The sequence below is a fragment of the Comamonas granuli NBRC 101663 genome (genome assembly GCF_000739995.1).
Taxonomy (GTDB): domain Bacteria; phylum Pseudomonadota; class Gammaproteobacteria; order Burkholderiales; family Burkholderiaceae_C; genus Simplicispira; species Simplicispira granuli.
The window spans coordinates 335,869-448,485 of sequence record NZ_BBJX01000005.1; the positions used below are offsets into that span (position 1 = coordinate 335,869).

Consider the following 112,617-nt stretch of genomic DNA (forward strand, 5'->3'; position numbering starts at 1 on the left):
GGTGGCGGCCACGGCAATGCCCGCCTCCTGGGCGAACTGCGCCAGCGCCGCGCCGATATGGGCAAAGGCCAGGGCGGGGTCGTCCACGGCGTCGAGCTTGTTCACGGCGAACACCAGCGAGTGCACGCGCAGCAGGTGCACCAGCAGGCTGTGGCGGCGCGTCTGCGGCAGCAGTGCGAGGTGCGGGTTCTGCCAGTCGAGCTTGGTGGCGTCCACCAGCACCACGGCGGCGTCGGCCTGCGAGGCGGCCGTGACCATGTTGCGCGTGTACTGCTCGTGGCCGGGCGCGTCGCCGATGATGAACTTGCGCTCCTCGGTGGCGAAGTAGCGGTAGGCCACGTCGATGGTGATGCCCTGCTCGCGCTCGGCGGACAGGCCGTCGGTCAGCAGGGCCAGGTCCACCTCGCCGCCGCGCTGCACGCCGGCCAGGTGGTCCTGCAGCACGGCACGGCTGTCCACCAGCAGGCGGCCGATCAGCGTGCTCTTGCCGTCGTCCACGCTGCCGCAGGTGATGAACTTCAGCGCGGAAACAGGGTCGTTTTGCGCTGCAGCGCCCGCTGCTGCTGCGGTATCAGCTATCAAATTCGTAGTCATCAGAAGTACCCGTCTTTCTTGCGCTTTTCCATCGAGGCGTCGCTGGTCTTGTCGTCCATGCGCGTGGCGCCGCGCTCGCTCACGTCGGCGGCCAGGGTCTCGATCACGATCTCATAGGCCGTGGCGGCGGGGCTCTCCACGGGGCAGGTGCAGGTGATGTCGCCCACGGTGCGAAAGCGCACGGTGCGCGTCTCTATGGTTTCGCCTTCCTTCGGTGGCGTGAGCGGGGTGACGGGCACCAGCAGGCCGCGGCGCTCGACCACCTGGCGCGGGTGCGCGTAGTAGAGTGCCGGCAGGGCGATCTGCTCGCGGTCGATGTACTGCCACACGTCCAGCTCGGTCCAGTTGCTGATGGGGAACACGCGGAAGTGCTCGCCCGGCTGCAGGCGCGTGTTGAACAGCGTCCACAGCTCGGGGCGCTGGGCCTTGGGCTGCCATTGGCCGAAGCTGTCGCGGTGGCTGAAGATGCGCTCCTTGGCGCGCGCCTTCTCCTCGTCGCGGCGCGCGCCACCGATCAGCGCGTCGAAGCGGAATTCCTCGATGGCTTCGAGCAGCGTGACCGACTGGTGCACGTTGCGGCTCTCGCCCGGGTGCGCCAGGCGCACGGTGCCGCGCGCCATGGAGTCCTCGACGCTGCGCACGATGAGCTCGGCGCCCAGCTCCTGGGCGCGCAAGTCGCGGAAGTCCGTCACCTCGGGGAAGTTGTGGCCCGTGTCGATCATCAGCAGCGGGTAGGGGATGCGGCCCACGCCAAACGCCTTCTCGGCGCACTTGAGCATGACCAGCGAATCCTTGCCGCCCGAGAACAGCAGGGCGGGGCGCTCGAAGGCGGCGGCCACCTCGCGCAGGATGAAGATGGTTTCTTCCTCCAGCGCGTCGAGGTGGCTGTTGCTGAGGTGATTCAGCGCAGAGGTGTCGATGCGGGCGTTCATGGTTTTATGAGTCAAATTCGGCTCTAGGGCTTATGGATCAAGCGCGGGTAGCTATCATTTTTTCACATGTAGGCCGCATTCCTTGGCAGATTCCTGCTCCCACCACCAGCGGCCGGCGCGCAGGTCCTCGCCCAGGGTGACGGCGCGCGTGCAGGGCGCGCAGCCTATGCTGGGGTAGAACTGGTCGTGCAGCGGGTTGTAGTCCACGCGGTGCTCGGCCACGTAGTGCCACACGTCGCCCTGCGTCCAGTCGGCCAGGGGGTTGAACTTGGTCAGGCCCTTGCTGGCTTCCTCGCTGCGGTCTATGGCGGGCACCTCGGCGCGCGCGCTGGACTGCTCGCGCCGCAGGCCGGTGATCCAGCCCTTCTTGCCGGCCAGCGCGCGCGCCAGCGGCTCCATCTTGCGCAGGGCGCAGCACTGCTGGCGCAGCTCCACGCTCTGGTAGAGCGCGTCCTGGCCGTGCTGGCGAATGTAGTGCAGCACGGCCTCCGGGCGCGGGCGGTAGACGTTCACCGTCAGGCCGTCCAGCGCCTGGGTGCGCTCCAGCAGGGCCAGGGTCTCGGTGTGCAGGCGCCCGGTGTCGAGCACGAACACGGGAATGGGCAGGGCCAGGCGGCGGATCAGGTCGGTGATGACCATGTCCTCCACGCCCAGGCTGTTGGCCTGCGTCACCGCACCCAGCGCTGCGGCCTGCTGCAGCAAGGCCTGGGCGGCGGCGAGCTTGGTGCCGTAGCCCTCGGAGGGGCGCGCGTACAGGGCGATGGCCGAGGCCTTGGCGGCCCCGCCCAGGGCGCTGAGGCTGCTGGCAGGGGCGCTGGCGCTCATGCCGGCTCCGTGGCGGTTTCGGCTGCGGCGGGCGCGGCATCGGGGGCTGCGCGTGCGAACAGCGGGCGCGGCTGCAGCACGTCGCCCTGGTAGAAGGCGGCGTAGCGCGTGAACTGGCGCTCGGCGGCGGCGGCGTCCACGCCGGGGGCGAGCACGGCGCTGGTGAAGCCGCTGCGCTGCATGTGCACGAGCTGGTCGATCAGCACATCGCCCGTGGCGCGGATGTCGCCCGTGAAGCGGTAGCGCCGGCGCAGCAGCACGGCCTGGGTGTAGGCGCGGCCGTCGGTGAACTTGGGAAAGTGCAGCTCCACGCGCTGCACGCCCTGCAGCGCGCCGCTGGCGGCCAGGTCGGCCAGTTCGGCGTCGTTGGCGATTTGCAGGGTGGTTTCGGTGTCCACAGCCGTAGATACGGCGTCGGCAGCGATGATTTTCATGGTCATTGTCTTGTCGCTCAGTGTTGCTCGGCCAGGGCCTGGGCGTTGGCCTGGGGGCGGCGCGCGGCGTTGGCGGCGGCCTTGAAGGGGTCGTGGCCCACGCGGCGCAGGGTGTCGATGAAATGCTCGGCGGCGTTGATGCGCAGGCTGCGGTAGGTGGCCAGCACGGCCTCGATCACGTCGGGCACCTCGGCGGCCGAGAAGGCCGGGCCCACCACCTTGCCGCCGATCGCCGGGCCCGACAGCAGCGTGCCGTCGGAGCCGCCCAGGGTGATCTGGTACCACTCCTTGCCGTCCTTGTCCACGCCCAGGATGCCGATGTGCCCGCTGTGGTGGTGGCCGCAGGAGTTGATGCAACCGCTCATGTGCAGGTCGATGGGGCCGAGGTCGAAGAGCTCGTCCAGGTCCTGGTAGCGCTCGGTGATGGCCGCCGCGATGGGCAGGGAGCGCGCATTGGCCAGCGAGCAGTAGTCCCCTCCGGGGCAGGCGATCATGTCGGTCAGCAGGCCGATGTTGGGCTGGGCCAGGCCGAGCTGGCGCGCTGCTTCGTAGAGCGCGGGCAGGTCGCTCTCGAACACCCAGGGCAGCATGAGGTTCTGCTCGTGCGTCAGGCGCGCCTCGCCGCTGGAGAATTGCTCGGCCAGTTGCGCCAGGGCCTCCAGGGTGTCGGCGTCGGCGTCGCCCGGGGCAAAGCCCACGCGCTTGAACGACAGGGTCACCGTCTTCATGCCCGGCAGGCGGTGGCCGCGCACGTTCTGCGCCAGCCAGCGCTGGTACAGCAGGCCCTGGGGGTTGACGCTGCTGGGCAGGCCCGCGGGCCGCAGCGCGGGCACGACGAAGTGGCTGGCCACGCGCTCGTACTCGGCCGGGGTGATGGTGTGCGGCGCGCCATCCTGCCCGACGATGGCGGCGAACTCCTGCTCCACGGCGTCGATGAACTTCTGCCCCTCGGACTTCACGAGGATCTTGATGCGCGCCTTCCACTTGTTGTCGCGTCGCCCGTAGCCGTTGTACACGCGCACGATGGCCTCGATGTAGTTCAGCAGGTGCTCCCAGGGCAGGAACTCGCGCACCACGGTGCCGATGACGGGCGTGCGCCCCATGCCGCCGCCCACCTTCACGGTGAAGCCGATGTCGCCGGCCTCGTTCTTCAGCGCCTGCAGGCCGATGTCGTACCAGCCGATGGCGGCGCGGTCCTCGGCGGAGCCGTTGAAGGCGATCTTGAACTTGCGCGGTAGGTAGGAGAACTCGGGGTGCAGCGAGCTCCACTGGCGCGTGATCTCGGCAAAGGGGCGGGTATCGACGATGCTGTCCTCGCCAATGCCCTCCCAGGCGTCGCAGGTGATGTTGCGGATGTCGTTGCCGCTGGTCTGGATGCCGTGCATGCACACGCTGGCCAGCAGGTCCATCACGTCGGCGGCGCGCGTGATGGGAATCCAGTTGAACTGCACATTGGTGCGCGTGGTGAAGTGGCCGTAGCCGTAGCGCAGCGCCGGCGCGGCCAGCGTCAGGCCCGGCTGGGCGGCCTGCAGGGCATCCTGCGTGGCCTGGGCGTGCGCCAGCAGCTCGGGCGTGGGCCGGTCGTACTCGCGCGCGATGTGCGCCAAGGTGCGCAACTGCGTGCTGCTGATCTCGCCATAGGGCACGGCGATGCGCGCCATGGGCGCGTAGCGCTGGATGTACCAGCCGTTCTGCAGGCGCAGGGGCAGCATCTGCTCGTCGGTCAGCTCGCCGCGCTGCCAGCGCTCGAGCTGGTCGCGGAACTGCTGGGCGCGCAGCTTGACGAATTGGCGGTCGAAGTCGGTGTATTGGTACATGGAGAGCTTCTAGACAAGAACGAGTTTGGCGCCCGCCCAGGCGAGCAGGACGGAGAGGAGGGAGCGGATGACGCGTTCGGGCGTGCGCGCCACCAGGCGCGCACCCAGCCAGATGCCGGGCAGCGAGCCGGCGAGCAGCTGCGCCAGCAGTGCCCAGTCCACCGAGCCCAGCGAGGCATGGCCCAGGCCCGCCACCAGCGTGAGCGGCACGGCGTAGGCGATGTCGGCAGCGACGATGCGGGGCAGCGGCAGGCGCGGGAACACCAGCAGCAGCACCGACACGCCGATCGCCCCCGCGCCCACCGAGGTGAAGGTCACGAGCAGGCCGATCACCGCGCCCAGCAGCACGGGCAGGCTCCAGTGGCGCGGCCGGGTGGCCACATCGGCCGGGGCGCTGCGCGCCGCCGCGGCGGCGGCCTGGCGCCGGGGCGAGAACACCAGCACCTTGTAGAACGTGGCGGCCGCCGTGAGCAGCAGGGCCACGCCCAGCGTGAAGGTCATCAGGTGCTGGGCGCGGGCGCTGTCGGGGCCCAGGCGGTGCAGCACCGCCAGCCCGGCCAGCGCCGCCGGGATGCTGCCGGCGCACAGCAGGCCCACCACGCGCCAGGGCACCAGGCGCTGGCGCGCCAGGCTCAGCGTGCCGCCCAGTTTGGTGCAGGCGGCGAACAGCAGGTCCGTGCCTATGGCCAGGTGGGGCTTGACGCCAAAGAAGAAGATCAGCACCGGCGTCATCAGCGAGCCGCCGCCCACCCCCGTCAGTCCGACGATGAGGCCGACGGCGAACCCGGCAATGACGAAGGCGAAATCAGGCATGGGCGCGACTGTAGGCGCGCTTTATATAAGAGCAAACGATTTTTTTGTGCTTCTTATATGCGAATAAGCTTATTCCGTCGGCAGCCTGGCCAGCAGGCGCCCGGGCAGCAGGGCGCGCGCCAGGGCGGCCTCCAGGGGCAGGGGCTCGCCGTGCAGCAGGGCGGCGAGCAGCTCGCCGCACAGCGCGGCGCGCGTGAGGCCGCGCGCGCCCATGCCGGTGCAGACCCACAGGCCGGGCAGGGCGGCGTCCAGCGGCCCCACGCAGGGCAGGCGGTCCGGCGTGGTGCAGCGCACGCCGGCCCAGGACTGCAGGGCGGCGGCGTCGGCAAACTGCGGGGCCAACTGGGCCGCGGCGCCGGGCAGCAGCTCCTGCAGGCGCTGCTGGTTGACGGCATGGGCCTGGGCCTGCTCCGGGGCGCTGGGGGGCAGCTCTTCCTCGCCGCGCTCGAAGGTCGAGCCCGCGTGCCAGGCCAGGGCGCCCGCGTGCGGCACATGGGCCACCAGGGCGCCGTGGCCGTTGACGGGAAAGGGCGGCAGCCCGGCCTGCTGCGGCGCCTGCAGGCCCCAGCTCATCTGGCCGCGCACCGAGTGCAGCGGCAGGCGCGGCGCCTGCACCTGCGCCAGCAGATTGCGCGTGGCCGGGCCCATGGCCAGCACCAGCAACGGGGCCTGGGCGATCAGGGCGCCCGTGGCGTCCAGCGCTTGCCAGTCGCCCTGCGCGCTGCGCTGCAGGCGCGCCACGGGGCAGCCCAGTTGCACCTGGATGCCGGGCTGCGCCAGCAATTGCGCCACCAGCCGCGCCGGGCGCACCCAGCCCGCGTGCACATGCCAGCAGGCGCTGGCGTCTGCGGGCAGCCCGGCCGCCTGCAGCTGCGCGGCGTGCGCAAGGTGGTACCAGTCGGCGCCGGGGCCGTCCTCCCAGCCCGCGGGCAGGCTGTTCTTGCCGGGGGGGCGGCGCTCGAGCACGCCGCCGGGGTTCCAGTCCACGCCGTGCTCCAGCAGCACGCCCGCCTGTTGCAGCAGGGCGCGCACGCCGGCGCGCGCCACGCGCGAAAAGCGGTTGTCGTCACCCGACAGGTGCGGCCCGAACAGCCCGGCGGGCAGGCCCGAGGCGCCGCTGGCCGGGGTCTCGCCCTCGTCGAGCACGGTGACCTGCCAGCCGCGCCGCGCCAGGCTGGCGGCGCAGGCGCTGCCCGACAGGCCCGCGCCCACGACGATGCATGCGCGCGCCTGCGCCCACGGAGCGGGCCAGGGCGTGGGGGCGCGGCGCGGCTCCCAGTGCGGGTCGTAGCAGGCCTGCAGGTTGGCGCGCTTGGGCGGCAGGCCCGGGACCTTCTCCACGCGGAAGCCGCTCTGCGCCAGGGCCTGGCGCACGCTGCCGGCCACCGTCCAGGTGGCCAGGCGCGCGCCGCGGCGGCAGCAGCGCGCGACGGCCTGCAGGGTCTCGGGGCTCCACAGCTCGGGGTTGCGCTGCGGCGCAAAGCCGTCGAGGTACACGCTGTCGACCTGCCAGGCCTGCTCGCGCAGCAGGGCCGGGGCGTCGCCGATGCACAGCGTGAGCAGCACGCGCCCGCCCTCGAACGACAGGCGGTGCACGCCGGGCAGCAGGCCCCAGTACTGGGCGTGCAGCTCGCGCGCCAGCGCCAGCAGCTCGGGCTCGCGCGCGGCCATGCGCAGCAAGTCGGCGGCGTCCACGGGCCAGGCTTCGAGCGAGACGAAATGCAGCAGGCGCGGGCGCTGCGGGTCCGCGCGCCAGGCCGCCCAGGTGGCGAGGAAGTTCAGCCCGAAGCCGAAGCCCGTCTCCAGGATGCGCCACTGCGGCGCACCGGCCCAGGCCTGCGGCAGTCTGCAGCCATGCAGGAACACGGCGCGCGCCTGCGCCAGGGCGCCCTGCGCGCCGTGGTAGCGGTCGCCAAAGCGGGTGCTGTAGGGGGCGCCGTCGTCCAGCCAGTCGATGCCTTGGGTCATGGTGCGGAATGCGCTGCGTGCACAAAAAAAGGCGCCCGGGGGCGCCACTGGAGAAAACCGGGACCGGTCAGTCGGCGGGCGGCACGTAGCCCTGCACGGCATCGGCGCCGCCGCCGAAGAAATGCTGCTCCATCTGGCGCGCCAGGTACTGGCGGGCGCGCGCGTCGGCCAGGTTCAGGCGGTTTTCGTTCACCAGCATGGTCTGGTGCTTGATCCAGCCGGCCCAGGCTTCCTTGCTCACGTTCTGCCAGATGCGCTTGCCCAGCTCGCCGGGGTAGGGGGGGAAGTCAAGGCCCTCGGCTTCCTTGCCGAGCTTGATGCAGTGAACCATGCGTGCCATGGGAATGCCTTTTAGATGTTTGGGTAATTAAAAACTGAAAACTCAGTAGTTCTGGTTTTGATGGGCGGCTTCCAGAATCCCTGCACCGCACCACGAAACCTTCGGAACCACCAACATGAACCATCGCCGTGACTTTATCAAGTTTCCCCTGGCCGCCGCCGCTTTGACCCTGGGGGCCGCATCGGCTTGGGCCCAGGGCGTGACCCTGCTCAATGTGTCCTACGACCCGACGCGCGAGCTGTACGTGGAGTTCAACCAGGCCTTCGCCAGGCACTGGAAGGCCCAAACCGGGCAGGACGTGAGCATCAAACAGTCGCACGGCGGCTCGGGCAAGCAGGCGCGCTCCATCATCGACGGGCTGGAGGCCGACGTGGCCACCCTGGCCCTGGCCGGCGACACCGATGCGCTGCACGTCCACGGCGGCTGGATCGCCAAGGACTGGCAAAAGCGCCTGCCGCACAACAGCGCGCCCTATACCTCGACCATCGTGTTCGTGGTGCGCCAGGGCAACCCCAAGGGCATCCGCGACTGGGACGACCTCGCCAAGCCGGGCATCAGCGTGATCACGCCCAACCCCAAGACCTCGGGCGGCGCGCGCTGGAACTACCTGGCGGCCTGGGAATTCGCCAAGCGCAAATATGGCGGCGACGCCAAGGCCAAGGAGTTCGTCGCCAGGCTGTACGGCAACGTCCCCGTGCTCGACACCGGCGCGCGCGGCTCCACCATCACCTTCGCGCAGCGCAACCAGGGCGACGTGCTGATCGCCTGGGAAAACGAGGCCTACCTGCTGGACAAGGAGTTCGGCGCCAGGTTCGACGTCATCGCGCCCTCGCTCTCCATCCTGGCCGAGCCCGCCGTGGCGGTGGTGGACCGGAACGTGGACAAGAAAGGCACGCGCGCCGTGGCCGAGGCCTACCTGCAGTACCTCTATTCCGAAGAGGGGCAGGACATCGCGGGCAAGCATTTCTACCGCCCGGCGGTGTCCGCCAAGGCCCAGGCCAAGTACGCCAAGCAGTTCCCCAAGCTCAACCTGTTCACCATCGACGAGGCCTTCGGCGGCTGGACCAAGGCCGCCAAGGAGCATTTCGCCGACGGTGCGGCCTTCGACCAGATCTACGCGAAGAAGTAGGCCCGGCGCTGCCGCACCGGCTCAACCTGCCCGCGGGGCCACCGGTCGCGCGCCATCCCATCCGGGCGCCGGGATGCGGCGGTGGCCGCCGCCTTCGACGGCCCCGAAGCGGGCGGAGCCGCTTTCCCAGTCCTGCCGCGCGCGGTCGATGTCCTCGCGCGTGGCGCCAACGAAGTTCCACCACAGCATGGGGGGCGCGGCCAGGGGCGCGCCCCCCAGCAGCAGGATGCGGCTGCCGGGCGCCAGCTCCAGCGCGAGCGCTGCGGTGCCGGGCGCGAAATAAGCGAATTCGCCCGGGCCGAAAGGGTCTTGCGCGGCCTGCACGCTGCCCTCCAGCGGCAGCAGGCCGTGCTCGAAGGCCGGGTCCAGCGGCAGGTGCAGGCGGCCGCCCTGCGCGCTCGCGATGTCCAGGCCCAGCAGGGGCGAGAACACGCGCACCGGGGCGGTGCGGCCGGCACAACTCCCGGCCAGCAGCGTGAGGGTGCAGCCCTGCTCGTGCCAGGCCGGCAACTGCGGGTAATGCTCGAACGCCGGGGCGCAGCCGGCCTGGTCGGGGGGCAGCGCAATCCACAGTTGCGCCGCGTGCAGGCGCGCGCTGGACGGCAGGGAATCTTCGGTGTGCGCGATGCCGTGGCCCGCGGTCATGAGGTTGACCGCGCCCGGACGCACCACCTGCGCGCTGCCCAGGCTGTCCCGGTGCAGGATCTCGCCCTCTATCATCCAGGTGAAGGTCTGCAGGCCGGTATGGGGGTGCGCCCCCACGTGCATGCCCTGGCCGGGCGCGAACTCCACCGGGCCGATGTGGTCCAGAAAGCACCAGGCGCCCACCATGCGCTGCTGGCGCGTGGGCAGGGCGCGGCGTATGCCCAGACCTTCGAGCTGGGCTGTGCGTGCCGCGATGCGCACGGCGCGCGCGCTGGCGCCGCTGGCGGCCGGGACGGGGGATGCGGGGGGCATGGCGGTTCTCCTCGGGCTCTGGTGGGGGCAGCGGCCCGGCGGCGCGCATTGACTTGCCGCGGGTTCGCGTTGATAGTGTGCCGTTTTTTCACGCTGGAGACTGCGATCGACACCGTTGCACAAGAGCAGGACTGGAACCGCCGCCAGATGGCCGAACCCGTCACCGAGCCGCGCTTTCGCGTCTGGACCTACGCGGCGCCCGCCATCGTACTGGGCTGCTCCCAGCGGGCGCTGCGCGAGGACGTCGCACAGCGCCTGCCGCCGGGGCTGGACCTCCAGGTGCGCCCCTCGGGCGGCGGCGCGGTGCTCACGGGGCCCTGGATGGTCAGCGCCTCGGTCGTTCTGCCGCTGGGTCACCCCTGGGTGCAGGGGCGGCTCTCGGGCAGCTACCGCGGCCTGGGGCAGTTGCACGTGGAGGTGCTGGCGCAATGGGGCGTGGCGGCCTCGGCTGTGCCGGAGCCGGAGGTCGCCCTGGCCAACGAGCGGCTGGGCCCGGTGGTGGACTGGGCCTGCTACGGCAGCCTGGCGCCCTGGGAGGTGGTGGACGCGCAGGGGCGCAAGCTGGTCGGGCTGGCGCAGCGGCGCCAGCGCACGGGGGTGCTGCTCGTGGCGGGAACGCTGGCCTGCCGGCCCGATTGGGCGCTGCTGTGCGATGCCCTGGGCCGGCCGGACGATGTGCCGGCCATGCTGCGCCGCACGGTGTCGTGCGCGGACCTGCGCCCCGGGCCCTGGGACGCGCAGCGCCTGGCCGCAAGCCTGCGCGAGGCGCTGGCGCAGGCCCTGGAGCAGCCGGCCTGAGCCCTCAAGCTGCTTCGCGCACCAGGTCGAGGTTGGCGGCGGCGGCGATCTGGCGCTGCGCCGTGCTCAGGGCGCTGGTCTTGGCATCTGCGCCCAGGGCCACGCCCTCGGCACGCACGAAGCGCACGTCGGTCACGCCGAAGAAGCCCAGCACCGTCTGCAGGTAGCTCTCCTGGTGTTCCATGGCGCGGCCGTCTTCGCTGGTGGAGTACACGCCGCCGCGGCTGGAGACGATGATCACCGTCTTGCCCTGGGCCAGGCCTTCGGGGCCGTTGGCGGTGTAGCGGAAGGTGCGGCCGGGCTGGGCGATGCGGTCGATCCAGGCCTTGAGCTGCGTGGGAATGCTGAAGTTGTAGAACGGCGCGCCGATCACGACCACGTCGGCCGCGAGGAACTGGCGCACCAGTTGCTCGGACACGGCGTTCTCGCGCTGCTGGGCGGCGCTCAGGCCCTCGGTCTGGCCGGTGCGCGGCGCCATGGCCTCCATGGTGAAGTGGGCCGGGGCGTTGGCCACCAGGTCCAGGTAGTCCACCTGGGTGCCGGGGTGGGCGTCGGTCCAGGCGGCCACGACCTGCGCGGTGAGCTGGCGCGAAACAGATTGGCTGCCGGTGATGGCGGAATCGATGTGAAGCAGTTGCATGGTGATCTCCGGGGGGGTGGGGCCACGGTGGGTGGGCGATGGATAGATTGTGGAGATCGCCACAGTTTTTGATAAGTTGGCGAAAATGCGATAGATTGTCCTGCCAGTAGAACAATTGCACGCCAGGAAGACCCATGCAAGACCTCAACGACATGCTGTACTTCGCTGAAGTGGTGGAGCGCGGCGGCTTTGCCGCAGCCGGCCGGGCGCTGGGCATCCCCAAGTCGCGGCTCTCGCGCCGCGTCTCCGAGCTGGAGGCGCAACTGGGCGTGCGCCTGCTGCAGCGCACCACGCGCAAGCTCTCGCTGACCGGCGTGGGCGAGGCCTTTCTGCGCCACTGCCAGGCGGTGCGCGAGTCGGCGCTGGCGGCGCAGGACACCGTGGCCCAGGTGCAGACCGAGCCGCGCGGCACCATCCGCGTGAGCTGCCCGGTGACGCTGGCGCAGACCGTGCTGGGCGAGCTCATGCCGGCCTTCCTGGCGCGCCATCCGCAGGTGCGGGTGGAGCTGCAGGTCAGCAACCGGGCCGTGAACCTCGTGGAGGAGGGCCTGGACGTGGCGCTGCGCGTGCGTCCCTCGCTGGACGACAGCGGCAGCATGGTGGTCAAGCGCCTGGATGTGGCGCAGCAGGTGCTGGTGGCCAGCCCCGAGCTGCTGATCCGCCAGGGCACGCCAGCCACGCTGGCCGACCTGGCGCGCATGGACAGCATCGCCATGTCCGCGCCCGACGGCCGGGCCACCTGGCAGCTCATCGGCCCCAACGGCGCGCAGCAGACCGTGCAGCACAGCCCGCGCTACGTGGCCGACGACCTGTTGACGCTCAAGTTCGCCGCCCTGGCGGGCACGGGCATCTGCTGGCTGCCCGACTACATGTGCCACGAGGAAATCCGCGAGCGGCGCCTGGTGCGCGTGCTGCCCGAATGGGCGCCCACGCCGGGCATCGTGCACGCCGTGTTCCCCTCGCGCCGCGGCCTGTCGCCGGCGGTGCGGCATTTCCTGGACTTCCTGGGCGAGGCCATGCCCGGGCGCAGCAGCCTGGCTACGCGCGCGGCCTTGCAGGGGCGCTAGCTTTTTGTGGGCTTTCCCGGCCGGGCGGGGCATTTCCCGCCACAATGCAAGCAATTGAAACAAGGCGGGGCGGCGCTGGTTGCCCCGCGTGGATTTGCCCGGGCCGTGCCGTGACCACCCATCCCATCGACCAAGACATCCAAAAAGCCCGCGTCCTGCCCGCCGTGCGGGCCATCGTGATCCCGCCGTGTCCCGAGTCGCTGCTGCGCCTGCAGGCCATCGTGGCTGCGCCCGAGCTGGACCCGGGGGCCATAGACCAACTGGCCTCCTCCGACGTGGCCATGGCCGCAGCGCTGATCCGCCAGGCCAACAGCCCGCTCTACGCCCTGGCCCAGCCCGTGCAGACCGTGGGCATGGCGCTCACCGTGCTGGGCCTGCGCCCGGCGGTGGAGCTGCTTTCGGCCTTCATCACGCGCCATGCGCTGCAGGTGCGCTCGCCGCTGCTGGAGCATTTCTGGGAGAGCTCGCAGCGCCGCGCCATCGCCTGCGAGCACATCGGCCGCCAGCTCTACAGCCTGGACCCCGGCCTGGGCTACAGCTTCGGCCTGTTCTGCCACGTGGGCATGCCCGTGCTGGTCAAGGCCGTGCGCGGCTATGCCAGCACCGTCACCGAGGCGCTGGCCCGGCGCGACCGCACCTTCACGCAGACCGAGAACGCCAACCACCGCACCGACCATGCCGTGGTCGGCGCCATCGTGGCGCGCACCTGGCACCTGCCTGGCGATGTGGCGCAGGCCATCTGGCTGCACCATGACTTCAGCTGCCTGCATGCCGAGCAGTTCAGCCCCGAGGTGCGCCGCTTGGTGGCGCTGGGGCTGCTGGCCGAATACCTGGTGCACCACCACGAGGGCCTGGAGCCCTCGCGCGAGTGGCAGCAGCACGGTGCGGACTGCATGGCCGCGCTGGACGTCTCGCACGACGAGCTGAACCACTGGATCGACGAGCTCTACCCGGCGTTCGAGGCCGTGCGCCTGTGAGGCGCGCATCCCCTGGGATAGTCTTTTTGGGAATGAAGTAAGAACGATTTATTCGTTTGGGTTTTAAGTGGTGGATCGCAGAATCCGGTGCGACGCAACCACTGAGCAGATGCAGCGGGCCGCGACGCCTGCCTTGTCCGTGGCGCCGGACGCCCCTCCGGCGTGTCGGCGGCCGCAGGCATCTGCGGGACCCCCTACCGTGACACCCACTTCCATCATCATCGTTCCGGGCTGGCGCGACTCCGGTCCCGGCCATTGGCAAAGCCTGTGGGCCGAGCGCCTGCCCCAGGCCCGCCGCGTGGTGCAGGGCGACTGGATCACGCCCACGCGTGCGGCCTGGGTGGGCCAGTTGGAGCAGACCGTGCTGGAGGCAGCGCACCCGGTCGTGATCGTGGCGCACAGCCTGGGCTGCATCGCCACCACGCACATGGGCCCCGAGGCCGCGGCCCGCGTGGCGGGCGCGCTGCTGGTCGCGCCCGCCGACCCCGAGCGCCGGGCGGCTCTGAGCGATTTCGCCCCCGTGCCCCATGCCGCGTTGCCCTACCGCAGCATTGTGGTGGCCAGCAGCAACGACCCGTACTGCCCCATCCGCCTGGCCGGCGCCTATGCGCGCGCCTGGGGCAGCGAGTTCGTGCGCCTGCCCCGGGCAGGGCATATCAACGTTGACTCCGGCCATGGCGATTGGCCGCTGGGCCTGGCCCTATTGCAGTCGCTGACCGGCGAGGCCGCGCAGGCCCTGCGGACCCCGCAGTGGCAGGCGGACCTGTCTGCAGGCGCTTGATTGCTATCAATATAGTAGCTTATGGCGCTTGATTTGTAAGCGGTTGAAGGCATTTTGATGCATCAATCCGGAGTGGGGACATGTGGACCAGCGACGAGCATGCAGGGTTTGCTTATGTCTTTTTTTGATAAATAAACAAAAATATATTCTTTTGTGTTTTAAGGCGGCCTTCGCACAATGCACCCATCGACAACCATGCTCGGGTGATGCAACCATGACCTCCCTGAAAATCAAAACCCTTCTGGCCTCCCTGGCCCTGGCCGCCAGCGGCGTGGCCTCGGCGCAGAACCAGCTCCTGAACGTGTCGTACGACGTGGCGCGCGAGTTCTACAAGGATTACAACGCCGCCTTCGCAGCGCACTACAAGAAGACCACCGGCCAGGACGTGAAGATCGACCAGTCGCATGCCGGCTCCAGCGCCCAGGCGCGCGCCGTGAACGACGGCCTGGCCGCCGACGTGGTGACCATGAACACCACCACCGACGTGCAGTTCCTCGCCGACAACGGCGTGGTCGCCAAGGACTGGGCCAAGAAGTTCCCGCACGACGCCTCGCCCACCACCTCGACCATGCTGTTCCTGGTGCGCAACGGCAACCCCAAGGGCATCAAGGACTGGGATGACCTCATCAAGCCCGGCATCCAGGTGATCGTGGTCAACCCCAAGACCGGCGGCAACGGCCGCTACGCCTACCTGGCCGCCTGGGGCGCCGTGCGCGAGAAGGGCGGCACCGAGCAGCAGGCGGCCGAGTTCGTCGCCAAGCTCTACAAGAACGTGCCCGTGCTCGCCAAGGGCGGCCGCGACGCCACGGCCACCTTCCTGCAGCGCAATCAGGGCGACGTGCTGATCACCTTCGAGTCCGAGGTGGTGTCCATCAACCGCGAGTTCGGCGCCGGCAAGGTCGATGCGATCTACCCCTCGGTCAGCATCGTGGCCGAGAACCCCGTGGCCGTGGTCGAGCGCACCGTGGCCAAGAAGGGCACGGCGCAGCTCGCCCAGGCCTACCTCGACTACCTGTACTCCGATGAGGCGCAGGAGATCGCCGCCAAGCACGCCATCCGCCCGCGCTCGGAGAAGGTGCTGAAGAAGTACGAGGCCACCTTCAAGCCGCTCAAGCAGTTCACCGTGGCCAAGTACTTCGGCAGCCTGACCGAGGCGCAGAAGGTGCACTTCAACGACGGCGGTCAGTTCGACAAGATCTACGCGAAGTGAACCTCTCCCTGAGTCGGGGCGGCCCTGGCGTGGCGCCCCTCGCCCGGGGGGCGCGCCAGTTTCACGGGGCGCTGTGCCATGGATGACTTCCTATGAATAACAACCAAGGCACTCGCAAGAGTGCCAAACGCGTACTGCCCGGTTTCGGGCTCACGCTGGGCTACACGCTGTTCTACCTGAGCATCATCGTGCTGATCCCGCTGACGGCACTGATCTTCAAGACCTTCTCGCTGACCTGGGAGCAGTTCTGGGCCGCCGTCAGCGCGCCGCGCGTGGTGGCTTCGTACCGGCTGACCTTCGGCGCCTCGTTCCTGGCGGCGCTGGTCAACCTGGTCTTCGGCCTGCTGATCGCCTGGGTGCTGGTGCGCTACCAGTTCCCCGGCAAGAAGATCGTCGATGCGCTGGTGGACCTGCCGTTCGCCCTGCCCACGGCCGTGGCGGGCATCTCGCTCACGGCGCTGCTGGCGGGCAATGGCTGGGTGGGCGGCATTCTGGAGCCCCTGGGCATAGAGCTGGCGTTCAAGCCCGCGGGCATCGTCATTGCGCTGATCTTCATCGGCCTGCCCTTTGTGGTGCGCACGGTGCAGCCGGTGCTCGAAGACAGCGAGAAAGAGCTGGAGGAGGCCGCCACCAGCCTGGGCGCCTCGCGCTGGCAGATTTTCCGCCACGTCATCCTGCCCGCCATCACGCCCGCGCTGCTCACCGGCTTTGCCATGGCCTTTGCGCGTGCCGTGGGCGAGTACGGCTCGGTGATCTTCATCGCCGGCAACATGCCCATGGTGTCGGAGATCACGCCGCTGATCATCATCGGCAAGCTGGAGCAGTACGACTACGCCGGCGCCACCGCGGTGGCGGTGGTGATGCTGGTGCTCTCGTTCATCCTGCTGCTGGTCATCAATGCGCTGCAGGCCTGGCAGCGCCGCCAAGCATGAAACACCCCCTGAGTCGCTTCGCGCCGTCCCCCTCTCCTTCGGGAGGGGGACGCACCCGGTGGCCTGGCAAAACCAGTTCCACGGGTGCCCTGGGCTGGGCCGCGCCAGCTTGCAGCGCCATGCGCCATGAAAGGCTGATATGAATACCCATATTGTTCGCCGCGCGCAGGCCGGCACCACCGAGGCTCCCTGGGTGCGTTTCACGCTGATCGGCGTGGCCCTGGCCTTTCTGCTGCTGTTCCTGGTGCTGCCGCTGGCCGCCGTGTTCACCGAGGCACTGAGGAAGGGCCTGGATGCCTACCTGGAGGGCCTGCGCGAGCCCGACGCCTGGTCGGCCATCCGGCTCACGCTCCTCACCGCCGCCATTGCCGTGCCCCTGAACCTGGTGTTCGGCGTGGCGGCGGCCTGGTGCATCGCCAAGTACGAGTTCAAGGGCAAGGCCTTTCTGACCACGCTGATCGACCTGCCGTTCTCCATCTCGCCGGTGGTGGCGGGCCTGATGTACGTGCTGGTGTTCGGCGCCAACGGCTGGCTCGGCCCGTGGCTGGCGGCGCACGACATCAAGATCGTCTTCGCCGTGCCGGGCATCGTGCTGGCCACGGTGTTCGTGACCTTCCCGTTCATCGCGCGCGAGCTCATCCCGCTGATGCAGGCCCAGGGCAACGATGAGGAGCAGGCCGCCATCGTGCTCGGCGCGAGCGGCTGGCAGACCTTCTGGCATGTCACGCTGCCCAACATCAAGTGGGGCCTGCTGTACGGCGTGATCCTGTGCAATGCGCGCGCCATGGGCGAGTTCGGCGCGGTCTCGGTGGTCTCGGGCCACATCCGCGGGCAGACCAACACCATTCCGCTGCACGTGGAGATCCTCTACAACGAATACCAGTCGGTCGCGGCCTTCGCGGCGGCCTCGCTGCTGGCCCTGCTGGCCCTGGTCACCCTGGTCATCAAGACCGTGGCCGAGTGGAAGAACGAGCAGCAGCGCCAGCAGGCTGCCGCCTTGCCGCCGGAGCGCCCGGCTACAAGCCAAAACATCGGGCAGGGCGCGCCCAGCCTGCGCTGAAAGCTATTGAATCATGAGCATCGAAATCCGCAACGTCAGCAAACGGTTCGGCGACTTCCAGGCCCTGCAGGGCGTGAACCTGGACATCGCATCGGGTGAACTCATCGCGCTGCTGGGCCCCTCGGGCTGCGGCAAGACCACGCTGCTGCGCATCATCGCGGGGCTGGAGACGCCCGATGCGGGCAGCATCCACTTCAGCGGCGCAGACACCACCGACGTGCACGTGCGCGAGCGCGGCGTGGGCTTCGTGTTCCAGCACTACGCGCTGTTCCGCCACATGACGGTGTTCGACAACGTGGCCTTCGGCCTGCGCATGAAGCCGCGCAAGGAGCGGCCCAGCGAAGCGCAGATCAAGGAGAAGGTGATGAGCCTGCTCCAGCTCGTGCAGCTCGACTGGATCGCCGACCGCTACCCCTCGCAGCTCTCGGGCGGGCAGCGCCAGCGCATTGCCCTGGCGCGCGCGCTGGCCGTGGAGCCCAAGGTGCTGCTGCTCGACGAGCCCTTCGGCGCGCTGGACGCCAAGGTGCGCAAGGAACTGCGCCGCTGGCTGCGCCGCCTGCACGACGAGCTGCACGTGACCAGCATCTTCGTCACGCACGACCAGGAGGAGGCGCTGGAGGTGGCCGACCGCGTGGTCGTCATCCACCAGGGCCGCATCGAGCAGCAGGGCACGCCCCAGCAGGTCTGGGACCACCCGGCCAGCCCCTTCGTCTACGGCTTTCTGGGCGATGTGAACCTGTTCCACGGCCGCGCGCACGAGGGCCTGGTGCACGTGCAGGGCGGCATGGAGATCGCCGCGCCCGAACATGCCCAGGCGCAGAACGCCGACGCCCTGGCCTACGTGCGCCCGCACGACCTGGACGTGCAGCGCCCCGTGCCGGGGCAGGGCGCGGTGCAGGGCATCCTCGCCCAGCTCGAGCGCGCCATCGTCGTCGGCCCCATCGCGCGGCTGGAACTTATTGCGCAGGACGGTCCCAAAGCAGCGGACAATGCACCATCCCTGCCGTTGATCGAGGCGCAGATTCCTGCGCAGCAGTTCCGGGAGATGGGGTTCAAGGAGGGCGAGACGCTGGTGGTCACACCGCGGCGCGCCCGCGTTTTTCTGGACCAAGCCGCAGGCATTTGAGGCGCGCCGCCACGGCGCCCGCCCGGCGTGCGGCGCACAAGGTGATGAATGATTGCTTCCTGGTTTGACCGTGCCCCCCGGCGCGTGCTGGCGCTGACCAGTGCGCTGTGCGTGGCCCTGCTGGCGTTTGGCCTGTACCTGCAGCACGTGGTGGGGCTGGAGCCTTGCCCCATGTGCATCGTGCAGCGCTATGCTTTCATTTTGATAGCTGTTTGCACAGGTCTGGCAAGCGTTGGCGGCAAAAAAACCTGGTGGATGCCGTGGACCGCCCTGGCGGTGGCGCTCAGCGGTTTCGGCGCCTTCACGGCCGCGCGCCAGAGCTGGCTGCAGTGGTTTCCGCCCGAAGTGTCCATGTGCGGGCGCGACTTCTACGGCATGATCGAGAACTACCCCCTGCGCCGCGCCGTGCCCATGATCTTCCGTGGCTCGGGCGACTGCACGGCGGTGGACTGGACGTTCCTGGGCGGCTCCATCGCCAACTGGTCCTTCCTGTGCTTCATGGCCACGGGACTGGCCCTGTCCTGGCTGCTCTGGCGCGGCCTGCGCCGCGGCTGACACCTGCCCTGGGCAGCGGCCGGCGCGGATGCGCGGCGGCTGCTATAAAGGCAGGATCATGAGCAAATCCACTGTCGTCGAACTGTTCGGCCGCCTCGAACAGCTCAACCGCATCGGCGCGGAACTCTCGCGCGAACGTGACATCGAGCGCCTGCTGGAGAACATCCTGGAGGCCGCCAAGGCCCTGACCGGCGCCGATGCCGGAACCCTCTACAGCACCACTGACGACGGCGGCGCGCTGCGCTTCGAGATCATGCGCACCGACTCGCTGGGCATACGCCAGGGCGGCACCACGGGCCAGCGCGTGGGCCTGCCCGACCTGCCGCTGCGCCGCGCCGACGGCACGCCCAACGACCAGCTCGTGGCGGCCTATGCGGCCATCCATGAACGCACCGTCAACATCGCCGACGTGTACGACGAGGCGGGGTTCGACTTCTCCGGCACGCGCAGCTTCGACCAGCGCACCGGCTACCGCTCGCAGTCCTTCCTCACCGTGCCCATGAAGAACCATGAGGACGCGGTGATCGGCGTGCTGCAGCTCATCAACGCCATCGACCCCGAGAGCGGGCGGGTCGTGCCCTTCACGCGCGAGGACCAGAGCCTGACCGAGTCGCTCGCCTCGCAGGCGGCCATCGCGCTGAGCAACCGCCTGCTTATCTCCCAGCTCGAAACGCTGTTCGAGTCCTTCGTCAAGCTCATCAACGTCGCCATCGACGAAAAATCCCCCTACACCGGCGGCCACTGCGAGCGCGTGCCCACGCTCACCATGCTGCTGGCCGAGGCGGCCGACTCCACCGCCACCGGGCCGCTGGCGCACTTTCGCATGAGCGAGCGCGACCGCTACGAGCTGCAGATGGCAGGCCTGCTGCACGACTGCGGCAAGATCACCACGCCCGTGCACGTGGTCGACAAGGCCACCAAGCTGCAGACCATCTACGACCGCATCGGCCTGATCGACACGCGCTTCGAGGTGCTCAAGCGCGACGCCGAGATTGCCGCGCTGCGCGCGCAACTGGCGCTGCGCCCGGTGCAGGACGCCGGCGCCGAGGCCGCCGCCCAGGCCGCGCTGCACAGCGAGCTGCAGGGCCTGGAGGCGGACCGCGAGTTCCTGCGCCAGTGCAACCAGGGCAGCGAGGCCATGCAGCAGGCCGACCAGTTGCGCGTGCGCGTCATCGGCACGCAGCGCCAGTGGCGCAACCCCGAGGGCCTGCAGACCAGCTTTCTGAGCGCCGAGGAGATGGAGAACCTGACCATCCGCTCGGGCACGCTCACCCAGGCCGAGCGCGACACCATCAACTACCACATCGTCGCCACCATCAAGATGCTGGAGACGCTGCCCTGGCCGCGCCACCTCAGGAACGTGCCCGAATACGCCGGCGGCCACCACGAGCGCATGGACGGCAAGGGCTACCCGCGCGGCCTCACGCGCGAGCAGATGTCCTGGCAGGCGCGCATGGTGGGCGTGGCCGACGTGTTCGAGGCCCTCACCGCCGCCGACCGGCCCTACAAGCGCGGCATGAAGCTGTCGCAGGCGCTGGGCATCATGCAGAAGATGGCGCGCACGGGCCATATCGACCCCGATCTGTTCGAGGTGTTCGTGCAGGGCAAGGTGTACCAGCGCTACGCCGAGCGCTTCCTCGACCCCGAGCAGATCGACGACGTGCGGCTCTGACGCGCTCCGGGCGCTGCGCGCGCCTGTCGCGGATCGGTCACGGGCCTGTCGCAGGCCCGTCATGGCATGGCCTCAGCATGGCTGCAGTGCCGGAGAACCCCTCCGGCGCATGCACCTGGGAGTGAGCGCCATGATCTCCGTGGACCAGATCGTCGACCTGCACCTGCCGCAACTGCAGCGGCATCCCTGGCTGAGCAAGGGCGTGCGCGGCATGCTGCGCCGCCTGCTGCACGAGCAGAGCTTTCGCCATTTCGCCCAGCAGTACCCGCACCTGGAGGGCTTTCCGTTCGTCGAGCAGGTGCTCGAGCATTTCGCCTTCAGCTACGCGGTGCGCGACAACGAGCGCGAGCGCATTCCGGCGCGCGGGCGCGTGGTCATCATTGCCAACCACCCCCTGGGCTCGCTCGACGGGCTGGCGCTGCTCAACCTGGTGGGCGGCATCCGCAGCGACGTGAAGATCGTCGCCAACGGCCTGCTGGCCAGCCTTGCGCCCCTCCAGCGCCTGCTGCTGCCGGTCACGGTGCTGGGCGGCCACAGCGGCGCGCGCCAGCTCAAGGCCATCCTGGAGCACCTGCGCGGCGAGGGGGCGGTCATCATCTTCCCGGCCGGCGAGGTCTCGCGCCTGCGGCCGGGCGGCGTGCGCGACGGGCGCTGGCACAGCGGCTTTCTGCGCCTGGCGGCGCAGACGCAGGCGCCCATCGTGCCCATCCACATCGACGGCCGCAACTCGGCCCTGTTCTACGGCGCCTCCCTGTGCTACAAGCCGCTGGCCACGCTGCTGCTGGTGCAGGAGATGTTCGGCCAGCACCGCAAGAGCGTTGCCCTGCGCATCGGCCACCCCATCCCGCACAGCAGCCACGGCGCCATGCCCTTGCCGGATGCGGCCAAGGCCAAGCTGTTCTGCAAGCACCTGTACCGGGTGGCGCAGGACAGGCCCGGCCTGCTGCACACCGAGACGGCCGTCGCCCATCCGGTGGACCGCAGCGCACTGGCCCAGGCCGTGGCCGCCTGCGCGCTGCTGGGGCAGACGCCGGACGGCAAGCGCATCCACCTGTTCCGCGGCGGGCTGGACTCGCCCGTGCTGCGCGAAGTGGGGCGGCTGCGCGAGCTCGCCTTCCGCGCCGTCGGCGAGGGCAGCGGCCGGCGCCGCGACCTGGACCGCTACGACCTGATCTACGACCACCTCATCCTGTGGGACCCCCAGGATCTGGAGATCGTCGGCGCCTACCGCATGGTGCGCACGGCGGCGGTGGTGCAGGACCAGGGCGTGGAGGGGCTGTACACGCACAGCCTGTTCCATTTCGGCCCGCGCATGGTGCCGTACCTGCAGCAGGGGCTGGAGCTGGGCCGCTCCTTCGTGCAGCCGCGCTACTGGGGCCGCCGCTCGCTCGACTACCTGTGGTTCGGCATCGGCGCCTACGTGCGGCGCTATCCCGAGTGCCGCTACCTGTTCGGCCCGGTCTCGCTCTCGCGCGACATGCCCCAGGCGGCGCGCGACCTGCTGGTGCACCACTACCGCAGCCACTATGGCGAACCCGGCGTGGCCGAGGCCCGCCGCCCCTATGTGCCGGGCACCGATCTGGAGCCGGCGGCGAGCGGCGACAGCAGCGCGGATTTCGTGCGCCTCAAGCATCTGCTGGCGCACCTGGGCTGCAGCGTGCCCACGCTGTACAAGCAGTACACGGAAGTGGCCGAGCCGGGCGGCGTGCGCTTCCTGGACTTCGGCGTGGACCCGGATTTCAGCCACTGCGTCGACGGCCTGGTGCTGGTGGACGTGCAGCAGCTCAAGGCCCAGCGGCGCGAGCGCTACATCGGGCCCGCGGGCGCGGCGGGCGCGCTCACAGCCGCTTGACCAGCACCTGGCTCTTGCGGTCCCAGTTGTACTTGCGCTTGCGTGCCTCGGGCAGCCAGTCGGGGTCCACCTGGGCGAAGCCGCGCTTCAGGAACCAGTGCATGGTGCGCGTGGTGAGCACGAAGATGGATTCCAACCCCTGACTGCGCGCGCGCTGCTCGATGCGCTTGAGCAGCTTTTCCCCGTCGCCCGTGCCCTGGCTGTGGGGCGAGACGGTGACGGCGGCCATCTCGGCGGTATGCGCCTCGGGGTAGGGGTAGAGCGCGGCGCAGCCGAAGATCACGCCGTCGTGCTCGATGATGGTGTAGTTGGCAATGTCGCGCTCGATCTCGGTGCGGTCGCGCTTGACCAGGGTGCCGTCCTTCTCGAACGGCTCGATGAGCTGCAGGATGCCGCCCACGTCGTCGGCCGTGGCCTCGCGCAGTTCCTCGAGCTTTTCGTCCACGACCATGGTGCCGATGCCGTCGTGCACGTAGATCTCCAGCAGCAGCGAGCCGTCCACGGCGAAGGGGATGATGTGGCTGCGCTCCACGCCATGCTCGCAGGCGCGCACGCAGTGCTGCAGGTAGAAGGCCGCGTCCGTCGGCTGCTGGGGAGGCGGCAGGCGCGCGAGCCACTGGCGCGCCTGGGCCAGCGGCAGTTCGGTGTCTATGGGGTTGTCCTCGCCCTCGGGGTCGGCGGGGCGCACGCGGATGCCCGGCACCTCCGAGAGGAACAGCAGCTTGTCGGCCCGCATTTCGCTGGCCACGCGCGTGGCCACCTCCTCCATGGCGAGGTTGAAGGCCTCGCCCGTGGGCGAGAAGCCGAAGGGCGAGATCAGCACCATGGCCTCGGATTCGAGCGCGCGCCGAATGCCGACGGCGTCCACCTTGCGCACCAGGCCCGTGTGCTGGAAGTCCACCCCATCGACGATGCCCACGGGCCGCGCCGTGAGGAAGTTGCCCGAGATCACGCGCACGCGCGCCCCGGCCATGGGGGTGTTGGGCAGGCCCTGGCTGAAGGCGGCCTCGATCTCGTAGCGCAGTTGCCCGGCGGCCTCCTGCGCGCAGTCCAGCGCCACTGGGTCGGTGATGCGCATGCCGTGCGAGTAGCGCGCCTCGTGCCCCTTGGCGCGCAACTGCTCGTTCACCTGCGGGCGAAAGCCGTGCACCAGCACGATCTTCACGCCCATGGCCTGGATCATGGCCAGGTCCTGCACGATGCTCTGCAGCTTGCCCGCGGCGATGGCCTCGCCCGTGAGCCCCACCACAAAGGTCTGGTGCCGGAACTTGTGGATATAGGGTGCCACGGAGCGGAACCAGGGCACGAAGGTGAAATTGAAGACGGTGGACATGCTGCAGGCGCGGCGGTAGGCGGTCGGGGGCGCCAGCGCGCGGCTGGCGGTCAGGCCGCTATTGTTGCTTAAGCCACGGGGCTCTGCGTGCCGTCAGCCCGCGGCCGGCCGGGCCGGGCAGGCGGCGAGCAGGTTGCGCTCGGGCTGCAGGGCCGTGGTGCGCACGCCCGCCAGGTCGAGCATGGTGGGAAAGAGCACGTCGTGCGAGAGCTGCGCGCCGGCCTGGCGGCGCAGGCAGTCCAGGGCCTGGCTGCGCTCGCCCTGCATGGCCTTGGACAGCCACACCAGCATGGGCACATGCGTTTGCTCGGTGGGCGCCATGGCGTAGGGCATGCCGTGCAGGTACAGGCCCTTCTCGCCCAGGGATTCGCCATGGTCCGAGACGTACACCAGCGCCGTGGGGCGCTTTTGCGCCTGCAGCCACTGCACGGTCTCGGCGAGGAAGTGGTCGGTATAGCGCAGCGAGTTGTCGTAGGCGTTGCGGATGTGCTCCATGGGGCATTCCTGCAGCGCATGGCTGGTGCATTCGGGCTGGAAGCGCTTGAGCGTGGCGGGCGAGCGCTTGTAGTAGGCGGGGCCGTGGCTGCCCATCTGGTGCATCACCACCACCGTGGCGCGGGCGCGCCGCTCGGGCTCGAGCGTGGCCAGCGCCTCGGGCAGTTGGCGCAGCATCACCTCGTCCAGGCACTGGCCGTCCGGGCACAGGGTGGGGTGCTCCAGCGCGCGCGTCTCCAGGGCCGGCACGCGCTCGCACACGCCCTTGCAGCCGGACTGGTTGTCCAGCCACAGCACGGCCAGGCCGGCGCGCTGCAGCACGTCGAGCAGGTTTTCGTAGGGGCCGTCGGCGTCCAGATAGCCCTGGCGGCCCAGGGGCGAGAACATGCAGGGCACGGAGGTCTGCGTGTTCGTGCCGCAGGAGCTGACCTGCGAGAAGTACACCATGTCGCCCGCGGCGCGCAACTGGGCCAGGCGCGGGGTGGTGTCGCGCTCGTAGTCGCCCAGGCCGAAGTTGGCGGCCCGCGCCGTCTCGCCCACCACCAGCACGATGAGCGGCGCCGTGTCGGCCGCTGCGGGCGTGCCGGCGAACTGGGCGTCGGTGCCCACGGGCTGCAGGGGTTTGCCCGCGTGCGCATTGCGCCCCACGGCCACCCGGCCCACGGCGTAGACGGTGTTGAACGGGTTGATCATGTAGCGCAGCGTCTTGTGGTTGCGCATGAGCGAGGCCACGTCCTGGAAAGTGAGCCACAGCAGCGCGGCGGCCACGAGCAGGGCGGCGAGCACGGCGCCAAGCTGCTGCGCCAGCAGGCGCACGCGCCCCACGGGGCGCAGGCGCTGGCGCCACCACCAGACGCCCGGCAGCAGCGCGCCCAGCGCCAGCGTGACCAGCAGCGGCCAGGCGAGCAGGTCCAGCGCCTCGCGCGTGTCGGTCTGCACCACGTTGGTCAGCATGCTCGGGTCGATGACGATGCCGTAGCTGGCCATGAAATAGCTGCTGGCGGCGGTCACGGCCAGCAGCACGGGGCCGGCGGGCTTGAGCCAGCGCGGCCACAGCAGCAGGCCCAGCAGCGCCATGGTCGCGGCGGCCACCACCAGCACCAGCGCCCCCAGGGTGGCGATGGCCTGGGGGCCGTGGACCTCGGGAAGGTTCCACAGGGCGTTCCACAGCGGGAGATTGCCCAGCGTCGCCAGGCCCAGGGAGAGGACGAGCAGCAGAGTGGTGGGATGCCAGGGCCGGCGGGCAGCGGGAGAAGCGATCATGCGGTCGGAAAGCAGGGAGGGGGGAAGCGAGCGCGCCCGATTCTGCACGCCGCGGCTTATCGCAGGCTTAAGGCGGTGCCGGCCGGGCGTGCGCCAGCGCGCGGGCTCATGCGGCGCTGCCGGGGCCTGCGGGCCAGCGCAGGCCCACGCGGTGCGGTGCGTGCGGCCCGCCCGGCGTGTCCTCCAGCACGGCGCCCTGCGCCTGGGCGATGCGCTGCACCAGGCCCAGGCCCACGCCCAGGCCGCTGCCCGGGTGGGGCGGGGCGGGGGGCGCGCCGGCGCGCGCGCCGTCGTCCTGCACGGTGAGGTAGATGCTGCCGTCGGCATCGCGCCCGGCGTGCACCTCGACCAGCGTGCCCGGCGGGGTGTGGCGCAGGGCGTTGTCCACGAGATTGCGCAGCGCCAGCTCCAGCATGGTGGCGTGGCCCGGCACGGTGAGCGCACCGCCGCTGGCCTGCAGCGCCAGCTCCTGGCCGCGTTCGTGGGCCATGCTGGCGTGCGCGGCCAGCACCTGCTGCGCCAGTTGGTGCAGGTCCACCGGCGCGGGGGCCACGCCCTCGAGCTTTTGCGCGCGCGCCAGGTCCAGCAGTTGCCCCAGCACGCGCGCGGCGCGCTGCGCGTCCTGCTCCAACTGGTGCAGCGCCTGCTGCTGCGCAGGCCCGCCGGCCTGCTGGCCCGCCAGCCGTGCCTGCAGCAGCAGCGAGGTCAGCGGCGTGCGCAGCTCGTGCGCCACGTCGGCGGTGAAGCGCCGTTCGCGCTCGAGCTGCGACTGCAGGCGGGCGGCCAGGGCATTGATGGCGTGTACCGTGCTGGAGAACTCCTGGAACGGCTGCTGCGCGGGCAGGGGGGCCTGCCCGGCGTCCAGGTCCAGCGCCCCGACGGCGCGCGAGAGCTCGGCCAGCGGCGCCAGCCCGCGCCGTATGGCCCAGGCCAGCAGCAGGGCGGCGAGCGGCAGCAGCACCAGGGCGGGGCGCACCATGTGCTCGGCAATGTCGCGCCCCAGCGCGCGGCGCCAGCCCATGTCGATGAATACCGCCACGCGGCGCGGCGTGCCGTCGGCCGTGGGGGCCTCGGTCACGTAGGCGCGCCAGACCGGGCCGGCGCGTCCGGACGCCGGGTGCACGGTCTGCAGGCCGACGGGCAGCGCCGCGGGCAGCTCGGCGGCCATGCCGTGCGTGTCCCAGACCACGCGGCCCGCCTCCCAGGCCACGGCACGCAGGTCGGGCGCGTACACGGTGGCGTGCGGCTGCGCGGCGGGTGCGGGAGGCTCCTGCGGGTCAGCGTGGATGTCCTCGCGCAGCAGGATCTGGGCAAAGGCCAGGAGCTGGCCGTCGTTGATCTCGTCGGCCTCGTGCAGGCCGGTGTAGTAGGCCACGGCGGCCAGCACGACCCAGACGCCCAGCAGCGTGAGCAGGGCCCACAGCCACAGGTGGCGCCAGAGCAGGCGCTGGCGGGGCGGGCGCGGCGCGGCCCTCATGCGGCCGGCCCGGCGGTGTGCGGCGCTGGCGGCACCGGCACGAAATAGCCCACGCCGCGCACGGTCTGGACCAGGTCATTGCCCAGCTTGCGCCGCAGGTGGTGGATGTGCACCTCCAGCGCATTGCTCTCCAGCGCGTCGTCGAAACCGTACAGCGCCTCTTCCAGCCGCTGGCGGCTCACCACCTGGCCGCTGGCGCGCAGCAGCACGAGCAGCAGGGCGAACTCCTTGGCGCGCAGGGCCACGGGCTGGCCGGCGCGCTGCACGGTGTGCGCCGCCGGGTGGACTTCGATGTCGCCGTGGCGCAGCACGGGCGAGGCGCGCCCCTCGCTGCGGCGCAGGGCCACGCGCATGCGGGCGAGCAGTTCCCCCGGGTCGAAGGGCTTGACGATGTAGTCGTCCGCCCCTTCGTCCAGCCCGGCGATGCGCTCGGGCGGCGCATCGCGCGCCGTGAGGATGAGCACCGGCAGGTGCCGCCCCGCCTGGCGCAGGCGCCGCAGCCACTGCAGGCCGTCGCCATCGGGCAGGCCCAGGTCGAGCAGCACCATGTCGAAGCTCTCGACCTGCAGCGCCGCCCAGGCCGTGGCCAGGCTGGCACACGCATCCACGGCATAGCCCTCGCCCCGGAGCAGGGCGGTGAGGCCTTGGGCGATGCCTTCGTCGTCCTCGACCAACAGTATGCGCATGGCTGGCGGGTCTCCTTGTCTGCGGTGGTGTTGCGCGGCAGCGCTATTGTGCGGCCCCGCCTGCAGATAATGCGCACCTATGTCTTTTTCCGCCCCGCCGCCGCCTGCGCCGTCCCGTTCGTTCGTCCTGGAGTTTCCCGAATCCCTGCCCGTCTCGGGGCGGCGCGAGGAGATCATGGAGGCGCTGCGCCAGCACCAGGTCATCATCGTCTGCGGTGAGACCGGCTCGGGCAAGACCACGCAGTTGCCCAAGATCGCGCTGGCCCTGGGGCGCGGTCAGCGCCCCAGTCAAGGTTCTGGCGGGGCAAGTGGCAACGCCGCGCCAGGCCAGAAGGGCCGGCTCATCGGCCACACCCAGCCGCGCCGCATCGCCGCCAGCAGCGTGGCCAAGCGCATCGCCGAGGAGCTGAAAACGCCACTGGGCGAGGTGGTGGGCTACAAGGTGCGCTTCCAGGACCGGCTTGCGCGCGACGCCTCGGTCAAGCTCATGACCGACGGCATTCTGCTGGCCGAGACGCAGACCGACCCGCTGCTGAGCGCCTATGACACCCTCATCATCGACGAGGCGCACGAGCGCAGCCTGAACATCGACTTTCTGCTGGGCTACATCCGGCAGATTCTGCCGCGCAGGCCCGACCTGAAGGTGGTGGTGACCTCCGCCACCATCGACGCCGACCGTTTCGCCAAGCACTTTGCCAGCGCCAAGGGCCCCGCGCCGGTGATCCAGGTGTCGGGCCGCACCTTCCCGGTGGAGCAGCGCTGGCGGCCGTTCGAGGAAAGCCGCGACTACGGGCTGAACGAGGCCATCGCCGACGGCGTGGACGAACTCTGGCAGGGCAACGCGGGCGGCGACATCCTGGTGTTTTTGCCCGGCGAGCGCGAGATCCGCGAGGCCGCCGACCACCTGCGCAAGCACCTGGCGCACCAGCCGGTGACGCGCAACGCCGAGGTGCTGCCTTTGTTCGCGCGCCTGTCGCAGGCCGAGCAGGACCGCATCTTCGACGGCCACACCGGCCGGCGCATCGTGCTGGCCACCAATGTGGCCGAGACCTCGCTCACGGTTCCAGGCATCCGGTACGTGATCGACGCGGGCACGGCGCGCGTCAAGCGCTACAGCTTGCGGAGCAAGGTGGAGCAGTTGCTGGTCGAGCCCATCAGCCAGGCGGCGGCCAACCAACGCGCCGGGCGCTGCGGGCGCGTGGCCAACGGCATCTGCATCCGGCTCTACGACGAAAAGGACTTCACGGGCCGGCCGCGCTTCACCGACCCGGAAATCCTGCGTTCATCGCTGGCGGGCGTGATCCTGCGCATGAAGTCGCTGCACCTGGGCGTGGTGGAAGACTTTCCGTTCATCGACGCGCCCTCGGGCCGCGCCATCGCCGACGGCTACCAACTGCTCAACGAACTGGGCGCGGTGGACGACAAGAACGAGCTCACGCCCATGGGGCGAGAGCTCTCCAAGCTGCCGCTGGACCCGCGCGTGGGCCGCATGATCCTCGAAGCCCGTGCGCGTGGCGCGCTCAGCGAGGTGCTGGTGATCGCCAGCGCGCTGAGCCTGCAGGACGTGCGCGACCGCCCCATGGAGGCGCAGCAGCAGGCCGACCAGCAGCACGCCAAGTTCGACGACGACAAGAGCGAATTTTCAGGCTACCTCAAGCTCTGGCAGTGGCTGCAGGACGCGCGCGGCGGCGTGCCGCAACTGCCCTCGGCGCGCCAGCAGCAGGCCCAGGCGCGTGCGCGTGGCCCCTCGCAGGCCGTGCTGCCGGTGGCGCAGCGCAAGGCCGCCGCGCCGGCGCAGCCCGTGCCTGCGGCGGCCGCCCCCACGCACAAGCTCAGCAACCGCCAGTACGAGCAGCTGCTGCGCCAGAACTTCATCAACGTGCGCCGCGTGCGCGAATGGCGCGACGTGCACAGCCAACTGCTCACCGTGGTGACGGAACACCACTGGGCGCTCAACACCCAGCCCGCCAGCTACGAGGCGCTGCACCTGTCCATGCTCTCGGGCCTGTTGGGCAACATCGGCTTCAAGCCCGAGGAAGAGGACGTGTATCTGGGCGCGCGCGGCATCAAGTTCCACCGCCATCCGGGCGCGCACCTGCGCAAGAAGCCCGGGCGCTGGATCGTCTGCGCCGAACTGGTGGAAACCACGCGCCTGTTCGGCCGGGGCATCGCCGCCATCGAGCCGCAATGGCTTGAAGAGGTGGGCGCGCACCTGCTGAAGAAACAGGTGCTCGACCCGCACTGGGAGAAGAAGGCCGCCGAGGTGGTGGCGTTCGAGCGCGCCACGCTGTACGGCCTGGTGGTGTACAGCGGGCGCCGCGTGGGCTACGAGAAGGTGGACCCGCACGCCGCGCGCGAGCTGTTCATCCGCGAGGCGCTGGTGGGCGGCGAGGCGCCGCAGGACTGGGACAAGCGCCTGCCTTTCCTGGCCGCCAACGACAAGCTCATCGCCAAGGTGCAGGAGCTGGAACACAAGTCGCGCCGCCAGGACGTGCTGGTGGACGAGGAGCTGATCTTCGCCTTCTACGACCAGCAGGTGCCGCAGGACGTGTGCAACGGCCGCAGCTTCGAGCACTGGTACCGCGCGGAGAGCAAGGCCCGGCCCGACCTGCTCAAGCTCACGCGCGACGAACTCATGCGCCACGAGGCGGCGGGCATCACCACCAGCGCCTTTCCCAAGATGGTGCGGCTGGGCGGCGTGGACTGCGCCGCGAGCTACCTGCACGAGCCCGGCGACCCGCGCGACGGCATCACCGTCACCATTCCGCTGTTCGTGCTCAACCAGGTGCAGGAGGAGCGCTGCGAGTGGCTCGTGCCCGGCATGCTCAAGGACAAGATCCAGGCCCTGCTCAAGAGCCTGCCGCAGCGCCCGCGCAGCCGCTTCGTTCCGCTGCCCGACAGCGCCACGCGCCTGGCGGCCCTGCTGGGCACGCCCGACCGCGTGGGCCACACCGGGCTGGTGGACGCGCTGCTCAAACAGGTGCGCGAGGAGACCTCGCTCGACGTCAAGCGCGCCGACTTCAAGCTCGACATGGTGCCGCCGCACCTGTTCATGAACTTCCGCGTGGTGGACGAGCACGGCCGCCAGCTCGGCCAGGGGCGCAACCTGGGCGCGCTCAAGGCCGAACTGGGTGCCAAGGCGCGCGGGGCCTTTCAGGCGCTTGCTTCATTAAAGATAGCGCCTGGCGCTTCATCCAAGCAGGATTCAGATAAAAAACTATCTGAAAATACCGTAGATAAAGCGCAAGCAGCTCCTGAAAAGAGAGCAAAGACTGCACCCGCCGCGCAGGCCGAGCAACGCTACACCGCCTGGACCTTTGGCGAACTGCCGGAGCTGATGGAGATCGGCAAGGGCGGGCAGACGCTGATCGGCTTTCCGGCGCTCATCGACGCGGGCGACGCCGTCACCATCGAGGTGTTTGACGAGCCCGAGGTCGCGGCGGCCAAGCACCGTGCCGGCCTGCGCCGCCTGTGCGCGCTGCAGATCAAGGACGCGCTCAAGTACCTCGAAAAGAACATCCCCGACCTGCAGAAGATGGCCGTGGCCTACATGCCGCTGGGCACGCAGGAAGAACTGCGCGCGCAGATCCTCGACGTGGCGCTGGACCGCGCCTTCCTGCTCGACCCGCTGCCCACCAACGCGCAGGACTTCGAGCGCCGCGTGCAGGAAGGGCGCGCGCGCCTCACGCTGATCGCCAACGAGGTCGCACGCCTGGCGGGCACTATCCTGCTGGAATACGCCACGGCGGTGCGCAAGATCAAGGACACCAAGGGCGCGCCCGAGGCCACGCAGGATGCGCAGCAGCAACTGCAGCGCCTCATGCCCAAGCAGTTCCTGGCGGCCGCGCCCTGGTCGCAGCTGGCGCACTTCGCGCGCTACCTCAAGGCCATCGTGCTGCGGCTGGACAAGTACCGTGCCGATCCGGCGCGCGACGCCGCCCGCCTGGCCGAGCTGCGCCCGCAGGAGCAGCGCTACTGGCGCCTGGTGGCCGAGCGCAAGGGTCAGGTGGACGCGCGCATGCAGGAGCTGCGCTGGCTACTGGAGGAGCTGCGCGTGAGCTTCTTCGCCCAGGAGTTGCGCACGCCGCAGCCGGTGAGCGTCAAGCGCCTGGACAAGCTCTGGGCGCAGATCCAGAGCTGACGCGGCCTGCCCGGCGATCCGCAAGCACGCCAGCCCGCATGAGGCCGCCGCGGCGCTGCGCCGGGCTCAGTGGCGCGTATCGACGCTGTTGCGCATGGCCGTGCGCGCCACGGCGTCCAGCGCCTCGCCCACCATGGTGTGCTCGGAGACGATGCGCAGCGCCCCCTGGGCAAACAGCCGGTCGCGCAGGCGCTTGGTCATGGACTGGGAACGGCCATTGGCGCTGGTGAACAGGAACAGCGTGCCGTGCGGGCCGGCCCAGGTCAGTTGCGTGCGCTCCCAGTGCTCGCCCACGCGCAAGTCCACCCAGGTGCCCACAGGCATGTCGGGCGCGCCCGGTGGGGCCTCGGCAGCGGCGCCGGCAGACCCGCTGGCGGGCCCGGCCTCCATGAAGCCGGACTCCCGGGCCTCGGCGGGCACGAGCCAGGGCTCGTCCTCGATGGGGGCAATGGGCGGGTGTGCCCGCGCGGGTGAGGGTGCTGGCGCGGGTTCGGGCGCAGGCGGCGGTGCGGGCGGCAGCGATGGGGGCGGCAGCGATGGGGGCGGCGCAGGCGGCGCAGCGCTGGTGCTGCCGGGCACGGTCCGGTCGGCTGCGGGGGCCTGCAGGGCCATCTGGTGCAGGCGCATGAGCGTGTCCAGGAAGGCGGCCAGCTCGTGCTCCGGGTAGCCGATGGTGGCCAGCCCCTGGCGCAGGCGGTCGAGCAGCTTGGGCACCAGGCGGGCGAGCTGGGCCGGGTTCTTGCGTGTCTGCTCGGGCTGGGCGCTCCAGAGCAGGGCGTCCACGAGCTCCCGGTAGCGTCCTGGGTCGGGGTGCTTGTCCGTGTTGCCCAGCCGCGCCTGCGCCAGTACCTGGGACCAGGGCCCCAGCAGAAAGGCGCCGATCTCGGCCGGGACGCGCCGGAACTCCGGCAGGTGCTGGATCTGCCGCGCGATGCGCGCGGCCAGCAGGTGGCGCTGCTCGGCACGCCACAGCGACTCCACGGCCCGTGCACGCTCGCGCTCGCGGGCCTGCTCGCCCGCGGCCCAGCGCTCGTGCAGGTGGTGCAGCACGGTCTCGAAACCCTCCTGGCCCCCGGACGCGCCCGCCTGGGCCAGGGGTTCGGTGCACTCGTGCAGGGCGAGCAGAAAGCTCTCGAAGCCCGGCGTCTGCACGTCCTCGAAGCCCAGGCTGCGGTCGGTGATCTCCTGCAGCAGGCGGCGCGCCGGGTGCTGGGGGTCGCTGAAGAAGCGCGGGTCGTCCACGGCCAGGCGCAGCAGGGCCGGCTCGAGCTGGCGCACCACGTCCTGCACCGGCGGCAGCAGGCGCTGGTCCTGGGCGAGGTTGTCCACCATCAGCGCGACGACCTCCTGGCCCAGGGCCTGGCCCAGGTGCGCGGCGGCGGGCTCCTGCGCCTGCCCGGCGGCGCGCTGCCGGCCCAGGCGCTCGACGAGCCGGTCGACCTGCTTCATCTCCTGCAGTGCCTCGAAGGCCGCGGGCACGGTGACGTCGAAGTCCGGTGGCGACTCGGCCTGGGCGGCATCGTGCAGCCCGTCGAAGGTGTCGGAGAACTGCTGGGCAAAGCGCGCCATGCGGCCTGGGGCCTGGCCGGGGTCGAGTTCGCCGTGCAGCAGGCGGCGCAGGCGCTCCAGCGTGAGCAGCGCCTCCTGCTGCGGGTGGGCGGCGGGCGCGGGGGCGCCCGGCCGGCCCGGGCGGGGCACGGCCGCCACGGTGTTTTCGTGCGGCGCGGCGGCGGCAAACCCCGGCGCGTGCCCCTGGGCGGCGTCCACCGCCACGTAGGCATGGCGGCCATCGGCCTGGCGGATGGCGTAGCCAATGGGCTTGATGCCCGCCTGGCGCAGTTGCGTGGTGAGCGAGCCGTAGAAGTCGCGCAGCTCGGCGCCCAGGGCCTGGGCCATGGGGGTCATCCAGTCGCGCCGCACGGCCTCGCTCACCTGCATCTGGCCGAGCACGGTCTGCAGCGCCTGCAGAAACACATCGGGCCGCAAGGGGTTGCGCCCGGGCTGCACGCTGGCCAGGCCCAGGGCGGCGCTGACCAGGGCGTCGAATTCGGCCAGCGCGGCATCGGTCGTCTCGGCCAGGACTTCGCGCACGCGCGCGCGCTCCACGCTGGCGTGGATCTGGTGCTCGTCCATGAGTTCGAGCTCGTCGAAGTGCACGGTGAACAGCGAGCGCGTGGTCTTGCTCTGGTCCAGTGCGTCCTGCGAGATGGCCTGGCGTAGTGCCCCAGGGTAGCGCTCGGCCATCAGGGCGCTGAGCCGCACGAGCTGCTGGCGCGATTCGATGAGCCCATGGCGCTCGCCCGGCGTGCGCGCACTGTCCTCCAGCCTTTGCAGCGCGTGGCGCGTGGTTTCCAGGGCGCGTTCCAGCAGCCGGTGGGTTTCGCCCAGGGCGTGGCTGAGCACGCGCTCGAACAGTGCCGCGTCGGCGCCGGTCACGGTCGGTGCAGGGTGTTGCACGCAATTACCTCTTCAGGATGGGCGGGCCAGGGAGCGCCATTCTGACAAAGACACAAGACCCTGGGTGGGGCTGGTCTTTGACCGAGATCAGACGGCGCCACGCAAAAGGGGGCCAGGCCCCCTTGGGTATCGCGCCCGCGGGGCGCCAGGCCCCCCGGGGGCGTCAGCCGCCGTGGAACTTCACCACCAGCGGCACGATGAGCAGCGCCACGATGTTGATGATCTTGATCAGCGGGTTGACGGCCGGGCCGGCGGTGTCCTTGTAAGGGTCGCCCACGGTGTCGCCGGTCACGGCGGCCTTGTGCGCCTCGGAGCCCTTGCCGCCGTGGTTGCCGTCCTCGATGTACTTCTTGGCGTTGTCCCAGGCGCCGCCGCCCGTGCACATGGAAATCGCCACGAACAGGCCGGTGATGATGGTGCCCATGAGCAGGCCGCCCAGCGCCTTGGGGCCCAGCAGCAGGCCGATGACCACCGGCACGACCACGGGCAGCAGGCTGGGGACGATCATTTCCTTGATGGCAGCGGCCGTGAGCATGTCCACGGCCTTGCCGTATTCCGGCTTGGCCGTGCCTTCCATGATGCCCTTGATGCTCTGGAACTGGCGGCGCACCTCCACCACCACGCTGCCGGCGGCGCGGCCCACGGCCTCCATGGCCATGGCTCCGAACAGGTAGGGGATCAGGCCGCCGATGAACAGGCCGATGATGACCATGGGGTCGGACAGGTCGAAGCTGATGGTCTTGCCGTAGGTCTCCAGCTTGTGCGTGTAGTCGGCGAACAGCACCAGCGAGGCCAGGCCGGCCGAGCCGATCGCATAGCCCTTGGTCACGGCCTTGGTCGTGTTGCCCACGGCGTCCAGCGGGTCGGTGATGTCGCGCACGCTGCTGGGCAGCTCGCTCATCTCGGCGATGCCGCCGGCGTTGTCGGTGATGGGGCCGTAGGCGTCCAGCGCCACCACGATGCCGGCCATGGAGAGCATGGACATGGCGGCCACGGCCACGCCGTACAGGCCCGCCAGGCCATAGGCGACCCAGATGGCGATGCAGACGAAGATCACCGGCCAGGCCGTGGAGCGCATGGACACGCCCAGGCCCGCGATGATGTTGGTGCCGTGGCCGGTGGTGGAGGCCTGGGCGATGTGGCGCACGGGCGCATACTGCGTGCCGGTATAGAACTCGGTGATCCAGACCAGGGCGGCGGTCAGCACCAGGCCCGTGGCGCAGGCGCCGAACAGCTTCATCTGCGCGCCGCTGCCGCCCAGGGCGTTGTCGGGAATGATCCAGGTGGTGACGAAGTAGAACGCCACGAGCGAGAGCCCGCCGGCGATGGCCAGGCCCTTGTAGAGCGCGGGCATCACGTTCTTCATGCCGGGCGAGGCCTTGACGAAGAAGCAGCCGATGATGGAGGCGACGATGGACACCGCGCCCAGCGCCAGCGGGTAGAGCACGGCGTTCACCGGCGCGGCGGCCACCAGCAGGGCGCCCAGCACCATGGTGGCGATCAGGGTCACGGCGTAGGTCTCGAACAGGTCGGCGGCCATGCCGGCGCAGTCGCCCACGTTGTCGCCCACGTTGTCGGCGATCACGGCGGGGTTGCGCGGGTCATCCTCGGGGATGCCGGCCTCGACCTTGCCCACCAGGTCGGCGCCCACGTCGGCTCCCTTGGTGAAGATGCCGCCGCCCAGGCGCGCGAAGATGGAGATCAGCGAGGAGCCGAAGGCAAAGCCGATCAGCGGGTTGAGCAGGCCGGCGAGCGTCTTGTCCGCCGCCGGGCTGCTGCCCACGAGGAACCAGTAGAAGCCCGTCACGCCCAAGAGGCCCAGGCCCACCACCAGCATGCCGGTGATGGCGCCGCCGCGGAAGGCCACGTCCAGCGCCGGGCCGATGCCTTGCGTGGCGGCCTGCGCGGTGCGCACGTTGGCGCGCACCGAGACGTTCATGCCGATGAAGCCGCAGGCGCCCGAGAGCACGGCGCCAATGACGAAGCCGATGGCGGTCTTGGCGTCCAGGAACAGGCCGATGAGCACGGCCAGCACCATGCCCACGATGGCAATGGTCTTGTACTGCCGCGCCAGGTAGGCGGCAGCCCCCGCCTGGATGGCGGCGGCGATTTCCTGCATGCGGGCGTTGCCCGCGTCCTTCGAGAGAATCCAGCCGCGGGCCCAGAAGCCGTAGACCACGGCGATCAGACCGCAGGCCAGGGCCAGGTAGAGGGGGGATGTCAGCGCTGTGTTTCCAGCCATTCTTGTGTCTCCAGGGTGTTGATTCGCACTTCTGGGGACACAACGCACCGGAAATGTCCCCGCTGCGTTGCTTCCTCGTGCCCCTGGGCAGTGCCGGGGGACGATTGGCCAACAGGGACAATTTACTCCGAAAAAATGGCCTGCAAGCCCCGAGAAAGGGGGTGGGCCGTAAAATGAGGGTTTATCCCGAGTCCGTTGTCGGACAATTTTCAACAACTCCAGCCCACCCATGTCTCTCAACAGCGTCACCCCCGGCAAGAACCTTCCCGACACCTTCAACGTGGTCATCGAGATCCCCATGGACTCCGACCCCATCAAGTACGAGGTGGACAAGGAGTCCGGCGCGGTCTTCGTGGACCGCTTCCTCACCGTGGCCATGTACTACCCCTGCAACTACGGCTACGTGCCCCGGACGCTCTCGGGTGACGGCGACCCCGTGGACGTGTTGGTGATCACCCCCTACCCGCTGCTGCCGGGCGTGGTCGTGCCCTGCCGCCCGCTGGGCATCCTGAAGATGGAAGACGAGGCCGGCATCGACGGCAAGGTGCTCGCCGTACCCTCGACCAAGGTGCTCAAGATGTACGAGGGCTGGAAGTCCGTGCAGGACGTGAACCCCGCCCGCTTGAAGGCCATCAGCCACTTCTTCGAGCACTACAAGGACCTGGAAGACGGCAAGTGGGTCAAGGTGCTGGGCTGGGACGGCGTGGACGCCGCCCGCCAGGAAATCATGGACGGCGTGGAAAATTTCCGCAAGTCCGCACCCTGAGTCTTTTGGGCCTCCAGGGCCCATCCAGCAAGCGCTGGAAGCTATTAAAAAAAGAGCATGCCGGCCCCGGGCCAGCATGCTCTTTGCGTTTGGGCGTCAGCCGCGCTGCGGGTCGGGGAACAGCAGCCTGCCGCCCGGGATGCGCGGGCGCTGGAAGGGCTTCCAGGTGCCTCCCATGCCCGCGGGCTGGCTCAGCCGGTCGGCCACCACCCACCAGGCGCTGGGGTTCAGGCCCAGGCCGAAGTGGCTGGCCACGACCTCGATGTTCTCGGTGTGCGGGTTGTGCGGCGCGGGCGCCTGGATGCTGCCGCGCCAGGCCACCACGCCGTCGCTGCGCGAGTAGATGCTCGTGGTGGGTACCGGCGGCGCCACGGGCAGGTCGTGCTGCTCGTGCTCGCGGCCGGGGTCGCGGCCGCTGGCGAACTGGTAGATGCGCCAGGCGTTGGTCGAGGTGTGCGGGCCGGCAAACGGCGTGCCCAGCGTGATTACGCAGCGCACGCGGTCGGGCATCTCCTTGGCCAGCTCGCGTGCGTACACGCCGCCCAGGCTCCAGCCCACCAGACTCACGCGCGCGCCGCTGCGCTGGCAGGTTTCCTCCAGCATGCGCCGGGCCGTCTCCAGCACGCCGGGGCGCGGGCCCAGGTTCAGGCCCTGGCCCCAGCCGAAGGTCTGGTAGTTGCGCGATTCCAGGTAGTGGCGCAGCGGCAGCGTGGTGGGGTCGCCCGCCGTGAGGCCGGGAAACACGATGATGGAATGCCCGTCGCCCAGCGGCGCGTTCTGCAGCAGGGGCCAGGCGGGCAGCACGGCGCCGAATTCCCAGGGCGCGCGAAATTCCATGGCCAGCAGGTGCAGGCCCGGAGGGGGCAGAAGGTCGGGGACGGCGGCGGCGGTGGGTCGTCGGGCAAACAGCGGCATCAGGGTTCACGGAGCCCCTTGCCGAGCCCGTAGAGCGAAACACTGTGACATTTTTTCACAGTTTGCGCGCCCTCCATTGGGCTGGGCTCTCCAATGTGCCGCCGCAGGCCCGGGTCTCGCCAGGGCCGTGAAAAAGGAGTATGTTGCCCGTAACGGATTGTTTGCGGGTGCCGCAAGCCCCTGGGCAGGGGGCCGGAGTGCGGCGTGTGCCGCAGGCACGGGAGACAGTCATGAACCTGCTCTACAGACTCAGCGTTGCGCGGCGGCTGGTGGTCATGGTGGCTTGCGCGGTGGCGGCCATGGGTGTGCTGGCGCTGACCCTGATGTACTCCGAGCGCAGCATGCTGCTGCGCGAGCGCCAGGACAGCGTGCGCCAGGCGGTCGAGGCGGCCCACGGCATTCTGGTGCACTTCCATGCCCTGGCGGCCCAGGGCCAGATGCCCCAGGAGGAAGCCCAGCGGCGTGCCAAGGAGGCGGTGCGCGGCCTGCGCTACAGCGGGGACGAGTATTTCTGGATCAATGACATGCAGCCCAAGGTGGTCATGCATCCCATTCGTCCGGAAATGGAGGGGCAGGACCAGAGCCAGCGCAAGGACCCGAACGGCAAGTTCCTCTACGTCGAGTTCGTCCAGGTCGTGCAGAAGGACGGCGCCGGCTTCGTGGACTACCTGTGGCCCAAGCCGGGCAGCGAGGTGCCGGTGGACAAGGCCTCCTACGTCAAGGGCTTTGCGCCCTGGGACTGGATCATCGGCTCGGGCGTGTACGTCGATACGGTGCAGGCCACCTTCCGCCAGCGCCTGGCACAGGCTGCGGCCCTGGCTGCGGTGCTGGCGCTGCTGCTGGTGGCCGCGGCATGGCTGATCGCGCGCAGCATCCTGCACCAGCTCGGCGGCGAGCCGGCCCAGCTCAACCGCATCACGCACCAGATCGCCCAGGGCGACCTGATGGTGGACATTCCCGCCCGCGCCATCGAGGACAGCGTGCTGCACGGCATCGCGTCCATGCGCGACCAGCTCGCCAGCGTGGTGCTGCGCGTGCGCGACGGCTCGGAGCACGTGGCCACGGCCAGCGCCGAAATCGCGCAGGGCAACCACGACCTGTCGGCGCGCACCGAGCAGCAGGCCAGCGCCCCGGAGGAAACGGCCGCTTCCATGGAGCAGCTGGGCTCCACCGTGCGCCAGAACGCCGACAACGCACGCCAGGCCAACCAGCTCGCGGTCCAGGCCTCGGCCGTGGCCGGGCAGGGCGGGGAGGTGATGGGCCAGGTGGTCGAGACCATGAAGGGCATCAGCGCCGCCAGCGGCAGGATTGCCGACATCATCGGCGTGATCGACGGTATCGCCTTCCAGACCAACATCCTGGCGCTCAATGCGGCCGTGGAAGCGGCGCGCGCGGGCGAGCAGGGGCGCGGCTTTGCCGTCGTGGCCAGCGAGGTGCGCAGCCTCGCGCAGCGCAGCGCCGAGGCGGCCAAGGAGATCAAGGGCCTGATCACCGCCAGCGCCGAGCGCGTGGAGCAGGGCAACGCCCTGGTGGAAAAGGCCGGCAGCACCATGGACGAGGTGGTCCAGGCCATACGCCGCGTGACGGACATCATGGGCGAGATCAGCGCCGCCAGCAGCGAGCAGAGCACGGGCGTGGGGCAGGTGGGCGAGGCCATCACGCAGATGGACCAGGCCACGCAGCAAAACGCCGCGCTGGTCGAGCAGATGGCGGCGGCGGCCAGCAGCCTGCACAGCCAGGCGCACGAGCTGGTGCAGGCCGTGGCCGTCTTCCGCCTGGCCCAGGGTGGTCAGGGGCTGGCGCGCAGATAAGATTCATGTAAAATGAACATTATTCTTTCGGGCCATGCAGGAGTGCATGGCAAGCAGCCATGACCCAGCCACTGCCTCCGCTCATGACCATCTCCGACAAAGCCCAAGCCCCTGCGGCCCTGCAGGGCTGGCCCGTGCTGCGGCTGGGGTTCCGGCCGTTCTACCTGGTCACTGCGCTGCTGGCCTGCGTGTCGGTGCCCTTGTGGGTGGGCGCCTTCCTGGGGTATTGGCAGCTCAGGCTGGAGGTCGCGCCCCTGCTGTGGCATGCCCACGAAATGCTGTTCGGCTTTGCCGCCGGGGTCATCGTCGGCTTTCTGCTCACCGCCGTGAAGGCCTGGACGGGCCTGCCCACGCCGCGCGGCCCGCTGCTGGGCACGCTGGTGCTGGTCTGGCTGGCCGCGCGGGTGGCGGCCTTCGTGGCGCCGTACCCGGTGTACGCCGCGCTCGACGTCGCCCTGCTGCCGGCCGTGGCGCTGATTCTGCTGCGCGTGCTCGTGCAGGCGGGCAACAAGCGCAACATTCCGCTGATCTCGTTGCTGCTGCTCATGGCCGCGGCCAATCTGGTCTTCCACCTGTCCGCCATGGGCGCCATCCCGGTGCCGGCGGTGGACGCGCTCTACGCCGAGCTCTCGCTCATCATCATGGTGGTGAGCGTGATGGCCGGGCGCGTGGTGCCCATGTTCACCAAGAACGTCACGCCCGGCCTGGTGATCAACATGCCGCGCAAGTTCGAGCTCGCGCTGCTCGCCGTCACCGCGCTGGCGCTGGCGCTGTGGGTGCTGGCGCCGGCGGGCGCGGCCCTGGCCGCCCTGAGCCTGCTGGCCGCCGTGCTGCACGCCGTGCGCCTGTGGATGTGGCGCCCGCAGGTCACGCTGGGGCGCCCCATCCTGTGGGTGCTGCACGCCTCCTATGCCTGGATGCCCATCGGCTTTGCGCTGCTGGCGGCGGCGCAGCTCGGCTGGGTGGCGTACTCGCTGGCGGTGCACGCGTTTGCCGTGGGCGTCATCGGCGGGCTGATCATCGGCATGCTCACGCGCACCGCGCGCGGCCACACCGGGCGGCCGCTGCAGGCCTCGCGCGGCGAGGTCGTGGCCTACGCCCTGGTGCTGCTGGCCGCCGTGCTGCGCGTGCTCGTGCCGGCGCTGGCGCCGCAGTGGTACGCCTACGCGCTCGACGCCGCGGGCGGCCTGTGGGCCCTGGCCTTTGCGATCTACCTGGTCATCTATACGCCCTGGCTCATGCGCACGCGCCTGGACGGCAAGGACGGCTGAACCGGGCCGCCGCGTTTTCTCCCATCGCGGGCGCCGCAGGCGGCCCCGTCATTTTTCTCCCTGCTTCTTCATTCAGAAAGGTTGACCCATGAGCACTTCCGCCGTGACCGAAATCGACGTGCGCACCATCGAGCCGCGCGAGCGCCACGCCCAGATTTTTGGCCGCTTCGACGCCCTGCACGCCGGCGAGGCCCTGCAGATCGTCAATGACCACGACCCCGTGCCGCTGCGCTACCAGCTCGAGTCGCGCGCGGCGGGCCAGTTCCAGTGGGCCTACCTGCAGTCGGGCCCCGATCTGTGGCGCGTGCTCATCAGCAAGCTCGAATCCAAGGCCGAAGCCGAGGACTCCTGCTGCTCCGGCGGCGCCTGCTGCGGCTGAAGCGGCGCAGCGCGCGACCACCAAAAAGGGCAGGTACCACCTGCCCTTTTTGGTGCCTGCGCGCACGCACCGCGCGCGCGGCCCCTACAGCCCCAGCGCCAGTTGCGCGGCCTCGCTCATCATGGAGCGGTCCCAGGGCGGGTTGAACACCATGTTCACCGTGATCTCGCCCACGCGCGGCAGGGCCAGCACCTTGTCGCAGACTTCGTTGGCAATGGCCTCGCCCATGCCGCAGCCGGGCGCGGTGAGCGTCATGTCGATGAGCACGCGCACCTTGTCGGTCTCGGCCAGGGGCTCGAAGTCCAGGCGGTAGATCAGGCCCAGGTCGGCGATGTTCACCGGGATCTCCGGGTCGTAGCAGGTGCGCAGCGTCTCCCAGATCAGCGGCTCCAGGTCGTCGAGGTGCAAGTCCTCGGGCACGGCAATGGCCTCGGGCGGTGTCTTGCCGATGGCGTCGGCGTCCTGCCCCTTCAGGCGCACGAGCTGGCCGTCCACCACCAGCGTGAAGGACGACCCCAGCGCCTGGGTGATCTGCGCGAGCTGGCCCGCCTCCAGCTCGATGGGCTGGCCGCTGGGCACGGTCTCGACGGTGACGGTGCGGCGCACCAGCACGTCCTCGCGGTGGCGGCGGTTCATCATGGCTGGACCTCCTCGGTGGTGGCGTCGGCCGGCTGCTCGGCGATGGCGTGCATGAGCGCGTGCCAGCCCAGCAGCGCGCATTTGATGCGGCTGGGGTACTGGCGCACGCCCGCCAGGCTCACGAGCTTGCCCAGGGGGGCGTTCTCGGGCTCCTCCTCGCCCGTGAGCACGGCGCGGAAATGCTGCTGCAGCGCCTGCGCCGCCGCCAGGTCGCGGCCCTTGACGGCCTCGGTCATCAGCGAGGTCGAGGCCATGCAGATGGCGCAGCCCTGGCCGGTGAAGCGGATGTCCTCGATCTGCCCGCCCTGCAACTGCAGCTCCACGGCGACGCGGTCGCCGCAGGACGGGTTGGTGCCCTGGGCCTGGTGCGTGGGCGCGGCCAGGTGGCCGAAGTTGCGCGGCGCGCGCTTGTGTTCCAGCACGACTTGCTGGTAGAGATCGTTTTCGGCGCTGGTCATTGCAGGACTTCCATGGCATGGGCGACGGCGGCGACGAGCCGCTGGACCTCGTCGGCCGTGTTGTAGAGCGCGAACGAGGCGCGCGTGGTCGGCCCCAGGTTCAGGTGGTCCAGCAGGGGCTGGGCGCAGTGGTGGCCGGTGCGCACGGCGATGCCGCGTTCGTCCAGCAGGGTGCCGATGTCGTGCGGGTGCGCGCCGTCCACGACGAAGGACACCAGCGCCGCCTGCGTGGCGTGCGGCGCGAGCACGCGCACCCCGGGCAGGCCCTGCAGGCCGTGCAGGGCCTGGGCGCGCAGCGCCTGCACATGGCGGGCGATGGCGGCTGCGCCCACCTCGGTGATGAACTGCGCCGCCGCGGCCAGGCCCACGGCGCCCGCCACATGGGGCGTGCCGCCTTCCAGGCGCGCGGGCAGGGGGGCGAAGCCGGCGTCCTGCCAGCCCACCCAGTCCACCATGTCGCCGCCCAGGCGCAGGGGGTACAGGCGCTCGAGCGCGCTGCGCCGGCCGGCCAGCACGCCCGTGCCCATGGGGCCGTACATCTTGTGGCCCGAGAAGGCCAGGAAGTCGCAGTCCAACTGCGCCAGCTGCGGCGCGCCGTGGCCCACGGCCTGGGCGGCGTCGAGCACGGTGAGTGCGCCCGCCTGGGCGGCCAGGCGGAGCAGGTCCTCGTAGGGCGGGCGCTCGCCCGTGGCGTTGGCGCCGGCCGTGAGGGCGAACACGCGCGTGCGCGGCGTCAGCAGGCCCGCGAGCGTCTGCGCATGCACCCGCCCCTGCGCATCGGGCAGCAGGATGCGCAGTTGCGCCCCGGTCATGCGCGCCGCCTGCTGCCAGGGAATGAGGTTGGCGTGGTGCTCCAGGCCGCTGACGATGATCTCGTCGCCCGCGCGCAGCCAGGCGCGGCCCGGCCCGCCCGCCCACAGGCCCTGGGCCACGAGGTTGAGCGCCTCGGTGGTGCCCGAGGTGAATACCAGTGCGTGCTCTGCGGTGGCGCCGATGAAGCGCCGCAGCGTGGCGCGCGCCCCCTCAAAGGCGTCGGTGGCGCGCTGGCTCAGGGTGTGCACGCCGCGGTGGATGTTGGCGCGGTCGCGGGTTTCGAAGTCCTGCATGGCCTGCAGCACGCGCAGCGGCATGTGCGTGGTGGCAGCGTTGTCCAGGTAGGCGAGGGGCTGGCCGTGGATGGCCTGCTGCAGCACCGGGAACTGGCTGCGCAGCGTGGCGGGGAGAAGAGGTGTTTCGCTCATTTTCTGGTAGCTGCTTGCGCTTGTCTGGTAAGGCTTGGAGCCCGATTTGATGCTTAAACGCATACGGGCGTCTCAGGCTTGCGGCGCCGGCAGGTGCCCTGCGGCTGGGGCGGGCAGGCAGCGTGCCAGCGTGCGCGCCAGCCAGCCGCCTTCCAGCCACTGGGCCAGCAGGCCGCTGCTGCCCGCAGGTTCCAGGCAGCGCTCGAGCAGCGCGCGCGCCATGCCTTCGACGATGAGGGCGCGTGCGCTGGCTTCATCCAGGCCGCGCTGGCGCGCGTAGAACAGCGCCTCCTCGGGCAGCGCCCCCCAGGTGGCGCCGTGCGCGGCCTGCACCTGGTCGTGCAGGATTTCCAGGTGCGGGCGCAGCACCAGGCGCGGCTGCCCGGCCAGGGGGATGCCGGTGAGGCGCTGGCGCACCTGGGCCTCGTCGGCGCCGGGGGCGATGCGCGTGTGCGCATTGGCCACGGCGTGGGCTGGGCCCTGCGCCAGGGCCAGGGTCTCCACGCCGCTGTGGCAGCCCGGGGCCTGGATCTGTGTGTACACCTGGTGGTCCAGGCGCTGGCCATCGGTCAGCAGCAGTGCGGCGTGCTGCGCCTGCGCGCCCGCGCCCAGCAGGTGCACGTCGTGGCGCTGCAGGTGGTAACCGCCGCCCGCGGCCACCAGGGCCTGGGCGTAGTGCGCGCCCGCCGCCAGCGTGGCGTGCAGGTGGTGCGCCGTCTGGTCCTGCGCGCCGGGCAGCGCCAGGCGCAGGTGCTGCAGGTGGGCGCCTGCGGCCAGGCGCAGGTGCACATGCAGGTTTTGCGCCACGGGGTGGCCGCAGGCGCCATCGCTGCGCTCGTGCGTTTCGATGAGCACGCAGCGCACGCCCGGCTCCACGTCCAGCACCAGCAGCGGCGCCTCGGCCTGGGCGCGCGGCTGGTGGCGCAGCTCCAGCCAGACGGTCTCGCCCTCCTTGCCGGGCGTGGCGGCGATGCGCAGGCGCAGGCCCTGGCGGCACAGCGCGCGGTGCGCCCAGGCAAAGGGCGCGGCCGCGCCCTCGCCGGGCGCGGGCAGGCCGGCCCACAGGGCTTTGCGCTGGGTGGGGTCCAGGGCGTCGAGCCAGCGCGCGTCCACGCCGCTGGCGCCGTGGCTGCCCAGAGGGTGCAGCGTCCAGCCCGCGCCCTCCAGGGGCGGGGCGGCGCAGGCGCTGTCGCCGGGCTCGCCCAGCCAGTGCTCCAGCGCGGGCGGCGGCAGGTGGTGGAAGGCTTCGCTGCGCCGGGGGATCCAGCCGCGGCTTTGCAAATGGCTGCGGGCGGCCAGGCGTTCGGCTTGTGCGCTGTCCATGGCTCAGGCCTCCACGCCCAGGGTCTGGAGCGGCGGGCGTGCAAAGCCGGTGCGCGCGATGCTGCGCGCCAGCTCCAGGCCGCCGCTCTCGGCGATGCAGCCCTGGTCCAGGCGCAGCACGGTGTCGGGCTGCAACTGCTCGATCATCTGCAGGTAGTGCGAGACGACGATGAAGGCGGTGCCCGCGCTGCGCAGGCGCTGCACCAGGGCGACGACGGCGCGTACGCCGTCCACGTCCAGGCCGGAGTCGATCTCGTCGAGCAGCGCCAGGCGCGGCTGCAGCAGGGCGAGCTGCAGCAGTTCGTTGCGCTTTCTCTCGCCGCCGGAGAAGCCCTCGTTCACCGGGCGGCCCAGCAGGGTCTCGGGCAGGCCCAGCTCCTTGGCGGCCTGCTTGGCGCTGGCGAGGAAGTCAAACGCGTCGAGCGGCTGCTGGCCGCGCGCCTCGTGCTGGGCGTTGAGCGCGGTGCGGATGAACAGGTTGTTCTTCACGCCGGGCACGTCGGGCGGCGCCTGGAAGGAGACGAACAGCCCGGCGTGCGCGCGCTCGTGCGCGGGCAGGGGCAGCAGGTCCTGGCCCGCGAGCAGCGCCTGCCCGGCCGTGGCGTGGTAGCGCGGGTGGCCGGCCAGGGCCATGCCCAGCGTGCTCTTGCCGCTGCCGTTGGCGCCCATCAGCACGACCAGGCTGCCCGGCTGCACGTCGAAGGAGACCGAGTGCAGCACGGTGCGCTCGCCCACGGCCACGCGCAGGTCGCGCACTTGCAGCAGGGGGTTGGGGGTTGTCATGGGGTGTCCTTTGCTTCTGTTTTGATAGCTGCTTGCGCTTGTTGGGTATGGTTTTCAGCGCTTTTTCATTGAATGGCCTGGCCTTCAGCCCACGGCGCCTTCGAGCGAGACGGCGAGCAGGGCCTTGGCCTCCAGCGCGAACTCCATGGGGAGCTCCTCCAGCACCGCCTGGCAAAAGCCGCCGACGATCAGCGCCGTGGCCTCCTGCGGGTCGATGCCGCGCTGCTGGCAATAGAACAGGCGCTCCTCCGAGATGCGCGTGGTCGTGGCCTCGTGCTCGACCACGGCGTCGCTGCGCGCGGTGTCGATGTAGGGGAAGGTGTGTGCGCCGCAGTCCGGGCCGATGAGCAGCGAGTCGCACTGCGTGTGGTTGCGCGCGCCCTCGGCGCCGCCGTTCACGCGCACCAGGCCGCGGTAGCTGTTGTGCGCGTGGCCCGCGCTGATGCCCTTGGAGACGATGCGGCTCGTGGTGTTCTTGCCCAGGTGGATCATCTTGGTGCCGGTGTCCGCCTGCTGGAAATGGTTGGACACGGCAATCGAGTGGAACTCGCCGTTCGAGCCTTCGCCGCGCAGCACCACGCTGGGGTACTTCCAGGTGATGGCCGAGCCGGTCTCGATCTGCGTCCAGGCGATGCGCGAGCGCCTGCCCGCCGCCAGCCCGCGCTTGGTCACGAAGTTGTAGATGCCGCCCAGGCCGTTTTCGTCACCGGGGTACCAGTTCTGCACCGTGGAGTACTTGATGAAGGCGTCGTCGTGCGCGATCAGCTCGACCACGGCGGCGTGCAACTGGTTCTCGTCGCGCTGCGGCGCCGTGCAGCCCTCCAGGTAGCTCACCGAGCTGCCTTCCTCGGCGATGATCAGCGTGCGCTCGAACTGCCCGGTGTTCTGCGCGTTGATGCGGAAGTAGGACGACAGCTCCATGGGGCATTTCACGCCCTTCGGGATGTAGACGAACGAGCCGTCGGAGAACACGGCGGAATTGAGCGCGGCGTAGAAGTTGTCGCCCACCGGCACCACGCTGCCCAGGTACTTCTCCACCAGCTCCGGGTGGTTTTGCACGGCGTGCGAGAAGGAGCAGAAGATCACCCCCACCTCGGCCAGTTGCTGGCGGAAGGTCGTGCCCACCGAGACCGAGTCGAACACCGCATCCACCGCCACGCCCGCCAGGCGCGCGCGCTCGTGCAGCGGCACGCCGAGCTTTTCGTAGGTCTCCAGCAGCTTGGGGTCCACCTCGTCCAGGCTCTTGGGCGCGTTCTTGAGCGACTTGGGGGCCGAGTAGTACGACAGCGCCTGGAAGTCGATGGGCGCGATCTTCAGGTGCGCCCAGTCGGGCAGTTCCATGCTGCGCCAGCGCTCGAAGGCGGCCAGGCGCCAGCGCAGCAGGAAGTCGGGCTCGCGCTTTTTGCGCGAGATCGCGCGGATGGTGTCCTCGTCCAGCCCCGGGGGCAGGGCGTCGGACTCGATGTCAGTGACGAAGCCGTGCTGGTAGCTCTGCTCCAGCGTGCGTGCCAGCGGCGCGGCCTGCGGGGCGCGCGTCATGGCCGGCCTCCGTGCGGCAGGCGGTGCGCTGCGCGGCGTGCCGGGGCAGGGCGGGGGATTCGTGGTTGCGATGGCATGGCGGGGTGGGGAAAAATATAAACATGCACATCGTATGCATGTTTATGCGCGCTGCCAATCGCCGCCGCTGTGACCGTTCCGCTGCCAGGGGCATAGGTGAGCGCCCGTCAGGGCGCGCGCAGGGGGCTGTGCGCCTGCAGATGCGCCAGGTAGTCGCCCACGCCCTGGGCCTCGCGCTGCAAAAAGTCGTCCACGGCGGCGGCAAAGGCGGGGTGCGCCAGCCAGTGCATGCTCTGGGTCGCCACGGGCAGCAGGGCGCGGGCCATCTTGTGTTCGCCCTGGGCGCCGCCCTCGAAGCGCCGCACGCCCTGCGCGATGCACCACTGCAGCGGCTGGTAGTAGCAGGCCTCGAAGTGCAGGCAGTCCACGCGCTCCAGGGCGCCCCAGTAGCGCCCGTAGGCCACGGATTCAAGGTCTTTTTCGCCCCCAGCGCCCGCAGGTTCTGCGCCAACAGCTATCAGACTGCTAGCAATGGGCTGGCCCACGCGTTCCGCGATGAACAGCACCCAGGCCTCGGGCATGTGCGCGGCCATGTGCTCGAAGAAGCCGCGCGTGAGGTAGGGCGGGTTGCCGTGCTCGTGGTAGGTGCGCTCGTAGCAGCGGTAGAAGAACGCCCAGTCCTGCGGGCCGATGTCGGCGCCGCGCAGCCAGCGAAAGCGCACCCCGGCCTGGGCCACGCGGCGCCGCTCCTGGCGGATCTTCTTGCGCTTGTCCTGGTTCAGGTGGGCGAGAAAGTCCTCGAAATCGCGGTAGCGGCGCGTGCCGCCGCCGGGCACGGGCGCCTGGTTCGTCCAGTGGAACTGCACGCCCTCGCGCTGCATCAGGCCGGCGGCGGCGCAGGCGGCGCGATCTTCGGCGGTGACGAACAGCAAGTGCAGCGAGGAGACGCCGGCCTGCGCGCACCAGCCGCGCAGCGCCTGCACCAGCGCGGCGCGCGCGGCGCCGTCCTGCGCCAGCAACCGCGTGCCCGGCACGGGGGTGAAGGGCACGGCCACCAGGGCCTTGGGGTAGTAGGCCAGGCCATGCTCGGCATGGGCGCGGGCCCAGGACCAGTCGAACACGTATTCGCCGTAGGAGTGGTTCTTGAGGTACAGCGGGCAGGCGGCGGCGAGCTGTCCGTCCTGCCACAGGGTGAGGTGGCGCGGCGTCCAGCCCGTGTGCGGCGTGGCGCTGCCGCTGGCTTCCAGGGTGTGGAGGTATTCGTGCCGCATGAACGGGGTGGGGTGCGCCTGGCGCGCCAGCAGGGCGTTCCAGGCATTGGCGTCCACCTCCTGCAGGGAAGGCGACACGCGCGCGATAATGCCGTTTTCAGCCATGGCCACCCCCGACCCCATGGCGGCTGCCGCCGCCCGGGCGCTGCGGCCCGGCGCTTGATCCAGCGGCCCCGGCGGCCTGTTCGCATTCCATGACGCTTTCCATTTGCACTGCACAGCTCAATTTCGTGGTGGGTGACCTTCCCGGCAACGTGCAGAAGATCGTCGAGGCGGCCCGCCAGGCCCATGCCGCCGGCGCGCACCTGCTGCTCACGCCCGAACTGGCCCTGTGCGGCTATGCGGCGGAGGACTTGTTCCTGCGTCCGGCCTTCCTGTCCGCCTGCGATGATGCCGTCAAAGCCGTGGCCCGTGCGACCGCGCCACTGAAAGACCTCGTGATCGTGCTGGGCCACGCGCAGCGCGCCGCGCCCGGCGCTGGCGCCTTTGCGCCCTGCCTGAATGCCGCCAGCGTGCTGCGCAATGGCCGCATCGAGCACTGCTACGTCAAGCGCGAGCTGCCCAACTACCAGGTGTTCGACGAGCGCCGCTACTTCCTGCCGGGCCAGGCGCCCTGCGTGTTCGAGGTGCAGGGCGTGCGCGTGGGCCTGCTGATCTGCGAGGACGCCTGGCACGCGGCGCCCGCGCGCGACAGCGCCCAGGCCGGCGCCGAGCTGCTGGCGGTGATCAATGCCTCGCCCTTCCACATGGGCAAGAGCGCCGAGCGCGAGCAGACCATGCGCGAGCGCGTGCGCGAGACCGGCCTGCCGCTGGTCTACGCCCACCTGGTGGGCGGGCAGGACGAGGTGGTGTTCGAGGGCCGCTCGTTCGCTCTCGATGCCGCGGGCCAGGTCGCGGGCCGCGCCCCAGGTTTTGAAGAAAAACTGGTGTTTACGCAGGTGGAGAAAGCGCCAGCAGCTATTAAAGTAATAGCTGATGTGGCGCCCGAGCGCAGCCCGGAAGCCGACCTGTGGGACGCGCTGGTGCTGGGCGTGCGCGACTATGTGGGCAAGAACGGTTTCCCCGGCGTGCTGCTGGGCCTGTCGGGCGGCATCGACTCGGCGCTGGTGCTGGCCATCGCCGTCGATGCCCTGGGCGCGGACAAGGTGCGCACGGTGATGATGCCCTCGCCCTACACGGCCGACATCAGCTGGATCGACGCGCGTGACATGGCCGAGCGCCTGGGCGTGCAGTACGACGAGATTGCGATTGCGCCGCAGTTCGAGGCCTTCAAGGCCGCGCTGGCGCCGCATTTCGCGGGCCGCACCGAGGATACGACCGAGGAGAACCTGCAGGCGCGCATCCGCGGCACGCTGCTCATGGCGCTGTCCAACAAGTTCGGCGCCGTGGTGCTCACCACGGGCAACAAGAGCGAGCTGGCCACCGGCTATTGCACGCTCTACGGCGACATGGCCGGGGGCTTTGCGCCCATCAAGGACGTGGCCAAGACCACCGTGTTCGCGCTGGCGCGCTGGCGCAACGCCAACGACCCCTACGGCACGGGCGCCAACCCCATTCCCGAGCGCATCATCACGCGCCCGCCCAGCGCCGAGCTGCGCCCCGACCAGACCGACCAGGACAGCCTGCCGCCCTACGAGGTGCTGGACGCCATCGTCGCGCGCTACATGGAAAACGACGAACCCATCGAGAGCATCATTGCCGCCGGTTTCGCGCGTGCCGACGTCGAGAAGGTCACGCGCCTCATCAAGATCAACGAATACAAGCGCCGCCAGGCGCCGATCGGCGTTCGCGTGACGCGGCGCAGCTTTGGCAAGGACTGGCGCTACCCCATCACCCAGCGTTTCCGCGCCTGAACGCGGCCCGGCCCCGGATTTGCAGCACACAAGGAAGTACCCGCATGAAAATGATCACCGCCATCATCAAGCCCTTCAAGCTCGAGGAGGTGCGCGAGGCCCTGGCCGAGTGCGGCGTCACCGGCCTGACGGTGACCGAAGTCAAGGGCTTTGGCCGCCAGAAAGGGCATACCGAGCTCTACCGCGGCGCGGAATACGTGGTCGATTTCCTGCCCAAGGTCAAGGTCGAGGTGGTCGTCAAGACCGAAGACCTGGACCGCTGCGTCGATGCCATCGTCGGCGTGGCGCGCACCGGCAAGATCGGTGACGGCAAGATCTTCGTCACGCCCGTCGAGCGCGTGGTGCGCATCCGCACCGGCGACCTGGACGATTCCGCCATCTGAGCCGCCCCGGGGGTCCAGGCGCGGGGTTCAGATCACCGTGCGCAGCGCCGCGCCGGTGCGCGCGCCCTGCGCTGCCTGCACCAGGCGCGCCAGCAGTTCGGGCACCTGCGTGCCGATGTCGAGCAGGTCCATCTGCCAGGGGCCCATGAACCCTTGCGCCACGCTGCCCTGCAGGAAGCCGAGCAGGGCGTCGTAATAGCCGGCGACGTTGAGCAGGCCGATGGGCTTGTCGTGGTAGCCCAACTGCCGCCAGGTCCAGACCTCGAACAGCTCCTCGAAGGTGCCTATGCCCCCGGGCAGGGCCAGGAAGGCGCTGCTGCGTTCGGCCATCAAGGCCTTGCGCTCGTGCATGCTCGTGACGATGTGCAGCTCGTCGCAATCGCGGTTGGCGAACTCGCGGTCCACCAGCGCCTGCGGAATCACGCCCACCACGCGCCCGCCCGCGGCCGCCGTGGCGCGCGCCACCACGCCCATCAGGCCGCTGCTGCCGCCGCCATAGACGAGCTGGCCGCCCTGCCGGCCTATCCATTCGCCCACGGCGCGGGCGGCGTCGGTGAAGCGCGGGTCCTCGCCGGGGCGCGAGCCGCAGTACACACACAGGGAAAAAGCGGGTTCAGCCATGGAACAACCTCTGGTACAGCGCCGCTGCCCACACGCCCGCGCACAGCAGCAGAGACAGCAGCACGGCGGCGCTGCCCATGTCCTTGGCGCGCTTGGACAGCGGGTGCCATTCGGGGCCGATGCGGTCGATGGCGGCCTCGATTCCGGTGTTGAGCAGCTCGACGATCATGAGCAGCAGCACGCTGCCCGCGAGCAGCGCCACCTCCACCCAGCTGCGGCCCAGCCACAGCGCCAGCGGCAGCAGCACCAGGGCGGCGAGTGCCTCCTGGCGGAAAGCGGGCTCATGCCAGGCGGCGCGCAGGCCGTCGAGCGAATAGCGCGTGGCATGCCACAGGCGGTGCAGGCCCGTGCGGGACTTTTGCGGGTTCACCGGCGCGCCGGGTGCGGGAGGCTGCATGGCAGGGCGGTGGCGCTCAGCGCGCCCCGGCATCAAAGTGGACCAGCCGCGTTCCCGCCAGCGCATCGTGCCAGAACTGGCGCGTGGGGTGCAGGCGGCTGGCCAGGGCCCAGACGCAGATCCAGCCGGTCACGAGCACGGCGATCTCGCCCGCGGGCAGGCCGAACGGGGCCACGGCCAGCAGCGGCGGCAGGAACCACACCCAGCTGAGCAGGTAGCGCAGCAGGGCCCGCGCCTGACTCACGGGCGCGCCCTGGCGGTCCACCAGGCGGATATGCCAGGTCTTCATGGCCAGCGTCTGTCCCCGGGACCAGAACCAGACGAAGTAAATGCCAAAGACCACGAACAGAAAGGCCTGCAGCGGGTGGCGGTTGTCCAGGGCGTGGCGCGTCTGGCTCAGGGTGCCGAACAGGTAGCCAGCGATGAAGACCACGCCGAACATCAGCATGCCCTCATAGAGCCAGCAGGCCATGCGCCGGCCCAGGCCGGGCGCCTGCAGCGCGGCGGCGCCAGCGGGCTCGGTGGAGGAGGGGGGGCGGGGGCCAGAATGCATGGTCCGGTGGGCAGGGCGGCGGGGCGCTCTGCCGCCTCAATTGATGTAGATGTTCTCGGTGGGCCCGGCGGGTGCGGGAGCGGGGGTGGACGCCGCTTCGGAGGCGGCGGGCGCGCCGCTGCTCTCGGAGGAGGCCGCCGCCGCCGGTGGCGCTGCGGGCGCGGCAGGGGCGGCGGGCTTGTCCTGGGGCGCGCCGCCGGGGGCGGCAATGCGCGCCGTGGTCCCGCTCGCCGGCGGCACCTTGGGCGGGTTGGCCAGATTGCCCGGCGCCTGGGTGGCAGCGGGCACGCGCGTGAGCTTCTTGGGCGGCGCCGGCTGGATGGAGGTGGCCGCGCCGTGCGGCTTGGCGGCGGTGGCTGCCAGGCGCTTCTTTTCCTCGTCGCTGAGCGCCTGGTAGGCGTTCCACTGGGAGCGCTTGTCCTCGGGGCGCAGGCGCTGGGCGGCGGCGAAATTGATGCGCGCCTGGTTGCGCTGCTGCGCACTGAGGCTGGCCCAGGCGGTCATGCGCTCATGCAGGCGCGCCTGTTCTTCTTCGGGAAGCTTGTGGAAATTCTGCGCCAGGGCGAGCCAGCGGCGCTTTTGCACCTCGCTCATGAGCGCCCAGCGCTCGGCCAGGGGGTAGAGGGCCAGTTTTTGCGGGGTGTTGAGGGTCTCCCAGCCCGGGCCGCCGGCGTCGAGCGCGCTGGGCCGGCCGTTGGAAGGTACGGAGGGGGCTGCGGGCCGGTAGGCGTTGTCCGGGGTGGTGAATACCGTGCCCGGCACCTCGTTCAATTGCCGGATGGCCTGCCAGGCGCCAGCCACCAGTGCGCCCAGCAAGGCCAATGCCAGCACGATGGCTGGCGTGGGACTGCGGCTGGGGACTGACGGGGACGCGTGGTCGTGGAGGGGCATCAAGCGCAGGGCAGACTCACTGGCCGGAAAGGTTGCCGGACGTCTTCAGGTACTGGACAAAGCCGGGGTCGGAGTATGCCGCGGGCGGCAGGTCGTCGGCAAGCAGCGCTGCATCCACCTGGGCCACTTCGTGGATGCCGGCCTCGTCCATCTGCTGCTGGATGATGACCAGGCCCGCCAGCAGCGCCACCACGGGCAGCGCCGACAGCAGCGATTGCCACCACGACAGGCCCTGGGGGCCGCCGCCCAGCGCCGCGCTGTGCCCGCCCGTGAGCACGGCGGGGGAGGTGTGCAGCACGGTCACGGGTTTTTTGCGCCGGGCGAGCGCCTGCACACGCGCGGCGCGCAGGCGTTCGCTGATGTCGTAGGGCAGTTCCTCGGTGCCCGTGCTCAGGTGCGCGGCGAGTCGGCGCGCAAACCGGTCCATGTCCGGCGTACTCGATGGCGTTGGAATGTGATTCATAGTCTGATACCTCTGGCCTTCAGCGCCTTGCTCAGGGCCTGCACGGCACGGAAACAGTGTGTTTTTACACTGCCTTCCGAGCAGCCCATCGCCGCCGCCGTTTCCGCCACGTCCATTTCTTCCCAATAACGCATGAGAAATGCCTCGCGTTGACGCGGAGGCAGCTCCTGGATTTCGGCTTCGATGTCGCGCAGCACCTGCCCGCGCTCCACCAGATCCTGGGTGCTCTGCGCCTGTTCGCCGTCTTCCGGCCCAGTCCAGGCTTCGAGCAGGTCAAAGCCTTCGCCCTCGTCCCCGGCGCCCTCGAAATCCGCCATGTGCGAGAAAAGGGCATTGTGGGTCTTCTGCCGCCGGAACCAGTCCAGCGTGCAGTTCGAGAGGATGCGCTGGAACAGCATGGGCAGCTCCGCCGGCGGCTTGTCCCCGTAGTGCTCGGCCAGGCGCATCATGCTGTCCTGCACGATGTCCAGCGCCGACTCCTCATTGCGCACATGGTAGAGCGCACGTTTGAACGCGCGTTTTTCCACGCTCTTGAGGAAATCCGAAAGTTCTTTTTCAGTGGCCAAGGACGGACAGGACGGGTGCAGGAGTGGGGCGCCCCAGGCAGGCGCCGCGGCGGTGGCAGCAGCGCCCCATTATCGCATTGCATGGCTTTTTTCCCCAGTGCCTGTGCAATCGCCTTGTTGCAGTGCGATAATGATCGTTCTGCAACTAAAGGCAAACGGGTCACGGTCCGGCGCGGCGATCTTCGCGCCCATGTCCTTGGCCTCAAGTTCCGAGCGGGCTTCACGAGAGCTGCGGCAAGGGGCACCCAAGGTTTTTCGTTAGAGAAATTCGCAAAGGTTCATCATGGAAATCTCCAAGGCCGACATCGCTTCGGCATCTGCTGCCCACGCGGGCGCCTCCGCCCCCGAGCTCATGGGCTCCGAAATCCTCGTCAAGTCCCTGCAGGCCGAAGGTGTCAAGTACATCTGGGGCTACCCCGGCGGCGCGGTCCTCTACATCTACGACGCCCTGTACAAGCAGGAATCCATCCAGCACGTGCTGGTGCGCCATGAACAGGCGGCGGTGCACGCTGCCGACGGCTATGCCCGCGCCACGGGCGAGGTGGGCGTAGCCCTGGTGACCTCGGGTCCGGGCGTGACGAATGCCATCACGGGCATTGCCACGGCCTACATGGACAGCATTCCCATGGTCATCATCACCGGCCAGGTGCCCACGGCGGCCATCGGTCTGGATGCCTTCCAGGAATGCGACACCGTGGGCATCACGCGCCCCATCGTCAAGCACAACTTCCTGGTCAAGGACGCGCGCGACCTGGCAATGACGCTGAAAAAGGCCTTCCACATCGCACGCACCGGCCGCCCCGGCCCGGTGGTGGTGGACATCCCCAAGGACGTCTCCTTCAAGAAGATCCCCTTCGAGGGCTATCCGCAGAGCGTGGAGATGCGCTCCTACAACCCGGTGCGCAAGGGCCATGGCGGGCAGATCCGCAAGGCGCTGCAACTGCTGCTGGCGGCCAAGCGGCCCTATATCTACACCGGTGGCGGCGTGCTGCTGGGCAATGCGGTGCAGGAGCTGCGCCAGCTGGTGGACCTGCTGGGCTACCCGGTCACCAACACGCTCATGGGCCTGGGCGCCTATCCGGCCACGGACCGCAAGTTCCTGGGCATGCTGGGCATGCACGGCACGGTCGAGGCGAACAACGCCATGCAGAACTGCGATGTGCTGCTGGCCGTGGGGGCGCGCTTTGACGACCGTGTGATCGGCAACCCCAAGCACTTCGCGCAGAACGAGCGCAAGATCATCCACATCGACATCGACCCGTCGAGCATCTCCAAGCGCGTCAAGGTCGATATCCCCATCGTGGGCGACGTCAAGGATGTGCTCACCGAGCTCATCTCCATGGTCCGCGAAGCGGGCAGTCGCCCGGACGAGGCCGCCCTGTCCGCGTGGTGGAGCACCATCGATAGCTGGCGCAGCCGCGACTGCCTGAAGTACGACCGCGGCAACAAGGAAGTCATCAAGCCGCAGTACGTGGTCGAGACGCTCTGGAACATGACCAAGGACAGCGAGGCCTACATCACCTCGGACGTGGGCCAGCACCAGATGTGGGCTGCGCAGTTCTACAAGTTCGACGAGCCGCGCCGCTGGATCAACTCGGGCGGCCTGGGCACCATGGGCGTGGGCATTCCCTACGCCATGGGCATCAAGCTGGCCAAGCCGAACGCGGAGGTCTACTGCATCACGGGCGAGGGCTCGGTGCAGATGAACATCCAGGAGCTGTCCACCTGCCTGCAGTACAACACGCCGATCAAGATCCTCTCGCTGAACAACCGCTACCTCGGCATGGTGCGCCAGTGGCAGGAGATCGAGTACTCGGGCCGCTACAGCCACAGCTACATGGACGCGCTGCCCAACTTCGTCAAGCTGGCCGAGGCCTATGGCCACGTGGGCCTGCTGATCGAGCACCCCAAGGACGTGGAGCCCGCGCTGCGCGAGGCGCGCAAGCTCAAGGACCGTACCGTGTTCCTGGACTTCCGCACCGACCCCACCGAGAACGTGTTCCCGATGGTGCAGGCCGGCAAGGGCATCACGGAAATGCTGCTCGGGTCCGAGGATCTTTAAGCCCTATTGGCCTGCAGCGCGCGTGCATCAAGCGCTGCATGCTATTGAATTAATAGTTTTCGACGAATCTATTGCCTGCCGAGCCTGGCGCTTACCGGCGTCGGGGGAGGGCAGCGGAAAACGGCAGTCTGTAGCGGTCACCTTCTTGGCCGTGCTGCCGTCGCAAAAAGAGGAATCTGCACCATGAGACACATCATCGCCGTCCTGCTGGAAAACGAGCCTGGCGCTCTCTCCCGCGTTGTGGGCCTGTTTTCGGCCCGTGGCTACAACATCGAATCGCTCACCGTCGCACCCACCGAGGATGGCTCGCTCTCGCGCATGACCATCCAGACCACGGGTTCGGACGACGTGATCGAGCAGATCACCAAGCACCTCAACCGCCTGATCGAGGTCGTCAAGGTGGTGGACCTGACCGAGGGCGCCTACACCGAGCGCGAGCTCATGATGGTGAAGGTGCGCGCCGTGGGCAAGGAACGCGAGGAGATGAAGCGCATGGCCGACATCTTCCGTGGCCGCATCATCGACGTGACCGAGAAGAGCTACACCATCGAGCTCACGGGTGACCAGTCCAAGAACGAAGCCTTCCTGCAGGCCATCGACCGCACGGCCATCCTGGAGACCGTGCGCACGGGCGCCAGCGGCATCGGCCGTGGCGAGCGCATCCTGCGCGTGTAAGACAATCCCCTGTTTCCCAGTTTCAACCCATACGAATTTCAACCGGAGCGACCATGAAAGTTTTCTACGACAAAGACTGTGATCTGAGCCTGATCAAGGGCAAGACCGTGGCCATCATCGGCTACGGCTCGCAAGGCCACGCCCACGCGCAAAACCTGAACGACAGCGGCGTCAAGGTCGTGGTCGGCCTGCGCAAGGGTGGCGCTTCGTGGGACAAGGTCGGCAAGGCCGGCCTCACGGTCATGGAAGTCAACGACGCCGTGAAGGCCGCCGACGTGGTCATGATCCTGCTGCCCGACGAGCAGATCGCCGAGGTGTACAAGAACAACGTCGAGCCGAACATCAAGCAAGGCGCTTCGCTGGCCTTCGCCCACGGCTTCAACGTGCACTACAACCAGGTCGTGCCCCGCGCCGATCTGGACGTGTGGATGGTGGCCCCCAAGGCCCCCGGCCACACCGTGCGCAACACCTACACCCAGGGCGGCGGCGTGCCCCACCTGGTGGCCGTGCACCAGGACAAGAGCGGCAAGGCCCGTGACCTGGCCCTGAGCTACGCCATGGCCAACGGTGGTGGCAAGGCCGGCATCATCGAGACCAACTTCAAGGAAGAGACCGAGACCGACCTGTTCGGTGAGCAGGCCGTGCTGTGCGGCGGCGCCGTCGAGCTGATCAAGATGGGTTACGAAACCCTGGTCGAAGCCGGCTACGCCCCCGAGATGGCCTACTTCGAGTGCCTGCACGAGCTCAAGCTCATCGTGGACCTGATCTACGAAGGCGGCATCGCCAACATGAACTACTCGATCTCGAACAACGCCGAGTTCGGCGAGTACGTGACCGGCCCCGAGGTCATCAACGAGCAGTCGCGCGCCGCCATGCGCAATGCCTTGAAGCGCATCCAGAACGGTGACTACGCCAAGATGTTCATCCAGGAAGGCCGCCTGAACTACCCCTCGATGACGGCCCGCCGCCGCAACACGGCCGACCACAGCATCGAAGTGGTGGGTGCCCAGCTGCGCGCCATGATGCCCTGGATCGCCAAGAACAAGCTGGTGGACCAGACGCGCAACTGATTTTCTGCGCAACGGGCAAAAGCCACTTCGGTGGCTTTTACCATTTCTGGACGCGGCTACACTGCGCGTATTCCCGGATGCAATGCTGCTATGGTTGTGATAGCTGGCGGCGCTTGCAGGACGGGCCTTGGAGATTGATTTGATGCGTGATGAGGAAGAGTCTCCCGTAGAGAGCGGCGTGGTCGTGCGCAAGCGGCGCAAGGGCATTTACGTCCTGCCCAACCTGTTCACGCTGGCGGCGCTGTTCGGCGGCTTCTATGCCATCGTCATGGCGGTGAACGGGCGCTTCGACCTGGCGGCCATTGGCGTGTTCTGTGCCATGGTGCTCGACAGCCTCGATGGCCGCGTGGCGCGCATGACCAATACCCAGAGCGCCTTTGGCGAGCAAATGGACTCGCTCTCCGACATGGTGTCCTTCGGTGCGGCGCCCGCGCTCATCGCCTATGTCTGGGCGCTCAAAGGTCTGGGGCGCCTGGGCTGGATTGCCGCTTTCGTCTATTGCGCCTGTGCTGCCCTGCGGCTGGCGCGCTTCAACGTCAACACCGGGGTGGTGGACAAGCGCTACTTCCAGGGCTTGCCGTCGCCGGCGGCCGCGGCACTGGTGGCCGGTTTCATCTGGCTCATGACCGAACTGGGCGTGCAGCGCGGGCAGGACCACTGGATCATGACCTGGACCCAGGTGACCTGGACCATGTTCGGCTTCACCCTGTACGCGGGCCTGACCATGGTGACCAATGTGCCGTTTTACAGCTTCAAGGACGTGCAACTGAAGAAAAGCGTGCCCTTTGTCGTCATCGTGCTCATTGCCCTGGGCATTGCCATCATCAACATCCATGCGCCCACGGTGCTGTTTGGTGTGTTCGTGCTGTATGGCCTGAGCGGCTATGTGGTGTATGCGGTGCGCAAGTCGCGCGGACAGCCCACGAGCGTGATCAGCACCTCCACCGACGAGCCCGATGAGCGCGGCCTGCACAAATGACACAAAATCCGCAGCGCATGCTGCGGCGCACTATTTTTGTGCTACATTGAAAGCCATGGAATCGCTGGCTCTGTCCCTACTGCTATCCCCCCCCGGGCGGAGACGGTAAGGCGCGCGCGCACTTTTTCCAGCAAGGCCCGTATGCAATCGCAGCGGGCCTTTTTCGTTGAAGGCGCCAGAGAACAGCGGTTGCTGCGGGTATCCACCCCACCATCCGAACCAGGAGAAACCCCATGGCTGACAAATTGATCATTTTCGACACCACCTTGCGCGATGGCGAGCAGTCGCCCGGCGCCTCGATGACGCGCGACGAAAAGCTGCGCATCGCCCGCCAGCTCGAGCGCCTGAAGGTCGATGTGATCGAGGCCGGTTTCGCCGCCAGCTCCAACGGCGACTTCGAGGCCGTGCAGCTGATCGCCAATTCGATCAAGGACTCGACCATTTGCTCGCTCTCGCGCGCCAACGACCGCGACATCGCGCGCGCCGCCGAGGCGCTCAAGGGCGCCAACCGCGCGCGCATCCACACCTTCATTGCCACCAGCCCGCTGCACATGGAGAAAAAGCTGCGCATGACGCCCGAGCAGGTGCTGGAACAGGCCAAGCAGTCGGTGCGCTTCGCACGCAATCTGGTGGGTGATATCGAATTCAGCCCCGAGGACGGCTACCGCAGCGAGGTGGATTTCCTCTGCCGCGTGATCGAGGCGGTGATCGACGAGGGTGCCACCACCATCAACGTGCCCGACACCGTGGGCTACGCCGTGCCCGAGCTGTACGGCAACTTCATCAAGACCTTGCGCGAGCGCATTCCCAACAGCGACAAGGCCATCTGGTCCGTGCATTGCCACAACGACCTGGGCATGGCCGTGGCCAACTCGCTCGCGGGCGTGAAGATCGGCGGCGCGCGCCAGGTGGAGTGCACCATCAACGGCCTGGGCGAGCGTGCGGGCAATTGCTCGCTTGAAGAGGTGGTCATGGCCGTCAAGACGCGCCGGGACTACTTCGGCCTGGACGTGGGCATCGACACCCAGCACATCGTGGCGGCCAGCCGCATGGTGAGCCAGACCACGGGCTTCGTCGTGCAGCCGAACAAGGCCGTGGTGGGGGCCAATGCCTTCGCCCACGCCAGCGGCATCCACCAGGACGGCGTGCTCAAGGCGCGCGACACCTACGAGATCATGCGCGCCGAGGACGTGGGCTGGACGGCCAACAAGATCGTGCTGGGCAAGCTCAGCGGCCGCAATGCCTTCAAGCAGCGCCTGCAGGAGCTGGGCGTGCAGCTCGACAGCGAGACCGAGATCAATGCGGCGTTTGCGCGCTTCAAGGAACTGGCAGACCGCAAGAGCGAGATCTTCGACGAAGACATCCTGGCCCTGGTGAGCGAGGACACGGTGAGCAGCGATGCCGACCAGTACGGCTTCGTCTCGCTGGCCCAGCACAGCGAGACGGGCGAGCGCCCGCATGCGCGCATCGTGTTCACGGACAGCGGCAAGGAAGTCGTGGCCGAGGCCGATGGCAACGGCCCCGTGGATGCCTCGCTCAAGGCCATCGAATCGCATGTGCAAAGCGGCGCCGAGATGGTGCTGTACTCGGTCAACGCCATCAGCGGCTCGACGGAAAGCCAGGGCGAGGTGACCGTGCGACTGCAAAACAGCGGCCGGGTGGTCAATGGCGTCGGAGCGGACCCGGACATCATTGTCGCCTCTGCCAAGGCCTATCTGCATGCGCTGAACAAGCTGCAGAGCAAGGCCGACCGCGTGGCGGCCCAGGGCTGACTGCGTGGCGTCGCTCCGTGTGCCTGCGGCCCCCTCTGCTATTTCACAGAGTGGATTCAAATGATCTCGCAAGATATTGATCTTGCGGGATCATTTTGTTGACATTACACTGCGTCACATTTCTTGGCAGCCGGGAGTAGCATCTTGTACCGTTTTTCATCCATGGCTTCTTTGCAGCGCTGGTCCCGGGGTTTGTCGGTTCTTCTGGTCGGTCTGGCACTTGCCTGCGGCACGGCACACGCTGCCCAGCGTACCGCGGCTCCGGTCAAGAAACACAAGGTGCAAGCCAAGCGCACGCCTGCCAAGGCCACCTCGGCCCATGCGGCCCGTCCGGCCAAGGCGGTGCGCACTGCGGCGGCGGCAAGCGCCAGGCAGGCGCGGCCTGCCGATCGCCGCGCCTCGTTTGGTGAATTGGCCGGCCTGCACCAGCGAAACGATCCGCTGGATCTCAAGTCCAGCGTGGCCCTGGTCGTCGATCAGGACACCCACGAGGTGCTGTTCAGCAAGAATGACCAGGCCGTTCTGCCCATCGCTTCCCTGACCAAGCTGATGACCGGGCTGATCATCAGCCAGGCGCATCTGGACATGAACGAGCCCATCACCATCACCGAAGAAGACATCGATACCGAGAAGGGCAGCCGCTCCCGGCTGGCGGTGGGCACGACGCTCACGCGCGGCGAAATGCTGCACCTGGCGCTCATGTCGAGCGAAAACCGTGCGGCCCACGCGCTGGGACGGACCTATCCCGGCGGGCTGCGGGTGTTCGTCGAGCAGATGAACCTCAAGGCCAAGCTGCTCGGCATGACGGACACGCGCTACGTGGAGCCGACCGGGCTGTCGAGCAAGAACCAGTCGAGCGCGCGTGACCTGGCCGTGCTGGTGAATGTGGCGCATACCGATCCGCTGCTGCGCGACTATTCCACGTCGCCCGGCTATGAGGTGGCCCTGGGCCCGAGGACGCTGCAGTACCGCAACACCAATGCCCTGGTGAAAAACCCCGCATGGGAGATTGGCCTGCAGAAGACCGGCTACATCGCCGAAGCCGGCCGCTGCCTGGTGATGCAGACCAAGATTGCGGGTCGCAAGCTCATCATGGTGTTTCTCGACTCGGCCGGCAAACTCAGCCGGATCGGTGACGCCGAGCGCGTGCGCCGCTGGGTGGAATCGTCCACCTCCCTGCAGCCCGCAGCGGCTGCCCCTGCGCCGGCCGGTCTGGGCCGCAGCGGCTGAGGGGCGTAAAAGCAAGAGAGCGCGGTGCAGGCCGCGCTCAGCGCACCGGCAGCGAGAACGCTGCCTGCGGTGTGCCGTAAGCAGCCCCCTTGAACCCCAGGGCGGCTGAAATCTCATGTGCCGTGGCCTGAAGCTTGGCGAGCCAGCTTTCGTCGAGCCGGTCCGCCGGGGCGGAAATCGACAGGCCTGCAACCAGCCGGCCCTGGTCGTCATAGATCCCGGCAGCCATGCAGCGCACGCCCAGCTCGAGTTCCTCGTTGTCGCGCGCCACGCCCGTCTGCCGCGCCTTGGCAAGCTCGCGCTCGAGCGCCTGCAGCTGGGTGATGCTGTTGCGCGTCTGCCCGGGCAGGCCGGTGCGCAGCGCATAGGCACGCACGCGCTGGGCATCATCGGCCGCAAGAAACAGCTTGCCGGTGGACGTGAGGTGCAGGGGCGCGCGCCCACCGATGGCGCGTACCACCTGCATGCCCGAACGCTCGCTGTAGGCGCGCTCGACGTAGATGATCTCGTCGCCCTGGCGCATGCTCAGGTTCACAGGTTGCTGTGTCAGCCGGTGCAATTCGCGCATGGGCAGCAAGGCAGCGTCACGCAAGCTCAACCGGCCCTTGACCAGGTTGCCCAATTCCAGCAGGCGCATGCCCAGGCGGTACGAACCCGGCTCCGGGCGGTCCACGAAGCGCCCGATGGTCAGGTCGTTGAGAATGCGGTGGGCCGTTGAGGGGTGCAGGCCGGTTCGTTCGCTGATTTCCTTGAGCGAGATAGCCTCTTCGCGTGAGGCCAGAACATCCATGAGAGTGAACATCCGCTCCAGCACCTGCACGCTGGGTTTGGATGGAAGGTCTGGATCGGTTCTTTTCATGAAATGCGGCCGGGTGGAGTAGCACCGATTTTATGGGCCTGCGCGTCCCCGCTACTGTCTGGGGTCGCAGCCTGGCGCGACCATGCGCCCTGCAGCAGGATTTCATGCGGCACGAAGCGTGCCTTGTAGTCCATTTTGGGGCTTTCCTTGATCCAGTAGCCCAGGTACACGTAGGGCAGGCCCAGCATGCGTGCCTGCTCGATCTGCCAGAGGATGTTGAACGTGCCGAAACTCGCGTGCTCCTCGGGCTCGTAGAACGTATACACGGCCGACAGCCCGTCCTCGAGCAGATCGAGAATGGAAACCATGCGCAGCTTGCCGGGCATGGCGTCCGTGGCCGGCTCGCGAAACTCCACCAGGCGCGACTGGATGCGGCTTTGCAGCAGGAACTGGGAATATTGATCGACGCTGTCGTGGTCCATGCCCCCGCCGGGGTGCCGGCCGCTCTGGTAGCGCAGGTAGAGCTGGTAGTGCTCGGGGTCGAAGCAGGGCGCCATGACCCTGGCCTGCAGCGAGGCATGCCGGCGCCAGGCGCGGCGTTGGCTGCGGTTGGGCTGGAATTCCCCGGTCACGACGCGCAGGGCGATGCAGGCCTGGCAGCCATCGCAGTACGGACGGTAGGTGAACATGCCGCTGCGCCGAAAGCCCTGCGTGACCAGCCGGGAGTAGGTCTCGTGGTTCACCAGGTGGCTGGGCGTGGCCACCTGGGAGCGCGCCACCTGGCCCGGCAGGTAGCTGCACGGATAGGGAGCCGTGGCGTAGAACTGCAGTGTCTGGAATGGGTAGTCGTTGAGCTGTGTCATGCCTGCGCGTTCGGGCCGGCCAGAAGCGTGTCCCAGTATAGGGGGTCGAACGACCATTCCAGCGCCGGTTCTGCCCGTGCGTGCGCCAGGCGCGTGAGAAAGGCTTCGCGGTCGATCTCGCGCGCGCCCAGGAAGGCCAGGTGCGCGGTGTTCTGCTGGCAATCGATCCAGGCCGCGCCCTGGGCCCGGCACAGTGCGACCAGGGCGGCCAGCGCGATTTTGGAGGCATCGCTGCGGTGCGCGAACATGGACTCGCCGAACACTGCCTTGCCTATGGCCACGCAGTAGAGCCCACCGGCCAGTTGCCCATCGATCCAGGTCTCCACACTATGGGCATGGCCCGCAGCGTGCAGTGCGGTGTAGGCCTCGATCATTTCCGGGACGATCCAGGTGCCTGTCTGGCCAGTGCGTGGCTTGCTGGCACAGGCTGCCATCACGGTGCGAAAGCCATGGTCGATGCGGATCTCGCAGCGGGCGCTCTGGCGCATGCGGGCGATGCTCTTGCGCAGCGAGCGGTGCAGGCGGAAATGGTCTACATCGAGCACCATGCGCGGATGCGGGGACCACCAAAGCACCGGCTGGTGGGGACTGAACCAGGGAAAGACACCTTTGCCATACGCCTCCAGGAGGCGCGCTACCCCGAGGTCGGTGCCTGCGGCCAGCAAACCCGGTGCTGGCGAGTCCGCACCCCAGGCGCCGTGCACATCCGGCAGGGGATCTGTGGGCAGCAGCCAGGGCAGGGGAAGGTGCATGGAGTGCAAGGGGTGGACCGCGATCATGCGGATGGTAGCGTGAACGCGGCCAGCCACCACGCCCGCCCAAGGCAGAAAAAAACCACCCAGGAATTGCTTCTCTGGGTGGTGTGCATCTGGCTCCCCGACCTGGGCTCGAACCAGGGACCTACGGATTAACAGTCCGGCGCTCTACCGACTGAGCTATCGGGGAATGATGATCGGTATGTGGCTCCTCGACCTGGGCTCGAACCAGGGACCTACGGATTAACAGTCCGGCGCTCTACCGACTGAGCTATCGAGGAACAAGCCTTGCATTATATACAGAAAAACATGCCCGAAAGAAGATCGAGAGGCTTTTTGCATCAGCCGGGTTCTGGCCGCAGCCACAGCCACAGGAGCGTGCATCCCATGAAGCTCGACGCCATGACGGCAACCCAGAGCTTGTCGCTGGTCCAGAAGAGAATGGCCGCGCACAGCGCCATGAGAACTGTGGCGTTCCATTTGGAGCGCCGGCTCACGCGGCCGCCATCGGCCCAGTCGCGCAGCATGGCGCCAAACAGCGGGTGGTACCAAAGCCATTCGTGCAGGCGTGGCGAACTGCGTGCCGCTGCCCATGCGGCCATGAGAATGAACACGGTGGTCGGCAGGCCGGGCACGAACACGCCCACGACTCCCAGGCCCAGGCACAGAACGGCAAACGCCAGCAGCGCCCAGCGCAGGGGCCTGGGCAGGTGCTTTTGCGCAGGGGGTGGCGGTACCACGGGCGCCTGGCCGGGGGGAGGGGGAATCGGGGAGGTGTCCATGGTGCGACCGGCGGACTGTGCTCGTGCGCCATTGTGCCTGGGCTGGTGCGCTGGCGGGCGGCATTCACCTGACGCAGGGGCGGTTATGCTTGGCGCTGGGGTGCCCGCCATGGATACACGGATCCTGGTGCCGGCATGGCCGATGTACTTCTCATTCAGACCCCATGGCGATCCATACCATCTTGAAAATGGGCGAGGCTCGGCTGCTGCGCGTGGCTCGCCAGGTGCTCGAATTCGATACGCCGGCGTTGCACCAGCTCGTGCAGGATATGCACGACACCATGCGGCATGCACGCGGCGCGGGGCTGGCGGCGCCGCAGATCGGCGTCGATCTGCAGCTCGTGGTGTTCGGTTCCTCCGAGCCCAATCCGCGCTACCCCCAGCGTCCCCTGGTTCCACCCACGGTGCTGGTGAACCCGGTCATCACCCCTCTGGGAAGCGAGACCGAGATGGACTGGGAGGGCTGCCTGTCGGTCCCGGGCCTGCGTGGCATGGTGCCGCGCTGGCGGCGCATCCGCTACACAGGCCAGGATCCCTATGGCCGGGTGATAGAACGCGAGGTGGAGGGCTTCCATGCACGCGTGGTGCAGCACGAATGCGATCACCTCGCGGGCATTCTTTATCCCATGCGCATGCAGGACTTTACCCAGTTCGGCTACACCGAGGTGCTGTTCCCGGATATGGCAGCGGATCCGGACGACTGAGCCTGCAACTGGCGCCACTCGTCGGCGCTGTAGGCGCGTGATCCGGTCACGAAGCACAGGCCTTGCGGTCCTTCCAGGGAAAAGCCGGCTGCGTTGCCCGGCGTCACGCCGATGACCAACTGGCGCTGCTGCAGGTGCACGTACTGCGCCTCGTTGACGTAGAAGGGGCAGCCGCCGATCTGTCCAATGCACAGGTCATAGCGCCCTGGCACCAGCTCGCCCGCGAGGTAGCACATGGGGCTGCTGCCGTCGCAGCAGCCATGCGACAGGTAAAACATCAGCGCCGTCCCATGCCGGGCCTTGAGCTGCTCGATCAAGGCCAGGGCCTCGGCGGTTGCGATCACGCGTTCAACCATGCGTGCTGCTTCGGAATGTGCCGGGATGGCGATTCGCCGCCCCGGCCTGCCGCACCGTGGATCAGAAGAATCCCAGCGCCTTGGGGCTGTAGCTCACCAGCAGGTTCTTGGTCTGTTGGTAGTGCTCCAGCATGATCTTGTGTGTCTCGCGCCCGATGCCCGACTCCTTGTACCCCCCGAAGGCCGCGTGGGCCGGATAGGCGTGGTAGCAGTTCGTCCAGACGCGGCCCGCCTGGATGCCACGGCCCATGCGGTAGGCGCGGCCGCCGTCACGGGACCACACGCCTGCGCCCAGGCCATACAAGGTGTCGTTGGCGATGGCGAGCGCCTCGGCTTCATCCTTGAAGGTGGTCACGGCCAGTACCGGACCGAAGATTTCCTCCTGGAAGATGCGCATCTTGTTATGGCCCTTGAACAGCGTGGGCTGGATGTAGTAGCCGCCCGCCAGGTCGCCGGGCAGGTGCGCGCGGTCCCCTCCCACGAGCACCTGCGCGCCTTCTTCCTTGCCCAGCGCGAGGTAGGTTTCGATCTTCCTCATCTGCTCGGCGGAGGCCTGTGCGCCCATCATGCTGTCGGTGTCCAACGGGCTGCCCTGCCGTATCGCCCGCACGCGGGCCAGGGCGCGTTCCATGAACTTGTCGTAGACGGATTCCTGGATCAGGGCGCGCGACGGGCAGGTGCACACCTCACCCTGGTTGAAGGCGAACAGCACCAGGCCTTCGATGGCTTTGTCGAAAAAGGCGTCATCGGCGTCCGCCACGTCGGCAAAGAAGATGTTGGGCGACTTGCCGCCCAGCTCCAGCGTGGCCGGAATGAGGTTGTTGGCGGCGGCCTGGGCAATCACCTTGCCGGTGGCGGTCGAGCCGGTGAAGGCGATCTTGGCGATGCGGCGGCTCGATGCCAGCGGCATGCCGGCCTCGCGGCCATAGCCATTGACGACATTGACCACGCCCGCGGGCAGCAGGTCGGCGATCAGCTCCATCAGAATCAGGATGGAAATGGGCGTGGACTCCGCGGGCTTGAGCACCACGCAATTGCCCGCTGCCAGCGCCGGTGCCAGCTTCCAGGCCGCCATCAGGATGGGGAAGTTCCAGGGAATGATTTGTCCGACCACGCCCAGGGGCTCATGGAAGTGGTAGGCGATGGTGTCCGCGTCGATCTCGCTGATGCTGCCTTCCTGTGCGCGCAGGCAACCGGCAAAGTAGCGGAAGTGGTCTACGGTCAGCGGGATGTCGGCATTGAGCGTCTCGCGGATGGCCTTGCCGTTGTCCACGGTTTCGGCGTAGGCGAGCCGCTCCAGATTCTGCTCGATGCGGTCGGCAATCTTCAGCAGCAGGTTGGCGCGCTCGGCAGCCGGGGTGCGGCCCCACTGTGCGGCGGCGGCATGTGCTGCATCCAGCGCCAGCTCGACGTCCTCGGCCGTGGAGCGTGCGGCCTGGGTGTAGGGCTTGCCCGTGATGGGTGTCAGCACATCGAAATAGGCACCCTTGACGGGGGGCACGAACTGGCCGCCAATGAAGTTGTCGTAACGGGTCTTGTAGCTGACTTTGGCGTCCGGGGAACCGGGGGGTGCGTACAACATGCGCAGTCTCCTATGGATGAATGGGGGGCACTGTCAACGCGCTGCGCTGTCGGTGCGGCGCGTCCGGTCCATGCATTGCAGGATGCGTGCCACACCCGCAGGGGCGGGCAAACCGGGCCAAAGTGCGGGGCTGTGCGCTCGTGCTGTGCTGCGGCTGTGCCATGGGCCTGCGACAGGTGTGCCAAAACGGGACAGCAGGCGGGGTTTTCCGGCTGAAATGGGCTCGGTGAATCGCGCACAATGGTCCGGTCGCCTCATTGCCACAAGAGCGATGTCGGAGATGGTGCACCCATCCCGGCCACCGAAAAAAATACCGGAGACCCATGGCCATGCCTTCCACAGTCCTTTCAGGGCGAGCGGTGCCTGGTGCCTTGCGCAGCGCGCGCTGGCATTTGATGAATGCGGGCACCTTGCCTGCGGACGCGCTGCCGCCCGAGCTCTCGAATTCCTGGCTGCGCAGTTGGCAGGCGGGCCTGCAGCCTTGCGGGCGGATGTCCGGCGTGCCCCATGCATCCGGCGCCCAGTTGGCCCGGGCGCTGGATATGCAGCGCGAACTGGTGGCCCATGCGCGGCCGGTGATGGAGTTTCTGTGCGAGCAGACGCGCGACTCCGACAGCCTGGTCATTCTCGCCGGGGCCGATGGCATGCTGCTGCACGCCTCGGGCGATTCCCGTTTCATGGGGCGCGCCGAGCGCGTGGCCCTGCGGCCTGGTGCGACCTGGAGCGAGCAGTACCGCGGGACGAACGCCATAGGCACGGCGCTGGCCGACGACCGGGCACTCGTGGTGCACGCACAGGAGCATTTTCTGGAGCGCAACAGCTTCCTGACCTGTGCGGCCGCTCCCATCCATGCCGCCGACGGGCGTCTGCTGGGGGCGCTGGACGTTTCGGGCGATCACCGGGGGTATCACCGCCATACTCTGGGACTGGTGCGCTCGGCCGTCAGGATCATCGAGCACCGGCTGTTCGAGACCAAGCACGACCCGAGGCATTGGCAGGGACTGCGCCTGCGCCTGCATGCCCAGCCCGAGGGCCTGGGCACGGTCACCGAGGGCTTGCTCGCCGTGCGTGACGACGGCGTGCTGGCGGGCGCCAGCGTCGCGGCGCTCAGCGCGCTGGGCCTGCAGTGGCGCGATGTGGGCGCAATCCGCCTCGACGCGGTGTTGACGGAGCCTCTGGAGCAGTTGTGGCAATGGAGCCAGAAGCCTGGCGCCGCGGCCCGTGTGGTGCACACCGTGGCCGGGCAGGCGCTGTGGGTCAAGGCCGAGTCTGGCCGTCTCCCGCAGACGGCCATATTCACGGCGGTTCCGGCGCGCGAACACATTGCGCCGGTGGGGGACGCGCTCTCCCGCATCGACACGGGGGACGCGGTATGGCATGCGGCCGTGGAGCGTGCGCGCAAGGTCGCCGGCAAACCCATTGCGCTGCTGCTGCAGGGCGAGTCCGGCGTGGGCAAGGAGGTTTTCGCCCGCGCGGTGCACCATAGCGGGCCGCGCAGCCAAAAGCCTTTTGTGGCGGTCAATTGCGCGGCGTTGCCGGAGCAGCTCATCGAGGCGGAGCTGTTTGGCTACCTCCCGGGCGCATTCACCGGCGCGCGCCGGGAGGGGGCGCCAGGGCGTATCCGCGAAGCGGAGGGCGGCACGCTTTTCCTCGATGAAATCGGTGACATGCCCCTGGCCTTGCAGGCACGGCTGCTGCGCGTGCTGCAGGACCGCGAGGTCAGCCCCTTGGGCGGGGGCAAGCCGGTTGCGGTGGACTTTGCCCTGGTCTGCGCGACCCACCGCAGGCTGGCCCAGGAGATCGAGGCCGGGCGTTTCCGCGAGGACCTCTACTACCGGCTCAATGGCTTGACGCTGCAACTGCCTGCCTTGCGCGAACGCACGGATTTCGACCACCTGCTCGACAGCCAGCTCCAGGCGCTCATGCCGCACAAGACGCTGGCCATCGCTGCCGGGCTGCGGGAGCGGCTGCGTGCCTACCCCTGGCCAGGCAATATGCGCCAGCTCTCCTCGGTGCTGCGCACCGTGTGTGCCTTGCTTGAGGAAGACGACTTGGTGATCGATTGGCAGCACCTGCCCGACGACCTGGCGCATGTGCTGCGGCAGCAGCCGGGCACCACTCCGGAGCCATCCGAGGACCTGCCCACGGATCTGCGCTCATTGTCGCGGTACAGCATTGCACGCGCACTGCAGGCCTGTGCAGGCAATTACTCGGAGGCGGCGCGCATGCTCGGCATAGGCCGCAGCACCCTCTACCGGAAGCTGCGCAGGCCGGGCCTGCCCGGCTGAGGCGGATGGCCGGGCCGTGCATCAGGACGCCTTGGGCGTGACCAGGTCCCAGCAGGCGATGAACAGCGCTGCTATCACCGGCCCGATGACGAAGCCGTGCAGGCCGAACAGGGTCATGCCGCCCAGCGTGGAAATGAGCACCACGTAGTCCGGCATCTTGGTGTCCTTGCCGACGAGGATGGGGCGCAGCAGGTTGTCCACCATGCCGATCACCGTGACGCCAAAGGCCGTCAGCACGGCGGCCTGCCACAGTGCTCCGGTGGCGAGGAAGTAGATCGCCACCGGGCCCCAGATCAGGCTCGCGCCCACGGCGGGCAGCAGGGAGAGGAAGGCCATGAGCACCCCCCACAGCACCGGCCCCTGGATGCCCAGTATCCAGAAAATGAAACCGCCGAGCAGGCCCTGGGTGGCAGCCACCATCAGGTTGCCCTTGAGGGTGGCGCGGATCACCGTGATGAACTTGGCGCTCAGGTCGCGTTTGTGCTGATCGTCCAGCGGAATCGCCTGGTGGATGCGTTTGCCCAGGGCGGGTCCGTCGCGCAGCAGAAAGAACAGCAGGTAGAGCATGACGCCGAAGCTGACGACGAATTGCAGCGTGTTCTGGCCCACGCTCAGCGCACGCGTGGCAATGATTTGCCCGGCCTGCACCGAAAAGGCCGAGAGTTTTTGCTGGATGGCTGCCACGCTGGTGAGCTCCAGGCGGTCGAGCAGGCCCACCAGCCAGTCGGGCAGGGCGGCAATGACCTGCTGCAGGTAGGCGCCAAAATCGAGCTGCCCGGAGCGCAAGCGGTCGTAGATGTGGGTGGCCTCCTGCACCATGGACACGCCGATGAAGGACAGGGGCAGGATGACCACCACCAGGCACAGCAGCAGCGTCACAAGTGCCGCCCGGTTGGGTTTGCCGTGCATGCGCGCCAGGATGCGCCGGTGCAGCGGCATGAACAGAATGGCCAGCGCCACGCCCCAGAACACGGCCTCGTAGTAGGGCCACAGAATCGCGCCGAAGGCCAGCGAAACCGCCACCAGCAAAAGAACAAAGGTCTTGTTCTGCAGCGTTGAATGTGTCATGTGCAGGGCAGTGGAATGGAACAAGCGCGAATGTACGCCACGCGCGGCGCCCGCCGGGTGGCCCGGCGCGGAAAAATGCGCCGCTGCGCTGCCCCGGCACGGCAAAGACCCCAAGCGGCTGAGGGCGAACAGTGGCACAATGGCGGGCGTACCAGGCCCTTCCCCAGCCACAGTCGCATCCGCCAACCGGTTCAGCCGTGTCGCGGAAGGTTTGTAAACCAGCTAATGTCTCCTTCAGGGAGACGGAGGTCAGCGGAACATGAGCGAGACGACATCCGTTTATCAAGCCTACCAAGGCAACACCTATCTCTTCGGCGGCAATGCGCCCTACGTCGAAGAGATGTACGAAAACTACCTTGCCAACCCGGGCAGCGTGCCCGATTCCTGGCGCGAGTACTTCGATGCACTGCAGCACGTACCCGCCGTGGACGGCAGCGATACACGCGACGTACCCCACCTGCCCGTCATCAATGCCTTTGCCGAGCGTGCCAAGGCCGGCGGCACCAAGGTGGTGGTGGCCAGCACGGATGCCGAGATGGGGCGCAAGCGCACCGCCGTGCAGCAGCTCATCGCTGCGTACCGCAACGTGGGTGCACGCTGGGCCGACCTGGACCCCTTGAAGCGCGCCGAGCGCCCCCAGATTCCCGAACTGGAGCCTTCGTTCTACGGCTTCAGCGATGCCGACCAGGAAACGGTGTTCGACACGAGCAACACCTTCTTCGGCAAGGACAAGATGCCCCTGCGCGAGCTGCTCAACGCGCTGCGCGAGACCTACTGCGGCACCATTGGCGCCGAGTACATGTACGCCACCGACCAGGGGCAGAAGCGCTGGTGGCAACAAAAGCTCGAGGGCATCCGCTCCAAGCCCGCTTTCAACGCCGACAAGAAAAAGCGCATCCTCGACCGCCTCACGGCCGCTGAGGGCCTGGAACGCTTCCTGCACACCAAGTATGTGGGTCAGAAGCGCTTCTCGCTCGAAGGTGGCGAGAGCTTCATTGCCGCCATGGACGAGCTCATCCAGAGTGCCGGCGCCAAGGGCGTGCAGGAGATCGTGATCGGCATGGCCCACCGCGGCCGCCTGAACGTGCTGGTCAACACCCTGGGCAAGATGCCCAAGGACTTGTTTGCCGAGTTCGACCACACGGCCCCCGAAGACCTGCCCGCCGGTGACGTCAAGTACCACCAGGGCTTCAGCTCCGACGTCTCCTCCCCGGGCGGTCCGGTGCACCTGTCGCTGGCCTTCAACCCCTCGCACCTGGAAATCGTCAACCCTGTGGTCGAGGGCTCGGTGCGTTCGCGCATGGACCGCCGCGGCGACCCCAAGGGCAAGCAGGTGCTGCCCGTGCTGGTGCACGGCGATGCCGCATTTGCCGGCCAGGGCGTGAACCAGGAAACCCTGGCGTTGTCCGAAACCCGCGGCTACACCACGGGCGGCACGGTGCACATCATCATCAACAACCAGATCGGGTTCACCACCTCCGATCCGCGCGACCTGCGCTCCACGCTGTACTGCACCGACATCGTGAAGATGATCGAGTCGCCCGTGCTGCACGTCAACGGCGACGACCCCGAGGCGGTGTGCCTGGCCGTGCAACTGGCGCTGGAGTACCGCATGGAGTTCTCCCGGGACGTGGTGATCGACATCATCTGCTTCCGCAAGCTGGGCCACAACGAGCAGGACACGCCCATGCTCACCCAGCCGCTGATGTACAAGAAGATCGGCCAGCACCCCGGCACACGCAAGCTCTACGCCGACAAGCTGGCCGCGCAGGGCCTGGGTGAAACGCTGGGCGACGACATGGCCAAGGCCTACCGCGCCGCCATGGATGCGGGCAAGCACACGGTCGATCCGGTGCTCACCAACTTCAAGAGCAAGTACGCTGTCGATTGGAGCCCCTTCCTGGGCAAGACCTGGACGGATGCTGCCGACACCGCCATTCCGCTGACCGAATGGAAGCGTCTGGCCGAGAAGATCACGACCATCCCCGAGAGCGTCACCCCGCACACCCTGGTCAAGAAGGTGTACGACGACCGCGCCGCCATGGGCCGGGGCGAGATCAACGTGGACTGGGGCATGGGCGAGCACATGGCCTTTGCCTCGCTGGTCGCCTCGGGCTACCCCGTGCGCCTGTCGGGCGAGGACTGCGGCCGCGGCACCTTCACGCACCGCCACGCCGTCATCCACGACCAAAAGCGCGAGAAGTGGGACGAAGGCACCTATGTGCCCCTGCAGAACGTGGCCGAGAACCAGGCGCCGTTCGTCGTCATCGACTCCATCCTCTCCGAAGAGGCCGTGCTGGCCTTCGAGTATGGCTACGCCTCGAACGATCCCAACACGCTGGTGGTCTGGGAAGCGCAGTTCGGCGACTTCGCCAACGGTGCGCAGGTGGTGATCGACCAGTTCATCGCCTCGGGTGAGGTCAAGTGGGGGCGCGTCAACGGCATCACGCTGATGCTGCCGCACGGCTACGAGGGTCAGGGTCCCGAGCACAGCTCGGCGCGCCTGGAGCGCTTCATGCAGCTCGCTGCCGACACCAACATGCAGATCGTGCAGCCCACCACGGCCAGCCAGATCTTCCACGTGCTGCGCCGCCAGATGGTGCGCAACCTGCGCAAGCCCCTGGTCATCATGACGCCGAAGTCGCTGCTGCGGAACAAGGACGCGACCTCGCCGCTGTCCGAGTTCACCAAGGGCGGTTTCCAGACCGTGCTGGGCGAGCGCGACGAGGCGATCGCCAAGAAGGGCGACAAGGTCAAGCGCGTCATCGCCTGCTCGGGCAAGGTGTACTACGACCTGGTGAAGAAGCGCACCGAGGACGAGCGTAGCGACGTGGCCATCATCCGTGTCGAACAGCTCTACCCGTTCCCGCACAAGGCCTTTGCCGCGGAGCTCAAAAAATACCCCAACGCCGCCGACATCGTGTGGTGCCAGGACGAGCCGCAGAACCAGGGTGCCTGGTTCTTCATCCAGCACAACATCCACGAAAACATGCTGCCGGGCCAGAAGCTGGGCTACGCAGGCCGTGCGGCCTCGGCGTCGCCCGCGGTGGGCTATGCGCACCTGCATGCCGAGCAGCAAAAGAACCTGGTGGAAGCCGCGTTCGCCAAGCTCAAGGGTTTTGTGCTGACCAAGTAAGGCTCTGAACCCACGCTCTCAGTACAAAACATCGCATTGGAAAGAATTCAAAATGGCAATCGTTGAAGTCAAGGTCCCCCAACTGTCCGAATCCGTGGCCGAAGCCACCCTGCTGCAATGGAAGAAGAAGCCCGGCGAAGCCGTCGCCGCCGATGAGATCCTCATCGAAATCGAGACCGACAAGGTCGTGCTCGAGGTGCCCGCGCCCGCCGCAGGCGTGCTGACCGAGCTGGTGGTGGGCGATGGCGGCACGGTCGTGTCCGATCAGCTCATCGCCAAGATCGACACCGCCGCCGTGGCCGGTGTGCCGGCCCCGGCGGCCGCCGCGCCCGCCCCCGCACCTGCAGCCGCCCCGGCCGCGCCGGCTGCCACGGGTGGCAGCAAGGGCGGTGTGGCCATGCCGGCCGCCGCCAAGCTGCTGGCCGACAACCAGCTGTCCGTCTCGGCCGTGGCCGGCACGGGCAAGGACGGCCGCGTGACCAAGGGCGACGTGCTCGCCGCCGTGGCCGGGGGCGCCAAGCCCGCTGCCGCCGCCATTCCCACGGGCGTGCCCACCAAGGCGCTGCCCCAGGTGGCCGCCTCCGCCGCCCCTGAGCTGGGCGAGCGCCCTGAGCAGCGCGTGCCCATGAGCCGCCTGCGTGCCCGCGTGGCCGAGCGCCTGCTGCAGTCGCAGGCCACCAACGCCATTCTGACCACGTTCAACGAGGTCAACATGGCGCCCGTCATGGAGATGCGCAAGAAGTTCCAGGAGAAGTTCGAGAAGGAGCACGGCGTCAAGCTAGGCTTCATGAGCTTCTTCGTCAAGGCCGCCGTGCACGCCCTCAAGAAGTACCCCGTGCTCAACGCCTCGGTCGATGGCAACGACATCGTCTACCACGGCTACTTCGACATCGGCATCGCCGTGGGCTCGCCGCGCGGCCTGGTGGTGCCCATCCTGCGCAATGCCGACCAGATGGGCTTTGCCGACATCGAGAAGAAGATCGCCGAATTCGGCCAGAAGGCCAAGGACGGCAAGCTGGGCATCGAGGAGATGACCGGCGGCACCTTCTCCATCTCCAACGGCGGCGTGTTCGGCTCCATGCTGTCCACGCCTATCATCAACCCGCCGCAGTCGGCCATCCTGGGCGTGCACGCCACCAAGGACCGCGCCGTGGTGGAGAACGGCCAGATCGTCATCCGCCCGATGAACTACCTGGCCATGAGCTACGACCACCGCATCATCGACGGCCGCGAGGCCGTGCTGGGCCTGGTGGCCATGAAGGAGGCGCTGGAGGACCCGTCGCGTCTGCTGTTCGACATCTGAGAGCGCGATGGCCTGGGTGTACCTGCTGCTCGCGGGCGTGTTCGAGATCGGCTGGCCCCTGGGCTTCAAGCTGTCCCAACAGCCCGAATACCGCGTGAGCGGCATTGCCGGCGCCATCGTGTCCATGGGCATCAGCGGCTGGCTGCTGTGGATGGCGCAGCGGGAGATCCCGATCGGCACCGCCTATGCGGTGTGGACCGGGATCGGCGGCGCCGGCACGTTTTTGATCGGGGTGCTGTTCTTCGGCGATGCCGCCACGCTGACCAGGTTTCTGGGCGTGGCCATGATCGTCGGCGGGGTCATCACCCTCAAGCTTGCGCACTGAAAGCGGTGCGCACAGGAGAGTAAAGCAATGAGCAAACAATTCGACGTCATCGTCATCGGTGGCGGCCCTGGCGGCTACATCGGCGCCATCCGCGCCGCGCAACTGGGCTTCAACGTGGCCTGCATCGACGAGTGGAAAAACGACAAGGGCGGCCCCGCCCCCGGCGGCACCTGCACCAACGTGGGCTGCATCCCCTCCAAGGCGCTGCTGCAGTCGTCCGAGCATTTCGAGCACGCCCACAAGCATTTCGCCGAGCACGGCATCAGCACCGGCAAAGTGACGATGGACGTGGCCAAGATGGTCGGCCGCAAGGATGCGGTCGTGAAGCAGAACAACGACGGCATCCTGTACCTGTTCAAGAAGAACAAGGTCAGCTTCTTCCATGGCCGTGGTTCCTTCGTCAAGGCGGTCGAGGGCGGCTACGAGATCAAGGTGGCCGGCGCGGCGGAAGAGACCCTGGTGGGCAAGCAGGTCATCGTCGCCACGGGTTCCAACGCCCGCGCGCTGCCCGGCGTGGCGTTCGATGAGGAGAACATCCTGTCGAACGACGGCGCGCTGCGCATCGGCGCCGTACCGAAGAAGCTCGGCGTGATCGGCTCGGGCGTGATCGGCCTGGAAATGGGCTCGGTCTGGCGCCGCCTGGGCGCCGACGTGACGGTGCTCGAAGGCCTGCCCACGTTCCTGGGCGCGGTCGATGAGCAGATCGCCAAGGAAGCCAAGAAGGCCTTCGACAAGCAGGGCCTGAAGATCGAGCTGGGTGTGAAGATCGGCGAGATCAAGACCGGCAAGAAGGGCAAGGAGTCCAAGGTCAGCGTGGCCTACACCAACGCCAAGGGCGAGGCCCAGGCGCTGGAGGTGGACAAGCTCATCGTCTCCATCGGCCGCGTGCCCAACACCATCGGCCTGAACGCCGAAGCCGTGGGCCTGCAGCTCGACGAGCGCGGTGCCATCGTGGTGGACGGCGATTGCAGGACCAACCTGCCCGGCGTCTGGGCCGTGGGCGACGTGGTGCGCGGCCCCATGCTGGCGCACAAGGCCGAGGAAGAGGGCGTGGCCGTGGCCGAGCGCATTGCCGGCCAGCACGGGCATGTGAACTTCAACACCATCCCCTGGGTGATCTACACCAGCCCCGAGATCGCCTGGGTGGGCCGCACGGAGCAGCAGCTGAAAGAGCAAGGCGTGAAGTACAAGGCCGGCACGTTCCCGTTCCTGGCCAACGGCCGCGCGCGCGCGCTGGGCGACACGACCGGCATGGTCAAGTTCCTGGCCGATGCCGCGACCGACGAGATCCTGGGCGTGCACATCGTCGGCCCCATGGCCAGCGAACTGATCGCCGAAGCCGTGGTGGCCATGGAGTTCAAGGCCAGCGCCGAGGACATCGCGCGCATCTGCCGTGCCCACCCGTCCTTGAGCGAAGCCACCAAGGAAGCGGCGCTGGCCGTGGACAAGCGCACGCTCAACTTCTGAGGATTTGCAGCAAAATTGGCTTCCAGCGCTTGCCAGATAAGCGCTGGAAGCTATTTTTTTGATAGCGAATGCATTTCCCTCCAAGAAAATATGCATGAAATATGCCTCCAGCGCTTATCCAGCAAGCGCGAGAAGCTCTATTTTTGATAGCGAGGAACGCCGGTGAACGTCAGGCAGGCCTACGAGGCGGAGCTCGCCGCCAAGGGCTTTGAGAGCGACCCCGCGCAATTGCGCGCCGTGGCGGCCCTGGAGCGCTGCGCCCAGGAGTGGGGCGCGTACAAGCAGCGCCGCTCCAACGCCCTCAAGAAGCTCATCAACCGTCCCCAGATTCCCCGCGGCGTCTACATGTACGGCGGCGTGGGGCGGGGCAAGAGCTTCCTCATGGACTGCTTCTTCCACGCCGTGCCCATCAAGCGCAAGGTGCGCCTGCATTTCCATGAGTTCATGCGCGAGGTGCACCGCGAACTCGCTGCCCTGCAGGGCACGCAGAACCCGCTGGACGTGCTGGGCGAGCGCATGGCCAAGCGCTACAAGCTGATCTGCTTCGACGAGTTCCACGTCGCGGACATCACCGACGCCATGATCCTGCACCGCCTGCTGGTGGCGCTGTTCGACAACGGCGTGGGCTTCGTCACCACCTCCAACTTCAAGCCCGACGAGCTCTACCCCGGCGGCCTGCACCGCGACCGCATCCTGCCCGCCATTGCGCTGCTCAATGAGCGCATGGACGTAGTCAACGTGGACAACGGCACCGACTACCGCCGCCGCACGCTGGAGAACGCCCGGCTCTACCACTGCCCGCTGGGCCCCGAGGCCGACGCCGCCCTGGCCGCCATGTTCGACCAGTTGGCCGAGGTGCGCGACGAGGAGCCCGTGCTGCACATCGAGGCGCGCGAGATCCGCGCCCTGCGCAAGGCCGGGGGGGTGGTGTGGTTTGACTTCCGCGAACTGTGCATGGGCCCGCGCTCGCAGAACGACTACCTGGAGATCGCCAGCCAGTTCCACACCGTGCTGCTCTCGGGCGTGCCCTACATGCCGGTCAACCTGGCCTCGCCGGCGCGGCGCTTCACCTGGCTGGTGGACGTGCTGTACGACCGGCGCGTCAAGCTCATCGTCTCGGCCGCCGTGCCGCCCGAAGAACTCTATACCGAGGGGCCGCTGGCGCACGAGTTTCCGCGCACGGTCTCGCGCCTGAACGAGATGCAGTCCAAGGAATACCTGCAGCTCGAGCGGCGCACGGTCGATACGGGGCTGACATGACCGCGCCGCGCCGCCCGTTCGTCTGGCTGGGCCTGCTGCTGCTCTGGCCCGCCCTGCAGGCCGCCGCCCAGCAAGGGGCGGACGCGGCGCCGGAGCGCGCCGCCGAGCGGGCGCGCATCAGCCGCGAGCGTGCGGCCATCGTGCAGCAGCAGGCACAGGACGAGGCGCAGTGCCAGCAGCGCTTTGCCGTCGAGGACTGCCTGCGCCGCGTGCGCCGTCAGGCGCATGGCCAGCTCGACGCGCTGCGCCGGCAGGAGGAGCAGCTCAACCAGGCAGAGCGCCAGGAGCGCGCCCGCCAGCGCCAGCAATCCATCAACGAGCGCGAACAGCAGCGCGCCAGCCGTGCGGCGGCGGCGCCGCACCCGCAGCCCGCCGCCCGCGAAAAGCAGCCCCGGCGGGCCGCCGAACCGCACCGGCCGCAGCGCGCGGCCGAGCAGGCGCAGCGCCAGCAGCAATTGCGCGAGCAGGCAGAGCAGAACCGGCGCCGCCAGGCGGAAAAGCAGGAGGCGGCGCGCAAGCGCCTGCAGGAGTACGAGGCGCGCAAGGCACGCGACGCGGCCCGTGGGCATCCGCCGGCAGCGCCGCTGCCAGCCGGCTCCCTGAAGCGCCCGCGCGGCTCAGGCCGCCGCAGGCGGGCGGGGAAACAGCGGCGGGGCAGGGGTCTTGGTCTCTTCCACCAGCGCTTCGATCTTCACGATGACCAGCGAGAGGTTGTCGCCCGTGCCGCGGGCGCGCATGCGCGCCTTCTCGATCAGGAACTCCGTGGCCTCGCGCGGGGACAGCGACTCCACCACCGAGGCGAGCTCCGTCGGCGAGAAGTAGTGCCACACGCCGTCGCTGCAGGCCAGCAGCACGTCGCCGGGCATCAGCTGGTGGATCATGTGCGTCGTGATGGGCGGGTCGCTCTCGGTGCCCAGGCAGCCCACCAGGATGTTGGAGTGCGGGTGGTTGTTGGCCTCGGCCTCGGTGATTTCGCCGCGATCGACCAGGGCCTGCACATAGGAATGGTCGCTGGTGCGGTACATCATGCGGCCGTTCTGGAAGTGGTAGATGCGTGAATCCCCCGCGTGCACCCAGTGGCAGTCGCCGCGCGGGTTGATGAGGTAGGCGGCAATCGTGCTGTGGGGCTCCTGCTCCGAGGTGATGGCCGTGAGCCGGATGACGATGTGCGCCTCCTGCACCAGGTTCTTGAGCATGGCCACCGGGTCGTCGGTCTCGGGCGAATAGCGCTCGAACAGCTGGCGCGCGGTCAGCATCACCTGGTCGGACGCCTTGCGCCCGCCGCTGCGCCCGCCCATGCCGTCGGCCAGCACCGCCAGCACGCAGCCGTTGTAGCGGGGGTGCGACAGCAGCAGCACCTGGTCCTGCTGGTACTCCCGGTCACCCTTGTGGATGCCGGTGGATGCGCTGAGACGAATCGGTCTGGACATGGCGTGGATTGTGTCTGGAGGAAATGCCGCGCGCCCCGGCACGGGGCGCCCTGGCGCCCCCATTATCGGGCGTGGTGTCGCATTTGTGCCAAGCCTGGCTGCCGCCCTGGCGCCTGGCGGGCCCACCTGGCGGTGCGGCGGCCGCTTACCAGAACTTCCACCAGGGGTTGCTGGGGCCCTTGAAGCCCTGCGTCAGGAACGGGCTCCGGGGGTAGTTCTTTTCGAGCACGCGGCGCGCATCGTCGCGCAACTGCACCAGGCCCAGCGCGTCGTAGGACTGCACCAGGATGTACAGCGCCTCCTCCTGCGCGGGCACGGCGTCGTAGTCCGAGAGGGCCAGTTGCGCGCGGTTGATGGCCGCCACGTAGGCGCCGCGCTGGAAGTAGTAGCGCGCCACGTGTACTTCGTACTGCGCGAGCGAATTGACGATGTAGGTCATGCGCTGGCGCGCGTCCTGGGCGTAGCGCGACTCGGGAAAGCGTGCGGCGAGCTCGCGGAACGCCTCGAACGAGTCCTTGGCCGCCTTCTGGTCGCGCTCGGACAGGTCCTGGCGCGACACCCAGGAGAACAGGCCCAGGTTGTCATTGAAGTTGACCAGGCCCTTGAGGTACAGCGCGTAGTCGATGGCCGGGCTGGTGGGGTGCAGCTTCATGAAGCGCTCCAGCGTGGCCAGCGCCTGGGCCTTTTCGCCGCCCTTGTACTGCGCGTAGGCCTTGTCGAGCTGCGCCTGCTGCGCCAGGGGCGTGCCCGCCGCACGGCCTTCGAGCTTTTCGAGCAGGGGCACGGCGGCGTCGTAGCCGCCGCTGTTGAGCTCGTCGCGCGCCTCGGAGTAGATGCGGTCCGTGGTCCAGCCGGTGGTCTTGTCCTCGGGGGTGCTGGAGCAGCCCGCGGCCAGGGCGGCAGCCAGCAGGGCCGGGAGAAGGAGGGGACGGACACGCAGCATGGACAAGGGCTTTCTGGCGGTAAGAGGCTGGGGCTGCGGCGGGGCCGGGGCCGGCCTGCGGGCACGCATTGCCACCGGATTGTAGCGACGGCTTTCCCACCTGCGCGGCCGGCCTGTGCGGGCGCCGTGGCGTGCCGGGTTTCTACAATGCAGGCATGTTTGTCCATCTGCGCCTGCACACCGAATTTTCCGTCGTGGACGGAACCAACCGCATCGACGACGTGGTGGCCAGCGCAGCCGCCGACGGCCAGCCGGCGCTGGCCATCACCGACCTCAACAACCTGTTTGGCGCCATCAAGTTCTACAAGGCGGCGCGCGGCAAGGGCGTCAAGCCCGTGCTGGGCGCCGAGATCATGCTGGAGGCCGAGGCCGGGCATGCGCCCGCGCGCATGCTGCTGCTGGTGCAAAGCCGCCAGGGCTATCTGCATTTGTCCGAACTGCTGGCGCGGGCCTGGACGGGCAATGCCGCCAAGGGCCAGGCGCTGTGCTCCTGGGCCTGGCTGCAGGAGCTGGGCGAGGGCCTGATCGCGCTCTCGGGTGCGCAGGCCGGGCCGGTGGGCCAGGCGCTGCTGCGCGGCGATGAGGCCGGCGCCACGGACCTGGCCCTGCGCCTGGCCGGGCTGTTTCCGCACCGCTTCTACATCGAGGTGCAGCGCGCCGGCCGCCCCGAGGACGAAGCCCATGTGGCGGCGGCCGTGCCGCTGGCCGCGCGCCTGAGGCTCCCGGTGGTGGCCACGCACCCCGTGCAGTTCGCCACCGAAGACGATTACGAGGCCCACGAGGCGCGCGTGTGCATTGCCGAGGGCGAAATCCTGGCCAATCCGCGGCGTGTGCGCCGCTTCACGCGCGAGCAGTACTTCAAGACCGCGGCCCAGATGCAGCAGCTCTTTGCCGACCTGCCCTCGGCCCTGGCCAATACGGTGGAGATCGCCAAGCGCTGCAACCTCACCCTGGTGCTGGGCAAGCCGCAGTTGCCCGACTTCCCCACGCCCGGGGGCATGCCCATAGAGGAATACTTCCGCCTGGCCTCGTTCGAGGGGCTGGAGCAGCGGCTTGCGCACCTGTACCCCGACCCCCAGGAACGCGAGCGCCAGCGCCCGCGCTATGTGGAGCGGCTGGAGTTCGAGCTGGGCACCATCCTCAAGATGGGTTTCCCCGGCTACTTCCTCATCGTGGGCGACTTCATCCAGTGGGCCAAGGCCAACGGCTGCCCCGTGGGGCCGGGCCGGGGCTCGGGCGCGGGCTCGCTGGTGGCCTATGCGCTCAAGATCACCGACCTGGACCCGCTGCAGTACAACCTGCTGTTCGAGCGCTTCCTGAACCCGGAGCGGGTGTCCATGCCCGACTTCGACATCGACTTCTGCCAGGCCAACCGCGACCGCGTGATCGACTACGTGAAGGAAAAATACGGCAAGGACGCCGTGAGCCAGATCGCCACCTTCGGCACCATGGCGGCCAAGGCGGCCATCCGCGACGTGGGCCGCGTCATGGACATGAGCTACACCTTCTGCGACGGCATTTCAAAATTAGTGCCGGGCAAGCCGGGCCAGACCTACACCCTGGCCTACCCGCCCGAGCAGAAGAAGGAAGGCGACAAGAACAACTACGCCCTGGAGCTCGAACCGCAGCTGTACGAGCGCGTGCGCAAGGAAGAAGACGTGCGCACCATCATCGAGATGGCGCAAAAGCTCGAAGGCATGACGCGCAACATCGGCATGCACGCCGGGGGCGTGCTGATCGCGCCGGGCAAGCTGACCGACTTCTGCCCCCTGTACCAGCAGCCCGGCAGCGAATCGGCCGTGAGCCAGTACGACAAGGACGACGTGGAGGCCATCGGCCTGGTGAAGTTCGACTTCCTGGGCCTGGCCACGCTCACCATCCTGGAGATCGCCAAGGAGTTCATCGTCCGGAGGCACAAGGGCCAGGAGAATTTTGCCTTCGAGAACATCGCGCTGGACGACGGCCCCACCTACCGCCTGTTCTCCGAGGGCAAGACCGAGGCCGTGTTCCAGTTTGAAAGCCGCGGCATGCAGGGCATGCTGAAGGAGGCCAAGCCCAGCCGCCTGGAAGACCTGATCGCCCTGAACGCGCTGTACCGCCCGGGGCCCATGGACCTGATCCCGAGCTTCGTGAACCGCAAGCACGGCAAGGAAGTGGTGGAGTACCCGCACCCCCTGGTCGAGCCGGTGCTCGCCGAGACCTACGGCATCATGGTCTACCAGGAGCAGGTGATGCAGACGGCGCAGGTGCTGGGCGGCTACAGCCTGGGCGGCGCCGACATGCTGCGCCGGGCCATGGGCAAGAAAAAGCCCGAGGAAATGGCCCAGCACCGCGACCTCTTCCGCAAGGGCGCGGCCGAGAAGGGCATCAGCCAGGAGAAGGCCGACGAGGTCTTCGACCTGATGGAGAAGTTCGCGGGCTACGGCTTCAACAAGTCGCACGCCGCCGCCTACTCGCTGCTGGCCTACCACACGGCCTGGCTCAAGGTGCACTACACGGCCGAGTTCTTCTGCGCCAACATGACGGTGGAGATGGACGACACCGACAAGCTCAAGGTGTTGCACGAGGACGCCACGCGGCAGTTCGGCATGCAGTTCGAGCCGCCGGACATCAACCGTGGCCAGTACCGCTTCGAGCCGGTGAGCGACACCGTGATCCGCTACGGCCTGGGCGCTATCAAGGGCACGGGCCAGCAGGCCATCGAGGCCATCGTCGCCGCGCGCGAGGGACGCGGCGAAGGCCCGCGCGGGCATGAGAAAGGCCCCTTCACCAGCCTGTTCGACTTTTGCGTGCGCGTGGACCGCGGGCGCATCAACAAGCGCACGGTCGATGCACTCATCAAGGCCGGCGCCTTCGACAGCCTGCACCGCAACCGCGCGGCGCTGTCGGCCTCCATCGACCGCGCCTTCGACTTTGCCGCGGCGCAGCTCGCCAACGCCAACCAGGGCGGCCTGTTCGACATGATGGGCGACGACGCCCACGGCTCCAGCACCCAGGAGCCCGAGCTGGCCGACGTGCCGCCCTGGGGCGTGCGCGAGCAGCTCGTGCAGGAGAAGACCGCCCTGGGCTTCTACCTCTCGGGGCATTTGTTCGACGAAGGGGCGCGCGAGATCGCGGGCTTCGTGCGCACGCGCATCGCCGACCTGGTGGACACGCGCGAGACGCAGACCGTCGCCGGCATCGTGTCCGACTTCCGTGTCGTCACCGGCCAGCGCGGGCGCCAGGGCATCTTCGTGCTCGAAGACGGCGCCGCGCGCGTCGAGGCCTCGGCCAGCGAGTCCGTCGTCCAGACCTACCGCGAGCTGCTCAAGGACGACGAGCTGGTCATCGTCAGCGGCCGCCTGCAGCCCGGGCGCAACGGCTTCGAGGCGCGCTTCATCGTCCAGCAGGTGCACGACCTGGCCGGCGCGCGCTGCCGTTTCGGCCGCTACCTGCATGTGGCGGCGGGCCTGCCGCCGCCGGAAGTCGGGCGGCTGCTGCGCGAGTTCCCGGCGCGCACCGAATCCACCGAGCACGGCGACCTGCTGCAGGGCCTGCGCGTGCGCCTGTCGGTGCGCTGCACGCAGGGCGGCGAGGGCGCTGCGGCCGAACTGCAACTTGGCGACGCTTTTCGCGTCTACCCCAGTGATGCGGCCCTGGCCGCATGGCGCGCGCAGGCCGCGGGCGGCGCCGTCGCCGTGGTGTATGACTGAGCCCTTGAAATGGCCCTGAATGGTCAAACATCTCGACTCTGCAACTGTCGAAGCTGCTCGCTAGAATGAAATCCATGGCTACCCAACCCCCTGCAGTACCCCCAGGCCCGATCGTGCACCGGCCCACGCCGGAAGGCGACGGCACGGTCGTGCTCGAACGGGTGCCGCAGAAAATCAAGCCCCCGCAGATGTACCAGGTGCTGATGCTCAACGACGACTACACCCCCATGGAGTTCGTCGTGGTCGTGCTGCAGGAGTTTTTCCACAAGGACCGCGAAACCGCCACCCAGATCATGCTCAAGATCCACCTGGACGGCAAAGGCGTGTGCGGCGTGTACCCGCACGACATTGCCAATACCAAGGTCCAACTGGTGCTGGATGCGGCCCGCCAGGCGGGCCACCCCCTGCAATGCGTGTGTGAGCCGGTTGAATAAAGGCCACACCGCCCTGAAGTAGTCCCCTATCCCTGACCTGCAAGCACAAAGGAGTTCTCACATGATTGCCCAGGAACTGGAAGTCAGCTTGCACATGGCCTTCGTCGAGGCCCGCCAGCAGCGCCACGAGTTCATTACCGTGGAGCATCTGTTGCTTGCATTGCTCGATAACCCCAGCGCTGCCGAAGTGCTGCGCGCTTGCGCGGCCCACATCGAGGATTTGCGCACCTCGCTCACCCATTTCATCAAGGACAACACCCCCCAGGTGGCCGGCACCGATGAAGTGGACACCCAGCCGACACTGGGTTTCCAGCGCGTCATCCAGCGCGCCATCATGCACGTGCAGTCCACCGGCAACGGCAAGAAGGAGGTGACCGGCGCCAACGTGCTCGTCGCCATCTTCGGCGAGAAGGACTCGCACGCCGTCTACTACCTGCACCAGCAGGGCGTCACGCGCCTGGACGTGGTCAATTTCATTGCCCACGGCATCAAGAAGGGCGAACCCCAGGAGCCCGCCAAGCCCGAAAGCCCGCCCGAGGGCGAGGAGGGGGCGCAAAGCGCCGAGCGCAGCGAGAAGGCCTCGCCGCTGGAGCAGTACACGCAAAACCTCAACCAGGCCGCCAAGGAAGGCAAGATCGACCCGCTGATCGGGCGCGACTACGAGGTCGAGCGCACCATCCAGATCCTGTGCCGCCGGCGCAAGAACAACCCGCTGCTGGTGGGCGAGGCCGGCGTGGGCAAGACGGCGATTGCCGAGGGCCTGGCCTGGCGCATCACCGAAGGCACGGTGCCCGAGGTGCTGCAGGAGGCGACCGTCTACGCCCTGGACATGGGTGCCCTGCTCGCAGGCACCAAGTACCGCGGCGACTTCGAGCAGCGCCTCAAGGGCGTGCTCAAGAACCTCAAGGACAAGCCCAACGCCATCCTGTTCATCGACGAGATCCACACCCTCATCGGTGCGGGGGCGGCCTCGGGCGGCACGCTGGACGCGAGTAACCTGCTCAAGCCGGCGCTCTCGTCCGGCCAGCTCAAGTGCATCGGCGCGACCACCTTCACCGAGTACCGCGGCATCTTCGAGAAGGACGCGGCCCTGTCGCGGCGCTTCCAGAAGGTGGACGTGGTCGAGCCCACGGTGGCCGAGACCATTGAAATCCTCAAGGGCCTGAAGTCGCGCTTCGAGGAGCACCACAGCGTCAAGTACGCTGCGGCCGCCCTGCAGGCTGCCGCCGAGCTGTCGGCCAAGTACATCAACGACCGCCACCTGCCCGACAAGGCCATCGACGTGATCGACGAGGCCGGTGCGGCGCAGCGCATCCTGGTGCCCAGCAAGCGCAAGAAGACCATCGGCAAGACGGAAATCGAAGAAATCGTGGCAAAAATTGCCCGCATTCCGCCTGCCAACGTCAGCAACGACGACCGCGGCAAGCTGCAGACGCTGGAGCGCGACTTGAAGAGCGTGGTCTTTGGCCAGGACAAGGCACTGGAAGTGCTGGCCTCCAGCGTGAAGATGGCGCGTTCGGGCCTGGGCAAGGGCGACAAGCCGATCGGCTCCTTCCTGTTCAGCGGCCCCACGGGCGTAGGCAAGACGGAGGCGGCCAAGCAGCTCGCCTACATCATGGGCGTGGACCTGATCCGCTTCGACATGTCGGAGTACATGGAGCGCCATGCCGTGAGCCGCCTGATCGGCGCGCCCCCGGGCTACGTGGGCTTCGACCAGGGCGGCCTGCTGACCGAGGCCATCACCAAGAAGCCGCACGCCGTGCTGCTGCTCGACGAAATCGAGAAGGCGCACCCGGACATCTTCAACGTGCTGCTGCAGGTCATGGACCACGGCACGCTGACGGACAACAACGGGCGCAAGGCCGACTTCCGCAACGTCATCATCATCATGACGACGAACGCGGGCGCCGAGACCATGAACAAGGCGGCCATCGGCTTCACCAACCCGCGCCAGGCGGGCGACGAGATGGGCGACATCAAGCGCCTGTTCACGCCCGAGTTCCGCAACCGGCTGGACGCCATCGTGAGCTTCAAGCCGCTGGATGAGCAGATCATCCTGCGCGTGGTGGACAAGTTCCTGCTGCAACTGGAGACGCAACTGGCCGAGAAGAAGGTCGAGGTCACCTTCACCGACGCGCTGCGCAAGCACCTGGCGAAAAAGGGCTTCGACCCCCTCATGGGCGCGCGCCCCATGCAGCGCCTGATCCAGGACACCATCCGCAAGGCCCTGGCCGACGAACTGCTGTTCGGCCGCCTGCAGGACGGCGGCCGCCTGACGGTGGACATCGAGCACGGCACGGACGACAAGGGCCAGGAAACCTCCGAGGTGCGCCTGGACATCCAGCCCCTGCCGAAGAAGGAGCGCGCCGCGCGCTCCGAGCCTGCCGAGCCTGAGGAAGCCACGGCCGACTGAAGGCGCCCCCGGCCCGCCCGACCGCGCGGCGGCCCTCACGGCCGCCGCAGGGCTCCTACCATACGACTGGGCCTGCCTGTAACGGCAGGCCCAGTCGTTTTTGCACCTGCAAAAGCCGTGCGGTCCTGATGTCCGGGCGGAGTGCGCGCGCCGGCCCTGGGCCGTGCCGGCCTGCGCGCAGCGCCGTGGCTCAGGCCTTCTTCTGCACCATCTTGATCACGCTCGAAAAGTCCTCGCCGCCATGCCCCGCGATGCTGTGCGCCGCGTAGAGGGCGCGGGCCAGGCCGCCCAGGGGGGTGCTGGCCTTGGTGGCCATGGCGTTTTCCTGGGCCAGGCCCAGGTCCTTGAGCATGAGGTCGGTGCCAAAGCCGCCGGCGTAGCCCTTGCTGGCGGGGGCGTTCTCGTGCACGCCAGGGAAGGGGTTGTACTTCTCCAGCGCCCAGTTGCCGCCCGAGCTGCGGCGCATGATTTCGCTCAGCACCTTGGGGTCCAGGCCGTTGGCCACGCCCAGGGCGATGGCCTCGCTGGTGCCGATCATCAGGATGCCCAGAAGCATGTTGTTGCAGATCTTGGCCGTCTGGCCCGCGCCCACGGCTCCGGCGTGGAAGATGTTGGCGCCCATCTTTTCCAGCAGGGGGCGGGCGCGCTCCAATTGGGCGGTGCTGCCGCCGACCATGAAGGTCAGCGTGCCGGCGATGGCGCCGCCGGTGCCGCCGGAGACGGGCGCGTCGATGAAGTCGATGCCCAGGCTTTCAGCGGCCTTGGCGACCTTCTGGCTGGTGGCGGCGGCGATGGTCGAGCTGTCGATCACCAGCGTGCCCTTGGCAATGCTGGCCAGCAGGTTGCCGTTGCCCAGGAACAGGCCTTCCACGTGCTGGCTGGCGGGCAGCATGGTGATGACGGCTTCGGCGCCTTGCACGGCGTCCTGCGCGCTGGTGGCCACGCTCAGGCCTTCGGCCTTGACCTTGGCGAGCGCATCCTGGCTCAGGTCGAAGGCCTTGACGCTGTGGCCCGCCTTGTGCAGGTTGATGGCCATGGGGCCGCCCATGTTGCCGAGGCCGATGAATGCGATTTGCATGGTGTTGTCTCCTGGTCGGTGGGGAAGGATGGGATGAGAGATGCTATTGTTTTAGGAGCTATTAGCGCTTGCTGCATAAGCGCTAGAAGCTAAAAATGCTTGAAATGTCATGCCATGGTCCCTTGGCGCGCCTTGGCACGCCGGGGCGAGGCCTTGGCCTGCGGGTTGTAGGCGAGGGCGGTTTGCACCCAGTGCTGCCACTGGGGCCGGGTGGCGTAGCCTGCGGGCTCCACCCAGAAGTAGCCGGGCATGCCGCCGCGCGGGTCCAGCTCGCGCACGCCGGGCGTTTCGGCTGTGGCGGCGTGCTCCAGCGGCGGCAGGCGCACCAGCAGGTCTTCGCCCTTGACGGCCAGGCACAGCTTGCTGTCCACCATGAAGGCGTGGCAGCCAAACAGTTTGCGTTCGTCCACCGTGGCGTCCGCGCCCAGGTGCTCGGCCAGCGCGTCCCGCACCGCGGCGATGAGGTGCAGGGTTTCGTCGGCCAGGGGGCGGGCGGGCATGGCGGGGGGGCTAGCGGATCACATCCGGCGCGTCGCCGTCGAGCATGCGCCGGGCGATGATGACGCGCATGATCTCGTTCGTGCCTTCCAGGATCTGGTGCACGCGCGCGTCGCGCATCAGGCGCTCCAGCGGGTATTCGCGGATGTAGCCGTAGCCGCCGTGCAGTTGCAGCGCCTCGTTGCAGACGTTGAAGCCCGCGTCGGTGGCAAAGCGCTTGGCCATGGCGCAGTAGGTGCTGGCGTTGGCGTCGCCCGCATCAAGCTTGCTGGCGGCCAGGCGCACCATCTGGCGCGCGGCCACCAGCTCCGTGGCCATGTCGGCCAGCTTGAACTGCAGCGCCTGGAAGCTGGCGATGGGCTTGCCGAACTGCTTGCGGTCCTGCATGTACTGCTGCGCCTGCTTGAGCGCGCCTTGCGCCGCGCCCACCGAGCAGGTGGCGATGTTGATGCGCCCGCCGTCCAGGCCCTTCATGGCGATCTTGAAGCCCTCGCCCTCGCGGCCCAGCAGGTGGTTGGCGGGGATGCGCACGTTGTCGAAGCTGATCTGGCGCGTGGGCTGGCTGTTCCAGCCCATCTTTTCTTCCTTCTTGCCGTAGCTGATGCCCGGCGTGTGGGCCGGAACGGCGAAGGCCGAGATGCCCGCAGCGCCCGAACTCGCGTCGCCCGTGCGGGCCATGAGCACCAGCACGTCGGTGCTGCCCGCGCCGGAGATGAAGGCCTTGGAGCCGTTGATGACGTATTCGGCGCCCACCAGTTCGGCGCGCGTTTTGAGCGAGGCGGCGTCCGAGCCCGCGCCGGGTTCGGTCAGGCAGTAGGAGGCCAGCTTTTCACCGCTGGTCAGCAGCGGACCCCAGTGGTCGCGCACCTCGGGCTGGGCCCAGGTGCCGAGCATCCAGGTCGCCATGTTGTGGATGGTGATGAAGGCGGTGGTGGAGGGGTCCACGGCCGCCATTTCCTCGAACACCAGCGTGGCGTCGAGCCGGGGCAAGGCCAGGCCGCCCGCGGCCTCGGGGGCGTACAGGCCGCAAAAGCCCAGTTCGCCGGCCTTGGCAATGGCCTCGCGCGGGAAGATGCCCTCGGCGTCCCAGTGCGCGGCGTGCGGGGCCAACTCGGCCAGGGCGAATTGGCGCGCGGTGTCGGCAAAGGCGCGCTGGTCTTCGGTCAGTTCAAAGTCCATGCGGGTGTCTCTTGCTCTTTTTTTGATAGCTGCCAGCGCTTTACCGTAAAGCGCTGGAGGCCTATTTTCTTTGAAATCCCTCCCCGCGGGGCGGGGAGGGCAGCCGGGGGCTTACTTCAGGCTGATGGTGGTATTGACGCCCTGGCCCGCGGTGCTGTCGTCGAACCAGCGCGACGTCACCGTCTTGGTCTGGGTGTAGAACAGGATGACCTGCTTGCCGTAGGGGCCCAGGTCGCCCAGCTTGGAGGCGCGCGAGCCGGTGAACGAGAACAGCGGCACGGGCACGGGCACGGGCACGTTGATGCCGACCTGGCCCACGTCGATCTCTTCCTGGAACTTGCGCGCCGCCGCGCCCGATTGCGTGAAGATGGCCGTGCCGTTGCCGTTGGGGTTGGCGTTGATGAACGCGATGGCTTCGTCCAGGTCCTTGGCGGCCACAATGCTCAGCACGGGGCCAAAGATTTCCTGGTCATAGATGGCCATGCCGGGCTTGACGCCGCTGAAGATGGTCGGGCCGACGAAGTTGCCCTTCTCGTAGCCGGCCACCTGGGGCTTGCGGCCGTCGAGTTCCAGCGTGGCGCCGTCGGCAATACCGCGCTCGATCAGGCCCTCGATGCGCGAGAGCGCAGCGCAGGAGATGACCGGACCCACGTCCGTGCCCTTTTCGGTGCCGCCGGACACCTTGAGCGTCTTGGCCTTGGCCACCAGGTCGGGCAGCCACTTCTGGGCTTCGCCCACCAGCATCACCACCGGCAGGGCCATGCAGCGCTGGCCGGCGGCGCCGAACGAGGCACCGGCGATGGCGTTGAGCGTCTGCTCCTTGTTGGCGTCGGGCAGCACGATGGCGTGGTTCTTGGCGCCCATCATGCACTGCACGCGCTTGCCGTTGAGGCTGGCGCGGTTGTACACATGCGTGCCCACCTTGGTGGAGCCCACGAAGCTGATGGCCTTGATGTCGGGGTGGTCGCAGATGGCGTTCACGGCTGCCTCGCCGCCGTGGATCACGTTCAGCACGCCGGGCGGAATGCCGGCTTCCAGCGCCAGTTCGCACAGGCGCATGGTGACCATGGGGTCCTGCTCGGAGGGCTTGAGCACAAAGGTGTTGCCCGTGGCGATGGCCATGGGGAACATCCACAGCGGAATCATGGCCGGGAAGTTGAACGGCGTGATGCCGGCGCACACGCCCAGGGGCTGCAGCAGGGTGTAGGTGTCCACGCCATTGGCCACGTTGTTGGCCAGCTCGCCCAGTTGCAGGTTGCCGATGGCGCTGGCGTGCTCCACCACTTCGAGGCCACGGAACACGTCGCCCTCGGCGTCGGGCAGGGTCTTGCCCTGTTCGGCCGTCAGCAGCGCAGCCAGCTCGGCCATGTTTTCACGGATGAGCTGCTGGAGCTTCAGGAAGATGCGCGCGCGCGCGCCGATGGGGGTCTTCTTCCAGGTCTTGAAGGCTTCCTTGGCCGAGGCCACGGCGGCGTTGATTTCGTCCTGCGTGGCGAAGGGCACGCGCGCCAGCACCTGCTGCGTGGCGGGGTTGACCACGTCGCGCCATTCGGTGGTCTTGGATTCAACAAACTGGCCGTTGATCAGCAGTTTGACGGTGGCAACTTTGACGGCAGCATCCATGGGGGTAGTCTCCTGAAAAGGGCACGGGCACCATGCCCGGATGGCGAGCATCGTAGCTTTGCGATTTTGTAAGCACAATATCCAACATTGCGCACGAGATTTGCAAATATGCACAACAACCGATCGGCCCCCATGGACTGGGACAACCTGCGCTTCTTCCTCGAACTGGCGCGCGCGGGCACGCTGGTGGGCGCGGCCCGCCGCCTGGGCGTGGACCACACCACCGTGGCGCGGCGCATCCAGGGGCTGGAGAAGCAGGTGGACGCGGCGCTTTTCGCACGCGAGGCGCTGGGCCACCGCCTGACCGAGGCCGGGCGCGCGCTGCTGCCGCGCGTCGAGGCCATGGAGGCGGCCTTTCTCGCCGTGCAAAGCGCCGCGCCCGGGGTGGGACCGGGGCTGCACGGCGTGGTGCGCATAGGCACCACCGAGGGCTTCGGCAACCTGGTGCTGGCCGCGCCGCTGGCGCGCTTTGCGCAGCAGCACCCCGGCCTGGTGGTGGACCTGCTGGCTCTGCCGCGCCTGGTGCACCTGTCGCGGCGCGAGGCCGACATCGTCATCTCGCTGGAGCGCCCGGCGCGCGGCCCGGTCATCGTGGTCAAGCTCACGGACTACGTGCTGCAACTCTACGGCGCGCGCAGCTACCTAGCGCAGCACCCGCCCATCCGCACGGCCGAAGACCTGCGCGGCCACAGCTTCATCAGCTACGTGGACGACCTGCTGTTCAGCAAGGAGCTGCAAATCCTCGACGAACTGCACCGCCCCGGCCAGTACGCGCTGCGCAGCACCAGCGTGCTGGCGCAGTTCGAGGCCGTGCGCGCCGGTGCCGGCCTGGCCGTGCTGCCCGCCTTTGTGGCGGCGCAGGACGCTGCTGTGCAACCCGTGCTGCCGGGCCAGGCGCGCTTTACGCGCACGTTCTGGATGAGCATGCCCGCCGAAAACAAGCATGTGGCCCGCATGCAGGCCACCTGGGCGTATCTGCGCGAGGCGGTGGGGCAGCGGCAGGGGGTGTTGAATCCGGGGTGATTGCTATTGAATTGATAGCTGCTTGCGCTTGATGGGTAGGCGCTAGGGATGAATTTCTTTCACATTTTTCCCGTCAGTGCTGTTTTGGCGATGTGAACTGGTGGAATCGACCCATTGCAGTCCTTCCCCCACATTCCGACAACTGGGCCTTCAGTTCTCAAATGCCAGCGCATCCAGTGGGCTGGCCATCCCACCCGCCGCCACCTTCAGCACATGCGTGTAGATCATGGTCGTGGACACGTCCGAATGCCCCAACAACTCCTGCACCGTTCGGATGTCTGTACCTGCTTGCAACAAGTGGGTGGCGAATGAGTGGCGCAGGGTGTGGACAGATACATGTTTGGCAATGCCAGCCTGCATCACCGCCTTTTTCAGTTGCCGGTTCAGTCTTTCTTCAAACAGGTGGTGGCGACGCTCCACGCCCGTTTGCGGGTCCACAGACAGCTTGGCCGATGGAAACACCCAGAACCAAGCCCAGCTCTCGCCCGCCCTGGGGTACTTGCGCTCCAGCGCATGAGGCAGATACACGCCGCCACGTCCCCTGGCGATCCTGCCCCCACACAGCGCGAACCTGAATCAGTTGCGCCCATAACCGGGGCACGAGCGCCCTGGGCAGCATCACCACGCGATCCTTGTCGCCCTTGCCGCTGCGCACAATGATCGCGTGGCGGTCGAAATCCACATCCTTGACCCGCAATCCCAGCGCCTCGCGCAAGCGCAGTCCACTACCGTAGAGCAAGGCAGCCAACAGCGCCTCGGTGCCCGTCATCAGCGAAAGCAGCGCCTGAACCTCCTGCACCGTCAACACCACCGGAATACGCTTGCGTTCTGGTGGGCGGCCAATCTGTTGCATCCAGGGCAACTCCATGTCCAGCACCTGCCGGTATAAAAACAGCAGTGCGTTGAGTGCCTGCTGGTGGGTGGCTGGTGCAACCTGCTTCTCAGTGGCGAGCATGGTCAGAAAACCTTCGACCTCGGTCTGCCCCATATCGCGCGGATGTTGAAACCCACCATGGCTGCGCGCCGCCCACAACACAAACGCCTTGGCCCAGTAGACATAAGCCTTCTCGGTCTGTAGGCTGTAGTGCAGGTAGCGAACCCGTTCGCGCACCTGATCGAGCAGCCGGGCGGACCGGGGAGGTACCCAGTCAGGTTTGTTAGATCTGTTATACCTGTTCATGCATCCAGTGCGATGCTTTACAGGATTGATTTCAAACACTTTTTTTGGGTGCCATGCGAATTTGTTTAACGACTACGGTTGTAGGTATCCGGTGTTTGGTCAGATAAGCCATAAGTTAGCCATCAGAGTCACCCCCTCGCGACCCAACTCGCACATTCAATCACCGCTCAGGCAAAAGCGTCCAGCCTCAACATCAGTCCAAACCAGCCCCCTCGCGGAGACAGCAATCCATGGCAACGAGTCCAGTCGAATTTCTGGCATACGAAATCACAAAAGCCGCGATTTCGGAAATTGTCAAACCCGCATTGACCGCTACGTTCAGCGGACTTCGTTCCCTCTCCACGCAGGCAATCTCTGCATTTGGTGATCGATTCTCCGACTACATTACGATTCAAGCCGAACGGCACTCGCGCCTCAATACAATCGTCTTTGGTCATCAAAAATCTATCGCCGATCTATATATACCCCTCACCTTGATTCCGACGCGACAGACTGACGAGCCTCGCGATGCCGATGAAATCTGCATTGATCGCTTTCATACCAAGCTTCTGCCGGCGGAGACGAGGGTATTAATTACCGACACGGCAGGCATGGGCAAATCCACCCTGTCTAAATTCCTATTCCTTCAAAGTTTGAAGTCAGCATATGCCATTCCCGTCTTTTTAGAACTTCGCCATCTGTCGATCCAAAACACCATTCTGGCTGTCATACAAAGGCAACTTAACGCTTCACCAATTTCAGAGGATGAGCCGAAGTTTGCCAGGCGCCAGGTGGAAAGAATATTCAAAAAAGGCGGAATTATAGTATTTTTCGACGGCTACGACGAAGTGCCGTTCAAGGATCGTGAAACAGTCACCAAAGACATAAAGGATTTCCTTGAAAAATACCCAAATAATACGTATGTCATAACGTCAAGACCAGAGACCGGGTTGCTTGCGTTCCCAACATTCAAGCAGTATGGCATTAGGCCGTTGAAGAAGGACGAGTCTTTTTCTCTCATCCGCAAATACGATCAAGGCAGCGGACGTGCAGAGCAGTTGATCTCCAAACTGACAGGCCGAGATTTTCGCGCAGTTCAAGAGTTTCTCAAGAATCCACTACTCACAAGCTTGCTGTATCGAAGCTTTGAGTACAAGCAGAATGTCCCGATAAAGAAGCATATTTTCTATCGTCAGGTGTTCGATGCGTTGTTCGATTGGCACGATTCATCCAAGGACGGGTACAACACTCGGGAAAAGAAGTCTGGCCTAGACATCGATACATTCCATCGCGTTCTCCGAATCATTGGCTTTGTCTCTGTGATGAAAGGCGAGATAGAAGGCGACACCGACACGGTGCTTGGCTGGATCCGGAAGGCGCGCGACGTATGCAGCACGACCACCTTCTCAGAGAGCGATTTCCTCGATGACTTAATTCGTGCAGTACCTGTATTCATCAAAGACGGAGACTACTATCGATGGTCACACAAATCGTTAGCGGAATACTTTGCAGCACAGTACATATGCACTGAGGGGAAGACACAGCAGGCGCAGGTCCTCTCTGCATTCCTGTCAGCGGGTCGAACAACACGCTTCTCGAACGTCCTAGACCAAATTTATGACATTGACGTCGTAGCTTTTCGTAGTCATCTTATTCTCCCAATGGCGCGCGCCTTTGTGGCGTTTTGGAACTCTGCCTACCGCGGAATCAATCCAGAAATCAGCGCAGCCTCAATCCGCCTACGAAAGGAAGCCTCCTTTGATAGAGCTTTAGTCGTCTTTCTGTTCAACGAAAAGACCTTCACGGACACAGAGACTGAGATTGAAAGAGCCTTGAACGGATTGCCCGGACCCGCGATAAACGTAAATCAATCAGAGTTCAATCTTGTCTTTGTTGATAATCCATCAAAGTCACGACCGCGTCTTGTAGGAATAATTTCCGGATCGTATACAGCTATCCTGGGCATCCTGTCGAGCAAGAAGGACCCACTGGTCAGACGCAGGGAAGCTATCGATCTTCCTCGCGCAAAGGGTCCACCAGCCATTCCCGCCGGTCTGCTCAGATACCGCCTAACGGACGATCCGAGTGCCGAGTGCAACCAACCAGATGTTTTTGACCGATTTACTCACCTGTTGCTCGACTTCAGTCCAGCCATCGATTCAGACAAGATGTTGGCATTTGAAGGCAGCTTTCGCGATTCGGCCAAGTTGTCAGAGTTGGCGGATGAGTTGCTTAGCCCAATGCTCTCAGCCAAGCCCAGATAGCAGATTCGCTTTCGAGTCAGGTCGGCCGCGCGCTGATGGCTAACCCCTCGTATATGGACTCCCCCACAACAGCAAGAGCCTGACCGATTGGTGACCAGGGGGTAAAACACCTGCAGTCGTATATCCGGCATCTGTAGTGGGATCGTGAATGTCCCGTGCCGACATGGAATCTGCGTCACCGCTTCGCCACACGTTACAAGCGACAGGCAAGCTGCCGGAAGAGCTATCGGCGTAGTGCGGTGTGGGAGGAACCCGATGGGCCATGATGGTCGATCATCTCGTCGCAAGTGGTGAATCGGTAAGACGCCTGGCGTGGTGATCCTGGTCGGTGTCAGTGCGGCATCACAAAGCTCTGGCGGTTCTCTTTCATGTTCAACCGGGCTGCTTCATCGAACAGCTTGTGATCGCGCAGCGTCGCATAGCAAATGCGCGCCAGCTTGTTAGCCAGCGCGCAGGTGGCCTTGTTGTGGTTGCTGCGCCCCTGCACATCCAGCGCCCAGCGGCGCACGCCCTGTACCTCCTTGCCCGCCCCTTCGGCCACCTTGGCCGCTCGCAACACACTGCGCGCACCGTGGGTGAGCAGCATGCGCAAGTAGCGGTCTCCCTTCTTGGAGATGCGGCCCAGATAGCGGCTGCCGCCCGAGCTGTACTCGCGGGGCGTCAGGCCAAACCAGCTGGAGAAGTGGCGTGCGTCCGCAAAGTGCGTCACATCCCCCGAGGTGGCTGCCACCATCGCGGTGGCCGTGAGCAGCCCGATACCGGGCACCGACAGCAGCAGGGTGCAGGCTGGGCTTTGCTGGGCGGCCATGCTCAACTGCCGCTCCACCTGGGCGATACGCGCTTCCATTCAAGCCGACGCCGCTTCGCGGTGCAGTTTAATTCAGGTGTTGAGCGTCCGCTCTCACTACCCGTCACCGGTCGCTCTTGGCCAACAGCAGCCAAATCAGCGGTCAATTCCATCCAGTGGCCATGGTTGCTGACCCTGCCGTCCAGCCAAAACTACCGCCGCCCCACCAACAACACCCCCGCCAGCACCAGCGCCGCGCCCCCCAGTTGCGACAGCGACAGCGGCTCGCCCAGCAGCCAGAAGCTGAACAGGATGGTCAGCATGGGCCCCAGGGTGCCCACGAGCACGGTCTTGGCCGCGCCGATGTAGCGGATGGCGGCAGAGGTCATGAATACCGGCAGCACTGTGGACAGCAGCGCCATGCCCAGGGCATGGCCGTACACCGGCAGGGGCTGCACCAGGGCCTGCAGCGGCTGGGTGAGGGTAAAGTGCAGCAGCGTGGCCGCGGTGGAGACCAGCATGGCCAGGGCCGTGAAGCGCGCTGCCCCCAGGCGCCGGATGGCGGGCTCGCTGCCCGCCTGGTAGAGCGCGTAGCACACGGCCGAGCCCAGCACGAAGGCGCCGCCGAGCAGCACCGCGCCCATGTCGCTGGCCAGTTGCAGGTCGTGTGCAAAGGCCAGGCCTATGCCCGCGTAGGACAGCAGTAGCGAGGCGATGTCGCGGCGCGAGGCGCGCTGGCCCATGAACAGCACGCCGATGAGCAGCGTAAGCGTGGGGTAGGTGAACAGGATGAGCCGCTCCAGGCTGGCGGTGATGTAGCGCAGGCCCACGAAGTCCAGGATGCTGGCGCCGTAGTAGCCCAGCAGGCCCAGCACGGCGAGCAGCGCCATGTCGCGGCGCGAGAGCGGCGCCAGGCCGCGGCCCGCCTTCCAGCCCACCCACAGAAAGGCGGGCAGGGAAAACAGCATGCGCAGCGCCAGCAGGGTGACCGAGTCCACGGCCTGGGCCTGGGGCACGGCGTAGGCCAGCTTGACGAAAATGGCCTTGAACGAGAACCCCAGCGCCGCCAGCAGGGCCAGCGCAAAGCCCAGGCGCTGGGGAGACCAGTGAGCCCAGGGCAGGGCCGTGGCGTGCGTGCTGGGCGAATGCGGGGTGGTGCCGGGGCTGGGGGTTTTCATCGTGCCCGCTATGTTGACGAGTTTTGCCGCGTTGCACCATGGTTAATATGGCAAGTCTGTGTTCGCCTTTATCGAATGGTGCCTGCATGAGCTATGACCTGACCGACCTGCGCCTGTTCGTCGCCATGGCGGAGGAGCGCAACCTCACGCGCGGTGCGGCGCGGGCGTTCCTGGCGCCTTCGTCGGCCAGCCACCGGCTGCGCCGGCTGGAGGATGCGCTGCAAACCCCCTTGTTCGAGCGCCAGCCGCGCGGCCTGGCGCTCACGCGCGCGGGTGAGGCGCTTTTGCGCCACGCGCGCCAGGTGTTTGCCTGCATCGAACAAATGCACGCCGAGCTCTCGCCCTTTGCCAGCGGCATCCGCGGCCATGTGAGCCTGTGGGCCAACACGCACGCCACGCACAGCTTTCTGCCCGACGACCTGGCCGGTTTTCTCAAGCAGCACCCGCAGGTCAGCGTGAGCCTGGAGGAGCGCACCAGCACCGAGATCGCCATGGCCGTGGCGCACGGCGAGATCGACGTGGGCGTGCTCGCCGATGTGGGCGGCCAGGGCGCGGGCGTGCTGCTGTGGCCCTACCGGCAGGACCGGCTGGTGCTCATCGTGCCGCAGGGCCACACGCTGGCGCAGCACGCCAGCGTGGCCTTTGCCGAGGTGCTGGACCAGGCCTTCGTCATGCTGCACTCGGGCTCGGCCATCCACACCTTCACCATGAACGCGGCGGCGGCGCTGGGGCGGCACCTGGACGTGCGCATCCAGGTGCGCAGCTTCGAGGCCGTGTGCCGCATGGTGGGCGCGGGCGTGGGCATCGGCCTGGTGCCGCGCAGCGCCGTGCCGCGCGCGGGCCTGAACGACCCGCCGGTGGTCGTGGCGCTGGACGAGCCCTGGGCGCAGCGCGACCTGCAGGTCTGCGTGCGCCGCGGTGCCGAGCTCTCGGGCTTTGCCAGCGCGCTGGTGCAGCACCTGCGCGCCAGCGGCGGCGCGCGGCCGGGCTGAAGGCCGCGCAGCCGCGCTTCAGGGCTGCACGCGCAGGCGCAGCGGCTCGCCCACGCGGGCCTGGAGCACGTCCTCGCGGTGGAAGGGCAGGGTATGCCACTGTTTGCGCGAGAACAGCTTCATCTGGTCCGTGGCGTGGGGCGAGGCGGGGTCGGTGGACTGGCCGTAGGTCAGGATGGCCTGCGCCACGGGGCCGCGCGCGTCGAAGGTCACCGTCTGCACGTAGCTCGTGCCGTAGTCGATGCGCAGGCCCTGGGCGTTGATGGGCGCGGGCTCCTGGCGACCCAGGTTGTTGAGCACGCCCTCGAACTCCTCGCCGCCGTGCAGCGCGATGGGGGCCTCGGTGATGGCCGGGCGCTGCACGCTGCCCAGCGGCGCATCCAGGGCAAAGCCCGCGGCCTGGATGGTCTTGACCGCGCCCTCCAGTGCGCCCCAGACCTTGGCCGCCACAGCGGCATCGTCCATCTTCAGCCCTGCCGGGGTGGCCACGGGCTGCCGTGGGTCAAAGGGCACGCGGTACACGCCGGGGATGCTGCGCGCCGTGCGCCAGAACTCGCGGAACACATGGGCGCCGCGCGCATCCAGCTCGTTGCGCAGGCTCCAGCCCTGCAGGGCGGCGCAGCCTGCGCGCGCCTCGCTGCTGGGCGCCTGGGGGCAGGCGGCGCGCAGGTCGGGCACGATGACCGAGGCCATGAAGTTGCGGTTCTGGAACAGTTGCTCCTGCATGGCCTGCAGCGTGACCTTGCCGCGGCCCAGCATTTCCGGGATTTCGGCCAGGCCTGCGCGGGTGCGCGGGCGCGTCAGGCTGGCGTCGCCCACCAGGGGCGAGATGCCCTCGAACTTCTGCGCCGGGTGCGTGTAGAAGAAGCTGTCGTTGCTGTTGTGCACCCAGTCGCTGCGCACGGCGATGGGCATGCGCTCGATGGGGATCAGCCCCGGCACGGGCGAGCGGCGGTCCTGCTGCCAGGCGCAGTCGGCACGGGCGCCGTTGAGCACCACCAGGCCGGCGGCGGCACGCAGTGCGGCCGCGGGTTTGCTGGGCGCGCAGCGTTCGAGCTGCGCGGCGTCCACGTCGGGCACCACGCTCACGTCGGCGTAGAGCACGCGGCCGCTGCGGTCGGCGGCCAGGGTGTTCACCCAGGGCAGGCCCAGGCCGGCGTGCGCCTGGCGCATGTCCTCCACGGAGCGGGCGCGCGCAAAGGCCAGCGTGGCATCGAGCATGCGCGTGTTGCCGGTGTTGGCGTCGCGCAGGGCGTAGGCGGTCTGGGCGTTCCAGGTCAGGCCGGCGCGCGGGATGACGACCAGCGGCCCCCAGCGCGTGGACCACAGCGTGCGCCCGGCAATGGTGCGCGCCGTCATTTTTTCGGGCTTGCCGTCCACCAGGTAGGTGGTGGGGTCGCCCTCGGCCAGTTGCAGCTCGTACAGCGTGAAGCGCTTGCCCGTGGAGACGGTGTGCGACCAGGCCACGTCCTTGTTGAAGCCTATGGACACCGTGGGGTAGCTGCCGATGCCCACGCCCATCACGTCCATCTGGCCGGGGATGGTGAGGTGCATCTCGTAAAAGCGGTTCGGGCCGCTCCAGGGGAAATGCGGGTTGCCCAGCAGCATGCCGCTGCCGTTGGCCGTCACGTCCTTGCCGAAGGCCCAGGCATTGGAGCCCAGGGGCGAGTCGAGCAGGCCCCGCTCGCGCAGGGCCTGGGCGGCGTCGGCCAGATCCACCGCGGGGGCGCCGGCCTGCGCGGCCTTGGCTGCCGGCTGGGGCGGCTGCGCGCCCAGCATGCCGTCGGCCAGCGCGACGATGCCGGCCTGCGCCGCCGTGATCTCGGCCATGCGGCGGTATTCGGCCAGCGTCATAGGCTGCACCCAGGGCTTGCCGCGGCAGGCCTGGGGCAGGCGCGCGGCGTTGTCGCTCAGGTAGCGGTTGTAGCCCGCCACGTAGCCCTGCGCCAGGGCCTGCGTCGCGGCGCTGGCCTGGCCCCAGGCGCGCTCCAGGGCGGCGTCGTCCATGTGCGCGGCGATGAACAGGTCGATCTGCGCGTTGGGCAGGTAGCGCCGCCCCAGCAGGCCCGTGGCCTTGGCGCCAAAGGTGTGGCTGCGCTGGCTGCGCACGGTGACGAGCTGGTCCGCCGTCATGCAGACGTTGTCCTGCGCGTAGGCATAGGCCACGCCGTAGGCGAGCGCGTGCGGGTCGGGTGCGGTGATGTGGGGAATGCCGTAGGCGGTGCGCTCGATGGTCACGCTGCGCTCGCCCAGGGTGGCGGGGCCGCTGGCGCAGCCCGCCAGGGCGGCGGCCGCGAGCGCGGCCAACAGGCCGGCTGTCTGTTTCATGCTGTTTGTCTCCGTGGCTGTATGGCTGGTGCGTCGTGCCGGCCCGAGCCTGGGGCAAGGGCCGGCACCCTGGCATGCTAGGGCCGCAGCAGGGGCAGCCGTGGCGCCGGTATCGCCATGAATGGTGGCAATATCGCCACCCATGGACCCTATCGACGCCCCGGCCGCACTGCGGGTCGGCATCTTCTGGGATGCCGACTGCATCGCCAGCAATGCCACCCTGGTGGTGGACGTGCTGCGCACCATGAACACCCTGGCCGCCATGCGCGGCCCGGCGGCCCCCCCGCTGGCCTGGGCCTGGCTGTGCCTGCCGCATGGCACGCAGGTGCCGCCGCCGCTGCCCGCCAGCGCGGCGCCCGGAGGCAGCCTGGACGTGCTGGTGCACCCCGGCGCCATGGCCGCCAGCGGCCCGCACCTGCAGGAGATCTGCCTGCGCCAGGCGCGCCACGCCGCGGCGCTGCTGCGCGCCCATACCGCGCGCGGCGCGCCGGTGGCGGCGCTCTTCAATGGCACGGCGCTGCTGGCCGAGTGCGGCCTGCTGCAGGGCCGCGAGGTGGCGCTGCCCTGGGCTTTTGCGCCCTCGGTGCTGCGCATGGCCGGCCAGCACGTGCACTGGCGGCGCGAGCGGCCCTGGCACTGTGACGGCGCGCTCTGGAGCACGGCCTCGCTGGCGCACACCTTGCCCGCCTGGCTGGACCTGCTGGCCGGCACGGACGTGGCCGAACTCGCCCGGGCCGCGGCATCGGTGCTGGATTTCGACGTGCCGCGCCAGCTCACCGCCACGGAGAGCGTGCAAACGCCCACGGGCGAGCCCACGCCCGCGGGCGCGCTGGAGCGCGCCCGGCGCTGGCTGCAGGAGCACCGCCACGAGCCCTACAGCCTGGCCGAGACGGCGCGCGCCGCCGCCACCAGCCCGCGCACCCTGCTGCGCTGGTTTGCCCAGGTGCACGGGCAGACGCCGCTGGACTACCTGCACGGCCTGCGCGTGGCACAGGCCCAGGTGCTGCTGCAGACCACCTACCTCACGGTGGAGGCCGTGGCCCAGCAGTGCGGCTACAGCGATGTGGGGAGCTTCCGGCGCATTTTTGCGCGCCTGGCCGGCGCCACGCCCGGCGCCTACCGCCAGCGCTTTCGCCTGCGCACCAGCCGCCGGCAATGGACGGGCATGCCCCAGTGATCAGAACACGCCCAGCGCCAGCCCGGCGGCCAGGGCCTCGCCCAGGGCGCGGCAGCGGGCCAGCTCCTGCGGGGCGATGTGCTTGGGCGCCAGAATGGCCTCGCGCGTCTGCGCATGCGTGCACACGACCAGCGGCTCGGCCACGCGGCGCAGGCGCCAGCCGGTGGCGATGCGCTCGATCTGCCGCACCGCCCCCTGGCCATCGCTGCCCGCGCACACCAGACAGGCATAGGGCCGGCCGTTCACCTGGTCCAGCACGTCGTAGTAGCATCGGTCGAAGAAGTCCTTGAGCTGCCCGCTCATGGCAGCCAGGTTTTCGGGCGTGGCCAGCACCAGGGCGTGTGCGCCCAGCACATCGGCGGCCTGCGCCTGGGCCGCATGCAGCAGCCGCACGGCCACCGAGCCCTCCTGCGCTGCGCCGTCGCGCACGGCCTCGGCCATCTGGCGCGTGCCGCCAGTCATCGAGTGGTAGACGATGAGCAGGGTAGGGGCCATGGGGTGGAGCAAGAGGGGGTGCGGGAGAGTGTGCGGGGGGGCGCCGGAACTGCCGCCTATTGTGGCGCATGGCCTGCCGGGTTCCGGGCGGGTGCGGGCTGCCCTGGCTGCGGTCTGCGGCATCAAGACAAACCCCAGTGCCCTCTAGGCGGCCACCTCTAGCAGCGGGGCGGGCGGGCGTGCGATAGTTCTGCGATGCAAAGACGAACCCTTTTGAAGCTGGGCCTGGTCTCGGGCACGGTGCTGGCGTTGGCGGGCGGCGCGGTGGCGCTTTTGCAGCCTGGCCTGGTGCAGGGGCGTCTCACGGAGGCGGGCCGGGCGCTGTTCATGGGCGTGGGCCGGGCCATCCTGCAGGGCACGCTGCCGCAGGACGCGGTGGCGCAGCAGCAGGCCCTTGCCGCCATGGCCGATCGCGTGGACACCCTGGCGCAGAACCTGCCGCCGCATGTGCAGGCCGAGCTGTCGCAGCTCGTCGGGCTGCTGGGCAGCAGCGCGGGGCGCCTGGCGCTGGCGGGCCTGGCCAGCGGCTGGCTGGAAGCCGCTCCCGCCGAAGTGGCCGCCGCGCTCGACGGCATGCGCTATTCGCGCCTGCAGGTGCGCCAGCAGGCCTACCAGGCGCTGCACGAGATCGTGGGCGGCGCGTATTTCTCCGACGAATCCACCTGGGCCGTGGTGGGCTATCCCGGCCCCCAGGACATCTGAACCCCCTCCATCCCCATGAGCAAACTACCCGATCCCATCCGTGAGGGCCTGCAGCGCGGCTGGAAAGTGCGGGGCGGTCCCCACGGCGCGGCGCCCGAGACCCTGTCCTGCGATGTGGCCATCATCGGCTCCGGCGCGGGCGCCGGCATCACGGCCGAACTGCTCACGCGCGCCGGCCTGTCCGTGGTCATCGTGGAGGAGGGGCCGCTCAAGAGCAGCAGCGACTTCCGCCAGCGCGAGTCCGACGCCTACCCCCAGCTCTACCAGGAGAGCGCGGGCCGCAAGACCGAGGACAAGGCCATCACCATCCTGCAGGGGCGCTGCGTGGGCGGCTCCACCACGGTGAACTGGACCAGCTCCTTCCGCACGCCGCCGACCACGCTGGGATACTGGGCGCAGCATTTCGGCCTGGCCGACTACACGCCCGAGGCGCTGGAGCCGTATTTCGAGCAGGCCGAGCGGCGCCTGAGCATCTCCTCGTGGCAGATGCCCCCGAACGAGAACAATGAGCTGCTGCGCAGCGGCGCGGTCAAACTGGGCATTCCGGTCGAATCCATACGGCGCAACGTGCGCGGCTGCTGGAACCTGGGCTCCTGCGGCATGGGCTGTCCCACGAATGCCAAGCAGTCCATGCTGGTGACCACCATCCCCGCCGCGCTCGACCAGGGCGCCACGCTGCTGGTGCAGACGCGCGCCGAGCACCTGGAGATGGCCGCAGGCAAGGTGCAGGCGCTCGCCTGCGTGGGCGTGCTGCCCAATGGCGCCGTGGCGGGCGATGCGCAGCGCACGCGCATCACGGCGCGCCACTATGTGCTGGCGGGCGGGGCCATCAACTCGCCCGCGGTGCTGCTGCGCTCCAAGGCGCCCGACCCGCACGGCCGCCTGGGCGTGCGCACCTTTCTGCACCCCGTGGTCATGACGGCGGCGGTGATGGAGCAGCGCGTGGAAGGCTGGGCCGGCGCGCCGCAGTCGCTGTGTACCGACCACTACCTGGGCACGCAGCCCATCGACGGCCCCATGGGCTTCAAGATCGAGGCGCCGCCGCTGCATCCGCTGATCCTGGCGACCACCATGCCCGGCATGGGCCAGGCGCAGGCCGACCTGCTGCGCCAGTTCCCGCACACGCATGTGCTGCTCGCGCTGTTGCGCGACGGTTTCCACGAGCAGGCGCCGGGCGGGCGCGTGAAGCTGCGCAGCGATGGCTCGCCCGTGCTCGACTACCCGCTCACCGGCTTTGTGATGGACGGCGCGCGCCGCGCGCTGCTGGCCATGGCCGAAATCCAGTTCGCCGGCGGGGCGCGGCAGGTGCTGCCGGTGCACGAGCGCGGCGCGCTCTACACCACCTGGGCGCAGGCCAAGGCGGGCATCGAACAGCTCCCCATGCAGCCGCTGCTGGCCAAGGTGGTCAGCGCGCACGTGATGGGTGGCTGCGGCCTGGCGGCCAGCGAGAAGCAGGGCGTAGTGCGGCCCGACGGCGTGCACTGGCAGGTGGAGAACCTCTCGGTGCACGACGGTTCGCTCTTTCCCACCAGCGTGGGGGCGAACCCGCAACTGTCGGTCTACGGCATCGTCAACCGGCTGGCCCAGGGCCTGGTGCAGCGCCTCACGGGGGCGGCACCCCAGATACTGGCCTGATGTACTGAGTTGGCTATTGAAATGATAGCTGCTTGCGCTTGATACATAAGCGCCAGAGTCATTTTTGATGCGGATTTTCGGGCGCGGGATCGCATGCGGTCCGCGCCCGCAATTTTTGGGCGGGTGTTGGAAATAACCGACACCATGGGGTTTTTTGCGGTGCTACCTTTGCGCCCCACAAGAACACCCCGGAGCCCCTACCCATGCCCAAGACCCTGATCGAACCCTTCCGCATCAAAAGTGTGGAACCCATCCGCATGACCACGCGCGCCGACCGCGAGCGCCTGCTGCAGGAATCCAAACTCAATGTGTTCAAGCTGCGCGCCGAGGACGTGTTGATCGACTGGCTGACCGACTCCGGCACAGGCGCCATGTCCAGCCGCCAGTGGGGCGCCATCATGGAGGGCGACGAGAGCTACGCCGGCGCGCGCAGCTTCTACCGCCTGGAAAAGGTGATCCAGGACATCACCGGCATGCCGTATTTCGTGCCCACGCACCAGGGCCGCGCGGCCGAGAAGGTGCTGTTCGCCGCCACCTGCAAGGCGGGCGACCTGGTGCCCAACAACTGCCATTTCGACACCACGCGCGGCAACCTCGAGTCCATGGGCGTGGAGGCCGTGGACTGCGTGGTCGCCGAGGGGCTGCAGCCGGCGACCCTCGCGCCGTTCAAGGGCAACATCGACCTGGAGAAGGTCGAAGCAGTGCTGCAAAAAGAGGGCGCGCGCATCCCCTTCGGCATGCTCACCGTCACCAACAACACGGGCGGGGGCCAGCCCGTGTCCATGGCCAACATCCGCGCCTACGCCGCCTTGCTCAAAAAATACGGCAAGCCCTTCATCATGGACGTGTGCCGCTTCGCCGAGAACGCCATGTTCATCAAGATGCGCGAGAGCGGCTACGAGAACACACCCATCCGCGCCATCGTGCAGGAGATGTTCTCCTACGCCGACGGCGCCACCATGAGCGCGAAGAAGGACGGCATGGTCAACATCGGCGGCTTCATCGTGCTGCGCTCGGACGCGTGGCTGGACGCCGTGAAGAACGGGCTCATCATGATGGAGGGCTTTCCCACCTACGGAGGCATGGCGGGGCGCGACCTCGAAGCCCTGGCCGTGGGCCTGGAGGAGGGCATGGAGGAAGACTACCTGCGCTACCGCCTGCGCACCGCCGAATACCTGGGCGAGCGCCTGGAGGCGGCGGGCGTGGGCTTCGTCAAGCCCACGGGCGGGCACGCGGTGTACATCGACGCCAGGACGGTGCTGCCGGACATGCCCGTGGCGCACTACCCGGCCTGGGCGCTGTGCAATGCGCTGTACCTCGAAGGCGGCATCCGCGGCGTGGAGATCGGCTCGGTGATGTTCGGCAAGCGGCTGGCCGATGGCACCGAGACCTACCACAGCATGGAGTTGGTGCGCCTGGCCTTCCCGCGGCGCATGTACACGCAAAGCCACTTCGACTACGCCGCCGAGGTGATCGCCGAGCTCAAGGACAAGGCCGCCAGCATCCGCGGGGTGAGGATCACCAAGCAGCCGCAGTTCCTGCGCCACTTCACCTGCGAGTGCGACTGGGTGTGAGGCGCGGCGGGCGGGCCCGCGCCGGGCACCGCGGCTGCGGGTCCGCGGGCTCAGCCCAGCAGCAGGGCGTCGTCGGCGAGCTTTTCGCCGCGCACTTTCTCGAACATTTGCAGCAGGTCGGGCACGTCCATGCGCTGGCGCTCCTCGCCGGACACGTCGAGCACCACCTGGCCCTGGTGCAGCATCACGGTGCGCTGGCCCACGTCCAGCGCCTGGCGCATGCTGTGCGTGACCATCATGGTGGTGAGCTGGTTCTCGGCCACGATGCGCGCGGTGAGCTGCAGCACGAAGTCGGCGGTGCGCGGGTCGAGCGCGGCGGTGTGCTCGTCCAGCAGCAGGATGCGCGAGGGCTGCAGCGCCGCCATGAGCAGGCTCACGGCCTGGCGCTGGCCGCCCGAGAGCAGGCCGATGCGGTCCGTGAGGCGGTTCTCCAGCCCCAGGCCCAGAGTAGCCAGGCGTTCACGGAACATGGCGCGCTCAGCCGCCTTGACGGCGCCGCGCAGACCGCGGCGCGTGCCGCGCTGCTGGGCCAGGGCCATGTTTTCCTCGATGGTCAGGTCCTCGCAGGTGCCGGCCATGGGGTCCTGGAAGACACGCGCCACGCGCTCGGCGCGCTCCCACACGGGGCGGCGCGTCACGTCCAGGCCGTCGATGGCGATGCGCCCAGTGTCCACGCCCAGGTCGCCCGAGATGGCGTTGAGGAAGGTGGACTTGCCCGCGCCGTTGGAGCCGATGACGGTGACGAACTGCCCGGCCGGAATCTCCAGCGACATGCCGCGCAGGGCGCGCGTCTCTATGGGCGTGCCGGGGTTGAAGGTGATGAAAAGGTCTTGTGCGCTCAGCATGGCGGAGTCTCCTCGGGGGTCAGGCCTTGCGGCTGCTGAGCTTGCGCTTGAGCTGCGGAATGATCAGGGCGATGGTCACCAGCAGGGCCGTGACCAGGTTCAGGTCCTGCGCCTTCAGGCCGATGAAGTCGCTGTTGAGCGCCGCAGCAATGAAGAAGCGGTAGACGATGGCCCCCACCACCACGGCCAGCGTGGCCCAGGGGATGCGCCGCGACGGCAGGATGGACTCGCCCACGATCACCGCCGCCAGGCCGATGACGATGGTGCCTATGCCCATGGAGATGTCCGAGCCGCCCTGCGTTTGCGCAAACAGCGCGCCGGCCAGGCCCACCAGGGCGTTGGAGACGGCCATGCCCAGCAGCACCATGGCGCCGGTGTTGATGCCCTGGGCGCGCGCCATGCGCGCATTGGAGCCGGTGGCGCGGATGGCCAGGCCGCGCTCGGTGGCGAAGAACCAGTCCAGCAGCAGCTTGGCGGCGATGACGATGACCAGCAGGATCAGCGGGCGTGCCACGTAGTCGGCCATGCTCTCGGGCTGCAGTTGGGTGAACAGCGTGGGATCGTTGATGAGCGGCACGTTGGGCCCGCCCATGACGCGCAGGTTGATCGAGTAGAGCGCGATCATCATGAGGATGGAGGCCAGCAGGTCCATGATCTTGAGCTTGACGTTGAGCCAGCCGGTGACCAGGCCCGCCGCCGCACCGGCTGCGGTGGCTGCCAGCGTGGCCAGCCAGGGATTGGTGCCGCCCGAGATCAGGATGGCGCAGACCGCGCCGCCCAGCGGAAAGCTGCCGTCCACCGTCAGGTCGGGAAAGCGCAGCAGCCGGAAAGAGATATAGACGCCCAGCGCCACCAAGCTGAAGATGAGGCCGATCTCGACGGCCCCGAGAAGAGAAAACAAGGACATGGGGCGGGGATGAAAGAAGAGGGGGGAAACAAGACAAGAGCCCCCGAGGGGGCTCTTGTACAGCCGTGCAAGCGACGGTATTTTATTGAATGACCTGGGCGGCCGACTTGATCAGCGCCTCGGGCAGCTTCACGCCCTGCTTCTCGGCGGCGCTGGGATTCACGAACAGCTCCATCTTGGTGCTGACTTCGCTCTTGATGTCGCCGGGCTTCTCACCCTTGAGGATGCGCACCACCATGCGGCCGGTCTGTTCGCCCAGGTCGCGGTAGTTGATGCCCAGGGCCGCAATGGCGCCGCGCTTGACGCTGTCGGTGTCGGAGGCGATGAGCGGGATCTTGGCGTCCTGCCCCACCTTCACCAGCGACTCGTAGGCCGAGACCACGTTGTTGTCGGTGTTGGTGTAGATCACGTCCACCTTGCCGATCAGGCTGCGTGCCGCGCTGCTCACGTCCACCGAGCGGGGGGCGGCGGCTTCCACCAGCGTCATGCCCAGCGTGGGCAGGAGCTTTTGCAGTTCCTTGACGACGACCACCGAGTTGGCCTCGCCGGGGTTGTAGACCATGCCGATGCGCTTGGCACCCGGCACCACCTGCTTGACCAGGTCGATCTGCTTGTCCAGCGCCAGCAGGTCGGACACGCCCGTCACGTTGGTCTTGCTCGGCTCCCAGCTGGGCACCAGCTTGGCGGCCACGGGGTCGGTGACGGCGGAGTAGACCACGGGCACGCTCTTGGTGGCGGCGACCACGGCCTGGGCCGAGGGCGTGGCAATGGCGACGATGGCGTCCGGCTTGTCGCCGACGAACTTGCGCGCAATCTGCGCCGCCGTGCCGGTGTTGCCCTGGGCGCTCTGGTACTGCCACTTGAGGTTCTTGCCGCTTTCGTAGCCAGCCTGCTTGAGCGCGGCCTGAATGCCGTCGCGCACCGAATCCAGTGCCGGGTGTTCCACGATGGCGGTCACTGCCACGGATTTTTCCTGCGCGCTTGCGGGTGCGATCGCGGCCACGGCCAGCGTCAGGGCGCCCAGGCTCATCCACGGCAACTTCTTCATTTGCATCTCTATCCGTCCTTGATTTAACCGGTTGATATCAGCGGCGAGCAGCCAGGCGCTGCGCCGGGGCGCAAGTGTACGCCACGCCCCCATACCCTGCAGTGGGGCGGCGCGGCTGCGGCAGCCGGTGCTGTTGCACGGGCGACAGGGGCGACAAGACGCTCCCGGTTCTGGCAATAAAAACCGGCGCTCCCCCTTGCGGGGCGAGCGCCGGCAGCTCTGCATTCAGGAGCAGCTCACATGCCCGAGTAGTTCGGCCCGCCGCCGCCCTCGGGCGTGACCCAGACGATGTTCTGCGTCGGGTCCTTGATGTCGCAGGTCTTGCAGTGCACGCAGTTCTGCGCGTTGATCTGCAGGCGCTGGGCGTTGCCCCCCGCCGCCTCGTCGGGCACGAACTCGTATACCCCGGCTGGGCAGTAGCGTGCCTCGGGGCCGGCGTACTGGGCCAGGTTGATCCTCACCGGCACGCTGGCGTCCTTGAGCGTGAGGTGCGCCGGCTGGTTCTCCTCGTGGTTGGTGTTGCTGATGAACACGCTGGAGAGCCGGTCGAAGGTCAGCTTGCCGTCGGGCTTGGGGTAGGCGATGGGCTGGCACTGGCTGGCGGGCTTCAAGTACTCGTGGTCGGCCTTGTCGCGGTGTAGCGTCCAGGGCATGTGGCCGCGCAGCACGAATTGCTCGAAGCCGTTCATCAGCGTGCCCACGCTCAAGCCGTACTTGAACCAGTTCTTGAAGTTGCGGTCCTTGTTGAGCTCGGTGTAGAGCCAGCTTTGCTCGAAGGCCTGGGGGTAGGCGCTGAGTTCATCGTGCTGGCGTCCGGCGGTGACGGCCTCATACGCCGCCTCGGCCGCGAGCATGCCGGTCTTGATGGCGGCGTGGCTGCCCTTGATGCGGCTGACGTTCAGGTAGCCCGCGTCGCAGCCGATGAGCGCGCCGCCGGGGAACACGGTCTTGGGCAGGGCGTTGAGGCCGCTGGCGTTGATGGCGCGCGCGCCATACGACAGGCGCTTGGCGGTGATTTCACCTTTATCGTTCTCGAAGTACCAGCGGATGTTGGGGTGGGTCTTCCAGCGCTGGAATTCCTCGAAGGGGCTCAGGTAGGGGTTGGTGTAGCCCAGGCCGGTGACGAAGCCCACGGCGACCTTGTTGCCCTCCAGGTGGTAGAGGAAGGCGCCGCCGTAGGTGTCGTTCTCCATGGGCCAGCCGGCGGTGTGCATGACGAAACCGGGCTGGTGGCGCGCGGGGTCGATCTCCCACAGCTCCTTGATGCCGATGCCGAAGCTCTGCGGGTCGCACCCGGCGTCGAGCTGGTATTGGGCGATGAGCTGCTTGCCCAGGTGGCCGCGTGCGCCTTCGGCGAAGATGGTGTACTTGCCCAGCAGTTCCATGCCGAGCTGGAAGTTCTCGGTGGGCTCGCCGTCCTTGCCCAGGCCCATGTTGCCGGTGGCCACGCCCCGTACCGCAGGTACGCCCCCGTTGTCGGCGCCGTCTGTGTAGAGCACTTCGGCGGCGGCAAAGCCGGGGAAGATCTCCACGCCCAGGCTTTCCGCCTGCTCGGCCAGCCATTGGGTGACGGCGCCCAGGCTGACGATGTAGTTGCCGTGGTTGTGCGCAAACGGCGGCAGGAACATGTTGGGCACGCGAAAGGCCGAGCGCTCGCTCAGGAAGCTGTAGGCGTCGTCCGTGACCGGCTGGTTCAGGGGGGCACCCTTTTCCTTCCAGTCGGGGATGAGTTCGGTGAGCGCCTTGGGGTCCATGATGGCGCCCGAGAGGATGTGCGCGCCCGGCGCCGAGCCCTTCTCCAGCACCACGACGGAGATGTCCTGGCCTTTTTCCGCGGCCAGTTGCTTGAGGCGGATGGCCGTGGCCAGGCCCCCGGGGCCGCCGCCGACGATCACCACGTCGTATTCCATGGATTCGCGGGGACCGAACTGGGCGAGGATTTCTTCTGGGGTCATATGCTTCTCGTCGGGGCGTTTGATAATGGGGTAATTGTCAGCAGACCGGGTGTGTCGCCCTGTCCTAA

Annotated in this window: 96 protein-coding genes and 2 tRNA genes (1 of these 98 only partly in view); 42 read left to right on the plus strand and 56 right to left on the minus strand. The window is 68.1% G+C overall.

What is annotated here, in order from left to right:
* The 8 genes from CGR01S_RS07080 to CGR01S_RS07115 all read right to left on the minus strand — a co-directional run.
* Positions 1 to 594 carry the beginning of a sulfate adenylyltransferase subunit 1 gene (locus CGR01S_RS07080; RefSeq protein WP_042424319.1) on the minus strand. 771 nt of this gene lie to the left of the window's left edge, so only the first 594 of its 1,365 coding nucleotides appear in the window; it begins with the start codon at positions 592 to 594; its stop codon lies beyond the left edge, outside the window.
* Positions 594 to 1,526: a sulfate adenylyltransferase subunit CysD gene (cysD, locus tag CGR01S_RS07085; protein WP_042424321.1), complete on the minus strand. Its 933-nt coding sequence runs from the start codon at positions 1,524 to 1,526 to the stop codon at positions 594 to 596. Before cysD ends, CGR01S_RS07080 begins: the two co-directional genes overlap by 1 nt.
* A gap of 54 nt (positions 1,527 to 1,580) precedes the next feature.
* Positions 1,581 to 2,351 (minus strand): phosphoadenylyl-sulfate reductase, encoded by a 771-nt coding sequence (locus CGR01S_RS07090; protein WP_042424324.1) that lies wholly within the window; start codon positions 2,349 to 2,351, stop codon positions 1,581 to 1,583.
* Entirely contained in the window at positions 2,348 to 2,785 is a 438-nt protein-coding gene (locus tag CGR01S_RS07095) for a DUF934 domain-containing protein (RefSeq protein ID WP_042424668.1), read from the minus strand. Before CGR01S_RS07095 ends, CGR01S_RS07090 begins: the two co-directional genes overlap by 4 nt.
* 17 nt (positions 2,786 to 2,802) lie before the next feature.
* The gene (locus CGR01S_RS07100; RefSeq protein WP_042424326.1) at positions 2,803 to 4,602 is read right to left on the minus strand and encodes a nitrite/sulfite reductase; all 1,800 of its coding nucleotides are present in this window, start codon (positions 4,600 to 4,602) and stop codon (positions 2,803 to 2,805) included.
* A 9-nt stretch (positions 4,603 to 4,611) separates the two neighbouring features.
* Positions 4,612 to 5,415 (minus strand): sulfite exporter TauE/SafE family protein, encoded by an 804-nt coding sequence (locus CGR01S_RS07105; protein ID WP_042424329.1) that lies wholly within the window; start codon positions 5,413 to 5,415, stop codon positions 4,612 to 4,614.
* 69 nt (positions 5,416 to 5,484) lie between these two features.
* The gene (mnmC, locus tag CGR01S_RS07110) at positions 5,485 to 7,383 is read right to left on the minus strand and encodes a bifunctional tRNA (5-methylaminomethyl-2-thiouridine)(34)-methyltransferase MnmC2/FAD-dependent 5-carboxymethylaminomethyl-2-thiouridine(34) oxidoreductase MnmC1 (protein WP_042424332.1); all 1,899 of its coding nucleotides are present in this window, start codon (positions 7,381 to 7,383) and stop codon (positions 5,485 to 5,487) included.
* A 67-nt stretch (positions 7,384 to 7,450) separates the two neighbouring features.
* Positions 7,451 to 7,723, minus strand: coding sequence for an oxidative damage protection protein (locus CGR01S_RS07115; RefSeq protein WP_042424335.1), 273 nt, complete (start codon positions 7,721 to 7,723; stop codon positions 7,451 to 7,453).
* 115 nt (positions 7,724 to 7,838) lie between these two features.
* On the opposite strand from CGR01S_RS07115, the gene CGR01S_RS07120 reads away from it, so the two are divergent.
* Entirely contained in the window at positions 7,839 to 8,852 is a 1,014-nt protein-coding gene (locus CGR01S_RS07120; RefSeq protein ID WP_042424338.1) for a sulfate ABC transporter substrate-binding protein, read from the plus strand.
* 21 nt (positions 8,853 to 8,873) lie between these two features.
* On the opposite strand, the gene CGR01S_RS07125 is transcribed toward CGR01S_RS07120, so the two are convergent.
* Complete coding sequence (locus CGR01S_RS07125; protein WP_042424341.1) at positions 8,874 to 9,809, minus strand: pirin family protein; 936 nt, start codon at positions 9,807 to 9,809, stop codon at positions 8,874 to 8,876.
* 147 nt (positions 9,810 to 9,956) lie between these two features.
* On the opposite strand from CGR01S_RS07125, the gene CGR01S_RS07130 reads away from it, so the two are divergent.
* Positions 9,957 to 10,607, plus strand: coding sequence for a lipoate--protein ligase family protein (locus CGR01S_RS07130; RefSeq protein ID WP_245616768.1), 651 nt, complete (start codon positions 9,957 to 9,959; stop codon positions 10,605 to 10,607).
* A gap of 4 nt (positions 10,608 to 10,611) precedes the next feature.
* Here the strand turns inward: CGR01S_RS07130 and CGR01S_RS07135 are convergent, their stop codons facing one another.
* Complete coding sequence (locus CGR01S_RS07135) at positions 10,612 to 11,247, minus strand: FMN-dependent NADH-azoreductase (RefSeq protein WP_042424674.1); 636 nt, start codon at positions 11,245 to 11,247, stop codon at positions 10,612 to 10,614.
* Positions 11,248 to 11,381: 134 nt separating this feature from the next.
* Between CGR01S_RS07135 and CGR01S_RS07140 the strand changes: the two genes are divergently transcribed.
* From CGR01S_RS07140 to olsF, 10 genes are all read left to right on the plus strand, one after another.
* Positions 11,382 to 12,314: a LysR family transcriptional regulator gene (locus CGR01S_RS07140; protein WP_042424345.1), complete on the plus strand. Its 933-nt coding sequence runs from the start codon at positions 11,382 to 11,384 to the stop codon at positions 12,312 to 12,314.
* Positions 12,315 to 12,424: 110 nt separating this feature from the next.
* Positions 12,425 to 13,291 carry an HDOD domain-containing protein gene (locus CGR01S_RS07145; RefSeq protein ID WP_052382517.1) on the plus strand — a complete coding sequence of 289 codons (867 nt, stop codon included), beginning with the start codon at positions 12,425 to 12,427 and terminating at the stop codon, positions 13,289 to 13,291.
* A gap of 199 nt (positions 13,292 to 13,490) precedes the next feature.
* On the plus strand, positions 13,491 to 14,072 hold the full coding sequence (locus tag CGR01S_RS07150) for an RBBP9/YdeN family alpha/beta hydrolase (protein WP_042424347.1): 582 nt from the start codon (positions 13,491 to 13,493) through the stop codon (positions 14,070 to 14,072).
* A 214-nt stretch (positions 14,073 to 14,286) separates the two neighbouring features.
* Positions 14,287 to 15,282, plus strand: coding sequence for a sulfate ABC transporter substrate-binding protein (locus CGR01S_RS07155; RefSeq protein ID WP_042424350.1), 996 nt, complete (start codon positions 14,287 to 14,289; stop codon positions 15,280 to 15,282).
* Between the two features lie 92 nt (positions 15,283 to 15,374).
* A complete protein-coding gene (gene cysT, locus CGR01S_RS07160; RefSeq protein WP_042424353.1) occupies positions 15,375 to 16,214 on the plus strand; it encodes a sulfate ABC transporter permease subunit CysT in 840 nt (279 codons plus the stop codon).
* Between the two features lie 139 nt (positions 16,215 to 16,353).
* A complete protein-coding gene (cysW, locus tag CGR01S_RS07165; RefSeq protein ID WP_042424356.1) occupies positions 16,354 to 17,274 on the plus strand; it encodes a sulfate ABC transporter permease subunit CysW in 921 nt (306 codons plus the stop codon).
* Between the two features lie 13 nt (positions 17,275 to 17,287).
* The gene (locus CGR01S_RS07170; protein WP_042424359.1) at positions 17,288 to 18,400 is read left to right on the plus strand and encodes a sulfate/molybdate ABC transporter ATP-binding protein; all 1,113 of its coding nucleotides are present in this window, start codon (positions 17,288 to 17,290) and stop codon (positions 18,398 to 18,400) included.
* A 48-nt stretch (positions 18,401 to 18,448) separates the two neighbouring features.
* A complete protein-coding gene (locus CGR01S_RS07175) occupies positions 18,449 to 18,955 on the plus strand; it encodes a disulfide bond formation protein B (RefSeq protein WP_042424361.1) in 507 nt (168 codons plus the stop codon).
* A gap of 58 nt (positions 18,956 to 19,013) precedes the next feature.
* A complete protein-coding gene (locus CGR01S_RS07180) occupies positions 19,014 to 20,627 on the plus strand; it encodes an HD family phosphohydrolase (RefSeq protein ID WP_042424363.1) in 1,614 nt (537 codons plus the stop codon).
* Positions 20,628 to 20,757: 130 nt separating this feature from the next.
* The gene (gene olsF, locus CGR01S_RS07185) at positions 20,758 to 22,479 is read left to right on the plus strand and encodes a bifunctional ornithine lipid synthase OlsF (RefSeq protein WP_042424680.1); all 1,722 of its coding nucleotides are present in this window, start codon (positions 20,758 to 20,760) and stop codon (positions 22,477 to 22,479) included.
* Here olsF and argA read toward each other — a convergent pair.
* From argA to CGR01S_RS07205, 4 genes are all read right to left on the minus strand, one after another.
* On the minus strand, positions 22,466 to 23,812 hold the full coding sequence (argA, locus tag CGR01S_RS07190; protein ID WP_042424366.1) for an amino-acid N-acetyltransferase: 1,347 nt from the start codon (positions 23,810 to 23,812) through the stop codon (positions 22,466 to 22,468). The genes olsF and argA overlap by 14 nt on opposite strands.
* 93 nt (positions 23,813 to 23,905) lie before the next feature.
* Positions 23,906 to 25,570, minus strand: coding sequence for a phosphoethanolamine transferase (locus CGR01S_RS07195; protein ID WP_042424370.1), 1,665 nt, complete (start codon positions 25,568 to 25,570; stop codon positions 23,906 to 23,908).
* Between the two features lie 106 nt (positions 25,571 to 25,676).
* Complete coding sequence (locus CGR01S_RS07200) at positions 25,677 to 27,047, minus strand: sensor histidine kinase (RefSeq protein ID WP_042424373.1); 1,371 nt, start codon at positions 27,045 to 27,047, stop codon at positions 25,677 to 25,679.
* Positions 27,044 to 27,733, minus strand: a complete 690-nt coding sequence (locus tag CGR01S_RS07205; protein ID WP_042424376.1) for a response regulator — start codon at positions 27,731 to 27,733, stop codon at positions 27,044 to 27,046. The genes CGR01S_RS07200 and CGR01S_RS07205 overlap by 4 nt, the downstream gene beginning before the upstream one ends.
* A 79-nt stretch (positions 27,734 to 27,812) precedes the next feature.
* Between CGR01S_RS07205 and hrpA the strand changes: the two genes are divergently transcribed.
* Positions 27,813 to 31,874: an ATP-dependent RNA helicase HrpA gene (gene hrpA, locus CGR01S_RS07210; RefSeq protein ID WP_042424379.1), complete on the plus strand. Its 4,062-nt coding sequence runs from the start codon at positions 27,813 to 27,815 to the stop codon at positions 31,872 to 31,874.
* 66 nt (positions 31,875 to 31,940) lie between these two features.
* Here the strand turns inward: hrpA and CGR01S_RS07215 are convergent, their stop codons facing one another.
* Together CGR01S_RS07215 and CGR01S_RS07220 are read right to left on the minus strand one after the other, a co-directional pair.
* Positions 31,941 to 34,331 (minus strand): DUF1631 family protein, encoded by a 2,391-nt coding sequence (locus CGR01S_RS07215; protein ID WP_042424381.1) that lies wholly within the window; start codon positions 34,329 to 34,331, stop codon positions 31,941 to 31,943.
* A gap of 163 nt (positions 34,332 to 34,494) precedes the next feature.
* Positions 34,495 to 36,573 carry a sodium-translocating pyrophosphatase gene (locus CGR01S_RS07220; protein WP_042424383.1) on the minus strand — a complete coding sequence of 693 codons (2,079 nt, stop codon included), beginning with the start codon at positions 36,571 to 36,573 and terminating at the stop codon, positions 34,495 to 34,497.
* 229 nt (positions 36,574 to 36,802) lie between these two features.
* Between CGR01S_RS07220 and ppa the strand changes: the two genes are divergently transcribed.
* Entirely contained in the window at positions 36,803 to 37,339 is a 537-nt protein-coding gene (gene ppa, locus CGR01S_RS07225; protein WP_042424385.1) for an inorganic diphosphatase, read from the plus strand.
* Positions 37,340 to 37,435: 96 nt separating this feature from the next.
* Here ppa and CGR01S_RS07230 read toward each other — a convergent pair whose 3' ends face one another.
* On the minus strand, positions 37,436 to 38,254 hold the full coding sequence (locus tag CGR01S_RS07230; protein ID WP_042424388.1) for an alpha/beta hydrolase family protein: 819 nt from the start codon (positions 38,252 to 38,254) through the stop codon (positions 37,436 to 37,438).
* 230 nt (positions 38,255 to 38,484) lie between these two features.
* On the opposite strand from CGR01S_RS07230, the gene CGR01S_RS07235 reads away from it, so the two are divergent.
* The 3 genes from CGR01S_RS07235 (at position 38,485) to CGR01S_RS07245 (ending at position 41,715) form a co-directional block, all read left to right on the plus strand.
* The gene (locus CGR01S_RS07235; RefSeq protein ID WP_042424391.1) at positions 38,485 to 40,065 is read left to right on the plus strand and encodes a methyl-accepting chemotaxis protein; all 1,581 of its coding nucleotides are present in this window, start codon (positions 38,485 to 38,487) and stop codon (positions 40,063 to 40,065) included.
* A gap of 59 nt (positions 40,066 to 40,124) precedes the next feature.
* Complete coding sequence (locus tag CGR01S_RS07240) at positions 40,125 to 41,336, plus strand: NnrS family protein (protein WP_042424394.1); 1,212 nt, start codon at positions 40,125 to 40,127, stop codon at positions 41,334 to 41,336.
* Positions 41,337 to 41,424: 88 nt separating this feature from the next.
* The gene (locus CGR01S_RS07245; protein WP_042424397.1) at positions 41,425 to 41,715 is read left to right on the plus strand and encodes a DUF2249 domain-containing protein; all 291 of its coding nucleotides are present in this window, start codon (positions 41,425 to 41,427) and stop codon (positions 41,713 to 41,715) included.
* A gap of 84 nt (positions 41,716 to 41,799) precedes the next feature.
* Here CGR01S_RS07245 and sufT read toward each other — a convergent pair whose 3' ends face one another.
* From sufT to CGR01S_RS07280, 7 genes are all read right to left on the minus strand, one after another.
* Positions 41,800 to 42,354 (minus strand): putative Fe-S cluster assembly protein SufT, encoded by a 555-nt coding sequence (sufT, locus tag CGR01S_RS07250; protein WP_042424399.1) that lies wholly within the window; start codon positions 42,352 to 42,354, stop codon positions 41,800 to 41,802.
* Positions 42,351 to 42,812: a Fe-S cluster assembly sulfur transfer protein SufU gene (gene sufU, locus CGR01S_RS07255; RefSeq protein ID WP_042424401.1), complete on the minus strand. Its 462-nt coding sequence runs from the start codon at positions 42,810 to 42,812 to the stop codon at positions 42,351 to 42,353. Before sufU ends, sufT begins: the two co-directional genes overlap by 4 nt.
* The gene (locus CGR01S_RS07260; protein ID WP_042424404.1) at positions 42,809 to 44,053 is read right to left on the minus strand and encodes an aminotransferase class V-fold PLP-dependent enzyme; all 1,245 of its coding nucleotides are present in this window, start codon (positions 44,051 to 44,053) and stop codon (positions 42,809 to 42,811) included. Before CGR01S_RS07260 ends, sufU begins: the two co-directional genes overlap by 4 nt.
* Positions 44,054 to 44,125: 72 nt before the next feature.
* Positions 44,126 to 45,376 (minus strand): SufD family Fe-S cluster assembly protein, encoded by a 1,251-nt coding sequence (locus tag CGR01S_RS07265; RefSeq protein ID WP_042424407.1) that lies wholly within the window; start codon positions 45,374 to 45,376, stop codon positions 44,126 to 44,128.
* Between the two features lie 3 nt (positions 45,377 to 45,379).
* The gene (gene sufC, locus CGR01S_RS07270; protein ID WP_042424410.1) at positions 45,380 to 46,159 is read right to left on the minus strand and encodes a Fe-S cluster assembly ATPase SufC; all 780 of its coding nucleotides are present in this window, start codon (positions 46,157 to 46,159) and stop codon (positions 45,380 to 45,382) included.
* An 84-nt stretch (positions 46,160 to 46,243) separates the two neighbouring features.
* Positions 46,244 to 47,698 carry a Fe-S cluster assembly protein SufB gene (gene sufB / locus CGR01S_RS07275; RefSeq protein WP_042424413.1) on the minus strand — a complete coding sequence of 485 codons (1,455 nt, stop codon included), beginning with the start codon at positions 47,696 to 47,698 and terminating at the stop codon, positions 46,244 to 46,246.
* Between the two features lie 185 nt (positions 47,699 to 47,883).
* Positions 47,884 to 49,092, minus strand: a complete 1,209-nt coding sequence (locus tag CGR01S_RS07280) for a GNAT family N-acetyltransferase (RefSeq protein ID WP_042424415.1) — start codon at positions 49,090 to 49,092, stop codon at positions 47,884 to 47,886.
* An 89-nt stretch (positions 49,093 to 49,181) separates the two neighbouring features.
* Here CGR01S_RS07280 and CGR01S_RS07285 point away from each other — a divergent pair, with 89 nt between their 5' ends.
* Complete coding sequence (locus CGR01S_RS07285) at positions 49,182 to 50,840, plus strand: NAD+ synthase (protein ID WP_042424419.1); 1,659 nt, start codon at positions 49,182 to 49,184, stop codon at positions 50,838 to 50,840.
* 44 nt (positions 50,841 to 50,884) lie between these two features.
* Complete coding sequence (locus CGR01S_RS07290) at positions 50,885 to 51,223, plus strand: P-II family nitrogen regulator (RefSeq protein ID WP_042424422.1); 339 nt, start codon at positions 50,885 to 50,887, stop codon at positions 51,221 to 51,223.
* Between the two features lie 27 nt (positions 51,224 to 51,250).
* On the opposite strand, the gene CGR01S_RS07295 is transcribed toward CGR01S_RS07290, so the two are convergent.
* The 6 genes from CGR01S_RS07295 to CGR01S_RS07320 are packed head-to-tail and all read right to left on the minus strand — an operon-like array spanning position 51,251 to position 54,714.
* Complete coding sequence (locus CGR01S_RS07295; RefSeq protein WP_042424426.1) at positions 51,251 to 51,844, minus strand: LOG family protein; 594 nt, start codon at positions 51,842 to 51,844, stop codon at positions 51,251 to 51,253.
* Positions 51,837 to 52,241 (minus strand): diacylglycerol kinase, encoded by a 405-nt coding sequence (locus CGR01S_RS07300; protein ID WP_042424683.1) that lies wholly within the window; start codon positions 52,239 to 52,241, stop codon positions 51,837 to 51,839. The genes CGR01S_RS07295 and CGR01S_RS07300 overlap by 8 nt, the downstream gene beginning before the upstream one ends.
* Before the next feature lie 16 nt (positions 52,242 to 52,257).
* Positions 52,258 to 52,794 (minus strand): RDD family protein, encoded by a 537-nt coding sequence (locus CGR01S_RS07305; RefSeq protein ID WP_042424428.1) that lies wholly within the window; start codon positions 52,792 to 52,794, stop codon positions 52,258 to 52,260.
* A 36-nt stretch (positions 52,795 to 52,830) separates the two neighbouring features.
* Positions 52,831 to 53,685: a DUF3106 domain-containing protein gene (locus tag CGR01S_RS07310; RefSeq protein ID WP_042424430.1), complete on the minus strand. Its 855-nt coding sequence runs from the start codon at positions 53,683 to 53,685 to the stop codon at positions 52,831 to 52,833.
* Positions 53,686 to 53,701: 16 nt separating this feature from the next.
* Positions 53,702 to 54,148, minus strand: coding sequence for a DUF3619 family protein (locus CGR01S_RS07315; RefSeq protein WP_042424432.1), 447 nt, complete (start codon positions 54,146 to 54,148; stop codon positions 53,702 to 53,704).
* Positions 54,145 to 54,714, minus strand: coding sequence for an RNA polymerase sigma factor (locus tag CGR01S_RS07320; protein WP_042424435.1), 570 nt, complete (start codon positions 54,712 to 54,714; stop codon positions 54,145 to 54,147). The genes CGR01S_RS07315 and CGR01S_RS07320 overlap by 4 nt, the downstream gene beginning before the upstream one ends.
* 283 nt (positions 54,715 to 54,997) lie before the next feature.
* Between CGR01S_RS07320 and CGR01S_RS07325 the strand changes: the two genes are divergently transcribed.
* From CGR01S_RS07325 to CGR01S_RS07350, 6 genes are all read left to right on the plus strand, one after another.
* Positions 54,998 to 56,776, plus strand: a complete 1,779-nt coding sequence (locus tag CGR01S_RS07325) for an acetolactate synthase 3 catalytic subunit (RefSeq protein ID WP_042424437.1) — start codon at positions 54,998 to 55,000, stop codon at positions 56,774 to 56,776.
* Positions 56,777 to 56,959: 183 nt separating this feature from the next.
* Complete coding sequence (ilvN, locus tag CGR01S_RS07330; protein ID WP_042424439.1) at positions 56,960 to 57,451, plus strand: acetolactate synthase small subunit; 492 nt, start codon at positions 56,960 to 56,962, stop codon at positions 57,449 to 57,451.
* A gap of 53 nt (positions 57,452 to 57,504) precedes the next feature.
* Positions 57,505 to 58,521 carry a ketol-acid reductoisomerase gene (ilvC, locus tag CGR01S_RS07335; RefSeq protein ID WP_042424441.1) on the plus strand — a complete coding sequence of 339 codons (1,017 nt, stop codon included), beginning with the start codon at positions 57,505 to 57,507 and terminating at the stop codon, positions 58,519 to 58,521.
* 142 nt (positions 58,522 to 58,663) lie between these two features.
* Positions 58,664 to 59,500, plus strand: coding sequence for a CDP-diacylglycerol--serine O-phosphatidyltransferase (pssA, locus tag CGR01S_RS07340; RefSeq protein WP_042424444.1), 837 nt, complete (start codon positions 58,664 to 58,666; stop codon positions 59,498 to 59,500).
* Positions 59,501 to 59,733: 233 nt separating this feature from the next.
* Complete coding sequence (locus CGR01S_RS07345) at positions 59,734 to 61,272, plus strand: 2-isopropylmalate synthase (protein WP_042424447.1); 1,539 nt, start codon at positions 59,734 to 59,736, stop codon at positions 61,270 to 61,272.
* Positions 61,273 to 61,434: 162 nt separating this feature from the next.
* A complete protein-coding gene (locus CGR01S_RS07350) occupies positions 61,435 to 62,502 on the plus strand; it encodes a serine hydrolase (RefSeq protein WP_042424451.1) in 1,068 nt (355 codons plus the stop codon).
* Between the two features lie 37 nt (positions 62,503 to 62,539).
* Here the strand turns inward: CGR01S_RS07350 and CGR01S_RS07355 are convergent, their stop codons facing one another.
* From CGR01S_RS07355 to CGR01S_RS07380, 6 genes are all read right to left on the minus strand, one after another.
* A complete protein-coding gene (locus CGR01S_RS07355) occupies positions 62,540 to 63,361 on the minus strand; it encodes an IclR family transcriptional regulator (protein ID WP_042424454.1) in 822 nt (273 codons plus the stop codon).
* Positions 63,358 to 64,164, minus strand: coding sequence for an arginyltransferase (locus tag CGR01S_RS07360; RefSeq protein ID WP_084690592.1), 807 nt, complete (start codon positions 64,162 to 64,164; stop codon positions 63,358 to 63,360). Before CGR01S_RS07360 ends, CGR01S_RS07355 begins: the two co-directional genes overlap by 4 nt.
* Positions 64,161 to 64,916, minus strand: a complete 756-nt coding sequence (aat, locus tag CGR01S_RS07365; protein ID WP_042424689.1) for a leucyl/phenylalanyl-tRNA--protein transferase — start codon at positions 64,914 to 64,916, stop codon at positions 64,161 to 64,163. The genes CGR01S_RS07360 and aat overlap by 4 nt, the downstream gene beginning before the upstream one ends.
* Before the next feature lie 117 nt (positions 64,917 to 65,033).
* A tRNA-Asn gene (locus tag CGR01S_RS07370) sits at positions 65,034 to 65,109 on the minus strand.
* Between the two features lie 15 nt (positions 65,110 to 65,124).
* A tRNA-Asn gene (locus CGR01S_RS07375) sits at positions 65,125 to 65,200 on the minus strand.
* A gap of 60 nt (positions 65,201 to 65,260) precedes the next feature.
* On the minus strand, positions 65,261 to 65,701 hold the full coding sequence (locus CGR01S_RS07380) for a YbaN family protein (RefSeq protein ID WP_042424457.1): 441 nt from the start codon (positions 65,699 to 65,701) through the stop codon (positions 65,261 to 65,263).
* Between the two features lie 164 nt (positions 65,702 to 65,865).
* On the opposite strand from CGR01S_RS07380, the gene def reads away from it, so the two are divergent.
* A complete protein-coding gene (def, locus tag CGR01S_RS07385; protein ID WP_042424460.1) occupies positions 65,866 to 66,405 on the plus strand; it encodes a peptide deformylase in 540 nt (179 codons plus the stop codon).
* Here the strand turns inward: def and CGR01S_RS07390 are convergent.
* Positions 66,357 to 66,761 (minus strand): DUF779 domain-containing protein, encoded by a 405-nt coding sequence (locus CGR01S_RS07390; RefSeq protein ID WP_042424463.1) that lies wholly within the window; start codon positions 66,759 to 66,761, stop codon positions 66,357 to 66,359. The two genes, def and CGR01S_RS07390, sit on opposite strands and share 49 nt — an antisense overlap.
* Before the next feature lie 61 nt (positions 66,762 to 66,822).
* A complete protein-coding gene (gene exaC / locus CGR01S_RS07395) occupies positions 66,823 to 68,343 on the minus strand; it encodes an acetaldehyde dehydrogenase ExaC (RefSeq protein ID WP_042424466.1) in 1,521 nt (506 codons plus the stop codon).
* 329 nt (positions 68,344 to 68,672) lie between these two features.
* On the opposite strand from exaC, the gene CGR01S_RS07400 reads away from it, so the two are divergent.
* A complete protein-coding gene (locus CGR01S_RS07400; protein ID WP_042424692.1) occupies positions 68,673 to 70,631 on the plus strand; it encodes a sigma-54-dependent Fis family transcriptional regulator in 1,959 nt (652 codons plus the stop codon).
* Between the two features lie 21 nt (positions 70,632 to 70,652).
* Here CGR01S_RS07400 and CGR01S_RS07405 read toward each other — a convergent pair whose 3' ends face one another.
* The gene (locus CGR01S_RS07405) at positions 70,653 to 71,699 is read right to left on the minus strand and encodes an AI-2E family transporter (RefSeq protein WP_042424468.1); all 1,047 of its coding nucleotides are present in this window, start codon (positions 71,697 to 71,699) and stop codon (positions 70,653 to 70,655) included.
* A gap of 259 nt (positions 71,700 to 71,958) precedes the next feature.
* Between CGR01S_RS07405 and CGR01S_RS07410 the strand changes: the two genes are divergently transcribed.
* From CGR01S_RS07410 to zapE, 5 genes are all read left to right on the plus strand, one after another.
* On the plus strand, positions 71,959 to 74,835 hold the full coding sequence (locus CGR01S_RS07410; protein WP_042424471.1) for a 2-oxoglutarate dehydrogenase E1 component: 2,877 nt from the start codon (positions 71,959 to 71,961) through the stop codon (positions 74,833 to 74,835).
* A 52-nt stretch (positions 74,836 to 74,887) separates the two neighbouring features.
* Entirely contained in the window at positions 74,888 to 76,138 is a 1,251-nt protein-coding gene (odhB, locus tag CGR01S_RS07415; protein WP_042424474.1) for a 2-oxoglutarate dehydrogenase complex dihydrolipoyllysine-residue succinyltransferase, read from the plus strand.
* Between the two features lie 7 nt (positions 76,139 to 76,145).
* Complete coding sequence (locus CGR01S_RS07420; RefSeq protein WP_042424478.1) at positions 76,146 to 76,463, plus strand: DMT family transporter; 318 nt, start codon at positions 76,146 to 76,148, stop codon at positions 76,461 to 76,463.
* A gap of 27 nt (positions 76,464 to 76,490) precedes the next feature.
* A complete protein-coding gene (lpdA, locus tag CGR01S_RS07425) occupies positions 76,491 to 77,930 on the plus strand; it encodes a dihydrolipoyl dehydrogenase (RefSeq protein ID WP_042424481.1) in 1,440 nt (479 codons plus the stop codon).
* Between the two features lie 162 nt (positions 77,931 to 78,092).
* Entirely contained in the window at positions 78,093 to 79,190 is a 1,098-nt protein-coding gene (gene zapE, locus CGR01S_RS07430; protein ID WP_042424484.1) for a cell division protein ZapE, read from the plus strand.
* On the opposite strand, the gene CGR01S_RS16665 is transcribed toward zapE, so the two are convergent.
* The 3 genes from CGR01S_RS16665 to CGR01S_RS07440 all read right to left on the minus strand — a co-directional run bounded on the left by CGR01S_RS16665 (position 79,073) and on the right by CGR01S_RS07440 (position 81,563).
* The gene (locus tag CGR01S_RS16665) at positions 79,073 to 79,759 is read right to left on the minus strand and encodes a hypothetical protein (protein WP_156967521.1); all 687 of its coding nucleotides are present in this window, start codon (positions 79,757 to 79,759) and stop codon (positions 79,073 to 79,075) included. The two genes, zapE and CGR01S_RS16665, sit on opposite strands and share 118 nt — an antisense overlap.
* Positions 79,760 to 79,807: 48 nt before the next feature.
* On the minus strand, positions 79,808 to 80,620 hold the full coding sequence (locus CGR01S_RS07435) for a PP2C family protein-serine/threonine phosphatase (protein ID WP_042424487.1): 813 nt from the start codon (positions 80,618 to 80,620) through the stop codon (positions 79,808 to 79,810).
* Positions 80,621 to 80,765: 145 nt separating this feature from the next.
* Positions 80,766 to 81,563, minus strand: a complete 798-nt coding sequence (locus tag CGR01S_RS07440) for an outer membrane protein assembly factor BamD (RefSeq protein ID WP_042424490.1) — start codon at positions 81,561 to 81,563, stop codon at positions 80,766 to 80,768.
* 155 nt (positions 81,564 to 81,718) lie between these two features.
* Here CGR01S_RS07440 and dnaE point away from each other — a divergent pair, with 155 nt between their 5' ends.
* From dnaE to clpA, 3 genes are all read left to right on the plus strand, one after another.
* On the plus strand, positions 81,719 to 85,255 hold the full coding sequence (gene dnaE, locus CGR01S_RS07445) for a DNA polymerase III subunit alpha (RefSeq protein ID WP_042424493.1): 3,537 nt from the start codon (positions 81,719 to 81,721) through the stop codon (positions 85,253 to 85,255).
* Between the two features lie 65 nt (positions 85,256 to 85,320).
* The gene (gene clpS, locus CGR01S_RS07450) at positions 85,321 to 85,689 is read left to right on the plus strand and encodes an ATP-dependent Clp protease adapter ClpS (RefSeq protein WP_042424496.1); all 369 of its coding nucleotides are present in this window, start codon (positions 85,321 to 85,323) and stop codon (positions 85,687 to 85,689) included.
* 61 nt (positions 85,690 to 85,750) lie between these two features.
* Positions 85,751 to 88,102, plus strand: a complete 2,352-nt coding sequence (gene clpA / locus CGR01S_RS07455; RefSeq protein ID WP_042424498.1) for an ATP-dependent Clp protease ATP-binding subunit ClpA — start codon at positions 85,751 to 85,753, stop codon at positions 88,100 to 88,102.
* A gap of 190 nt (positions 88,103 to 88,292) precedes the next feature.
* Here clpA and mmsB read toward each other — a convergent pair whose 3' ends face one another.
* From mmsB to CGR01S_RS07475, 4 genes are all read right to left on the minus strand, one after another.
* On the minus strand, positions 88,293 to 89,180 hold the full coding sequence (gene mmsB, locus CGR01S_RS07460; RefSeq protein ID WP_042424501.1) for a 3-hydroxyisobutyrate dehydrogenase: 888 nt from the start codon (positions 89,178 to 89,180) through the stop codon (positions 88,293 to 88,295).
* A gap of 107 nt (positions 89,181 to 89,287) precedes the next feature.
* The gene (locus tag CGR01S_RS07465) at positions 89,288 to 89,680 is read right to left on the minus strand and encodes a TfoX/Sxy family protein (protein WP_042424504.1); all 393 of its coding nucleotides are present in this window, start codon (positions 89,678 to 89,680) and stop codon (positions 89,288 to 89,290) included.
* Between the two features lie 10 nt (positions 89,681 to 89,690).
* Positions 89,691 to 90,857, minus strand: a complete 1,167-nt coding sequence (locus tag CGR01S_RS07470; protein WP_042424506.1) for an acyl-CoA dehydrogenase family protein — start codon at positions 90,855 to 90,857, stop codon at positions 89,691 to 89,693.
* 111 nt (positions 90,858 to 90,968) lie between these two features.
* A complete protein-coding gene (locus CGR01S_RS07475) occupies positions 90,969 to 92,480 on the minus strand; it encodes a CoA-acylating methylmalonate-semialdehyde dehydrogenase (protein ID WP_042424509.1) in 1,512 nt (503 codons plus the stop codon).
* Positions 92,481 to 92,612: 132 nt separating this feature from the next.
* Here CGR01S_RS07475 and CGR01S_RS07480 point away from each other — a divergent pair, with 132 nt between their 5' ends.
* Positions 92,613 to 93,503: a LysR family transcriptional regulator gene (locus CGR01S_RS07480; protein ID WP_042424511.1), complete on the plus strand. Its 891-nt coding sequence runs from the start codon at positions 92,613 to 92,615 to the stop codon at positions 93,501 to 93,503.
* Between the two features lie 150 nt (positions 93,504 to 93,653).
* Here the strand turns inward: CGR01S_RS07480 and CGR01S_RS17285 are convergent, their stop codons facing one another.
* Both CGR01S_RS17285 and CGR01S_RS17085 read right to left on the minus strand, forming a co-directional pair.
* On the minus strand, positions 93,654 to 93,923 hold the full coding sequence (locus CGR01S_RS17285; protein WP_439644738.1) for a tyrosine-type recombinase/integrase: 270 nt from the start codon (positions 93,921 to 93,923) through the stop codon (positions 93,654 to 93,656).
* Positions 93,898 to 94,683 carry a phage integrase N-terminal SAM-like domain-containing protein gene (locus tag CGR01S_RS17085; protein ID WP_156967523.1) on the minus strand — a complete coding sequence of 262 codons (786 nt, stop codon included), beginning with the start codon at positions 94,681 to 94,683 and terminating at the stop codon, positions 93,898 to 93,900. The genes CGR01S_RS17285 and CGR01S_RS17085 overlap by 26 nt, the downstream gene beginning before the upstream one ends.
* Positions 94,684 to 94,913: 230 nt before the next feature.
* On the opposite strand from CGR01S_RS17085, the gene CGR01S_RS16675 reads away from it, so the two are divergent.
* A complete protein-coding gene (locus CGR01S_RS16675; protein WP_156967524.1) occupies positions 94,914 to 96,926 on the plus strand; it encodes an NACHT domain-containing protein in 2,013 nt (670 codons plus the stop codon).
* A 331-nt stretch (positions 96,927 to 97,257) separates the two neighbouring features.
* On the opposite strand, the gene CGR01S_RS07490 is transcribed toward CGR01S_RS16675, so the two are convergent.
* A complete protein-coding gene (locus CGR01S_RS07490) occupies positions 97,258 to 97,734 on the minus strand; it encodes a transposase (protein WP_245616769.1) in 477 nt (158 codons plus the stop codon).
* 191 nt (positions 97,735 to 97,925) lie between these two features.
* On the minus strand, positions 97,926 to 98,891 hold the full coding sequence (locus tag CGR01S_RS07495) for a DMT family transporter (protein WP_169742452.1): 966 nt from the start codon (positions 98,889 to 98,891) through the stop codon (positions 97,926 to 97,928).
* An 86-nt stretch (positions 98,892 to 98,977) separates the two neighbouring features.
* Between CGR01S_RS07495 and CGR01S_RS07500 the strand changes: the two genes are divergently transcribed.
* Positions 98,978 to 99,883: a LysR family transcriptional regulator gene (locus CGR01S_RS07500; RefSeq protein ID WP_042424517.1), complete on the plus strand. Its 906-nt coding sequence runs from the start codon at positions 98,978 to 98,980 to the stop codon at positions 99,881 to 99,883.
* A gap of 18 nt (positions 99,884 to 99,901) precedes the next feature.
* Here the strand turns inward: CGR01S_RS07500 and CGR01S_RS07505 are convergent, their stop codons facing one another.
* On the minus strand, positions 99,902 to 102,211 hold the full coding sequence (locus CGR01S_RS07505) for a penicillin acylase family protein (RefSeq protein ID WP_042424520.1): 2,310 nt from the start codon (positions 102,209 to 102,211) through the stop codon (positions 99,902 to 99,904).
* 142 nt (positions 102,212 to 102,353) lie between these two features.
* On the opposite strand from CGR01S_RS07505, the gene CGR01S_RS07510 reads away from it, so the two are divergent.
* Positions 102,354 to 103,388 (plus strand): helix-turn-helix domain-containing protein, encoded by a 1,035-nt coding sequence (locus tag CGR01S_RS07510; RefSeq protein WP_245616770.1) that lies wholly within the window; start codon positions 102,354 to 102,356, stop codon positions 103,386 to 103,388.
* Here the strand turns inward: CGR01S_RS07510 and CGR01S_RS07515 are convergent, their stop codons facing one another.
* Positions 103,389 to 103,883 (minus strand): flavodoxin family protein, encoded by a 495-nt coding sequence (locus CGR01S_RS07515; protein WP_042424525.1) that lies wholly within the window; start codon positions 103,881 to 103,883, stop codon positions 103,389 to 103,391.
* Positions 103,884 to 104,078: 195 nt separating this feature from the next.
* Here CGR01S_RS07515 and CGR01S_RS07520 point away from each other — a divergent pair, with 195 nt between their 5' ends.
* From CGR01S_RS07520 to CGR01S_RS07530, 3 genes are all read left to right on the plus strand, one after another.
* The gene (locus CGR01S_RS07520; protein WP_042424527.1) at positions 104,079 to 104,585 is read left to right on the plus strand and encodes a hypothetical protein; all 507 of its coding nucleotides are present in this window, start codon (positions 104,079 to 104,081) and stop codon (positions 104,583 to 104,585) included.
* A 15-nt stretch (positions 104,586 to 104,600) separates the two neighbouring features.
* Complete coding sequence (locus tag CGR01S_RS07525; protein WP_042424529.1) at positions 104,601 to 106,220, plus strand: GMC family oxidoreductase; 1,620 nt, start codon at positions 104,601 to 104,603, stop codon at positions 106,218 to 106,220.
* Positions 106,221 to 106,423: 203 nt separating this feature from the next.
* Positions 106,424 to 107,794 carry a tryptophanase gene (locus CGR01S_RS07530; RefSeq protein WP_042424531.1) on the plus strand — a complete coding sequence of 457 codons (1,371 nt, stop codon included), beginning with the start codon at positions 106,424 to 106,426 and terminating at the stop codon, positions 107,792 to 107,794.
* A gap of 50 nt (positions 107,795 to 107,844) precedes the next feature.
* On the opposite strand, the gene CGR01S_RS07535 is transcribed toward CGR01S_RS07530, so the two are convergent.
* From CGR01S_RS07535 to CGR01S_RS07550, 4 genes are all read right to left on the minus strand, one after another.
* The gene (locus CGR01S_RS07535) at positions 107,845 to 108,639 is read right to left on the minus strand and encodes an ABC transporter ATP-binding protein (RefSeq protein WP_042424533.1); all 795 of its coding nucleotides are present in this window, start codon (positions 108,637 to 108,639) and stop codon (positions 107,845 to 107,847) included.
* 19 nt (positions 108,640 to 108,658) lie between these two features.
* Entirely contained in the window at positions 108,659 to 109,546 is an 888-nt protein-coding gene (locus CGR01S_RS07540; protein WP_042424536.1) for an ABC transporter permease, read from the minus strand.
* A gap of 82 nt (positions 109,547 to 109,628) precedes the next feature.
* On the minus strand, positions 109,629 to 110,594 hold the full coding sequence (locus CGR01S_RS07545) for an ABC transporter substrate-binding protein (RefSeq protein ID WP_042424538.1): 966 nt from the start codon (positions 110,592 to 110,594) through the stop codon (positions 109,629 to 109,631).
* A gap of 236 nt (positions 110,595 to 110,830) precedes the next feature.
* Complete coding sequence (locus CGR01S_RS07550; protein WP_042424541.1) at positions 110,831 to 112,549, minus strand: electron transfer flavoprotein-ubiquinone oxidoreductase; 1,719 nt, start codon at positions 112,547 to 112,549, stop codon at positions 110,831 to 110,833.
* Positions 112,550 to 112,617 lie beyond the last annotated feature (68 nt).

Coding starts and splice junctions, on each gene's coding strand:
- cysD (WP_042424321.1), bottom strand. CDS start 1,526: ATGAACGCCCGCATCGACACCTCTGCGCTGAATCACCTCAGCAACAGC.
- CGR01S_RS07090 (WP_042424324.1), bottom strand. CDS start 2,351: ATGAGCGCCAGCGCCCCTGCCAGCAGCCTCAGCGCCCTGGGCGGGGCC.
- CGR01S_RS07095 (WP_042424668.1), bottom strand. CDS start 2,785: ATGAAAATCATCGCTGCCGACGCCGTATCTACGGCTGTGGACACCGAA.
- CGR01S_RS07100 (WP_042424326.1), bottom strand. CDS start 4,602: ATGTACCAATACACCGACTTCGACCGCCAATTCGTCAAGCTGCGCGCC.
- CGR01S_RS07105 (WP_042424329.1), bottom strand. CDS start 5,415: ATGCCTGATTTCGCCTTCGTCATTGCCGGGTTCGCCGTCGGCCTCATC.
- mnmC (WP_042424332.1), bottom strand. CDS start 7,383: ATGACCCAAGGCATCGACTGGCTGGACGACGGCGCCCCCTACAGCACC.
- CGR01S_RS07115 (WP_042424335.1), bottom strand. CDS start 7,723: ATGGCACGCATGGTTCACTGCATCAAGCTCGGCAAGGAAGCCGAGGGC.
- CGR01S_RS07120 (WP_042424338.1), top strand. CDS start 7,839: ATGAACCATCGCCGTGACTTTATCAAGTTTCCCCTGGCCGCCGCCGCT.
- CGR01S_RS07125 (WP_042424341.1), bottom strand. CDS start 9,809: ATGCCCCCCGCATCCCCCGTCCCGGCCGCCAGCGGCGCCAGCGCGCGC.
- CGR01S_RS07130 (WP_245616768.1), top strand. CDS start 9,957: ATGGCCGAACCCGTCACCGAGCCGCGCTTTCGCGTCTGGACCTACGCG.
- CGR01S_RS07135 (WP_042424674.1), bottom strand. CDS start 11,247: ATGCAACTGCTTCACATCGATTCCGCCATCACCGGCAGCCAATCTGTT.
- CGR01S_RS07140 (WP_042424345.1), top strand. CDS start 11,382: ATGCAAGACCTCAACGACATGCTGTACTTCGCTGAAGTGGTGGAGCGC.
- CGR01S_RS07155 (WP_042424350.1), top strand. CDS start 14,287: ATGACCTCCCTGAAAATCAAAACCCTTCTGGCCTCCCTGGCCCTGGCC.
- cysT (WP_042424353.1), top strand. CDS start 15,375: ATGAATAACAACCAAGGCACTCGCAAGAGTGCCAAACGCGTACTGCCC.
- cysW (WP_042424356.1), top strand. CDS start 16,354: ATGAATACCCATATTGTTCGCCGCGCGCAGGCCGGCACCACCGAGGCT.
- CGR01S_RS07170 (WP_042424359.1), top strand. CDS start 17,288: ATGAGCATCGAAATCCGCAACGTCAGCAAACGGTTCGGCGACTTCCAG.
- CGR01S_RS07175 (WP_042424361.1), top strand. CDS start 18,449: ATGATTGCTTCCTGGTTTGACCGTGCCCCCCGGCGCGTGCTGGCGCTG.
- CGR01S_RS07180 (WP_042424363.1), top strand. CDS start 19,014: ATGAGCAAATCCACTGTCGTCGAACTGTTCGGCCGCCTCGAACAGCTC.
- olsF (WP_042424680.1), top strand. CDS start 20,758: ATGATCTCCGTGGACCAGATCGTCGACCTGCACCTGCCGCAACTGCAG.
- argA (WP_042424366.1), bottom strand. CDS start 23,812: ATGTCCACCGTCTTCAATTTCACCTTCGTGCCCTGGTTCCGCTCCGTG.
- CGR01S_RS07195 (WP_042424370.1), bottom strand. CDS start 25,570: ATGATCGCTTCTCCCGCTGCCCGCCGGCCCTGGCATCCCACCACTCTG.
- CGR01S_RS07200 (WP_042424373.1), bottom strand. CDS start 27,047: ATGAGGGCCGCGCCGCGCCCGCCCCGCCAGCGCCTGCTCTGGCGCCAC.
- CGR01S_RS07205 (WP_042424376.1), bottom strand. CDS start 27,733: ATGCGCATACTGTTGGTCGAGGACGACGAAGGCATCGCCCAAGGCCTC.
- hrpA (WP_042424379.1), top strand. CDS start 27,813: ATGTCTTTTTCCGCCCCGCCGCCGCCTGCGCCGTCCCGTTCGTTCGTC.
- CGR01S_RS07220 (WP_042424383.1), bottom strand. CDS start 36,573: ATGGCTGGAAACACAGCGCTGACATCCCCCCTCTACCTGGCCCTGGCC.
- ppa (WP_042424385.1), top strand. CDS start 36,803: ATGTCTCTCAACAGCGTCACCCCCGGCAAGAACCTTCCCGACACCTTC.
- CGR01S_RS07230 (WP_042424388.1), bottom strand. CDS start 38,254: ATGCCGCTGTTTGCCCGACGACCCACCGCCGCCGCCGTCCCCGACCTT.
- CGR01S_RS07235 (WP_042424391.1), top strand. CDS start 38,485: ATGAACCTGCTCTACAGACTCAGCGTTGCGCGGCGGCTGGTGGTCATG.
- CGR01S_RS07240 (WP_042424394.1), top strand. CDS start 40,125: ATGACCCAGCCACTGCCTCCGCTCATGACCATCTCCGACAAAGCCCAA.
- CGR01S_RS07245 (WP_042424397.1), top strand. CDS start 41,425: ATGAGCACTTCCGCCGTGACCGAAATCGACGTGCGCACCATCGAGCCG.
- sufT (WP_042424399.1), bottom strand. CDS start 42,354: ATGATGAACCGCCGCCACCGCGAGGACGTGCTGGTGCGCCGCACCGTC.
- sufU (WP_042424401.1), bottom strand. CDS start 42,812: ATGACCAGCGCCGAAAACGATCTCTACCAGCAAGTCGTGCTGGAACAC.
- CGR01S_RS07260 (WP_042424404.1), bottom strand. CDS start 44,053: ATGAGCGAAACACCTCTTCTCCCCGCCACGCTGCGCAGCCAGTTCCCG.
- CGR01S_RS07265 (WP_042424407.1), bottom strand. CDS start 45,376: ATGGACAGCGCACAAGCCGAACGCCTGGCCGCCCGCAGCCATTTGCAA.
- sufC (WP_042424410.1), bottom strand. CDS start 46,159: ATGACAACCCCCAACCCCCTGCTGCAAGTGCGCGACCTGCGCGTGGCC.
- sufB (WP_042424413.1), bottom strand. CDS start 47,698: ATGACGCGCGCCCCGCAGGCCGCGCCGCTGGCACGCACGCTGGAGCAG.
- CGR01S_RS07280 (WP_042424415.1), bottom strand. CDS start 49,092: ATGGCTGAAAACGGCATTATCGCGCGCGTGTCGCCTTCCCTGCAGGAG.
- CGR01S_RS07285 (WP_042424419.1), top strand. CDS start 49,182: ATGACGCTTTCCATTTGCACTGCACAGCTCAATTTCGTGGTGGGTGAC.
- CGR01S_RS07290 (WP_042424422.1), top strand. CDS start 50,885: ATGAAAATGATCACCGCCATCATCAAGCCCTTCAAGCTCGAGGAGGTG.
- CGR01S_RS07295 (WP_042424426.1), bottom strand. CDS start 51,844: ATGGCTGAACCCGCTTTTTCCCTGTGTGTGTACTGCGGCTCGCGCCCC.
- CGR01S_RS07300 (WP_042424683.1), bottom strand. CDS start 52,241: ATGCAGCCTCCCGCACCCGGCGCGCCGGTGAACCCGCAAAAGTCCCGC.
- CGR01S_RS07305 (WP_042424428.1), bottom strand. CDS start 52,794: ATGCATTCTGGCCCCCGCCCCCCCTCCTCCACCGAGCCCGCTGGCGCC.
- CGR01S_RS07310 (WP_042424430.1), bottom strand. CDS start 53,685: ATGCCCCTCCACGACCACGCGTCCCCGTCAGTCCCCAGCCGCAGTCCC.
- CGR01S_RS07315 (WP_042424432.1), bottom strand. CDS start 54,148: ATGAATCACATTCCAACGCCATCGAGTACGCCGGACATGGACCGGTTT.
- CGR01S_RS07325 (WP_042424437.1), top strand. CDS start 54,998: ATGGAAATCTCCAAGGCCGACATCGCTTCGGCATCTGCTGCCCACGCG.
- ilvN (WP_042424439.1), top strand. CDS start 56,960: ATGAGACACATCATCGCCGTCCTGCTGGAAAACGAGCCTGGCGCTCTC.
- ilvC (WP_042424441.1), top strand. CDS start 57,505: ATGAAAGTTTTCTACGACAAAGACTGTGATCTGAGCCTGATCAAGGGC.
- pssA (WP_042424444.1), top strand. CDS start 58,664: ATGCGTGATGAGGAAGAGTCTCCCGTAGAGAGCGGCGTGGTCGTGCGC.
- CGR01S_RS07345 (WP_042424447.1), top strand. CDS start 59,734: ATGGCTGACAAATTGATCATTTTCGACACCACCTTGCGCGATGGCGAG.
- CGR01S_RS07350 (WP_042424451.1), top strand. CDS start 61,435: ATGGCTTCTTTGCAGCGCTGGTCCCGGGGTTTGTCGGTTCTTCTGGTC.
- CGR01S_RS07355 (WP_042424454.1), bottom strand. CDS start 63,361: ATGAAAAGAACCGATCCAGACCTTCCATCCAAACCCAGCGTGCAGGTG.
- CGR01S_RS07360 (WP_084690592.1), bottom strand. CDS start 64,164: ATGACACAGCTCAACGACTACCCATTCCAGACACTGCAGTTCTACGCC.
- aat (WP_042424689.1), bottom strand. CDS start 64,916: ATGCACCTTCCCCTGCCCTGGCTGCTGCCCACAGATCCCCTGCCGGAT.
- CGR01S_RS07380 (WP_042424457.1), bottom strand. CDS start 65,701: ATGGACACCTCCCCGATTCCCCCTCCCCCCGGCCAGGCGCCCGTGGTA.
- def (WP_042424460.1), top strand. CDS start 65,866: ATGGCGATCCATACCATCTTGAAAATGGGCGAGGCTCGGCTGCTGCGC.
- CGR01S_RS07390 (WP_042424463.1), bottom strand. CDS start 66,761: ATGGTTGAACGCGTGATCGCAACCGCCGAGGCCCTGGCCTTGATCGAG.
- exaC (WP_042424466.1), bottom strand. CDS start 68,343: ATGTTGTACGCACCCCCCGGTTCCCCGGACGCCAAAGTCAGCTACAAG.
- CGR01S_RS07400 (WP_042424692.1), top strand. CDS start 68,673: ATGCCTTCCACAGTCCTTTCAGGGCGAGCGGTGCCTGGTGCCTTGCGC.
- CGR01S_RS07405 (WP_042424468.1), bottom strand. CDS start 71,699: ATGACACATTCAACGCTGCAGAACAAGACCTTTGTTCTTTTGCTGGTG.
- CGR01S_RS07410 (WP_042424471.1), top strand. CDS start 71,959: ATGAGCGAGACGACATCCGTTTATCAAGCCTACCAAGGCAACACCTAT.
- odhB (WP_042424474.1), top strand. CDS start 74,888: ATGGCAATCGTTGAAGTCAAGGTCCCCCAACTGTCCGAATCCGTGGCC.
- CGR01S_RS07420 (WP_042424478.1), top strand. CDS start 76,146: ATGGCCTGGGTGTACCTGCTGCTCGCGGGCGTGTTCGAGATCGGCTGG.
- lpdA (WP_042424481.1), top strand. CDS start 76,491: ATGAGCAAACAATTCGACGTCATCGTCATCGGTGGCGGCCCTGGCGGC.
- CGR01S_RS16665 (WP_156967521.1), bottom strand. CDS start 79,759: ATGCCCACGGGCCGCGTCGCGTGCCTTGCGCGCCTCGTACTCCTGCAG.
- CGR01S_RS07435 (WP_042424487.1), bottom strand. CDS start 80,620: ATGTCCAGACCGATTCGTCTCAGCGCATCCACCGGCATCCACAAGGGT.
- CGR01S_RS07440 (WP_042424490.1), bottom strand. CDS start 81,563: ATGCTGCGTGTCCGTCCCCTCCTTCTCCCGGCCCTGCTGGCTGCCGCC.
- dnaE (WP_042424493.1), top strand. CDS start 81,719: ATGTTTGTCCATCTGCGCCTGCACACCGAATTTTCCGTCGTGGACGGA.
- clpS (WP_042424496.1), top strand. CDS start 85,321: ATGAAATCCATGGCTACCCAACCCCCTGCAGTACCCCCAGGCCCGATC.
- clpA (WP_042424498.1), top strand. CDS start 85,751: ATGATTGCCCAGGAACTGGAAGTCAGCTTGCACATGGCCTTCGTCGAG.
- mmsB (WP_042424501.1), bottom strand. CDS start 89,180: ATGCAAATCGCATTCATCGGCCTCGGCAACATGGGCGGCCCCATGGCC.
- CGR01S_RS07465 (WP_042424504.1), bottom strand. CDS start 89,680: ATGCCCGCCCGCCCCCTGGCCGACGAAACCCTGCACCTCATCGCCGCG.
- CGR01S_RS07470 (WP_042424506.1), bottom strand. CDS start 90,857: ATGGACTTTGAACTGACCGAAGACCAGCGCGCCTTTGCCGACACCGCG.
- CGR01S_RS07475 (WP_042424509.1), bottom strand. CDS start 92,480: ATGGATGCTGCCGTCAAAGTTGCCACCGTCAAACTGCTGATCAACGGC.
- CGR01S_RS07480 (WP_042424511.1), top strand. CDS start 92,613: ATGGACTGGGACAACCTGCGCTTCTTCCTCGAACTGGCGCGCGCGGGC.
- CGR01S_RS17085 (WP_156967523.1), bottom strand. CDS start 94,683: ATGAACAGGTATAACAGATCTAACAAACCTGACTGGGTACCTCCCCGG.
- CGR01S_RS16675 (WP_156967524.1), top strand. CDS start 94,914: ATGGCAACGAGTCCAGTCGAATTTCTGGCATACGAAATCACAAAAGCC.
- CGR01S_RS07490 (WP_245616769.1), bottom strand. CDS start 97,734: ATGGCCGCCCAGCAAAGCCCAGCCTGCACCCTGCTGCTGTCGGTGCCC.
- CGR01S_RS07495 (WP_169742452.1), bottom strand. CDS start 98,891: ATGAAAACCCCCAGCCCCGGCACCACCCCGCATTCGCCCAGCACGCAC.
- CGR01S_RS07500 (WP_042424517.1), top strand. CDS start 98,978: ATGAGCTATGACCTGACCGACCTGCGCCTGTTCGTCGCCATGGCGGAG.
- CGR01S_RS07505 (WP_042424520.1), bottom strand. CDS start 102,211: ATGAAACAGACAGCCGGCCTGTTGGCCGCGCTCGCGGCCGCCGCCCTG.
- CGR01S_RS07510 (WP_245616770.1), top strand. CDS start 102,354: ATGGACCCTATCGACGCCCCGGCCGCACTGCGGGTCGGCATCTTCTGG.
- CGR01S_RS07515 (WP_042424525.1), bottom strand. CDS start 103,883: ATGGCCCCTACCCTGCTCATCGTCTACCACTCGATGACTGGCGGCACG.
- CGR01S_RS07520 (WP_042424527.1), top strand. CDS start 104,079: ATGCAAAGACGAACCCTTTTGAAGCTGGGCCTGGTCTCGGGCACGGTG.
- CGR01S_RS07525 (WP_042424529.1), top strand. CDS start 104,601: ATGAGCAAACTACCCGATCCCATCCGTGAGGGCCTGCAGCGCGGCTGG.
- CGR01S_RS07530 (WP_042424531.1), top strand. CDS start 106,424: ATGCCCAAGACCCTGATCGAACCCTTCCGCATCAAAAGTGTGGAACCC.
- CGR01S_RS07535 (WP_042424533.1), bottom strand. CDS start 108,639: ATGCTGAGCGCACAAGACCTTTTCATCACCTTCAACCCCGGCACGCCC.
- CGR01S_RS07540 (WP_042424536.1), bottom strand. CDS start 109,546: ATGTCCTTGTTTTCTCTTCTCGGGGCCGTCGAGATCGGCCTCATCTTC.
- CGR01S_RS07545 (WP_042424538.1), bottom strand. CDS start 110,594: ATGAAGAAGTTGCCGTGGATGAGCCTGGGCGCCCTGACGCTGGCCGTG.
- CGR01S_RS07550 (WP_042424541.1), bottom strand. CDS start 112,549: ATGACCCCAGAAGAAATCCTCGCCCAGTTCGGTCCCCGCGAATCCATG.